The organism is Shewanella fodinae (assembly GCF_014651955.1).
GTDB lineage: Bacteria > Pseudomonadota > Gammaproteobacteria > Enterobacterales > Shewanellaceae > Shewanella > Shewanella fodinae.
In genome coordinates this window covers 1-108678 of the sequence record NZ_BMXW01000013.1, presented here as the reverse complement: position 1 = coordinate 108678, position 108678 = coordinate 1, and the positions used below count along the sequence as shown (strand labels likewise).

The following is a 108678-nucleotide window of genomic DNA, read 5'->3' as shown; positions in this document are numbered from 1 at the left end:
CAATAAGATGAAAGTTTGACTTGCCTAAATCGATACCGAGTACTTGAATAAACATGATGGTCTACCTCCTGTCTAGCCTAATCTCAGCATAGTTGCTGAGAAGGGAGGCGGACCATCACATTAAGGCGGGAGTTTGGCTTTCCAAGTACCCTCTGTTAAACCATGAAAAACTCAGCGAGCCAAAAAATATTTACTTTAAAGCCAGTGACGGTATGGCGTTACGCGGTTACCTAACAATGCCGGATAACGTCCAAAACCCGCCATTAATTGTGTTCCCTCATGGTGGCCCACATGCTCGCGACTATAAATATTTTGATCCCTTTGTGCAGTTCTTCGCAGCCAAAGGATATGCCGTATTACAAGTTAACTTTCGTGGTTCAGAAGGATTTGGTAATCCGTATGAAACTGCCGGATATTATGAATGGGGTAAACGAATGCAGCGGGACGTCGATGACGCAATGGATTACGTCCTAACTCACTTCCCTGTTGCTAAAGATAAAGCCTGTATGGTGGGAGCGAGTTACGGCGGCTATGTCGCGTTGACGGAAGCTTTCCAGCAACCTACGCGCTATAAATGTTATGTCAGTATTGCTGGCATTAGCGATTTGCAAGCCGATATCGCCCATGAGAAAAAAATGCAACTATATGTCGGCAATATTATCAAAGAAGAGACCAGTGCAGAGTTAGCAGCCCTTGGTGACGTGTCGGCCATCAATCATATTAGTAAAATCACCGCGCCAATTCTGCTCATCCACGGCACCAAAGATACACAAGTGAACTACCATCAATCCGCTGATTTTTACGATAAGGCGCGTGGTAAAATTGATGTCCAATATATCGAGTTAGAAGACACCACACATTACCTGGACGACAGTGCTGGTAGGAAAGCAACGTTTAAAGCGTTGGATGAATTTCTCAGTAAATATCTCTGATAATTAAATACTAAGGCCTGGGGAAACCAGGCCTTCTAATTTACTGAAGTGAGCGTCGTTGCCAGGCCAGCAAGCCCAACGCTAACACACCAAGCATAGACAGACTGCCAGCGCTGACGGTTACGAGTGCGCCGCCATTATCATAATAATCCCGATCATGGCTCTGTAGCGGCAGCGCATAGAGACTATTAAGATCGTCACTGCTGACAGTGGCCACAATATCGCTGTACCCAACTTCATAGAGATCAATCAATACATCATAGTGATCGGTAGGGTATCCCGTCTCTAATGCAGTGGAAACCTGATAGCTGTCATAAGAACTATTGCCTTGCAGATAAAATATGTCTGTCGTGTATAAATGCAGCCAATCACCACCATTGCGACTGAGATATATCTCTGCGTATACCGGCACACTTTCAGTCGGTTCAGCACCATAGACATCAGCATCAATCTCCAACGAAAAGCTATGATAAAAACCATCATAGTTATCATCATCCAATAAATAAGTGGCGACATCATAAAAGCTAAATTGATGATAATAACTGTGGGCATTAAACGATGAGACATTTTGCAGCGCCTTGCGGTCTACTACCGTTGCTTCTTTAGCGGCAATCATCTCGGTTCGAGTTTTCACGGGTAGATGACGGATATCGGCTTGCTGTAATCGCTCAGTCGCCTGCTGACGTAACTGCAATTCATCAGTCGCTTGCGCCATTTTGTAATCCACAGACTTAGTGGTGGTTGCAAAGCTGCTACTGTGCCAAAGGAGTAAAAAAGCTACAGAGATAATCAAACTGGCCTTTTTCATATAAGTCGCCTCTTCATAAAACTACTGTTAGCCATTAAAACGATATGAGGATGAATACAACATGAACGAAAATGGTCAGCCAGTGTTCATCTTGATTGCCGATAATCATACCTCGCGGATCGTCATACTTGATTTATCTGAAGCATAGGTATGCACGCCGGACAGGATCTTTTACACTGGTCGTATTCATCCAGACAGGATCGCAACATGAGTTTTAGCAGATGTAACAATCCCAAAAAGGTCCGTCTATTCGCCAATCTGATAGTACTGTTGGGATTGTCGTTATCTAGTCCCATATTGCAGGCCAAACAACCACATAATAATCGACAGGAGCCGCAACAAACGCAGCTCGTGGTTCGCAGCGGCAATCAGGCAGCGCAGATGGTGAAAAGCCGCTATGGTGGAAAAGTGCTGAAAGTAGAAAACGCCAAAGTGGGGGGAGGCCCTGGTTATCGGGTGAAACTCCTCACTGAAAATGGTCGCATTATCTATGTTTCAGTCAATGCCAGTAACGGTCAGGTTGGTCAGTGACGGGGAGACAGCTATGCGCTTATTGTTAGTGGAAGATGACTGCGCACTGCAAACCAACCTGAAACAACATCTGGAAGATGCGAATTTCGGTGTTGATTGTGCTGCTGACGGTGAAGATGGTTTATTTCTAGCCAGTGAATATCCCTATGATGCCGCAATCATTGATGTTGGCTTGCCTAAGATCAATGGCATCGCATTAATCGAAGCGATGCGCAAACGGCAGCTTGATTATCCAGTATTGATCCTCACAGCACGGGATAGCTGGCAGGACAAGGTTGCAGGACTTGACGCCGGTGCCGATGATTATCTAACCAAACCATTTCATCCCCAGGAATTATTGGCGCGGGTCAAGGCGTTGATCCGCCGAGCGGCTGGCAAAGCCAGCCCATTACTGGAAAACGGGCCACTCACAATCAATACCAGCGCCGCAGAAGTCAGGCTAGGTAATCAGTTGGTCAACCTTAGCGCTTCCGAATATCGCTTGCTTGAATACCTAATGCTGCATCAAGGTGCCGTACAAGCCAAAACTGTGCTCATTGAGCACCTTTACGACCAAGACTTTGATCTTGACTCTAATGTTATTGAAGTATTTATCCGCCGCCTGCGTCGAAAATTAGATCCCGACAACGCCTTGGGATTAATAGAAACGCTAAGAGGCCAAGGGTATCGCATGAATTGTGTTGGTAAAAAGGGCAAGGAATGAGTCGCACCCGTTGGGCGCAAAAGCGCTGGCACTGGTTAACAGGTTCATTGAAGGCGCGGCTGATAGCCAGTGCCATCCTGTTAAATCTGGTGTTGCTACCCTTAATAGGTATCACCTTGACAGATGCATTCCGTGTACAACTGACCGAAGCAGCCAAAGATGAACTCAGTGCCACCTTATATGGCATCCTAGCGTTAGCAGAAGTCGAGCAAGGAAAACTAGAATTACCGCAGTTGCTACAAGACAGCCAGTTTAATGTGGATCAGTCTGGGCTCTATGCCATCATTACCGATGAGGATCAGGATGAAATGCTGTGGCATTCTCAATCTTTTATCGGTCTGCCGCTGCCAAAAAATCTGCCTGCACCACCTTTAGGTGAGAGTCAATTCAGCCAAATAGTCATCAATGGTAAACCTCATTTTATCTACAGCCTAAGCGCCAGCTTCGCCTCAGCATCGCCCGGTGGTAGCGACCTACCTTTTTGTGTTCATATTCTTAAATCTACTGATGGCTTTGAGGCAACGTTACAAGAGTTTCGCCACCAACTTTGGCAGTGGCTGGCGCTGCTGATGCTGGCACTGATACTGATCCAGGGGGGCTGGTTATGGTGGACACTAAAACCTTTAGCACGTTTTCGCAGTGAATTGGCCGCAGTACAGCTTGGCCAACAACAACGATTGGGAAGCCACTATCCGGCGGAACTCGAACAGGTCGCGCAGCAACTCAACACGCTGATAAGTAATGAACTGCACCAGCGCCAGCGCTATCGTAATGCCTTGGCAGACTTAGCCCACAGTCTGAAAACCCCATTAGCCATACTAAGCAGCATTAAAGCGCTACCTGCAGAAGCGCTAGAGCCCATAAACAGCATCAATGCCAACATCAGCCGACAATTAAAACGCGCACAAGCGGCAGGCAACAGCGCTTGGCACCAAGGGATAAAAGTCCAACCAATCGCCGAGAAGCTGTTGCGAACCCTCAAAAAAATATATCAGCAAAAGGCGTTACAACTCACCGAACAGTTGGATGAGCAAGCCATGTTTTTTGGTGATGAAGCAGACTTTAGCGAAATTCTTGGCAACCTGCTGGACAATGCCTTCAAGGCGGCAACTCATAACGTTATGCTCAGTATCAGCAGTGATCATCAGCGTTTGCTGATACAAATTGAAGATGATGGTCCAGGAGTTAACGACCAACAACGCGAACAGATCTTCCAGCGAGGCGTTCGTGCGGACACCTATGAACAGGGCCACGGTATCGGCCTAGCAATCGTCAAGGATCTGCTACAAAGTTATCAAGGAAGCTGGCAAATCGACACCTCCCCGACATTGAATGGTGCCCGCTTTAGTATCATCTTGCCCCACTACCGCCAACCTCAGTAAATAAAAAATCGCTTTCAGCTTATGTTCATCTTGTGTTCTATAAGCTGTATCTCAATAAATGGAGAAACCGGCAACAATGCGGGTTTCCTGCTTGAAAGCGGAGGCAGATATGAACACTTTCAGCCAACACGCAAAACACCTAGCAACACAGTCAATATTACTGTTATTGCTGGTGCTGACCACAATAGGTTTCAGTGGTCGGGCATTCAGCGCTGATGATGGCAGCAGCAGATACTATAGCGATGCCCAATTAGCACAGATGCTGGCACCCATCGCCCTGTATCCAGACGCGCTGTTAACCCATGTACTGATCGCTAGCACCTATCCGTTGGAGGTGGTAGAAGCCCAGCGCTGGCGCAAGCAGCATCAGGATTGGAGCGACAACCAGCTTACCAATGAAGGCGCTAAACAAGGTTGGGATCCCAGCGTGGTGGCACTGTTGGCATTTCCCAATATCCTCGACAAGATGAGCCAAGATCTGAACTGGACGTCTGATTTAGGTGAAGCATTTGTCGCCGATGAAGGACGGGTGATGGACAGCATTCAGGATTTACGTCAAGCGGCTTACGCTGCGGACAGTTTGAAAAATGTCAGCCAGATCCAAGCCAAACGGGAAAATGACCGAATAATCATTGTCCCCGCAGATCCGCAAGTGATCTGGGTTCCTTACTATGATCCTCGTTTGGTATATGGCACTTGGCGCTGGAGCGCCTACCCACCGTTTTACTGGGATCCGTTTCCCGGCTATGTCATTGCGCCGCACAGCTTGTTCTACTGGCGTAACGGTGGTATCCAAATCTCCTTTAACTTCTTCTTCAGCACTTTTCGCTGGCATGAACGGACGGTATGGGTCGATTATCATCATACTCACTACCGTTACGTACCCTATCGCAGTTCAATTAGCAGCGGCAGTCAACGTTGGGTGCATCGCCCCGAACATCGCCGAGGGGTACATTATCGCCATGAAAGCTTGCAGCAACGCTATGAGCCCAAATATCACAGAGACGATAATCGTTATCAGCAAGTACAGCATTCACTGCAAAATCGCCCACAACCACATGATAACAAAGGCATGAAGCGCTCTTTTGATAACAGAGAACACGGGTTAACAACTGACAATAAAAAAAATAACAATGTGCGACCAGTGGATGGCAAAAACAGGGAACACTATCAACCGCGGCCACAGCAGCAGGCAGTGAATACTCACCACCAGCAGCGCAATGACATTGCAGCGGACAAACAGCGTCCCGATGACCACAGGTACCGCCAACAGCCGATGCCCAACGTGACAGAGAGACACCAAACGGTGCAACAGCAGCGACCACAGGTGATGCCGCAGGTGAAAACGCCGCAAACACGGATTGAACCGCCAAAACCGCAGAGTATTTCACGTGAGCAAGTGGCAGCGCAGCGACAAATGCCAAGTTATTCGCACGTTCAGCCACAGGTACGTCAGCCGCAAGTACAACGAGTGGAGCGTCAAGCGCCACCAGCCCGCGCACTGCAGAACTCTGCACCGAAAACCCATAGCAATAATGGGATTAGACAGCGGGAAAATTAACGCAACAACTAGCGTCAACCGAAGGCAGTCATCCGACTGCCTTTTTTATTGAGCTGTTATAAAGCGACCTCGGCATATAAGTGCACGCCTGTCAGCTGTGCGACTTCGTCGATATAACGGCGTATATGAGGGCTAAACTCAATTCCCTTCACCATGGTTAGATTACGTAATCCAGGGAATAGCAGCACATCGTCATAACTCAATCGATTATCTAAAGACGATGGCAGACGAATATCTTCCAGCAACGGCCAACATTTATATAAACCTTCGAGATAAGTCTTGGTACTAGCCAGCGCCTCATCAAAACTGATGCCAATGATTGCCGATTTACGTTGAGTAAACCACTCAACTGCGGCATCTGACGCAAACTCAGGTAATCCCAAACACACATCGCGGGGGAAAAGCAAACGGCTGCTACTATAGGCGGATTCGGTCAGATAATGCTGAATAGCAGCTTGTTGGGTCGAAGGCTGCAACACAGGCTGACCATCGACATGATCCAGATAAGCCACAATATCCAAACTTTCAGCCATATAACTGCCGTCTGGCTTTTGTAATATCGGCACCTGATTAGCCCCAATTTTATCAAGTCTTGACTGCACATCATGATTTAGCAGATAGACCCATTCCACTTCCAGTTGTTTGAGTCCGGTCAGCATCATGGCTCTGACACAAAAGGGACAATGATCAAAAAGAAACAGCTTCATTGGATACTCCATGACGTCCAATTATGCACAAAAGGGCACCAGCTTAACTGAGTTTTCCGGCCAGGTCACGGTTATCACCAGCTAGCAAAAAAGTCTTCTGCAATCCCCGGTTGCTGTTTTACGGACTGCTGTTGACCGGTACCATCACGGACCCAACCCTCAAACATTCCATGGTAATGGCGTCTTAACATCCGATGGCGCAAGCCCCGTTGCCGCATTTGGAAATGACTGGTGGGTGTAAACCACAAATCCAATTCTTCCCGTTCCGACCAGATACGCCAGCGCCCTTCTCGACCAGAGCGATGATCGACATTAAAATGTACCGGCGTTAACAAATGCCGAGCACCGTCCTGCCACAACACATTCTGGCAAGATCCAGTATCATTAATACCACTCGCCAAGTTCAACGCGAGCGGCGTAGAGGCATAATCACCATTAATACAGACCCAACGCCAGTGACTTTGCCCCGCAGTGTAACCCGCCCAGAAACCATATCCCCCCCGCGTGCGCGATAACGGCTGCGGCTCATGATTGATTGCCAGTTGCCCAGAGAGTTTTAGTCCACTGTGTTGCTGCGCATAACTCCAGCCGTTGTAACCGCTGGGGCAGCACAAAGTCATAGGCAGACTCAGCGCTCCTGGGGTCAAGGTCAATTCCGCGTTAATATCCACATGCTGTAACGATAACCGCAGAATTAGCTGCCATTGTCCCTGTTCACGTTTAATGACAATGCCTTTGCCGTTGCTAATGCCCTGCCAGGGTGAATAAGCCAAGTGTCGTTTGAGCGCTATGGGGTACTGCCACCTTTGCTGAAACAACTTGCCCGAGATCTGATCAAACAGATAACAGTAGCCACTATTGCTATAGCCAATGTCAGTTAAGCCAACGCCAAGAAGGTAGCGACTGCTGTGGACAGAGATAAACTCCTGTTGCTTAAAGTGCAGCCGTTGTTGCCAGTGCGGCAATGGTTTGTCCAGTTCGTCAGTCAGATGAAACTGCTCCAACCCGAGTGTTTTCACCATACCGTCAAAATGCCCAAACACCGGCATTCCCCCCATAACCAGCGACTGAGGTGCTTCCCGGGTAAACACACCACTGGCGGGATTTTTAACCGGAGTAATGTCTTCAGACCACATGAGTAATACTCTTGTTGCCATACCCTTAACGCCACTCTACCCCGCATGTGTCAACATTAAAAGTGGTTGGTTCAGCGGACTTCTGCAGCGCCAGAAATCTGTTATGCTGTTCGCCTGCCTCGATACAGATGAGTTTTTGATATGAAAAGTATTATTACTGCGCTGGCTATCGGCATGATGTTGTCGGCATGTGCCAGTAAGGGACCGGAAAAAATCGCGCTCGGACCTGAACAACCCCAAATACAGGTTCAGACCCATCAGCCAACGCCACTGACGCTGACGGCTAGCGATCTGCGCACCATTAACTATGTCGTGCGCTTTAATGATGAAAAACCGCCACGTTTGGTGGGAACCATGCAGGACATGCGAGGCCTGACCGAACAGTTTTTCCGCAAAGGATTCAACACTGCGGGTTATCAGATAGATCCGGCGAGTGCCACCACGCTTGAACTACGGCTTGAGCAACTTCAAACAGATGTGGATGAATCGCTGCTGGGATTTGAAGCGGTCACCAATCTCGCTATCAGCGTACAGGCCAGTAATAGCAGCCATACGTTCAGCAAACGTTATTCGGCCACCAGTCGCATGAAAGGTCCTCTCAGTGCCGATTTTGCGACATTGGAACTGGACATCAATAAACTGATGACTAAGTTATCGGCGGAAATAATTAACGACCCAGAGCTGAACCAATTTCTACAACAAAATTAACCACTGTCTGACAAGGAATATGTAATGACCCGTTGGCTTATTACTCTGTTATTGCTGTTAAGTTCACCTATGGTGCTGGCGCTAGATCTGCAGCAAGACAATCTGTACCCCAAAGTGGAGTTGGATACCAGCATGGGGAAAATTGTCGTGGAGTTGGATCGTAGTCGTGCGCCGCTCACCGTTAATAATTTTCTGACCTATGTGGTCAGAGGCGATTATAACAACACTATTTTCCATCGTATTATCAAAGATTTTGTCGTACAAGGCGGCGGTTACGATCCGCAACTCAAAACGTTGCCAGAAGATAAACCGATTTTTAACGAATCAGGAAATGGCCTGTCAAACACACTTGGCACCATAGCAATGGCGAGAGAAAATGACCCGCACACGGCGACACGTCAGTTCTATTTTAACGTAGCTGACAATACCAAATTGGATCCGTCCCCTAAACGTTGGGGTTACGCCGTTTTTGGTGAAGTTACTGCAGGGCTGGATGTATTGCAGAAAATGGCGCAAGTGCCAACCGGACCTAACGCTGCTCTGCAATGGGAAGATGTGCCGCTTAGTCCAATCATACTAAAAAAAGCGACATTACTCCCTATGCCGTGATCTGCTGTGGTATAAACAACCGCTATACTTTTAACAAAGATGATTATTGGGACTTGGATTGATGACAACGGATGACTTCATCCAGCTCAAGGCTCCGCAACTGGCTGCCTATGGAGAAGGATTTTACCAGCAACAGATCCCCTTAACAGAGTTACATCTGTACCTATGGGACACCCTCGAAGAATGGTTTGTGCTCGGCAACAACGGTGAAGCCCAATCAGATCTTGAACGAGTATTTTGGTTTTTGCTGTACAGTTTTGAAAAATGGCCGGAGTGGGCGTTGCTAGGCAATCAATATCTGCGTCAACAGTTACGTCAATGCTGCGCTTTCCTCGCTGGGAAGGGAAGCTTCCCTGATGGCTGTTCAGGTGTGCGTCCAGCAGCAAAAATCACGTAAGTAATACCGCTTTAATGCGGAACACCAACAATTGTGCGGTGCTAGCTTGCAGTCACTGACGCAGACTTTTAAGCTAGTGCCTTCATTTCCCAGTCGTATCGTCATGTCTATTAGCCGCTTATCCACGCTCAAAAAGACGTTTGCTATCTATCTGCACCGCCGGGTGTTGATAATGTTGTTGCTGGGATTTTCCTCCGGGCTACCGCTGATGCTGGTATTTTCCACCTTATCCTTCTGGCTCAGAGAAGCCGGTGTTGATCGGGCAGAAATCGGCTATTTCAGCTGGATAGCATTAATGTACGCGTTTAAATGGGCCTGGGCTCCACTCGTAGACCGACTACAGTTACCGCTGCTTAGCCAGTGGTTTGGCCGTCGGCGCGGCTGGATGATTTTCTCACAGCTACTGCTGATCTTGGCAATTCTTGGTATGGCCAGCAGCGACCCACGTAGCGATCTAACGCATCTGGCACTATGTGCATTAGCGGTGGCATTTGCCTCTGCAACTCAGGATATTGTCATTGATGCTTTTCGCATCGAGTCGGCACCGGAGGGGATGCAGGCCGCGTTAGCTGCGGCTTATCAAGTGGGCTATCGCAGTGCCATGATCATTGCCACTGCAGGCGCGTTGACGATTGCCGCCTGGGTGTCACCGACACCGGAAAGTTATGATCTCAACAGTTGGCAAACGTCTTACCTGATAATGGCGGGGCTAATAGCGATCGGCTTGGTAACCAGTTTTTTTGCCAGTGAGCCGCAAGTCGATGTGCGTCAAGCCTGCGGTGATGAGATCCGCATGAAACAACATCTGCGCCAACAGCATTCACGGCCGGTTGCCGGGCTACTGGCCTGGTTATATGCCGCAGTAGCGCTACCATTTATTGATTTTTTCAAGCGTTATGGTCGCCACGCGATTATTATCCTGCTGCTCATTTCCTGCTACCGCATCTCCGATATTGTGATGGGGATTATGGCCAATGTATTTTACGTCGATATGGGCTTTTCCAAGGAAGAAATCGCCACGTTGAGCAAGATATATGGACTGATCATGACACTGGTGGGTTCTGGCGTTGGTGGCTTACTAGTAGCGCGTTATGGCACCATGAAAATTCTTTATGTCGGCGCATTTCTGGTGGCCGTTACTAACTTGCTATTCGCCCTACAAGCGTATGTGGGTTATAACGTGCCGTTGCTGACAGTGGCGATCTCCGCCGATAACTTCAGTGGCGGATTAGCCACTGCCGCATTTATTGCCTATCTGTCGAGCCTGACGGGGGCAGGCTACAGCGCCACACAATACGCGCTGCTGTCGTCGATTATGCTGTTATTCCCGAAATTTGTAGCGGGTTTTTCTGGGGAGTGGGTTAATGCCTTCGGCTATGTGAATTTCTTCATCAGTGCCAGTATCATCGGATTGCCGGTGCTGTTACTGGTGAAACTGGCAGATCGCCAACCACCAGCCTCAGCGGAAATTAGCACAGTCCCAGTAAAACAACCCGAGGATTAATCACGGAAGTTGTTAAACTGAAACGGTTGACCCAGTTCGGCATTACGCGCCAGCGCCATGACTGCCTGTAAGTCATCGCGTTTTTTACCGGTAACCCGCACAGAGTCGCCCTGGATCTGCGCCTGCACTTTCAGCTTGCTGTCTTTAATCAGCTTTACCAGCTTTTTAGCGGTTTCCGTCTCAATGCCCTGCTTAAAACGCACTTTCATTGCAAAGCTTTTACCGGTGTGAACGATTTTCTCATCCACTTCCATCGCTTTGGGATCTACATTGCGCTTACTCAACTGCGTGCGCAGAATGTCCACCATCTGTTTACACTGGAAATCCGATTCAGATGACAACGTCACCACAAAATCTTTGAGTTCAACATCATATTCCACACCGCGAAAATCAAAGCGAGTATCCAGCTCCCGCCGACTATTATCTACCGCATTACGCAGTTCTACGGCATTTACTTCCGACACAATATCAAATGAAGGCATAATCTCGTCTTATTCCTGTCCTAATTCTGCCCCTTAGTTTACTGCATGTTGAAGATCAGCTGAACTGATGTGCGGTTACGAGTGACAGCCTAAGGGGCTTTTGCATATCATGAATAGCAGATTTCCCTGACATCGATGTGAATGTGATTAAACGACAGCTAGTTTTTCGTATCGCCTTATTGGCTGCAGTATTGCTAGTCAGTTATCTGGTATTCTCCAAACCCAGCTATCCACAGAATATTCCTAACCTCGACAAGGTCGGCCATATCGGTAGCTTTTTCATGCTGGCATGGCTAGCGTATCAGGCGTACCGCCCACGCTGGTATTGGATTGTACTAGAACTGGCGTTTTACGGCATGCTTATCGAGGTTGTGCAGTCTTTTCTGCCTTATCGCAGTGCCGACGTGAAGGACTTTATGGCGGATATGGCAGGCGTAGCACTGTTTTATTTACTGCTTGGCGTCTGGCATCAAGTGCGGCGGCCCAAACGCGTTGGCGGGCACCGACAATGACCATCGCGATTCTCGGCGCGGGTGCTATCGGCCAATTGCTGGCGCATCAACTGGCAAGCAGCGGTTGTCAGCCACTATTGATTGTACGTCCAGACAAGTGCTGCCAACCATTGCAAAAATTCACGTTAGAGACCAGGGACGGTAGTTATTGCCGTATGTTTCCCTGTCTAGCTATTGACGCCGCAGCCACCGAGTTCAGCAATATTAGTTTACTGATCGTAACGTTAAAGGCATACCAAGTTGTCAATACGTTATCGGCATTGCTGCCAAAACTGTCGCAACACTGTCAACTGCTGCTACTGCATAATGGCCTTGGCCCTCATCGCCAGTTAATACCACTGTTAGCGGGGCGAGGTCTGTCGCTGGGCACCACCAGCCAAGGAGCTCTGCGGATAGGTGAACGCCAGATACGCCATACCGGTAGCGGCATTACTCAGTTAGGCGATATCACTGGGCCTGCAATGCCCAAAAAACTGCAGTCACAGTTATTGCAGGCGATTCCTGACAGTGAATGGTGTGATGATATTATGCCAGCGTTATGGGGCAAACTGGCCGTCAATGCGGCGATTAACCCACTAACAGCCATTGATAATATCCCCAATGGGGCTCTGGCAGAAAAGCATTACCAACAGCAGATCCAGACGGTGATTGCCGAATTGGTCAAGATTGCAAAATTTGAAGGCTTAAGCCTCGACAACGATACATTGCTGCAACGGGTGAATCAGGTGATTAGCCTTACCGCTACCAACTATTCCTCCATGCAGCAAGACATACAACACCAGCGTCTGACAGAGATCGACGCGATTAACGGTTATCTATTACAACTGGCGCAGCAACATGATGTTGAACTTCCAGTTAATCAATCACTAGTAGCCCAGGTAAAGTGCTTACAAACTCAGCTAATACGTTGTAGCCATTGACCGCAAGCCCAAGCAACAAAATTCGCCCAGGCATAGCCAAAAACCGCAATCAGCAGTGCCAATGGCACCAACCCTTTGTTATAGGCACTTGCAACCACTGGAGCAGAAGCCGCCCCACCCAAGTTACACTGACTGGCTATCGCCATGTAACCAAATGGCAACCGCAAATACCAGGTAGCTAATAGCATTACCGCTATGTGGATCAGCAACCAGATTGCGCCGATCACAAAAAACCAAGGTAACTGCAGCAACATGGCGATATTCATCTTCAGTCCCATAATTGCCAGCATCAGATACAGGCAAACTGAACCTATCTTATCGGCACCATAGACCGCCAATTTTCTCGCCGGGCTCAATGACAACAATACGCTGCCGGTTGTAAGAATCACCATCCGCCACAGAAAAGGCAAATGCAGCTGATACTGGCTGGCACCAGGCCAGAATGAGGCACACCATTGTGCTAGAAACCCAGAAATAGCGTGGGCCAATCCACCAAGACATAACGGCATACACAGCAACAGCATCAAATGCCGTAAATCAGCTACACGTTCGGTTTCTTGTTCGGCACTAGTGACTGGGATGATTGAAGCGCTCCGCAACCAGCGATTAATTTGTGTTTCATGGGGTGCCAACAAAAGCAGTAATGACATCCATATTCCAGACAGCAACACATTGACGGTCACAAACACACCAAAAATATCATCGCCAACATGAAATAGCTGTTTGATAGCCAGTTGATTGGCGGTACCGCCGACCCAGTTACCCGCCAAGGTTGCCATGCCTCGCCACAAACTGTTATCGCCCTGCTCCAGCAACATTTCTGGCCGAAAATGAGTCACCGCCAGCAACGCCAGAGGACCACCAATAAAAACACCAACACTGCCAATAAAGAATAACAACAGCAACTTACCGCCACTGCTAAATACTGCACGGATATTCAAGCCCAACAGCAACAGGCAAAGACAGGCAGGCATCAAGTAATCTTGCACCAGTAAAAACAGATGGGAGTCGGGGATCTCGATAAGGTGGAAAGTATTAAGCAGTGACGGCAAAAAATAGCAGGCAACCATCACCGGTATCAACTTATATAGCGCGATAAAAAACCGATTTTTTAGCCCGGCGGTATAAAAGATACCGCCGAGAAAGAGACATAACACGCCAAACAGCTGGAAATCGTTGGTGATCTTTAGCATAAATGGCGCAGCGCATCGCAATTGTCGCTGGCAAACTCCTTAAAGTTACAACAAGCGGGAGATAGCGCTTCATCTGCACGGTATATCATCCAGTAATTGCGCTCAAAATCCCAACCAGGGACCGATAATTCGACTAAGTCAGCACGCTCCAACTCGGCATCTATAGACATATAAGGCAACACACTGACACCATAGCCACTAGCGGTGGCACGTTTGATAGCGCCAAGTGTCGTCATCGTAATGTTTTGTGAAGGGACAATCCCACAACTGTGCAGCAGTTGAATAGCGCGCACCCGCGAAACTGTGGCAGACTCATCCAGATACCAGACCTGCTGTGATAAAAGTTCGGTAGTGATGGGTTGTTGTGCCAGTGGATTATCCGCCCCGCACACAATGCAAATGCGATCCTTTAACCACATGTCACTGCAAACAGACGCTAAACTGGGCTTAGCATCCACAAAGGCCAGATCCATTTCTCGTTCGACCAACATCCGTTCAATACTGTTGGAGTCGTTGATTACCAGCCGCAATTGTGTCGCCGGAAAGCGCATATGAAACAGCGGCAACATACGCGATAGTACATAGTTGCCCGCAGTCTTACATGCACCAATCGTAACACTGCCAACGACACCAGACGCCGAAGCGGAGAAAACCTGCTCCAGTTGCTCACTCGTTGTTAGCATCTCATTAGCGTACGGTAATAATAATTCGCCTTGCTGGTTCAACTGTAAGCCACTGCAGGTGCGTTCAAATAAGCGGCTTTCCAATATGCTTTCCAGCTCTTTTAGCGCCATACTCACCGCAGGCACCGACATATGCAGTTGTTTTGCCGCTTTAGAGATCTGCCCCTCTTGTTGAATGGTTTTAAAAACCAGCAACTGTTTTAAGGTGACTTTCATTAATCAGTTCCACTTGTGCTTGTCAGCAGAGTCTAGCATTTACTCTGCCGACAAACCTTGATCAATGCGGCGAATGTTCATTTGCGCGTGATACTGACACGCGGAATAGTTAAAAAATCTGTTTTAAATAGACAGTAAATTGGTTGTCGTCATAGTCCCGATAACCATTTTTGTCAGTGACATCACCGTTAAGGTAGCTGGCAATCACACCGATAGTAGTCGCTTTGGATGGCATGTAATCCAACCCTAAAGACAACAGGTAACTGCTGGTATCAGTGACACTTTTTTTATCTGCAATATTGCTAGTGACTTTACCTAAACCGGCTCGGTCATAGAGATACTGCACTTTCACTTGGTACTGATCAAAAGGCAAAGCCGCACTCAACATATAGCTATTGCCATCAAGATTTTCATATTTGTCTGATTTAGCGTGTTGAACCAGTGCGCCCCAATGAATACCCGCTAACTTAACACCACCCACCACACGATACGCGTCTAACTGATTTAAACCATCAGCATAGGCCAATGCCACATAATAGTTATCTTTCTTAAGATGACTGTCGCCTAAAGTAGCACTCAGGGCATAGTTACCTGAACTGTTATCGACATTGTCAGCGAATTGATAACTGGCGCCGAATTGAATCCCTGATAATTTAGGAGAATAATAAGTAACAGAATCACCAAGACGATCATTTCCAGAAATCAACTTGGCCATATCTGCAGATGTAATATTAAACTGGTCTACTTTACCTTCTGTTTTCTTAAACACGGTATCATTACGACCAAAAACCATTGAGCCATAATTACCAGCAACACCAATATAGGTATTTCTTGCAGTAAATAGTTCTGATGTTTCGTAGTAACCTTCGGTTCCGGCTTCAGCAACATAAATGAGTTTCAAACTATCATTTAATTTTTCTTCCCCTTTCAAACCGATGAAAGAGGCGAAATTCTCAAGCTGGGTGCCATTCTCTTTGCGATTGGCAAGTAATCCGTTATCTGAATATGTTAACCCAAGCCATGCACGACCGTAAAACTGCGTTTCGTTCGCAAATGCATGAGAAACAGGGAAAACGGCGGTAATAAGACTGACTGCCAGAATTGTTTTTTTCATTGAAAAATATTCCTGTGGTAACTATAAAAATCGCTGCAAAGAATAGATAAAATAGTCAATAAAAGAATTACAACCCGATCACAATTAACTAGATCTAAAACCATCTTAAGAATTTAAAAAACAGCATTAAAAAATATTTAAAGCTTGAGTTAATTTTTTCTTAAACCAACTTAAATAATAAATAAACAAAAAATAAAGCAGATCTAATTCAACTTTTTAATCATGAATAACCTGCACCATATACTAAGTTTTATCTATACAAGAAAAAGGGAACATCATGAAATTTGCAGTGTTAAGTGGTTTGATCCTAATGTGTCTAGCCGGTATCGGCAATGCAGAAGCTAAAGCTAATGATTTAGCCTCGTTTCACAAAGACAAAGGTGATGGTTGTAAAACTTGTCATCAAACGCCAGGGAAAGTTGCCGATGACAGTGAAAACTATATTAATGGGCAATGCCTGAGCTGTCATGGTGACTATTCAGCGCTGAAAAATCCAAAATTAAAGATCGATCCACATAACTCACACTTGGGCGACATCCATTGTACGAGCTGCCACAAGGGCCATGAGCAGTCAAAAGTTTACTGTAATGAATGTCACTCTTTCGATCTTAAAATTCCATTTAATGATGCCAAGAAAAAAGAAGCTTGGGATGCAAAATGGGATCAGGAAAAAATTCAGCAAGCTATCGCTAAAGGCCCTATCGAGAGCACAGATGTTGTTGTTATCGGTGCAGGCAGTGCCGGCTATAACGCCGCAATTGCGGCAAAACAAGCTGGTGCCAAAGTCATTCTCGTAGAAAAAGCGCCGTTCAGTGGCGGTAACTCTATGTTGGCTGCTGGTGGTATGAACGCCGTTGGAACACCACAACAAAAAGCCCACCACGTAGAAGACAAAGTGGAATGGTTTGTGGAAGACACAATGAAGGGCGGCCGCTATGCCAATGACCCTAAATTAGTGGAAATTCTTGCTGAACAATCAGCCGCAGGGGTGAAATGGCTAGAGTCTTTAGGCGTCAACATGGATGACCTGAAGCGCTCTGGTGGTGCTCGCGTTGACCGTACGCATCGACCTGCAGATGGTCGTAGTGCAGGTCCAACTATCGTCCAGGCACTGCGCAAAGCAGCAGACAAATATGGCGTAGAAACCCGCCTGAACTCCCGTGCAGAAAAACTGGTACTTAACGACGACCACCAGATTGTTGGGGTAGTGGTACACGGGAAACACAGTGGTTATTACATGCTGAGTGCTAAGTCAGTCGTATTAACTACCGGCGGCTATGGCTACAACAAACAGATGATAGCCTTCTACCGTCCAACCTTTAAAGGAATGACCAGTTCTAACAATATTACTGCTACTGGTGATGGTATCAATATGGCCAAAGAGATTGGTGCCAGCATGACAGATATTGACTGGATCCAGGCTCACCCAACTATCGGAATGGACAGCCGTATTCTGATTTCAGAAACAGTACGCGGTGTTGGTGCCATTATGGTCAACGCTGAAGGTAAACGTTTTGTTAGTGAATTGACCACTCGTGACCGTGCGTCTGATGCCATTCTGAAGCAACCAGGGAAATTTGCTTGGTTGGTATTTGATAATCAACTGTATAAAAAAGCCAAAATGGTGCGCGGCTATGACCACTTACAGATGCTTAAAAAAGCAGACACCATTGCAGACTTGGCTAAGCTAACCAAAATGGACGCCAAACTGTTAGCTGGTACCATTTCTGACTACAACGAATATCAGAAAACCGGAGACGATAAAGCTTTCCACCGTGAAGACATGCCATTAAACCTGACACAACCTCCCTACTATGCAGTAAAGGTTGCCCCTGGTATCCACCACACCATGGGCGGTGTTGCCATTGACACCAAAGCCGAAGTACTCGATCTGCAGAGCTGGCCAATCAAAGGTCTTTATGCAGCCGGAGAAGTAACTGGCGGTGTACATGGATACAACCGTCTGGGTGGTAACGCCATCGCTGACACCGTGGTATTTGGCAAAATTGCCGGTGAAAACGCTGCCGAAAACGCATTGAAGAAATAGAAATAACGTCCCTAAGGCACTTAGGTGCCTACCCCCGCGGTCCGCTCCGGCGGACCGCACCTTTTAATAACAAAGGATGACACTATGAAAGGTATTTTTTATCGTTTAGGGCCGGTGTTATTGGCCGCGATATTAAGTTTGGGTAGTTATGCTGCTGAAGCCGCTGTAAAACTCAAAGTTATCACTTCTGGAGGATTTGCTGGCACTCTCACCGCCATGGAGCCGCAACTGGAAAAAGATACCGGGCTGGACATCGATATCTCTTATGGTTCATCGTCAGGTGGTGCGGTGGACTCGATTCCTGAGCGACTCAAGCGCGGCGAACAGTTTGATGTACTGATCCTGTCTCGTAGTTCACTGGATAAACTGACCAATAAAGACTTCGTCAGCAAAGATACTCGCACAGATTTAGTGCGTTCACGCATTGGCATGTGTGTGAAAAAAGGGGCCAAAAAACCGGATATCAGTACGCCAGAAAACTTCATTAAGGTGCTGAATGAAGCCAAAACTATTGGCTATTCCGCCAGTGCCAGCGGTACTTATTTGTCGACTAAACTGTGGCCGGAGATGGGCCTGTGGCAAATGATCGAACCGAAAAGTACCCGGGTATTAAGTAAACGCGTTGCCAGTTTAGTCGCTGATGGACAACTGGAAATCGGGTTCCAACAAATCAGCGAAATATTACCCATTCAAGGGGCTGAATTGGTTGGTCCTATCCCTAGCAAATATCAAAAAGTAACTACTTTTTCTGCCGGAGTAACCAAGAGCAGCCTGCATCCGCAAGAAGCCGCAGCGTTAATCCACTATCTTGCCTCAGATACCCCATACGTGATTACCAGTATTCGTCAGGCAGGACTTGATCCAGTCGCCGCTGAATAAGTTAACGCCACAACACTAAAATGGCGGCCAAGGCAATCAACAACAGGCCGCCAATATCTTTAACTCTTACTTTTTCCCTCAGCCAGAAGTAAGAGATAAACATCATGAAAAACACTTCCACCTGTCCAAGCGTCTTCACATAAGGCACCGCCGTTAACGACATAGCGCTGAACCAGCCAAGCGACCCCATAAAACTACTGATGCTGGTAGCGACGGTCAGCTTAGGACGCTGCCAAAGCGCTTGTAAGGTATTGCGATCCGTCAACCACAACCAAAGCAGTAACAGCAACGTTTGCGTCAGGATCACCAGCAATAACACCCAGGCCGCACGATGGGGAAAAGGCAAGCCCAACACCAGACTAGCTTCACGCACCCACAAGGAGGTCAGCGCCAAGCCGCTGCCACACGCTATCCCCAGCAACACCGTGGACCAAGACATGCTGCGCCAACTATCACCGACACTCAGCAGGAATACCGCCAGCGCCCCGATAAAGACACCGACCCATCCCAATAAACTTAGATGTGTGCCAAAGATGAATGTCCCAAGGATCGCTGCCACCAACGCTTCACTTTTTGCCAGACCAGCCCCCACGGCAAAGTTTTTCAGCTTAAACAGCTTTACCATTAATGCGGTAGCAAGGATCTGCATCAAGGCCGCGCCTAAAATATACAATCCACCTAAACCCCATAGTTGCGGCCACGGAGCAGGTTGCCACAGATACAGTAGCCCCAAATAAAGCGCTGCCAACGGACTGGCATACAGAAACCTCGCTAATGTCACCCCGGCAATTTTAACATCCCGACTCAGTCGACTTTGAAAAGCATTGCGCCATGCCTGCATAAAAGCAGCCATCAGGGTAAACAGAATCCACATGATTTGATCCAGACGAGAATTTGAAAAAAGACACAAAAATGCCCAGCAACTACCGGGCATTTGAGCATATTACAGGTCACTGCGGCTTACGGTCACTTGCTGGTATCCAACACCGGAAAAGCTTTCACTAAATCATCAACCACTTTCATCTGGCTTAGATAGGCTTCCAGCAGATGCAACGGCAGCGCACAGGGGCCATCGCACTTGGCATTGTCGGGATCAGGATGCGCCTCAATAAACAACCCCGCAAGCCCTAACGCCATCCCGCTGCGCGCCAATTCTGTGGCTTGGGCACGGCGACCTCCAGCGGAGTCTGCGCGGCCACCTGGGCGCTGCAGTGCATGGGTGGCATCAAATATAACCGGGTAACCACTCTGCTTCATCTCATCCATACCCAGCATGTCCACCACAAGATTGTTGTAGCCAAAGCAACTGCCACGTTCACACAGTATGATCTCATCATTGCCAGCTTCATTGAATTTTTTGATGATGTGGCGCATTTCATGGGGCGCGAGGAATTGCGGTTTTTTCACGTTAATAATGGCCCCGGTCTTGGCCATGGCTACCACTAAATCCGTTTGCCGAGCCAAAAACGCTGGCAACTGGATGATATCAACCACTTCGGCCACTGGCGCACATTGATATGGCTCATGCACATCGGTGATCAACGGCAAGTTAAAGGTGTCTTTGATCTCCTGAAAGATCTTCAACCCTTCTTCCATACCAGGTCCCCGATAGGAGTTGATAGAGGAGCGATTTGCCTTGTCGAACGAGGCCTTGAATACATAAGGGATACCGAGTTTCTGAGTCACTTCGGCGTAGGTTTCTGCAATTCGTAGCGCCAGATCTCGCGATTCCAGCACGTTCATGCCACCAAATAGCACAAATGGCTTGTCGTTAGCGATCTCAATATTGCCGAGCTTGATGTTTTTCATGGTCATCACCGCATCTCTCTCAATGGCTGCCCTGCAGCACATGAATATTCATAAAAAAATTCTTTACCAACTCGCTACCACTTGTAACAGCTGACCACAGAGCCAAGCCATGTAAGTCCCTAGCGCGTAACCGAATACCGCCAACAACACGCCTACCGGTGCCAGCGCTGGATGAAACGCGGCAGCTACCACCGGTGCTGATGCCGCGCCCCCAACATTGGCCTGACTACCTACCGCCATATAAAACAGCGGCGCACGGATAAGTTTCGCCACCAGCAGCATTAATCCCGCATGGACAATCATCCAGATAATGCCAAGCAAAAAATACTCTGGCGTATCCATTATTTTAGTGACATCCATATGCAGGCCAATGGTTGCCACGAGCACATACAAAAATGCAGAGCCCACTTTGGAAGCGCCCGCGGCCTCATAATGCCGTAATGGCGTAAAAGACAAGGCCAGTCCTATGGTAGTAACAATGACTACCAGCCAGAAAAATGACGAAGTCAGGCTGTATTTTTCCGTCCACGGATAGTGTTCACTGAAGAAAGGTGCTAGCCAGTCAGCACACATATGAGCAATCCCGGTGACGCCAAAGCCGATGGCCACTATCAGCATGAGATCTCGCAGACTGGGGATCCGAGCATTCTCCGCATGGTACGTTTCCACTTTGTGGCGCAGGGCATCAATTGCACGGGTATCAGCACCGGTTTTAGCATCAATGGTTTTGGCATTAGCCGCCAGAAAAAGCAACACGGCCATCCAGATATTGGCGACGATCACATCCACCGTCACCATTACCGAAAAGATGTTACCACCAACTTCGTAGACTTCTTTCATCGCTGCCTGATTGGCACCACCGCCAATCCAGCTCCCGGCCAAGGTAGTCATACCGCGCCATACAGCGTCTGGCCCATGGCCTCCTGTTAATGATGGATCAACAAGCGACATCAGCAACAGCGCTACTGGACCGCCAATCACAATGCCGAAAGTGCCCGTCAGAAACATCACCAACGCCTTGGGACCGAGACTAAGAATGGCTTTCAGATCTACACTGAGAATAAGCAGCACCAGACAGGCAGGTAACAGATAACGGGAAGCGACGAAATAGAGTTTAGAGCTATGGCCATCGACAATGCCAAAAGTGTTCAGCAGCGACGGCAAAAAATAGCAGAGCAGCAGCGCCGGAACAAAACGGTAAAACTTTTGCCAGAATGGATGTTCACTGCTGTTCGTGTAAAACACAAATCCCAGTATGGCGGCCAAAATTCCCAGCGCCGTTGCGTCGTTGGTAACCAGAGCGGTCGTCATAAGGCAGAGGCTCTCCCTAAATAGTGATTATGTTCCGTGTAGATAACATAGTGTAATTGGCGTAACCGCTGTTGGATATCAGTGAAATACCTGAGTTTCTTCACCGAGTTCCTGTAACTGCATTTTCACCAGTTCGACTATCGGATCATGCGGATTGTTATCGATAAAATACTGCAGATCAGCCGTTGCCACCTGAATGGCGCCCAACTGCTGCGCAATAAAAGCACGTTCACGGTGCAGATTTAGATCATCTGGATACCAGTCGAGGAGCAGATTACAACATTCCAGTGCCGACTCAAATCTGTGCTCAACAATGCAACCGGCTTTAAGTTCATGCAGCAGTCGAGTTAACACCTGTTTGACAGAGGCAGGCTTGAGATAGCTATCCTTCATAGCGGCCCAGTTGCCTAGTTCACCACGTACCAGCGCATGCAACTGTTTCCGATTAAGGCGGTTACCGGTCAATGGGTCGATGTAATGGAGTTCTCCCGCTAACTGGCAGGACATTACCGTGGTTCCCGGCAACAAGATCAGCGCGGTTTTCAGATCCAGCTCTCGCCCAAGCAACATAAGTGCCGTCGCAAGCGTAGTGCTGTTGCCTTGTCGGCTTTGCAGACAACGCCCCAAATCTGCGGCATCACGGGAGAAATATTCCGCTTTTTCACAGAAACGCAGATCCTGATAAAACCATTTCAATAACGCCGCAAAACGCTGTTCTTCATCAAACAGATAATGGCTCAACACCGCGCCCGAAAGCTCATACCAAGCCCACTGTACCTGTTTGAGGTCACTGAACCCCAGATACTGACACATTTCAAATGCGGTTTCCGGCAGGGAAAGCGCTTTGTCGTCTGAAGGAAATCTTTGCATTACCCTAAAAATACCGCTTGTTTGATGTAAGCCACTTTAGCCGCAAATACCAGCCAACCGATAGCACCGAGGAAAGCAAAGATGCGGAATAACATGCCGCGGGAGCTTTTCATGGCAGCAATGGCCAACACAATATATGCGACGACTGCCGCCAGCTTCTCGGTCATCCAGGTGTCGACAAATGGATATTGCTTGATCATAAAGCACAGGGTTACGCCGGAGAGCAGCAGCAAGGTATCAATCACATGCGGAGCAATCCTTAATAACTTTTTATCCATCCATGCAGATTGCCCGAGGCTTAACACGAAGCGCACACTGAGAAAGGTGACACTCAGGCCAATCATCAGCAAGTGAAAGTACTTAATTCCCGAGTAAACACTGTAAAAATTATCCATTTGTAAACCGCCGATGCGAAAAGAAGGCGTCAGTTTACCCTATGGTTCTCCCACGTCCAAACGATTGTCCGTTCGCGGGTTCCACAGTGAAGTAGATGGTGGCTAAGTCGCCGATTTTCAAGTGGAGGAACGATTACCCCGGCCAAAAACCTAAGGTACAACGCTCATTGGAGCCAAAATCCCGAACCGTCGCCACCTGCAGATATCCTAGTTCATTGAGTTTTTCGCGCAGCCGCCGACCTTGGGTAAAACCATGTTCCAGTAACAGATAACCACCTGGCAGCAAAAATTCACGGGCATGCTCGGCAATATGAAACAAAGCGGCAAACCCTTGCTGACCTGCTGTTAATGCACTGCGAGGCTCAAAACGCACATCGCCCTGTGCCAGATGTTCATCATTTTCTTCAATGTAGGGAGGATTGGACGCTATCAGTTGAAATTTACGCCCCGCAAGCTCAGAGAACCAGTCGCTTTTAAGGATCTCAACCTGAGGCAAAGCCAGGTTCTTACGATTAGCCTTGGCCAGTTCTACTGCGGCACCAACATTGTCTACCGCGCACACTTGCCATTGTGGACGTTCATGGGCCAATGCCAGTGCGATAGCCCCTGTACCTGTCCCAAGGTCTAAGACTGCCGCGTTTTCCGCCAGCGGCAGATTTAACGCGGTTTCTACCAGGATTTCAGTGTCAGGTCGCGGAATTAAGGTAGACTCGTTGACAATAAATGGCAGAGACCAGAATTCGCGCTCACCCACAATATGTGCTACCGGCACACCTTGCGCGCGGCGCGCCACCATCTGTTGCAATTGCTTATGTTGTTCGTCAGTTAATTGCCGTTCAGGCCAGGCATAGATAAAACTACGATTCTTTCCGAGGCAGTGTAACAACAATACTTCAGCATCCACGTGAGCAGATTCTGACGTTGCGGACAATACAGAGGAAGCCCATTGCAGGGCTTCTGCGATTGTAGTTCTGGTCACGACATCAGTCCTTATTCTTCGGAGAGTGCGGCCAACTGATCAGCTTGATATTCCTGAAGTAACGGGTCAATCAGTTGATCCAGATCGCCTTCCATGACTTCATTCAGACGGTACAACGTCAGGTTAATTCGATGTTCACTGACACGCCCTTGAGGAAAATTATAGGTGCGGATCCGCTCGGAGCGATCACCGCTGCCGACCAATGAGCGACGAGTCGACGCTTCCTCACTGGCGCGTTTTTCATCTTCTCTCGCCTGCAGACGTGCAGCCAGCACACTCATGGCCCGCGCCTTGTTTTTGTGCTGCGAACGCTCATCCTGACATTCCACCACCAAACCTGTTGGTAAGTGAGTGATACGAATGGCAGAATCAGTTTTATTGACATGCTGACCACCGGCCCCGGAAGAGCGGAAAGTGTCAATACGCAGTTCGGCAGGATTAATTTCTACCGCTTGCGCTTCTGGCACTTCGTGCATCACGGCGACAGTACAGGCGGAGGTATGCACACGGCCTTGCGACTCGGTTTCCGGTACCCGTTGTACGCGATGCCCCCCCGATTCAAACTTCAAGCGACCATACACGCCATCACCGCTGACTCTGGCAATCACTTCTTTAAAGCCACCATGCTCGCCCTCGCTGGCGCTGACGACTTCAACTTGCCAACGCCGGGCTTCGGCGTAGCGGCTGTACATACGGAACAGATCCCCAGCAAACAGTGCGGCTTCATCACCGCCAGTACCGGCACGAACTTCCAAGAAAGCATTGGTATCATCGTTAGGATCTTTGGGGAGCAGCAGGATCTGCAATTCCCCTTCCAGCTGTTCCAAGCGGGCTTTGGCCGCTTTCAGCTCGTCCTGCGCCATTTCGCGCATATCAGGGTCGTCTTCCTGCAGCATCTCCTCGGCGGTATGCAGATCCGCCAATGCCTGCTGGAAGTGACGGAATCCTTTCACCACATCTTCTAATTGGGAATACTCACGGGACAGGGTACGAAATCGATCCTGATCGCTGATGACATCTGCTTCACTGAGCAGTGCCTGTACTTCTTCATAACGCTCCTGTAAGCCTTCCAGCTTACGGATAACGGAATCCTTCATTCAGTTGCTAACCTTAGTCTTTATCTAAACCGAGCGCGGTTCTTAACTGACCAAGTGCATTGAGATCGCCGTGACGACTGGCGACAGTTAGCGCCTGTGTCGGTGCATGAATAAGTCGGTTAGTGAGGCGGTTAGCCAGTTCGCGCATTACCTCTTCGGCATCCGCGCCCTGCCCTAACCTGTTGATAGCTCTCTCTAACAGCTCATCCTTAATATCCATGCAGTGGGTACGGTACTCTCGAATGCTGTCAACGGACTCTAGCGAGCGCACCCACTCCATAAACTGCAGTGATTGCTCTTCGGCGATAAGCTCCGCTTGCTCGGCGGCCTCACGTCGAGAGGCCATATTCTGTTCCACTATGCTTTGCAGATCGTCAACCGTGTACAGATAAGCCGCATCCAGATCGGCGACTTCTGCTTCAATATCACGGGGAACCGCAATATCAACCAGTAACATAGGTTGATGGCGGCGCTGCTTCAGCGCTTTTTCCACCATGCCTTTACCCAGTATAGGTAACGGGCTGGCGGTAGAGGATATCACGATATCGGCTTTAGGGAGAAAATCTGGGATCTGTTCCAAGGTGATCGCTTGGGCACCAAACTCTTCACACATGGCTTCGGCACGCGACAAAGTGCGGTTTGCCACCACCATACTGGCAACACCATTTTCCTTGAGATGGCGGGCCACCAGTTCAATGGTTTCACCGGCCCCAATAAGCAAGGCTTTGGTGGTCGCCAGCGATGAGAAAATATGTTTTGCCATGCTCACTGCGGCAAATGCGACCGACACAGCGGCAGTGCCAATTTCCGTTTCGGTGCGCACTTTCTTGGCGACAGAGAAGGTGTTCTGGAACAGACGATCCATGGTCATGGCCACGGTACCAGACTCTTTGGCTTTGACAAATGCCTGTTTCACCTGTCCAAGGATTTGCGGTTCACCTAACACCAGTGAATCTAGACCAGATGCCACCCGCATGAGATGCTGAACGGCTTTCTGGCCTTGAAATTCATAAAGACACGGTGCCACTTCGTCGTGGCTCAGAGAATGATACTGCTCCAGCCAGGAAACCACCCGCGCCACATCCTGAGTGTTACAGTACAGCTCAGTGCGGTTACACGTGGACACTATCACCGCTTCACCAGAAGCCGTCTCTTGGGCGAGGCTTCTCATGGCTTCATGGATCTTGTCCGGGGCAAAGGCTACTTTTTCACGCAGGTCGACAGTGGCAGTTTTGTGGTTAATACCAATTGCTACAAGGCTCATCTGACTCGTTCTGGACTCTTGGCGTCTTGTTAAGATGCGGCCATTCTACTGAATTGCCCCAGCTAAAAACAGAATACGCTTAACAAAACCGAATAAAGGTTTATTAGTGAATAAAGGGTTAATTTTATCAGGCAATTAACCTTGATGACGCGGCAAGCCGCGCTATAACAGCGATTGCTGATAAAAAGGTCATCACGCACAGGTTGTGTCTGACCGCTAAGCCCCCGTATCATAGGCCATCATTTATGGTCGATGAGTGGCGAATATTTTGACCAACATCACAAATTGCACATCCTACCGCCCGACAATACAAGTGTTGCTGTGGATTATCACGACCATTTTCGTGAGCGGCTGCAGTAGTTTGGCGGACAAAAACTGGGTGGCGACACAAGTCACCAGCCCGGCGGCTGCCAGTGCTTGGGAATTGCAGGGAAAGCTAGCGGTAAAATCGCCCAAGGAAAGTTTTAGTACTAACTTATACTGGCTACACACGCCCGATAACGATGAGCTAAAGCTGACCACTATGCTGGGGACCAGCGTACTGACACTGAGCAGCCGTGAGGGGTACGCCAAACTGGAAGTCAATGGTAATAGCTATGAGGGGGACGATCCGCAGGCGTTGTTAAACCGGCTCGGTCACTGGCAATTTCCATTAACACAACTGCCACAGTGGATTTTGGGAATTGTCAGTGATGACTATCAGGTCAGTCGCGATGTTAATGGACGCCCGCTGCAACTCACCGATGCCAGTGTTTTGCCACCTTGGCGCATTCAATATCAGGGCTGGCAGCCGCAAAGCGGTACCACGGTGCCGCGTCTGCTACGGTTAGATCGTGGCAATTTACAGTTAAAAATCCAATTGAATCAATGGCAGGCACTGACCAACGTGCAAGTGCCCATGGACAATCAGCGTTTATGACCCAAACACTTTCCTTAGGCTGGCCGGCACCAGCCAAACTCAACCTGTTTCTGCATATCAACGGTCGTCGAGCTGACGGTTATCACGAGTTACAAACGTTATTTCAATTCTTAGAACATGGCGATCTGCTGGATTTTAAGATCACTACCGTTAGCAAAATCTCGCTGCACTCCAACCTCCCGAGCAGTATTGCTGATGCCGACAATTTGATAGTCAAAGCGGCAAATTTGCTCCAACAACAAACTGGAACCCATCTTGGCGCTGAAATCTGGTTGGATAAAAAACTGCCGATGGGCGGTGGTGTTGGCGGCGGTTCATCCGATGCGGCCACCACATTAGTGGCACTCAATTCACTGTGGCAAACGGGGCTCGACAATCAGCAGTTGGCAGCCCTAGGGCTCAAGCTGGGGGCTGATGTTCCTATCTTCATCCACGGCCATGCTGCGTTTGCTGAAGGTGTTGGCGAAAAACTTCAAGCCGTTGATATTCCGGAACACTGGTATCTAGTAATAGCCCCCGATGTCCATGTTTCGACGGCAGAAATTTTTCAGCATCCTGATTTGCCAAGAGATACGCCAAAGGTTTCGCTGACAGAACTATTGTCCGCAAATTGGAAAAATGACTGTCAAACACTGGTGTGTAACGCCTTTCCTCAAGTTGCCAAGGCGTTGGCGTGGCTGCTAGAATATGCCCCGTCAAGAATGACCGGAACAGGCGCCTGTGTGTTCGGGGAATTCAAAACGCAGCAACAAGCGCTGGAGTGTCTGGCACAAATGCCAACGACATTCCACGGATTTGTGGCAAAAGGAACAAATATTTCGCCGTTACAGCGCCGTCTGACGCGGTGCTGAACAGTTTCTTCAGGGGCACAGCTTGTCACTTGTCCCTCCAGATCACAATAATGCAAACGCCCGAGGTTCATTAAAGTGCCCGACATAAAGCTCTTTGCTGGGAACGCTACCCCCAGTCTTGCTAAAAAGATAGCAGACCGTCTGTTTTGTAAACTAGGAGACGCCACGGTAGGCCGTTTCAGCGATGGAGAAATCAGTGTCCAGATCAACGAAAACGTTCGTGGTGCTGACGTCTTTATCATTCAATCCACCTGTGCGCCAACCAATGACAACCTGATGGAACTGGTTGTGATGGTCGATGCCCTGCGTCGTGCCTCTGCTGGCCGTATTACCGCTGTGGTTCCCTATTTTGGTTATGCCCGTCAGGATCGCCGTGTCCGTAGCGCCCGTGTACCAATTACTGCCAAAGTCGTGGCCGACTTTCTGTCAAGTGTTGGTGTAGACCGCGTACTGACCTGTGACCTACATGCGGAACAGATCCAGGGATTCTTTGACGTGCCAGTAGATAACGTTTTCGGTAGTCCAGTGCTGTTGGAAGACATGCTGGAGAAAAAACTAGAAACCCCTGTTGTGGTATCCCCAGATATCGGCGGTGTGGTACGTGCCCGTGCTATTGCGAAGTTGCTGGACGATACCGACCTAGCGATTATTGATAAACGTCGTCCGCAGGCAAACGTTGCCCAAGTGATGCATATTATCGGTGACGTACAGGGGCGTGACTGCATTATCGTTGACGATATGATTGATACTGGCGGCACGCTATGTAAAGCCGCTGAAGCGTTGAAAGAACACGGTGCCAACCGCGTCTTTGCTTATGCTACACACCCAGTATTCTCTGGTGCCGCGCTGCAAAACATCACCAATTCCGTGATCGATGAAGTGATAGTGACAGATACCATCCCGTTGCGCCCGGAAATTGCTGCCAGTGGTAAAGTCAAACAACTCACCATGTCTGGCATACTGGCGGAAGCCATTCGCCGCGTTAGCAATGAAGAATCTATCTCTGCAATGTTTCACCAGTAATTGCGCAGTGATAATAGAAACGCACCTAAGGGTGCGTTTTTTTATGGCTAGCGTCCAGATACTTCAAACAAAGACAGCAAAAAGCCCGTCTTATGGGACGGGCTTCATTGTATTGGCTGGGGTACTAGGATTCGAACCTAGGTATGCCGGAATCAGAATCCGGTGCCTTACCGCTTGGCGATACCCCAAAAAATCGTTACATGAATATGGCTGGGGTACCAGGATTCGAACCTGGGGATGCCGGGATCAAAACCCGGTGCCTTACCGCTTGGCGATACCCCAAAAGTCAGCTTTACGGCTGAAGGCCTGATATTTCACTGCAGGCATACAGTGCAACATGGTGGCTATGGCGGGACTTGAACCTGCGACCCCAGCATTATGAGTGCTGTGCTCTAACCAGCTGAGCTACATAGCCATATTGGCTGGGGTACTAGGATTCGAACCTAGGTATGCCGGAATCAGAATCCGGTGCCTTACCGCTTGGCGATACCCCAAGATAACACTATGAAAAAATGGCTGGGGTACCAGGATTCGAACCTGGGAATGCCGGGATCAAAACCCGGTGCCTTACCGCTTGGCGATACCCCACCTGCAAGTTATCTCTATGGCTGCTTTCCTATAACAGGAAAGATGGTACGGGAGGAGAGACTTGAACTCTCACACCTTGCGGCACCAGAACCTAAATCTGGCGTGTCTACCAATTTCACCACTCCCGCATTTATCTCTTTTAACATCCGAGAAGGATGGTGGCTATGGCGGGACTTGAACCTGCGACCCCAGCATTATGAGTGCTGTGCTCTAACCAGCTGAGCTACATAGCCACGATAACTTGACGCCCCTCTGCCGAGAGGACGGGGCGTATTATGCTTATTCAGGTATTACAGGTCAACAGCTTTTTCGGGCTGAAGCCCGGCACTCCCGCCATTCGCTTAGAATCTCACCAAACTGCACATCAGATATGCAAATCACGACAATTTATTGCGTTTTTACGCACCTTAAACGTTGAACAGGAAATGCATGACATCCCCGTCCTGGACGATATAAGTCTTGCCTTCCACCCGCAGTTTACCGGCTTCTTTTGCGCCATTCTCGCCTTTAAACTGCACAAAGTCGTCATAAGAAACCACTTGAGCACGGATAAAGCCACGTTCAAAATCAGTATGGATTTTACCTGCTGCCTGCGGTGCAGAAGCTCCCACTGGAATGGTCCAAGCGCGCACTTCTTTCACCCCAGCGGTAAAATAGGTTTGCAGATCCAGCAGCTCATAACCGGCGCGGATCACCCGATCAAGACCGGGTTCTTCTAGCCCCATATCGGCCATAAATTCCTGACGATCAGCATCTTCCATTTCCGCCAGTTCAGATTCAATAGCAGCGCAAACCGGCACCACCACCGCCCGTTCTTTCTCGGCAATAGCGCGCACCACCTCCAGATGGGGGTTGTTTTCAAAACCATCTTCAGCAACGTTGGCGATATACATGGTAGGCTTTAACGTCAGGAAGTTCAGATAAGCCACCGCTTCTAACTCTTCTTTTGAGAGATCGAGAGTGCGCAGCATGTGGCCTTCATCCAGTACCGGCTTGAGTTTTTCCAGCACTTCCACTTCAAACTTGGCGTCTTTATCGCCGCCTTTCGCGCGTTTCTGCTGCCGCAGTATCGCCCGTTCACAGCTATCCAGATCCGCTAGCGCCAGTTCCGTGTTGATCACTTCGATGTCATGGGCCGGATTCACCTTGTTGGCAACGTGCACAATGTTGTCATTTTCAAAACAACGCACAACATGACCAATAGCATCGGTTTCGCGAATATTGGCCAAAAATTTATTACCCAGTCCTTCACCTTTTGACGCTCCGGCGACTAGACCGGCAATATCCACAAATTCCATGGTGGTTGGCAGTACGCGCTCTGGGTGCACTATGTCTGCCAGCACTTGCAGCCGTGCGTCTGGTACCGGCACAACACCGGTATTGGGCTCAATAGTACAAAAAGGGAAATTTGCCGCTTCAATACCAGCTTTAGTTAACGCATTGAACAGTGTCGATTTACCGACATTGGGCAAACCAACGATGCCACATTTAAAACCCATGATAGTTACCTTATCTCACTGTAATTTCCGGTATTGCTACACCGGACAGCTACTGGTGTGCCAGCAGCCTGATGTCATTGATTCGTTATTCAGCCTTGAACGCATGCAGGCGGTTCATGGCTTTGGTCATATCTTCAGCGTATAGAATATCGGTGGCCCGTAAGGCTTCGTCAATGGCGGCATCAATACGTTGTTGCTCTGCCTGAGGCGCTTTCCCAAGTACGTAACCACTGACCTTATTCTTATCGCCTGGGTGGCCGATACCGATACGCAACCGGTAGAAATTTTTATCGTTTCCCAAGCTGGCGATAATATCTTTCAGACCATTATGACCGCCATGACCACCACCGAGCTTAAACTTTGCCACTCCTGGCGGCATATCCAGTTCGTCATGTGCCACTAGGATCTCATCTGGCGCAATGCGAAAAAAACTCGCCAGCGCTCCAACCGCTTTACCACTGAGGTTCATGAAAGTAGTGGGCACTAACAGACGTACATCACGGCCTTTCACTGTAATACGGGCGGTAAGTCCGAAATATTTACTTTCTGGCATCAGGCTAGCGCCGTAATTACCCGCCAGTTGTGCCACATACCAAGCACCGGCATTATGCCGTGTCTGGGCATATTCCGCACCTGGATTACCCAGCCCGACAATCAGTTTTATGGTGGTCATCTTTTCTGTTTTTCTCACTTACCTATCGCGGAAAATAACAATGCCGCGACCAAAAACGCGGCATTTTAACACTGCAAATACGCTGGCAACAAATAATCAGGACAAACCAAGCGCGTATCTGAGTACCTGCTGTTTCACCGGCGTATTGATATCCGCCAGTTTTAGTCCAAGATTGCGCACCAGTTTCAGCGGCAGGATATCATTACTGAAACCGGCATAGAACAGATCCATCCCCGTCATCATCAGTTGGTTATCGTACCAACGCCGCCGCTGGTAGCGTGCCAGCACTGCATTATCCCACCACTGGACAGGGTTATCACTCAACGCCGATGCAACCTCTTCCAGTAGTGTATCCACATCTTTAAAGCCGAGATTAACCCCTTGTCCCGCCAACGGGTTGATGGTGTGAGCCGCATCGCCCAACAGCACTAGGTTGTCACGATAATACTGTTTAGCATGGCGTCTAGTTAACGGAAAGCTGCCACGTTCCAGCACTTCGAAATCACGGTTGAGTCGCTCCGGGAAATGACTGTCAATGGCTTGCTTCAGTTGCTTAGGTGACAACTGCATCAGCCCTTTGATCATCTTTGCATCGTCATACCACACGAGGGAAGCATGATGTCCCGGCAGTGGCAGCAAAGAACGCGGGCCACGCGGGGTAAACTGTTGCCAGGTAATATCCTGTTCATCCTCAGCGGTGGCGATATTGATTAACATACAGGACTGACTGTAATCCCAACCCGCCACGCCAATCCCCGCCCACTGGCGGACTAATGAATTGGCACCATCGGCGCCGACCAGCAGATGGCTATCCAATACTAGGCCGTTATCCAGACTCACTTCGATACCACTGCAACTGCGCACCATGCGCGTAACCTGCGCCGGACAGCAAACCGTCAGCTTGTCATAGCGCTCAAACTGCTGCCATAAGGCTAACTGCACAAGGCGATTTTCCACGATGTGCCCAAGATGCGACAATTTCAACTGTTCAGCATGAAAGCGGGTGATACAGCCTTCCATTTCCCAGGTTTCCAAGCCGCGATAAGCCACCTGCCGCATCTGTAGCAAACCTTCAAGCGCCCCTAACCGCGCCAGCAGATTCTCCGATGCCAGTGATACCGCCGATACTCGGACATCTAGCGCTTGTTCTGGATCATACGCCTCTGGGGCACAGGCTTCCACCACGGCCACCCGCAAACCAAGTTGAGCCAGTCCCACAGCTGCGGCGGCGCCCACCATACCACCACCGATAATGACAATATCCTGCTGTTGATGTTGTTTTGTCACTGTTGCATTCCTGCTGTTGTCGTTCTATTTGCTGCGGCCACCGGATTTAGTAACGCCGACCGTTCCCCGAAAGTGAAATAATTCGCAACCCAATTCCAACCTCCTGATTCGCACTAAGTGTCCTATCTATAACACCTGCGCAGTGCGGTACAGGTTCATCACAACCTAGGAGAAGAATATGGCAATCACATCCTTTGGCCGCTTTGCTGCCACCGCACTTATCGCTGTCGGAGCATTGTTCCCGTTGCAAAGCAAGGCTGAAAAACTGCCGGAAAAGCTAGAAGTGATTACTGTAACCTACATAGGTTCAGTCAATTATGCCTTATATCAACAATTCGCGGAAACCATGAGCGAATTACATTTTGCTCTGGTGGCAGATATTTATGACACGGCCAAAAGTGATAATCAGCAGATGGTACAGCGCTTTATGGCGAGCCATCCACCATTACTGACCCAACATGCAGCAACAATAGAAACAACCGGTTATGCCGCAACTCAGCACAGGGGAGCTAGGTAATGCCATTTTGCTACTGGCAAACGTTGGCAAGCGGCGACAACTGTAGGTAAAATGGCGCGCTATTTTCCTTGATGTACGTGAGAGCGGCGCAAAACTGATGAGCAAGAAACTCCATATCAAAACCTGGGGCTGTCAGATGAATGAGTATGACTCAGCCAAGATGGCCGACCTGTTGAACGAATTTCAGGGCTATACCCTGACAGACGAAGCAGAAGATGCCGATGTGCTGCTGCTCAATACCTGTTCAATTCGTGAAAAGGCACAGGAAAAGGTGTTCCATCAGTTGGGTCGCTGGAAAGGCCTCAAAGATAAAAATCCCGATTTGATTATCGGTGTGGGTGGCTGTGTTGCGTCGCAAGAAGGCAAAGCCATCAAAGATCGGGCGCCCTGTGTTGACATCGTGTTTGGCCCGCAAACCTTGCATCGTTTGCCAGAGATGATCAACCAAGTACATGGTGGCAGTCATGCCGTTATTGATGTCAGCTTCCCGGAAATCGAAAAATTTGACCGATTGCCAGAGCCTCGTGCCGAAGGCCCCACAGCCTTTGTCTCTATCATGGAAGGTTGCAGCAAATACTGTTCTTTCTGTGTGGTACCTTATACCCGCGGTGAAGAGGTCAGCCGGCCAATGGACGATGTTATTCTGGAAGTGGCGCAACTGGCACAGCAAGGAGTGCGTGAAGTTAACTTGCTGGGGCAAAACGTCAACGCCTATCGCGGCGCAAAATTTGATGGTGACATCTGCTCCTTTGCTGAACTGCTGCGCTATGTGGCGGCGATTGATGGCATAGATCGTATCCGCTTCACCACCAGCCATCCCATTGAATTCACCCAGGACATCATCGATGTCTATGCCGACACGCCAGAGCTGGTGAGCTTCCTGCATCTGCCGGTACAGTCAGGTTCTGACCGTATTCTGACCTTAATGAAGCGCGGTCATATGGCGCTTGAATACAAGTCGATTATCCGCCGTCTGCGTAAAGCTCGGCCAGATATCCAGATCAGCTCCGACTTTATTGTCGGTTTTCCCGGCGAAACCGCCGCAGACTTTGAAGACACCATGAAGCTGATTGAGGAAGTGAATTTCGACCATAGCTTCAGCTTTATTTACAGCGCGCGTCCCGGCACGCCAGCGGCTGACTTGCCGGACGATGTGGATCTGGAAGAGAAAAAACAACGGCTGGCACGACTGCAAGACACCATTACGCATCAAGCGATGCGCTACAGCCGCCAGATGTTAGGCACGGTGCAACGCATTTTGGTGGAAGGGCCATCGGTGAAAAATCCGATGGAACTGCGTGGCCGCACTGAAAACAACCGCGTGGTTAACTTTGAAGGACACCCCCAACACATTGGTACGTTTGTCGATGTGGAGATCACCGATGTTTATCCTAACTCACTGCGGGGTAAGTTCATTCGTGGTGAAGATCAAATGGATCTGCGGCGCAATCTGCGGCCAGTGGATATTTTGGCAAAACACCAAAGTGCCGATGAACTTGGAGTAAAACACTACCAACCCTAGTGATGACAAAAAGGCGGCCACGGTCGCCTTTTAGCTTGCTGACCAATGACATTTTTCTCATGGCATTTCGTCAGTGAGGCTCGTAAACTGAGCAGTGTAGCGTAATCTATTATCGGAGTTTTATTTGTCCCATAAATTAACCGCCATGGATCTGTATCTGGAGCCCGCGGATAGTCGCCGACTGGCGTCCCTGTGCGGCCCATTTGATGACAATATCAAACAGCTCGAACGTCGTATTGGTGTCGAGATCAGTTACCGCAACAACCATTTTAAGATTGTCGGCCAGCCTCAGGGTTGCCTGACCGCCAGCAATTTGTTGCGCACATTATATGTAGAAACCGCACCACTCAAAGGCAGCACGCCGGATCTGGAACCGGAAAAAGTGCACATTGCCATTCAGGAAGCTATCTCCGTAGAAGCTGACCATGACAGTGAACAACCTCAAGAGCATTTTATTAAAACCCGTAAGGGTGTGATTAAACCGCGTAATCCTAACCAGAGTCAGTATGTGGTTAACATCGTTCGCCACGATATTACTTTTGGTATTGGCCCGGCGGGTACTGGCAAAACCTATCTGGCGGTCGCCGCAGCGGTAGATGCACTGGAACGGCAAGAAGTGCGGCGTATTCTGTTGACCCGACCAGCGGTAGAAGCCGGTGAAAAACTCGGATTTCTGCCGGGGGATCTGAGTCAGAAAGTCGACCCTTACTTGCGACCTTTATATGACGCACTATTTGAGATGCTGGGCTTTGAAAAAGTCGAACGCCTGATAGAACGCAGCGTGATTGAAATTGCCCCGCTGGCCTACATGCGTGGCCGGACTTTGAATGATGCCTTTATCATCCTCGATGAAAGCCAGAACACTACTGTGGAACAGATGAAAATGTTCCTGACCCGTATTGGCTTTAATTCCAAAGCGGTGATTACCGGTGACATCACCCAGATTGACTTGCCGCGCCATGTTAAATCGGGCTTGCGCCATGCCATTGAAGTGCTCGGCGATGTCGATGAAATTAGCTTTAACTTTTTCCAGTCAAAAGATGTGGTGCGTCATCCGGTCGTGGCGAGGATTGTGGAGGCATATGAGTCTTATGAACAACGCCAACAGGCCGCCAGTGCCCGTCACGATAGTCAGTATAAACTGACCGAACCTTCTGATATTACGGAATCCTCCGAACATGAGTCTTGAGCTGACACTAGATCTACAGATTGCCTCTGAATCCACGCAATTGCCGACAGAGGCCGAATTTTTACGTTGGGCAACCACAGCCCTGGACGGCCGCTTAGATGAAGCCGAAATGACAATTCGACTGGTCGATGAAGCCGAAAGTCATCAGCTGAATTTGGATTACCGTGGTAAAGACAAGCCCACTAACGTGCTGTCTTTTCCATTTGAAGCACCTCCCGGCATTGAGTTGCCACTGATCGGGGATCTTGTTATTTGTGCCCCGGTCGTTGAGAATGAAGCACAGGAACAACACAAACCATTAGAGGCTCACTGGGCTCATATGGTTGTGCATGGATGCCTGCATCTGCTAGGTTATGATCATATCGATGACGCCGAAGCTGAAGAAATGGAAGCCATTGAGACAGAACTCATTGAAAGCCTAGGTTTTTCTGACCCTTACAAGGAGCAATAAAAGTTCGTCTTCCACGAACTGTGACACCACTATGAGTGATGATATCCCCCCGAGTACTAACGCCCACAAGAAGGGCTGGTTTGATCGTGTCAGCCAGTTGTTCATGGGCGAACCCCAGAATCGCGACGAATTGGTAGAAGTCATTCAGGACGCGGAACAACGCGACCTGATTACCGAAGATACCCGCGAGATGATCAAGGGTGTTTTGGAAGTCTCTGATCTTCGAGTTCGGGACATTATGATCCCCCGCTCGCAGATTGTTGCCATTCAATTTAACGATTCTGTCGAAGAGGTACTCCACACCGTTATTTCGTCAGCCCACTCCCGCTTCCCTGTCGTCAATGAAGACAAAGATCACATCGAAGGCATTTTGCTGGCAAAAGACCTGATTAAATACGGTTTTAATAACAGTGATGAACCCTTCACCCTGGAACAAGTGATCCGTCCGGCGGTTGTTGTCCCCGAAAGTAAACGGGTCGATGTGCTGCTGAAGGAGTTCCGTAGTCAACGTTACCATATGGCGATTGTGGTTGATGAATATGGGGGTGTTTCTGGACTCGTCACCATTGAAGATATTCTGGAAGAGATCGTTGGCGAGATTGAAGACGAATTTGACCATGATGCAGCCGAGGAACCGGATATTCGCAAAGTAGGCAGCAAAGTCTATATGGTCAAGGCGCTGACCCACATCGAAGATTTCAATGAAAATTTTAACACTCACTTCAGTGATGAAGAGTTTGACACCGTTGGCGGGCTGGTGAGTCATGCCTTTGGTCATCTGCCAGAACGCAATGAAAAAATCACCATTGAAGGGATTGAATTTAAAGTGATCAGTGCCGATACTCGGCGCTTACTACAGTTACGCATTAAACTGCCTGACGACAATAACAACTCTGAAGAAAACAACCCATAGTGATCTCATCTGCCAGCCGTATCCGGCAATCTCCCTGGGCCAATGCCGTACTTGCCTTTGTTGCTGGTGCGGCCACCAGCCTTTCCTTTGCCCCATATGACCTGTGGCCAATCTATCCATTAGCGTTGGCGTTGGTACTGTGGTTAAGTGACAGGGCATCGCCGAAACGTGCCTTTTATCTGTGGCTGAGTTTTGGCTTGGGCAGCTTTGCCTTCGGCATCAGTTGGGTACACGTCAGTATTTACCAGTATGGAGGTTTGCCTTTACCGGTCTCCATGTTGCTGATGGCGCTGCTGGCACTGTATCTAGCGTTGTACCCAGCACTTGCTGGCGCATTATGGGTGAAGCTGGCACTACGCCGTGCTAGGCACTGGAATGCGCTGGCATTGTTTCCGGCCCTCTGGATACTGACCGAGTGGCTGCGCGGCTGGGTGCTAACCGGATTTCCCTGGTTATGGGCTGGCTACAGTCAAAATAGTGGTCCGCTGAAGCCGTTAGCGGCCTATATCGGCACACTCGGGATCAGCTTGCTGCTGGCAATGCTCGCTGGCAGCTTGGTTTTATTATTGCGCAGACGCTGGATAAGTCTGCCGATGCTCATCGCGCTGATGGCTCTGGCGGTGTGGCAAGCGCCCCATCATAACGGCATTGAGCGTACCGGCAACACGGTCAGTGTTGCGCTGGTACAAGGCAATATCCCCCAGAGTATGAAATGGGATCCCAATGCTTTGTGGCCCACCTTACTGAAATATATGGATTTGTCGCGACCACATTTTGATAGCGATATTATTATCTGGCCCGAAGCTGCCATTCCAGCACCAGAATCTATGGTCGAACCGTTTCTGGACAACGCCAATAAAGTCGCCAATCTCAACAACACGGCAATTGTCTCGGGGATTGTCAGCCTTGATCAAACGGACTTTTATAACTCATTGATTGTGCTTGGCAATGCCCATCACCATCAACAACCGGCCGGGGATTATCAGGTTAATGGTTCTAATCAGTACCGCAAACATCATTTATTACCCATAGGTGAATTCGTCCCGTTTGAAGCCTTGTTACGACCTCTAGCGCCGTTATTCAATTTGCCGATGTCTTCCTTCAGTCGCGGGGCCTACGTGCAACCAAACATCCAAGCGGGAGGGTTCCGTTTGGCCCCAGCGATCTGCTATGAAATTGCCTTTCCCGAACAGCTAAGAGATAACGTGACCGCGGATACTCAGTTACTGCTGACGGTCTCCAATGATGCCTGGTTTGGTGCATCCAACGGGCCATTGCAGCATATGGAAATTGCGCAGATGCGCTCGGCTGAGTTGGGGCGCCCTTTGCTGCGGGATACTAACAACGGTGTCACGGCGGTTGTTGACGAATATGGCAATATCACCGCCAGATTACCGCAGTTCCAGGAAGGAGTGCTGACTGCTAACGTGGATTTAGTCAGCGGTGTCACCCCGTTCGCTAAATGGGGGCAATGGCCAGTATTGATATTGAGCCTATCGCTGTTACTGTTACACTTGATATACCATGTTAACAAGAAATATAAATAAATTCAGTGAATTGAAAAATTCAAAATATTAATTAAATCTGAATTTCATAAGTGTTCCTTAAGCTGGCTCCGCTAGGGTGGATCATGAGATATCACCAGCGGAGTATCCTTTATGTCCCAGCAATTGCCGCAGACACCGTCGGCAGCCATCGATTCTGGCATGCACTCCCTGCAATCCATTGTCCCCTCGTTAGAACTGGTAACCATCACCCATAGTCAACGTGCGGTAGTAGAGCAATTTATCGCGTCGAAATTCCAGCAAGTCCACCATGCACATCTGCACAGTTTCTTGCCTTGGCTTATTGAAATTAACCATCACGGACAAACTGTCGGTGCCTATGGATTGCGTCCGGGACAAAATCAACCATTGTTTTTGGAACAATATCTGCCTGCGGCAATCGAACAATTAGTGGCTGAAGTTGCCAGACGTCCGGTTGTGCGTGACAGCCTGATTGAAATCGGCAACTTGGCCTTAGGAACCAAGGCATTCGGGCCAATGTTGATGGTCACGCTGGCAAAGATGCTGGCCGGTGCTGGTTATGAATGGATGGTATTTACCGCCACTGAACAGGTACAGCACTTGATGCAGCGACTCGGATTTGAACCTTATTGTCTGTGTCCTGCAGATCCTGCCAGATTGGATGGTGACTACAGTATTTGGGGCAGTTATTACCGCAATAACCCGCGAGTCATGATAGGCAATCTACAGCGGGCCTGCGACATCATCAACATAGATCCTCGACTATCAAAAATTGCAGCGACCTACAATCTCCAGACGCTGAGTATCGCCGCTGCAATCCGTCGTAAGTGAGAGATAATATGAATAATATTGTGGAGTTTTTGGGTCAGACCGCACAAGCGTTTCCGACAGTCAATGCGGTCGAAGATGGCCAGCAACACCTCAATTATCAGCAGTTAGCGCAGCGTGTAGAGGCTTTGGGAAACTGGTTGCAACAACAGCAGGTTGCCTGTGTTGCCCTACACGGCGGCAACAGTATCGACTGGGTGATTGTCGATTTAGCCTGCCATGCAGCCAACATAGTCTGTCTGCCATTACCGCTATTTTTTACTCCGCAACAAATCCGTAGTTGTCTTGAACAGGCTGGTGCTGAACTGCTCCTCAGCGAAGAATTGCTGTTGCCTGGCCAATGCAAACTGGATTTAGACGAGGCATTACCTGGTGTGGTCGCTTGGCCGCTACCGGAACGTTTCCATTGTTGGGAATTGCCCTTCAACAGCACCGAACAGCTGCCGGAAGGCACAAAAAAAATTACCTTCACCTCAGGTTCAACGGGAAGTCCCAAAGGTGTCTGCCTCAGCCGAGATCACCAATGGCGAGTGGCACAGTCGTTGGCCGACGCCATTGCAATTGCGCATCCCAAACATCTTTGTCTGCTGCCACTGAGTACCTTATTGGAGAATATTGCCGGGGTATACAGTCCGCTTTTGTGTGGCGGTACTGTGGTTATCCCAACGGATGCTCAGCGAGGCATGCTGGGTAGCTCCAATCTAGACAGTCCGCGGTTGCTGCAATGTATTGCGGAAGTAAAACCACATTCGATGATTCTGATCCCGCAGCTACTGCGGTTACTGGTAGCCGCCTGTCAGCAAGGGTGGCAAGCACCACCATCACTTAAATTTGTTGCCGTCGGCGGCGGTCGGGTCGATCCACAATTGCTCAACAATGCTCGACAGCTGGGACTTCCCGTCTACGAAGGTTATGGATTGTCAGAATGTGGTTCTGTGGTGGCACTCAATACCCCTACCACCAGTTACATCGGCGCTGCCGGTAAAATTCTGCCACATTGTCAAGTTCGCATTGAAAAACAGGAAGTTGTGGTCAGTGGTTCCTGTCATCTGGGTTATGCCGGAGACGCTGACAGCTGGTACCCCAATGAAGTTTATACCGGCGACCTCGGTCACTGCGATGCTGACTGGTTATTTATTGATGGTCGTCGCAAGCATCTACTGATCTCCTCCTTTGGCCGCAACATCAGCCCAGAATGGGTTGAATCGGTGCTGATGTCGGAACCCTTATTGAATCAATGCGTGGTCGTGGGAGATGACAAACCCTATCTGTGTGCCCTGCTCAGTGCATCGTCAATTGTACAAGATCAACAAATTGCTGACTGGATAAAAACGGCCAATAGCCAGTTGCCGGACTATGCCCAGATCCGCCAATGGCTGAGACTGAATGATAAACAGTTATTACCTTATATGACCGCCAATGGTCGTCTGCAACGAGCACGGCTGTTACAGGCTTTTGAGACACAGATTGACACCCTGTATCAATCCAACCCAATGAGTAACTGAGACGAGGTAGCTTATGGCTTTTTACGACGAATTACAGCTGCAAACTGCTGCCGGACGCCAGTACCTACTAGACACCCCCATTATCAACCACTGCCTAGCCGGGAATGTCACCTTGCCGGAATATGTCGCGTTTTTACAGCAGGCTTATCACCATGTGAAACATACTTCTCCTTTGTTAATGGCCGTGGGTTCACGCTTGCCAGAAAGCAAAGAATGGCTACGTGAAGCCGTTGCCGAATACATTGATGAGGAAAAAGGCCATCAAGAGTGGATATTGAACGATATTGCCGCCTGTGGTTTTAACAAAGAAAAGGCCCGTAACAGTACCCCCAATTTTGCAACTGAATTGATGGTTGCTTACGCTTGGGACATGGTGTGTCGCGTCAATCCGCTGGGATTCTTCGGAATGGTCAATGTACTCGAAGGCACCAGTATTAATATGGCGTTAATAGCTGCCGACAGGATCCAGAGTACTCTGGGTTTGCCAGAACCAGCATTCAGTTACCTCAAGTCCCATGGCGAGCTGGACAAAAAACACATGCATTTTTTCGAGGGATTAATGAACCGCATTACCGATCCTGCCGAACAGCAACTGATTATCCATGCCGCCAATAATTTTTATCGGTTGTATGGCAACGTATTTCGCGAACTCGATGCCACGCAGGCATTGACACTCAACGACGTTGCGCCTGTCTCCAAAGCCGGCTGAGGTAGATGATGAAGATACATCGCAGACGAGTTGTCATCACCGGTGCCAGCGGTGGCATTGGCAACGCCGTGACAAAAGCGCTGGCGGTTCAAGGACATGAGTTGCTGCTGTGTGGCCGCAATAGCAGCAAACTTAACGTACTCAAAGATGAAATTGAAGGCAATGGCCATCAATTACTGACGGCAGACCTTACGGCAACTGCCGGTCTCAAAGCTCTTTTTAACGCAGCGCAAGCGTTTGAAGCAGATACGCTGATTAACTGTCTTGGTGTTAATCAACTACAACTGCTGGCCGCCAGTAACGCCGCTGACAGTGAACGTATTATCAGTACTAACCTGCTGGCACCCATGAATATCTGCCGCACCTTGCTACCACTGTTGCAACTGAAGCCATCCACCATAGTGAATGTGGGTTCGGTGCTCGGTAGTATCGGCTGTGCCGGTTCAACCCTTTATTGTGCCAGTAAGGCCGGCCTACATGGTTTTACCGAGGCGCTACGCCGTGAGCTAGCAGATACCTCTGTAACGGTATTGTATTTCGCCCCTCGCGCTACTGACACCGAACTGAATAGCCAGGAAATGCAGGATATGAATCAGCAACTTGGTAATAAAACCGACAGTCCAGAGTGGGTCGCCGAACAGCTGTGTCAGGCACTGGCCCAACACCGCCAAGGCGATGTGTATCTTGGCTGGCCGGAATCACTCTTTGTACGTATCAACGCATTGTTACCAAGCGTAGTGGACAAGTCGCTACTCAAACAGCTGCCGATTATCAAACGTTTTTGCCAAGGTACCACCTCGGCACCGCAAACCGCAGGAGAACATCATGAAGTATCTTAATCTGTTGTTGGCGACTTGTGTGGTATTCGCCACCAGCGCCCAAGCCAGCGATGCCAGTGACCAAGCGTTACAACAGCTGCAACAGCAGTGGGCTGTCAACAATTACACGTTGAAAGGTGATGCGCAGGAAAAGGCCTTTGATGCACTGCTCAAGCAAGCGGATGACGCGGTAAAAACCTACCCGGAAGATACTGCCATTGTCATCTGGCACGGTATCATTAACTCCACTTATGCTGGCGTTAGCGGCGGACTCGGGGCGCTGAAATATGCCAAGATTGCTAAAGCGGATTTCGAAAAAGCCATTGCCCGTGAGCCCGAGACCTTGCAGGGGTCGGCATACACCAGTCTGGGGGTGCTTTATTTTAAAGTACCAGGTTGGCCCATCGGTTTTGGTGACGATGATAAAGCCGAAGAGCTTTTGAAAAAGGCGTTGAGCATTAACCCCAATGGTATTGATGCCAACTACTTCTACGGTGAATTTCTATTAGATGATGACCGCTATGATGAGGCCGAAAAATATCTGCAAAAAGCCCTACAGGCTGCTCCGCGTCCAGGGCGGGAACTGGCAGATAGTGGCCGTAAGCAAGAGATAGCCGCAGCGCTAGATAAATTGAAAAAACAACAGAGTTAATTTCTGCCAACAAACGCAGCCCTAGGCTGCGTTTGTTTTATAGGCGCTGATGCACTCAGGGCATCAGTGGTTCACGGGTAAACTCTGAATGGTCACACTCAGGACAATCAGGGATCACATCCGTAAATTCAATGTCCATTTTGTAGCCGCAATTGGTGCAAGTCAGAGTACCTTGCGTCACGATATCACCACTGTGATACACGCCTTTTTGACTGAATTGCCGAGCTAACTCATGCCATTCCACTTGGCTGCGGTCACTGATCTCGCCCAACCAGTGCCAAAGCGTATTTTCCAAAGTGATCGCCGTTGGGCTGTAACTCAGATCATCTTCGGTCTGAGCAGCGATAAAACTGGCGATGTCCCGCTGCAGAAACTCCTCTACCAACTGCAACTGTTCTTCATCGGCATGGCGCTTTAACGCCAAATATTCCTTACCTTTTTTAATGGTACTGAGCAGGCTTTTGACGGTGAGAGTGTTATCCTGCTGATAGATTTCCTTCACTTTCTGAAACAAATCCCGATACAGCTCCAGCAATTCCTTACTTTTATCACTCATGGCGCTACTCCTTTAAGACGAGTCTTGGTGAATGACTCACTTCTGGTTTATTCTATGCGGATTTAAAATGCGCCGTATAGCGCGTATCTCTCAAATTTATGGGCGGCAATGCCGAAAAACCTGATGCAAGAGCAATACAATCCCTCAGAAATTGAGGCCCGGGTTCAACAGCACTGGGCAGACAACAAAACTTTTGAAGTCACCGAAGATAACAGCAAAGAGAAATTTTACTGTCTCTCTATGTTTCCCTACCCTTCCGGTCGCTTGCACATGGGTCATGTGCGCAACTACACCATAGGTGATGTTGTCTCTCGTTTCCAGCGTCTGCAAGGTAAAAACGTCCTACAGCCCATCGGATGGGACGCCTTCGGTCTACCGGCCGAAAATGCCGCCATCAAGAATAAATCGGCACCAGCACCTTGGACTTACGCCAATATTAACTACATGAAGAACCAGCTTAAAATGCTGGGATTTGGCTACGACTGGAGCCGTGAAATCGCCACCTGCACACCAGAATACTATCGCTGGGAGCAATGGTTTTTCACCAAGTTATATGACAAGGGTTTAGTCTACAAAAAGACCTCCTCAGTCAACTGGTGTCCGAACGATCAGACCGTACTGGCCAATGAACAGGTGGTAGACGGTTGCTGCTGGCGCTGCGATACCAAAGTCGAGCAGAAAGAGATCCCACAGTGGTTCATCAAAATCACCGCTTATGCCGAAGAGTTGCTGAACGAAATCGATAACCTGGACGGCTGGCCGGAACAGGTAAAAGCGATGCAGCGTAACTGGATTGGCCGCTCGGAAGGGTTGGAAATGACCTTTCAGGTTGCGGACAGTAACGACAGCTTTGATATTTATACCACCCGTCCCGATACCGTGATGGGGGTCACTTATGTGGCTATCGCTGCCGGTCATCCACTGGCACTGAAGGCGGCGGCTAACAATCCAGCACTGGCGACATTTATTGAAGAATGTAAACAAAGTACCGCTTCCGAAGCCGATTTAGCCACGATGGAGAAAAAAGGTGTCGCAACCGGCCTATATGCCATCCATCCGCTGACCGGAGATAAAGTGCCGGTATGGGCCGCAAACTTTGTGCTGATGAACTATGGTACGGGTGCAGTAATGTCGGTTCCCGGACATGATCAACGTGATTACGAGTTTGCCACTAAATATGGTTTACCCATCAAAGCCGTGATCAAAGCTGTCGATAGTGAGCCCGATCTGAGCCAAGCCGCATTTACCGATAAAGGCATCCTGTTTAATTCGGGAGAATTTGACGGTTTAACCTCTGAAGCGGCCTTCAACGCTATCGCTGATAAACTGGTAAGCGAAGGCAAAGGCAAACGCCAAGTCAATTTCCGGTTGCGTGACTGGGGTGTTAGCCGGCAGCGCTACTGGGGCACTCCCATTCCTATGGTTACCATGCCAGATGGCAGCGTGATCCCAACTCCCGCCGATCAATTGCCGGTCATTTTGCCGGAAGAAGTGGTGATGGATGGTGTACAAAGCCCAATTAAAGCCGATAAAGCTTGGGCGAAAACCACAGTGAACGGCCAGGATGCACTGCGAGAAACCGATACCTTTGATACCTTTATGGAATCCAGCTGGTATTACGCCCGCTATTGCTCACCAAAAGCCAACCAGATGCTGGACACGGATAAAGCCAATTACTGGTTGCCAGTAGATCAGTACATCGGCGGCATTGAACACGCCTGTATGCACTTGCTGTATTTCCGCTTCTTCCACAAGTTGCTGCGGGATGCCGGACTGGTTAGCAGCAATGAGCCCGCTAAACGACTGCTGACCCAAGGCATGGTACTGGCTGATGCCTTCTACTACACCGATGACAAAGGTGCTCGTATTTGGGTTTCGCCGCTGGATGCAGAAGTGCTGGAACGTGACGACAAAGGTCGTATCAGCAAAGCGGTAGACAAAGAAGGCCATGAACTGGTGTATACCGGTATGAGCAAGATGTCCAAGTCAAAAAACAATGGCATCGACCCGCAACTGATGGTGGAAAAATACGGTGCTGATACCGTGCGCTTGTTTATGATGTTTGCCGCACCACCAGAAATGACCCTGGAATGGCAGGAATCTGGTGTTGAAGGTGCGCATCGTTTTATCAAACGGTTGTGGAAACTGGCATCCGATCATATCAACGCCGGAGCGGTGACTACGCTTGATATTAGCAGCCTGAGTGCCGATCAAAAAGCATTGCGCCGCGAACTGCATAAGACTATCGCCAAGGTGACCGATGATATCGGTCGGCGACAGATGTTCAACACCGCCGTCGCCGCGGTGATGGAGTTGATGAACAATCTGCAGAAAGCCCCACAGGACACAGCTCAGGACCGCGCACTGATGGATGAAGCGCTGTCTGCTATGGTGCGGTTGCTGTACCCCATCACCCCACATCTGAGTTTCAGTTTGTGGCAAGCACTGGGTCATGCCGATGATATCGAAACGGCTGCTTGGCCAGAAGTTGATAACGAAGCGCTGGTGGAAGACAGTAAGCTGGTAGTAGTGCAGGTTAACGGTAAACTGCGGGCGAAAATCACCGTTGCGGCCGATGCCGAACAGTCGCAAGTTGAAGCGCTGGCGTTGGCTGATGAACAGGTACAGAAACACACTGAAGGGAAAACAGTGCGCAAGGTGATCTATGTGCCGGGTAAACTGTTAAACATCGTAGCTAACTAACATAAGTCATTCAGGCACAGGACATTCATGCTGACACTTACCAAGTATATGCGGCGACTGATGTTCTCGGCACTGGCACTGGTGATGCTCACCAGTGCCGGTTGCGGGTTTCATCTGCAAGGCAGCTACTCTATTCCGCCACAACTGAGAACTCTCAGTTTGATAACCCCAGACCAGTACAGCGAATTGAGCCGTCTGGTGCAGGATCGTCTGCGGCTGCACAATATCAGCGTCAAACCAGTCAGTGCCAAGTTGCCACGGCTGACCTTGATGAAGGATTCACTGGAGCGTTCCACACTGTCTATCTACCCCACAGGTAACGTGGCAGAGTATGAACTGATCTACCGAGTGTTTTTCAGCATCGCCATGCCCGATAAAGAAGCGCAGAGCTTTACTGCCGAGGTGCGCCGCGACTACCTAGATGACCCACGTACCGCACTCGCCAAAAGCCGTGAAATGGATCTGCTGGTGAAAGAAATGCGCGTTCAGGCCGCTGATTATATTATCCAGACACTGGCTGCCACCGAGGTGAAATAATGCGGGTGTATCCAGATCAGCTTGCCCGGCAGCTGACAGTGCTCAAGCCCTGTTATCTGCTGTTTGGCGATGACCCGTGGCTGCTGGATACCACCAAATCTCAATTACTAGCAGCCGCCCGCGCTCAGGGTTTTGCTGAGCGAGTGCAATTAGAACAGGAAACAAACTTTAACTGGCAGGATCTGTATAACGAATGGCATGCCATGAGTCTGTTTGCCAGCCACCGGGTTATCGAATTGCAGTTGTCCCAGGCCAAGCCAGGAAGCGATGGCAGCGCCATGTTGCAAGCGCTGCTGGAACAGCCTAATCCCGATACGGTATTGCTGCTCACCGGCCCCAAACTGGCACAGGAGCAACAACACAGCAAGTGGTTTAAGTTACTAGATAGTAAAGGCATTTTCGTTCCATGCACCACGCCAGAAGGGCCACAATTTTTGCGCTGGTTAGATAGCCAAATCCAACATTACCAGTTGCAGTTACAGCCCGATGCCAAGGCGATGCTTGCTAGCCTTTATGAAGGCAACTTGTTGGCGGCGGATCAGGCACTGCAGTTATTGCAGTTGTTGGCCAACCAACGTCCGGTGAATGCCGCTGAATTGGCTCACTATTTTGAAGATCAATCGCGATTCAGTGTCTTTCAGCTCACCGATGCCTTGCTGGCAAATCAGCAGGATAAAGCGCAGCACATGCTGGTACAGTTAAAAGCAGAGGATACCGCACTGCCGATCGTCCACTGGGCACTACAGAAAGAGCTAACACAGTTATGGCAGCTACAGTCCGCGCTTAATGTCGGACACAACCTCAATCAGCTGTTTGGGCAATACCGGATCTGGGATAAACGCAAACCTTTATACCAACAGGCGTTGAAACGCCTATCACTGGAAGCAATAGAACGTATGCTTAGCGTCAGCTCCCAACTGGAACTGGCACTTAAGCAACAAGGGCGTGAGGATTGGATCGGCATCAGCCACCTGTGTCTGATGTTTGATGCTGAGGCTCACCGACAGTTACAGCAATTCGAGTTAAACTGATGCGAATAGGGATTTTGGGCGGTACATTCGATCCAGTGCATTATGGTCACCTGCGGCCAGCGGCTGAAGTATTGCAGCAGCTCCAGCTCGATCAGCTGTGGCTGATGCCGAACAATATTCCGCCGCACAAACAGCAGGCCAGCGCTAGCGCCGCCCAACGCCTTAAAATGCTGCAATTAGCAATGCGGCCTTTTCCACAGTTTTCCATTAACGCTGTTGAATTGGAACGCGCCACCTTGTCCTACAGTGTTACGACACTGCAACACCTGCGACAACAACACCCTAACGACATGTTTTATTTCATCATGGGCACAGATTCGCTGGTGTCGTTAACCAGTTGGCAGCGCTGGCAAGAGCTGTTCAACTTATGCCATCTGGTAGTCTGTTACCGCGATGGCTGGCAACTGCAAACTGACAATCCGCTCTACAGCGAATGGCAGCAGCGACACATCAGTCCCGCGCAGCATTTGGCGCAGCTACATCTTGGGCTCGGCCACAACAGTGGTGACATCATCATGGTGGATGTTGCACCGCAACCCTACTCCTCAACGGCGTTGCGTAAGGCCGTTGCCACAGAGAACTGGCAATTATGTCGGGAAGCCGTTCCCACCGAAGTACTGGATTACATCTTAGCGCAACAGCTTTACCGCAACTGAGGCTGATTCTGCCAACGGTTTAGGTATATACTACGGCGTTTGAACATCTATCACCCCATGAGGAATAACAGCTTGCAGAGTGCGGAGTTGAAACAATTCGTTATTGATAAAGTCGAAGACATCAAAGCCAAAGATATTGTGGTGCTTGATGTACAGCAAAAATCCAATATTACCGATTATATGGTGATATGTACTGGTACCTCCAATACCCATATCAGCGCGATTGCCCAGCATGTGATCAGTGAAGCCAAACAGGCTGGCATGCTGCCATTAGGGGTTGAAGGCCGCGATGGCAGCGAGTGGGTATTGGTCGATTTAGGCGATGTGATACTGCACGTTATGCTGGAACAGGCTCGCGAACATTATCAACTGGAAAAACTCTGGACTGAAGTGTAGCGCGGATGAAGTTACAACTCATTGCTGTCGGCACCAAAATGCCCGACTGGGTCAGTAAAGGGTTTGCTGAATACCAGCGCCGCTTCCCCCGGGATATGGCATTGGAGTTGCTGGAGATCCCGGCTGGGAAACGGGGTAAAAATGCCGACATTGCCCGCATTCTGCAAAAAGAAGGCGAAGCGATGCTGGCAGCCGTAGCCAAAGGGAATCACATTGTTTCGCTGGATCTGCCGGGAAAGAACTGGACCACACCTGAACTGGCCGACAACCTAGCGAAATGGCAACTTGATGGCCGTGATGTCAGCCTGTTGGTAGGCGGTCCTGAAGGATTGGCACCAGCATGCAAGCAGGCGGCAACACAAAGCTGGTGTCTGTCGGCACTGACCTTACCACACCCGCTGGTGCGGGTAGTGGTGGCAGAAAGCCTGTACCGCGCCTGGAGCATTAATAACAACCATCCCTATCATCGGGAATAACCGCCGTCGGAGATCCGCGAGTGCAGCAACGAAAGCGAATTACCATGCACGATCATGCCGCCGAGGCCGCCTTATTCAGGCGCCGTGCAATGTTCACTTTCATCTGTGTGGTGATTTTGCTGCTGACCCTAGTAGGGAATCTTTATCATCTGCAGATCACCTCTTACAAAGACTACGCCACTCGCTCCAACGATAACCGTATCCGGGTAGTGCCACTGCCCCCCAGTCGCGGCTTAATCTACGATCGCAACGGAAAATTACTGGCAGAAAACCAGCCGTTTTACTCTTTGGAAGTGATCCCGGAAAAAGTCAAAGACATGGGCACCATGCTGAATGAACTGAATAAAGTCATTCCACTGTCAGATGACGAACGGCAAAATTTTACCGAAGCGCTGAAATTTCATCGCCGCTTTAAACCGTTAACACTGAAAAGCCATTTAACTGAACAGGAGTTAGCCGCTTTTAGTGTTAACCAGTACCGTTTTGACGGCGTGTCGATAGAGGCCGGGCTAAACCGTTACTATCCGTATGGTGAACTGCTGACCCATGTGCTGGGTTATGTCGGTCGCATCAACAACCGCGACCAAAAAGCATTAGAACTTTCTGGAGACTGGCCGGATTATGCCGCAACCAACGACATTGGCAAACAAGGTGTCGAAAAATTCTATGAAAGCTTGCTGCATGGGAAACCCGGTCATCTGGAAGAGGAAGTCAACAACTTAGGTCGCCACATCCGTACCTTGAAAGTCGAGGCTCCGGAACCCGGTCAGGATATCTACCTCACTATAGACCTGGCCTTACAGCAAAAAGCGATGGAGCTGCTCGCCGGACGACGGGGTTCCATTGTGGCTATCGATCCACGCGATGGCGGGATCTTGGCAATGGCCTCCAGCCCCAGCTACGATCCTAACCAGTTTGTCCACGGCATCAGTGCCAAAGCCTACAGCGACCTGCTGAACTCCCGTTCACGACCATTAATTAATCGGGCCACCCAAGGGCAATATGCCCCCGCTTCAACCGTTAAACCATTTCTGGCGTTGATGGGGTTGGAAGATGGCATTGTCAACGAAAAAACCCGGGTATGGGATCCCGGTTTTTGGCAGATCCCTGGGGTAGAACGTAAATACCGCGACTGGAAACGTTGGGGTCATGGCTGGGTTGATGTCTATGGCGCCATTATTAACTCCTGTGACACCTATTTTTACGATTTAGCCTACAAGAGTGGTGTCGATAGGATTTCCAGCTTTATGGATCAGTTCGGTTTTGGAGAAAACACCGGGGTCGATATCTATGAAGAATCGCCCGGCAATATGCCATCTCGCGACTGGAAGCGATTGCGCTATAACCAGCCGTGGTATATCGGTGATACCATTTCCGTCGGGATTGGTCAGGGTTACTGGACTACCACACCATTACAACTGGCAACGGCAGTTACAATTCTGGCGAACAAAGGTCGGCGCTTGCCGCCACACCTGCTGAAATCCATCAAAGACAGTACTTCAATGATCGATTCCCCCGTGGAGGAACACGCGCCACTGGAGCTGAAGAACCCCCATCATTGGGAAGTGATTGCCGACGCCATGCGCCAAACAGCCCTTAAAAGCCGCTTCAGCGATGCCAGCTATAGCGCGGCCATGAAAACCGGTACGGGGCAGGTATTCAGTGTGGCGGAAGACGCCAAATATGATGCGGATACCATTGATGAACACTTACGAGATAATGCCTTGATTGTGGCCTATGCGCCTTTTGAAAATCCAAAAATCGTCCTGACGGTAATTCTTGAAAACGCTGGTTGGGGTGGTCAGAATGCCGGCCCAGTAGCGAGGGCAATGATGGATGAATATCTGTTGCGAGATAAATGGGAGTTAACGCATGCACAGCCATGAACCTAATTTCTGGCAGCGGCTACATCTGGATTTGCCGCTATTGCTTGGCTTGCTGGCGCTGATGTGCTTTGGCCTGTTCGTAATCTATTCTGCTAGCGGTGAAGACCCGGGTATGCTGGAACGCCAGATGGTGCGCATGGTACTTTCGCTCGGCTTGATGTTTGTGTTGGCACAGATCAACCCAGAGGTCTATCGCCGTTGGGCCCTGCCTATCTATCTCTCCGGCGTAGTGTTTCTAGTAGCGGTCCACTTTTTTGGTGAAATTAACAAAGGTGCCCAGCGTTGGCTAAATCTGGGGTTCATGGAGTTTCAACCATCAGAATTAATGAAACTAGCATTTCCTATCACCATGGCCTGGTACATCAGTAAATTTCCGCTGCCCCCCAAAAAACGCTATCTAGCAGGAGCCGCGGTGTTACTGGCAGTACCCACCTTGTTGATTGCCAAACAACCGGATCTGGGCACCTCCATTCTGGTAGCTGCTTCTGGGGTGTTTGTGCTGTTTTTGTCAGGCATGAGTTGGGCCATAGTTGGCGGCGTTGTTGCCGGGGTACTGGCATTTCTGCCAGTGTTGTGGTTTTTTTTGATGCACGACTATCAGCGTAACCGCGTGCTGACATTGCTTAATCCAGAAGCTGACCCACTCGGCACGGGCTATCATATTATCCAGTCGAAGATTGCTATTGGCTCTGGCGGGCTCTGGGGGAAAGGTTGGCTAGACGGCACCCAATCACAGCTGGAATTTCTGCCTGAGCGACATACCGATTTTATCTTTGCTGTCATCGGTGAAGAGTTTGGTCTCATCGGTAGTCTATTTCTGCTAGCGCTATATCTATATGTGATTGGTCGTGGACTGGTGATTGCGTCACGCGCCCAAACCAGTTTTGCACGTTTGTTGGCAGGTTCTATCACCCTCACCTTCTTCGTTTATGTGTTCGTCAATATCGGCATGGTGTCCGGTATCCTGCCAGTGGTTGGGGTTCCTTTACCTTTAATCAGTTATGGCGGCACCTCTATGCTGACATTGCTGGCGGGTTTTGGCATTCTAATGAGCATTCATACTCACCGACGCTTTATCGACAGATAGGAACACCGACTTCATGCCGAGATCAAAACAGTTGCTCGCGCTGCTACTGATGGCAATAGCCCCCGTTGCTACCGCCGCTTCCGCGCCCTCTTATGAGCAACTGCAACAACAATTTATTGAACAACAGCAGCAACAGGGATTTACTGCCCAAGAAGTGAAACAGTTTCTGGCAAGTGCCCACAAAAATCAGCAGGTACTAGACGCAATAGCCACGCCATGGGAGGCCAAGCCTTGGTACCAGTATTATCCACTGTTTCTGACGGACAAACGATTACAGGCTGGGTTAGATTTCTGGCAACAGCATCAAGCAGCCATTAGCCGCGCTGCCAAGCAGTATCAGGTTGACCCCGAGATCATCGTTGCCATTATTGGCATAGAAACCTTTTATGGGCAGTTTCTTGGCAACTATCCGGTGATAGACGCGCTTTATACACTGGGATTTTATTATCCGCCCCGTGCGGATTTCTTCCGTCGCGAACTTGGCAAACTGATGGTGTTGCTGCGGCAAGAAAAACTGGATGGCAACCATCTTAACAGTTCCTATGCGGGGGCGATGGGCTTTGGGCAGTTTATTCCGTCCAGCTACCTAGCCTATGCGGTAGATTTTGATAACGATGGAAAACGCGATCTGGTTGGTAGTGCCGATGATGCTATTGGTAGCGTGGCCAACTACTTCCATCAGCACGGCTGGCAAGCAGGGCGTGCAGTAGCGTTACCATTAAAGGTAACAGGCAAGCCTACAGCACATATCTGGCAACCACAGGATAAACTGACACAAACTGCCGCCGATATTCTGGCACCCAATGTTGCCTTGGCACAATCAATGGATTTGGATATCTCGCAACCGGCAATGCTCATTGAGTTGCAACAAGCAGAGGCCAATGAATACTGGTTGGGATTGAAAAATTTTTACGTGATCACCCGTTATAATCGCAGTCCGCTGTATGCCATGGCGGTATATCAGTTCAGCCAACAGTTGAGACAACATCATGCCACGCATTAATTGGTTGCTTCCTTTGTGTGTTCTGCTGTTACTGGGCGGTTGCGCCAGCGAGCCCGCAAATCGTAACGATGGCCGTTACAGCATGAAACACGACCGACCACCGGAGAATCCCCCAGACCTGTCACAGGTCAAAGACGCCACGCCGCGTTATGAACCCTATAGCAAACAAGGCAATAAAGACTACGAGGTATTGGGCCAATCCTATGCGGTACTGCCCTCCGGTAAAGGCTTTGTTCAAGAAGGGCTGGCCTCTTGGTATGCCTCAAAATTTCATGGTCATAACACCTCCAATGGCGAAATCTATGACATGTATTCCATGTCTGGTGCCCATAAAACGCTGCCAATTCCAAGTTACGTGCGAGTCACCAATCTGGACAACAACAAGAGCGTAATTGTGCGTATCAATGATCGAGGACCGTTTCATTCCAATCGGATTATCGATGTGTCCTATGCCGCAGCTTATAAACTGGATATGCTGAAGACTGGCACCGCACCCGTGCGTCTGGAAGTCATTTATAATGACAGTCCAGAACATCAGGCGGTTGCGGCCATTAATAGTGACAATGCGGTGTATTACATCCAGATTGTTGCAGCGAGCTCCAAAGAGAAACTCCAGTCGCTTGCCTCCGTTCTGGAACAGAAATTCAACTTGCAAAGTCGCGTTACCACCGCCGAAAATCTGTATCGCTTACAGTTAGGGCCAATGGCTAACGAAGATCTGGCCAACCGCATGCTGGACACTATTCGCAATGGCGGATATCCCCAGAGCTATCTGGTACGCGATGCAAGTGCAAAGGGTGGTTGATATTTGAGCGGTTCTCATAAGATTAAGGAACCTTCACTGATATCGCTGGTCGACAAATGATATACTGGCTGTCTTTAGGCAGTTTCACTCCAACCAAAAAAACGTATCCAGTCAATGATGAATTTCGCAAAAAAAACCGCAACAGCACTGTTCATGTTCACTGGCGTTGTCTGTGCAGGCGCGCTGGCTGACCCGGTATCTCCAACGCCGATCCCTAATAATCCTTCGCCAGCGTTAACCGCGCCCAGGCCGATGGTGATCCCTGATGCGCCTGAAGTCGCAGCAAAAGCTTACGTTTTGATGGATTACAACTCCGGTCAGGTGATTGCAGAAAATAACGCCCATGAGCAACTCGATCCGGCCAGCCTAACCAAAATGATGACCAGTTATGTCATTGGGCAGGAAATAAAACGCGGCAATATATCGCCCGATGATGAAGTCACTATCTCTCAAAATGCCTGGTCAAAAAACTTCCCAGACTCGTCCAAGATGTTCATTGAAGTGGGCAAACAGGTCAAAGTCTCCGATCTGAACCGCGGCATTATTATTCAGTCAGGCAATGATGCTTGTGTAGCAATGGCGGAACATATTGCCGGGACTGAAGGTGCCTTTGTGGATCTGATGAACAGCTGGGCCAAACAGTTGGGCATGAAAGACAGCCACTTTGAAAATGCCCATGGCTTACATGGTGAAAACCATAAAAGTACCGCATACGATTTAGCATTGTTAGGTGCAGCACTGATCCGTGACGTGCCCAACGAGTATAAGATTTATGATGAAAAATCTTTTACTTACAATGGAATAAAACAATATAACCGCAATGGTCTGTTATGGGATAACAGCCTTAATGTGGATGGCATAAAAACTGGTCATACCTCAGAAGCCGGTTATAACCTGGTAGCCTCTGCCACCAAAGACGGTATGCGACTGATTTCCGTAGTATTGGGCACCAAGAGCGAATCTGCCCGTAAAGCAGAAAGCAAGAAGCTACTTGAATTCGGTTTCCGTTTCTTTGAAACCGTGACCCCCTATAAAGCAGGCGACAGCTTTGTTACCCAGCAGATCTGGTATGGTGATAAGCCAACCGTTAGTCTGGGCGTGGTCACTGACACTCCCATCACCATCGCCCGTGGTCAAGCTAAAAACCTCAAGGCCAATTTCGAGCTAACTAAAGAGTTGGTTGCCCCAATAGCCAAGGGCGAAACTGTGGGTCGCCTGTATTTCCAATTAAATGGCAAAGACATCGCGCAATATCCGCTGGTATCGCTAGAGGAAGTCAAAGAAGGCAACTGGTTCAGCAAGCTGATCGACTACTTCAAACAGATGTTTTCCGGATGGTTTAACTAAGTGAAAAAGGCCGCCTCTTGGCGGCTTTTTTAATGCCTAAATTGTCCCGGATATCAGCAACGGCTAAGCCGATGCTGGTTTGCATTTCCTGTCTGATGGATTTTTGCTATACTCCGCGGCCGCCTTTGTCTGGCAGTATCAAAAGGCAATTGGGCCCCACAGCTTGAACACAGGAAGCGTAACATGAAATTTGAATCTTACAGTTTTGCCCCCGAGATCATTCGCGCCGTAAGCGAATGTGGTTATGAGGACATGACCCCGATTCAAAAGTTGGCAATCCCACCTATCCGTCGCGGTCAGGATGTGTTGGCCAGCGCCCAAACGGGTACCGGAAAAACCGCTGCGTTCGTGTTACCGCTGTTGCAGCGGATTATTGATAATCCCACAGCATTGCAGCCGGGTGTCGTTCGTATCTTAATTTTGGCACCTACTCGCGAGCTGGTGGCACAAGTCGCTGATAATGCCAAGGCATATAGTCGCTACCTTGATGCCCGAGTTGTGTCACTATTTGGTGGTGTAAAAACCACCGGACAAGCCAATAAATTGAGACAAGGGGCGGAGCTGGTCGTGGCAACGCCCGGTCGCTTGCTGGAACACCTGCAAGCTGGCAATATCAATCTATCGCAGGTTGAAGTGCTGGTACTGGATGAAGCCGACCGGATGTTAGACATGGGTTTTATCAAAGACATCCAGAAAATCCTGCAGGCCACCAATAAAGAGCGGCAAACGCTGATGTTTTCAGCAACGTTTTCTGGTGGCGTGAAACAGCTTGCCGAACAGATCCTGCGGCGGCCGAAAGTGCTGGCGGCCGATCGCCAGAACACCACCGCCGCCACCGTCAGCCAGGTGGTCTACCCAGTAGAACAACGCCGGAAGCGAGAGTTATTGGCGGAGCTTATCGGCCGTAAAAATTGGCATCAGGTGCTGGTCTTCTCGGCTACCCGTGAAGATGCCGATCAACTGGCCGATGAACTGAATCAAGATGGTATCCCAACGGCTGCTGTACACAGTGAAAAAGCGCACGGCAAACGCCGTCGCTCACTCAAAGAGTTCACTGAAGGTAAAATTCGGGTGCTGGTATCGACTGAAGTCGCCGCTCGTGGCCTAGATATTCCTGACCTCGATTATGTAGTGAATTATGACATGCCGTTTCTGGCAGAAGATTATGTTCATCGCATAGGTCGTACTGGACGGGCAGGAAAAACCGGTGTGGCAATCTCCTTTGTCAGTCGCGAAGAGGAACGCATTCTGGCCGACATTGAAAAGTTGATCGGCCAACGCCTGAAACGCATCATGATGCCGGGTTATGAAGTGAGTAATCGTGATGTGTTACTCAAGCAATTGCAGCGTCGGCGTTTTGGTAAACATAAGCCGGACGCCAGCAGTGCCACGGAGCAAGTTGCAGCAGAAAAATCGATGTCAGGCCGCCGCGTAAAAGTCAAAGTGGGTGGCAATCAACAGCAGAAAAAACTGAAATAAACCTCGGCCAGTTCGCTGGCGCGCTCAAGACTCAAAACGAATGGCGCGCCAGATCATACCTTCCCGCTGCAACAACAGCACACGAGTCCCAGCTTCAAATGCAATATTTTCTTCCTGAGGCTCTACCAGCACGTAATGAATATGGTGTTGATCATCATGGACTAACGCTTCGGCTGGATTGCCCTTAATCGCTTTACCCAAAGTCATAATCCCTATATTCCCGCACAGATTATCAGTCTCCTCTTCCGCCCCCGCTTGCCAGTTAAGCTGTCGTCCTAGGAGATGACAAACCACTGCGGTAAGCGCAAATGCCAGCCATACGGAAATTTCCTGCGGCAACAGCGTATCAGCCGATAACCATAGCAACAGATTTATCAGAAAGCCGCCGATGGCAAACGAAACCAGCGCGAAAATAAACCAGAGTAAGACGGGCAGACGGTTAAGACCCAACCATGAGGCAAGGGACGGCGCTTCGGCAAATTCTGTGGCCGGTCGCTGTAACGCTGGCGGTTCATCCATCAACACCCCTAGGCTACCACCGGCAATCCGCGCCATTATCTCAACAACAGCTAACATCACTACCACAGTTGCTGCAACAACATATGGCAGGTTGTCATTGGCCAGAATGAAGTCCAGCACTTTGCTCCTCCTTGAGGCAATCCGCCTCCTGCAGATGTCTCTATCCTTAATCCATTCAACTGACACTCTAAAATTTTAGACCTGGACGCATCAGCCCGCCAGCGACTCTATAAGAGATGATATAACGGTTGCAGTTGAGGACTCACGCTTGTCCCGCTAGCATGATAACAATATCCGTGTTTATCAGGTCAAGCCATGCGCCGCAAATCTGTTACCGCCTATCAGCAACTCAGCGACCATTTCCAGAAAATTTCCCATTTTGAACATTTTGCCGCCTTGGGCGACTGGGATCAGGCCACGATGATGCCGTCTGGCGGCAGTGACCACCGCGCCGCGGCTATGGCAGAACTGGCGCGCCATATTCATGAGCTGAAAAATGCCCCGGAGCTAACTGATTGGTTTGCTGAAGCGCAACAACAACTGACACAGCTCTCCAAAGCACAACAGGCAAATCTGCGGGAAATGTTGTGGCAATGGCATCAAGCCAATTGTGTACCCGCAGAGATAGTGCAAGCCAAGACAGCTGCGGCTTATCGCTGTGAACATCAATGGCGCCAACAGCGACCAGCGAATGACTGGCAGGGTTTCAAGCACAATCTTCAGCCATTGCTGGCGTTGGTTAAAGAAGAAGCACAGAGTCGTGCCGCCGCTAGCAATATCACGCCCTATGATGCGTTGCTGGCGCGCTTTGAACCCGGAATGACCGCCGCCAGGCTGACGCAGATCTTTGACCACCTCAGCCAATGGTTACCGACACTCATTCAGCAAATCTGCGAGCGTCAACCCGCCCTTAAACCCGTGGACACCAACATCCGCTATCCGCTGTCACGACAGCAGGATTTGGGCAGAGAAGTGATGCAGTTTTTGGGATTTGATTTTCAACAGGGACGATTGGATATCAGCGCCCACCCGTTCTGCGGCGGTGTTCCAGGAGATGTGCGTCTCACCACCCGTTATAATGAACACAGTTTTTTACCGGCGCTATTGGGCATTATCCATGAAACCGGACATGCCAGTTATGAGCAGGGGCTCCCCGTCACTTGGCGCGGCCAACCCGCAGGACTGGCGCGCTCTATGGGGATCCATGAAAGCCAGAGCCTGTTTTTTGAAATGCAGTTGGCGGGCAGTGCCGCGTTTATCAAGCGGCTATACCCGATGCTGAAGCGCCACCTTTCCTGTCGAGATTCGGCAGCGGAACTGCATCAACAGATCCTGCGGGTACAACCAGGATATATTCGGGTTGATGCCGATGAAGTCACTTATCCCTGCCATATCATGTTGCGCTTTGCGGCTGAGCAGGCGCTGCTCAATGGTAGCCTCGACTTGGCTGACCTTCCGGATTTCTGGGATCAGCAAATGCTGCAGTATCTTGGCATCAGTACCAAGAACAACTACCGTGATGGCTGTATGCAGGATATTCACTGGGCAGTGGGCGAATTCGGGTATTTCCCAAGCTACACACTCGGCGCCATGTATGCCGCCCAGTTTCGCTTTGCCCTAGAAAAACAACTCGGTTCGCTGGATGTGTTGCTAGAAAATGACCGATTACCCGAGGTACTTAGCTGGTTACAGCAACATATCTGGCAACAGGGTTCTTTGCTCGACACTGACACCTTGGTACAGCAAGCGACCGGTGAGCCGCTCAATCCTGACTATCTGCACCGCCATCTGCGCCAGCGTTATCTGAGTTAACCCAACGGCAGAAACTGGTATACTGACGACACTCGTTTCTCAGGTGATGAACCATGCTTATTCGTGCCATCAAAACCGGCGACTGGCCGGCAATTGCGACAGTACAGCAACAGAGTTACCACGATATTGAACCAGAACCCTTAGCGGTGCTGCAAAACAAGTGGCAACTATCACCAGATAGTTGCTTCGTGATGGAACTGCATGACCAAGTTCAGGGGTACTGCCTTGCACACCCTTGGCTTGAAGGAAATCCACCAGCGCTCTACAGCATGCTTGAACCCTGTTTAGCGGCCAACACCTTGTATCTGCATGATATAGCGGTCAGTCCAGAGGCTCGCGGTCATGGTTTTGCCACGCAGGCATTTCGCCGTCTGGTACAGTTTGCACTGCAACAACAACTGCCAACGTTATCTTTGGTGGCGGTGCAGGGTGCGGCGGATTACTGGCAGATGCTGGGCTTTCGTCCCTGCACCATCGAGAAATCCCTCGCCAGTTATACCGATGATGCCTGCTATATGCTCTATTCTTTGTCGCGGAATGCCTGAATGCAACCAACCCTTATCACCATCGGCCTGCTATGCCTGAGCAATATTTTTATGACCTTTGCTTGGTATGGTCATTTGCGAACCCTAGGCACAAAACCTTGGATAATTGCCGCACTGGTCAGTTGGGGCATAGCGCTGTTTGAATATTTGCTGCAAGTACCAGCTAACCGCATTGGCTACACCGTCATGAATGTCGGCCAACTGAAGATCCTGCAGGAAGTGATCACGTTGAGTATCTTCGTCCCCTTTTCCGTATGGTTTTTGCGGGAACCGCTGAAACTGGATTATCTCTGGGCCGGGCTATGTCTGCTCAGCGCGGTATACTTTATTTTTCGCAGTAAATTCTGACCGTTATAGGAGTCCTTATGGCCAGATTGGTAAGCTACGAATTTCGTGGCCAGCAGAAAACCGTCAATTTCGCCTTTGATCAATATCACGATATATTTGAAGCAGCAGCTGCCGCTGAAGGCGTTGATATCAGTGCCTTTCTGAGAATGGAGCAACAAGTAGCCATGACCGCCAAAGGTGGCGGGGCACTGAAAAGCTTTCGACTGCACGAGTTTGCCCGTATGGGCTTTACCAATGTAAAGCTATTGAAAACAGATGACTGAATGACAATAGCACACACACCTGATTATCAATTGGCCAATCTCCCGCGGGCTAGCATCGGCAGACGGCTGGGGGCAACCGCCTACGATTTGCTGTTAGCAATAGCGGTATATATCTTGGCGGGTATTATTGGTTTTGCATTGTTTGCCTTGTGCCAAAAGGCTGGCTTAATCATTATCCCTACAGGAACACTGCTGGCAGACAGTCTGCGCCAAAATGTGCTTTACCACGGTTTGTATCAATGTTGGCTATGGTTTGCAGTAATAGCTTTTTATAGCTATTTCTGGAGCCGGGCCGGTCAGACCCTAGGGATGCAGGCATGGCGGCTAAGAGTGCAGCATTTCAATGGACAAAACCTCAGTCTTATCACTGCCATCGCCAGATTCTGCTGGTCATTACTTGGGGTTGGCAATCTGTGGTTGCTGTTCAGCAAACAAAAGTTAGCGTTACAAGATCAAATGACGCGCTCAGAAATGGTGGTTTTGCCAACACATCGTCATAAAAGCTAACGCCCCGCAACGCAGGGCGCTTGGTTATTTGCGCATGTAGTAGATGGCGGCACCGGTGAACAGCAGACTGGGCATAATCGCGCCCACCACCGCGGGCATGTTGTAGACAATACTCATCGGCCCGAAAATCTCATTACTAATATGGAACACAAACCCAGCAACCACACCCAGCAGCACCCGCGCCCCCATGGTGACATTACGTAACGGCCCGAATACAAATGATAACGCCACCAACATCATCACAGCGACTGTCACCGGTTGCATCAATTTATGCCACAATGCCAGTTCATAGCGGCTGGCATCCTGGTTATTCCCTTTCAGATAATCCATATATCCAGCTAACCCTTTGATTGGCAGTGAATCTGGATCAACTGATACCACACTGAGCTTGTCAGGCGTCAGGCTGGAAGGCCAACGATCTTCCGTCAGATTGTTAACCACCACCTGCTCATTCTTGATGCTGGTACGGCGCACATCCTGCAGCCGCCAGTAGTCATGGGAATAAAACGCGTCGGCCGCATGCACCACGCTCTGCAGTCGTTGGTTGTCATCAAATTCGTACAAGGTGACATTGCTGAGATGTTCAATGGTTTCTATCTGTCCGATATTCACGAATAGATTGCCATCTCTGGCCCAGATCCCACGGTGTGACTTAATCAGATTACCACCGGAAATTTTAGTGGCTTTTAATTCACTGGCTTTCATCTGCGCCACTGGCGCGCCCCATTCCCCAAGCGCCATCACCAATAACATTAGCGGTATGGCGGTTTTCATTACGGACAGGGTAATCTGTAACCGCGACAATCCCGATGCCTGCATGACCACCAGTTCTGAGTTAGACGCCAGCATGCCCATGCCGATAAGCGCACCTAACAGCACCGCCATCGGGAAAAAGGTTTCAATATCTCGGGGAACCAGATACAGCACATAGACGGCAGCATCCATCATGCTATAAGTGCCTTTTCCGACCAAACGCAGTTGATCAACCCATTTGATGATGCCGGACAACCCGGTCAGGATAAGCAGGCATAGTGCAGAAGAACTCAGCAGCGCACGGGCAATATACCAGTCGAGGATTTTCATCATACGACCGCCCTCCGCCGTCGAAATAGTCCGGCAATACGCGTTCCCAAGGGACGCTCCTTGCTCAACAACAAAATGCCCAACAATAGTGCTGAACCGTGGATCCACCACATCCCCAATGACAGCGGAATGACATTATCTTGCAGCGCCTTGCGCCCGGCGACCAGCAAGCCGAAATAACCCAGATAAAGCAGCACCGCTGGGAATAATTTCCCAAATTTTCCCTGGCGCACGTTGACTCGCGCTAGTGGCACTGCAATCAGCGTCATCAACGGAATGGCAATAGGAATCGCCAGACGCCACTGCAACTCAGCAACCGCAGTGCTGTTATCCTGCTTCAGCAATTCGTCAGTGGACAATGCTGACATGCGCCGGTCAGTTTCATCGATTTCCTGTTCTTTAATCTGTGTTTGGTAGCTACCAAATTCAATCACTTGCACATCTTTGCGATTCGCGGATCCTTGATAACGAACACCATTATCAAGTTTCAAACTTTCAGCACCACTGGCGTCTTCTGTTACCCGGCCGCTTTTTGCCACTACTAGGTTTGCCTGCCCCGATTCCTTTCCAGCTTCCGGCATTTGCGCCACAAAGACCTTCTCCAGTTCATTGTCTTTGCTGATCTTTTCCACAAAAATAACCGCTCGCCCGTTGGGGCTGGTTTGGAACCGCCCCTGCACCAGCGCCGCTAATCCGGCTTCTGACTTGGCTTTTTCCAGTACCAACCGCTGCTGCTCTTCGGCCCAGGGTTTGCCATACATGGATAACCAAAAAGTGAACAGGCAGTTCACCACTGCCAGCAACAAGGTAACTCGCGTGACATACCATTCACTGATACCCACGCCATGCAGCACCACCATTTCGTTTTCGGCATACATGCGCCCATGAGCCAACAGTATTCCGAGGAACAGACTCAGTGGCAAAATTAATACAACCAGACCAGGCAGGTTAAGCCCTATCAGAGTCATTACTAGCGAAGAGGGAAATTCACCGTCAGAAGCCCCCGCCAGAATGCGGACAAATTGTTGGCTGACAAAAATAGCCAGCAGCACAGTCAGTACTGCAACTTGTGTTTTGAGCACTTCACGGATTAAGTATCTGAATACAATCACAGGCTGGGTCCTGTATCTAAACTTATCTTTTTGCTGATATCAGAGTATCTTTTATGTAGACTGTCCACTTTTGACAGTTATCTGTCCAAACTGGCGATGCCGATACTGATTAAGGTCACCCATCGCTACAGATAGATGGTTCAGCGCCGTCTGCCGCCGGATATAAAATCCGCCCCAAATACAGATGGACACGAGCTGGCATTATCCAATAAATCAAAAAGTTTGTCTTTAAAAGAATCTAGGAGAGCTCATGGAGTTTAGCGTAAAGAGCGGCAGTCCGGAGAAACAGCGTTCCGCCTGTATCGTGGTTGGCGTTTACGAACCACGCCGTTTGTCCGGTATTGCTGAGCAGCTGGACAAAATTAGCGGGGGCTATATCAGTAATCTGTTACGGCGAGGGGATCTGGAAGGCAAAACCGGCCAGATGCTGCTGTTGCACCACGTTGACAACGTCCTGAGTGAGCGAGTACTGCTGGTTGGCTGTGGCAAAGAAAGAGAACTTGATGAACGCCAATACAAACAGATTATTGCCAAAACCATCAATACTCTCAACGAAACTGGTTCGATGGAAGCGGTATGTTTCTTAACTGAACTTCACGTCAAAGGACGCGACACCTACTGGAAAGTGCGTCAGGCAGTGGAGACAACTAACGCGGCACTATACAGTTTTGACGCACTGAAGAGCCGCAAAGGCGAAGCCCGTCGGCCGTTGCGTAAGTTAGTGTTTAACGTCCCTACTCGCCGCGAACTCACAGTGGGGGAACGGGCGATCACTCACGGTTTGGGGGTTTCTGCTGGTATAGAACTCTGCCGCAATGTGGCCAACATGCCGCCTAATATCTGCAACGCCGCCTATCTTGCTTCTCAGGCCAAACAGCTTGCTGAAGTGCATCACAATCTAAAAGTCTCCACTATTGGTGAAGAACAGATGGCACAGTTAGGCATGAATGCCTATCTGGCAGTAGGTCGCGGCAGTGCGAATGAATCGATCATGACCATCATGGAATATCGGGGTGCCGTGGATAATACGGCCAAGCCAGTGGTGTTGGTCGGCAAAGGGCTGACGTTTGACTCTGGTGGTATCTCCCTTAAACCTGGCGAAGCCATGGATGAGATGAAATACGACATGGGAGGCGCTGCTGGGGTTTTGGGTACCATGAAGGCTATTTGCGAGCTACAACTGCCCATCAATGTCATTGGTGTTCTGGCAGGTTGCGAGAATATGCCATCAGGTAACGCCTATCGTCCTGGCGATATTCTCACAACCATGAGTGGTCAAACGGTAGAAGTACTCAATACCGATGCCGAAGGCCGTTTGGTATTGTGTGATGCACTCACCTATGTGGAACGTTTTGATCCTGAATTGGTTATCGATACCGCGACTTTGACCGGTGCCTGTGTGATTGCTCTGGGCAAACACGCTTCAGGACTGTTCTCAAGCCATAATCCTTTGGCCCATGAAATATTGAATGCTGGAGAACAAGCTGGCGATCGCGCTTGGCGCTTGCCACTATGGGATGAGTATCAGGAACAGCTAGACAGCCCATTTGCCGATATGGCCAACATTGGCGGTCGTCCAGCAGGCTCAATCACCGCCGCCTGTTTTCTGTCACGTTTCACTAAGAAATATAACTGGGCTCATCTGGATATCGCGGGCACCGCCTGGACCAGTGGGGCGAATAAAGGCGCTACCGGACGCCCGGTGCCAATGTTGACACAATTTATTATCAACCGTTCTGGCGTAGAACAGGGCGAGTAATCTAGTTGATACTTGTCAAAAAGCGAAGCTTAAAGCTTCGCTTTTTGTTTTTTAGCTGATTATGGCGGTGATCCGTCGTAAATGGTGATAAAGCTGCAATGTTCCGGCAGCAACGAAGATGTTTGCGCCGTAACGGTTAGCTTATCCGCTTGCCGCTCACCGGCCCACGTAGACACTGGCACGCGCACCAGTTTAAAAAGCATCTGCGTATTCTGGGTTGATAGCGTGCCGTTGCCTTGTGCATTTAGACTGTAATTGCCTTTGAGCAAGGGATATTCATCCCCTCTATCGAGGGTGAAATTGTGAGTATCGGCATCGGTTTGCAACACCATATATTGACCAGCACAATTATCAGTCTGCATGACTACGGGCATATTGATACTAAATGATGGGGGGAGATACAGCCCCACATTGTAGCCATTATAAAAGTGTTGTGCCGTCTGCATCGATATCACATCAACCGTAGCGTATCCCTGCTGCTGTATAGCACGCACAATACCATTGATATAAGCGTCATCAAACAACAGTGGACTCATAATCAGCAATGGCTGCGTTAATTTATAAGGCGGTGCCACATTGATGACAGTAACGTCATAGCCCTGCTGTTGTAATTGCTGTTGGAGCGCATCGATATTGGCGGGAATGACCTGAGCACGTGACAAAAACACCTGCTGACTGCTGCATCCGCATAGCAGGCAAAGCCATAATGCCTGCCCCATTTTATTCAAAATCACTAGGGTGCAACGAGACATAAACATGCAAAATTCCATCGATTTTCGTATCTTAACAAACCAGATACAGCGCTAATTGACCTTGATGAGTAACATCCATCTAAAAATATAATTTAAATAAAAAACAATAAATTAATCAAAAATCAAGGAAGCTCCTGCCCCCCAACCTCATACTTTGTTACTAAATCTTCACTGGACGCCGCCGAGTGAAACAAGTAACGTGCTGCCGTTATAACAGATTGTCCTGAATCGAGATGTTACGTCGAATATTACCGCAAAACAAAAAGTGGCTATGGTTGCTACTAGGCGTTTGGCTGACTGTATTGCAGTCGGTTGCGGTCGTGCATTCGGCGGAACATGGGTTGGTTCATGAACATTCCCACTGTCTACTCTGTAACTTCAGTAACCACCCAAGCAGTGGACCGGCAGCAATACTGCCAGTGGCCGCGACTCAGTCGTTGGTTATTAAAGTAACCGGGCCGTTATACATCCAGCCTGCCTTACCTTGGTTACGCACACTTTCGGCCCGCGCCCCTCCATCTCTGTCCTGATAATTCGTAAAAAAATCTATCTATTTTATTGCTTATCAAAAAGGACAGGCATAATGAAACTCGCAGTCTTATTTGTAGCACTGGCGTCTGCTGGTGTGACTTCTGCTGCATTTGCAGCACAATTACAAGGTAAAGTGACTGACAACCAAGGCAATCCGGTGGCCAATGCACTGGTTAGTGTTGATGGTGGAAACCAAGTGACAACCGATGCCCAAGGGCAATATCGGCTACAAGTGGCAGACAACAGTCATTTACATCTGCATATCAGTAGTGACAAATTCAAACACAGTGAGCAAGACCTCAAAGTCAGTAGCGGCACTATCACTCAGAATTTCACCTTAAGCGCGAGCCAGATAGAAAACATTGTGGTCACCGCCTCACCTTTAGGTCGCTCTGCGCTAGAAAGCAGTACCCCTGTGACAGTTCTTAGCGATGATCAATTGAAACTCAATATTGAGCCAACGTTAGGCGATACGCTGGATAAATTGCCCGGCGTTCAGGCCTCCCACTTTGGTGCGGGAGCCAGTCGTCCCATCATCCGCGGCATGGATGGTCCCCGAGTAAAAATCCTCGAAAACGGTTTATCTGTTGGTGATGCTTCTACCGTGTCAGCTGACCACGCAGTAACTGCCGAAGCCGCGTCAGCGCAGCAGATTGAAATTCTGCGCGGCCCAGGCACGTTGCTTTATGGTAATGGTGCCATTGGTGGGGTAGTCAACGTGGTAGATAAGCGCCTGCACGAACAGCCGGTAGATAGTTTTAACGGCGAAGTAGGTGCCCGTTACGATACTGCTAACGATGGCAAGACCCTGAATGCTGACCTAAACGGCGGTAATGGTCAGTTTAACTGGCATCTTGACGGTACTCGACGCCGCACCGATTCTTATGACATCCCAGGCAACGCCATTGCCGAAGATGCGGCGACCCATGGCACGGTCGATAACAGCCAACTAAAACTGGATGAATATGCCGGTGGTGTGGGTTATACCGGTGATAACGGCTTTATCGGTGTTTCCGGTGTTCGCACTGAGTCTAACTATGGCATTCCAGGCCGTGGTGAAGAAGGTGCGCCCGATATCACTATCGATCTCAAGAAAACAGCCTGGCAGTTGCATGGCGGTTTATTAAACCCATTTGCGGGTTTCTCTAAAGTGCGTCTGGATGCCGGATACACCGACTATCAACATGCCGAAGAGGAAGATGGCGATGCTGATACCTTCTTCTATAACAAACAGACAGAAGCCAGGCTGACGCTCAATAACACGCCTTGGGGCGAATGGCAGGGTGCCATGGGCCTGCACTTTATCCACCGTGACTTTTCGGTGCAAGGAGCTGAACAGCTAACCCCCAATAGCAATACCGATACGGTCGCCGCTTTTATCATGCAGGAACGCAAAGTGAATGATTTCCGCTTTGAACTGGGTGGACGCATTGAGAGTTATCGCCTCAAACCTGAAGCCATGACACTGGATACGCTGGCTGGGGAAGAGGCGTATCAACCGCAGAAATTGAGCGATGTGAATGGTACTTTATCAGCAGGCGTAGTATGGGACTTCGACCCGTCTTATAACTTGAGTGTGGCACTGACTCGGGCGGAACGTTCAGCAACGGCCGAAGAGCTTTATAGCTATGGTCCCCACGATGCGACCCAGAGCTTTGAATTGGGTTCGGAATTCCGGGTAGAAAACGGCCAGATTGTGGTTAATGCCGGTAACGCAGATAAGGAGATTGCCAATAACCTCGACCTGACGCTGCGCAAACTCGATGGCAGTTGGACTGGCTCTTTAAGCATGGCCTATAACCGAGTAAATAACTTCTTCTATGAAGCCAATACCGGCCTCATTGCATCAGATCTGGTGAATAGCGATGAAGAAGGCGATCTACCGGTTTATCAGTATGCTCAAGGTGATGCCGAACTTTACTCACTGGAAGCACAAGCTAAGATCCCATTCAACGACCTATGGTCACTAGATCTGTTTAGCGATTACACTCGCGGTAAATTGGTAGACGGTGGCAATCTGCCAAGGATCTCGCCATTACGATTTGGCTCAACCTTGAATTTCGATCTGGATCAGTGGCATGCGGATGTCGGCATGATTGCTTATTCCCGTCAGAATGATGTTGCAGACAATGAAACAGAAACTGCAGGCTACACCCTCGTCAACGCTTCTGTGACCTATCGTTTGTTCAGTGATAATGGCGACATGTTGTTATACCTGAAAGGAACCAACCTTACCGATCAGGAAGCGCGGCCGCATACCTCACTGTTGAAAGATTACGCACCATTGATGGGACGCAATCTGATGCTGGGTGTCAGTTACTCGTTCTAAAAACATTTGACCAGTTGAGTAAGGGATCGTCAAAAAGCGAAGCCATTTGGCTTCGCTTTTTTATTAAATGCCGCTAATCATTGAACCTTTTACATACTCGCGAAGGAAAACTATTGCATTATGGTGCAGGATTTGGCCCACTGTGATGCATCACAATGCAACATAAAAATACATTATTATAACATTCAATCAGTTAATCTCTGGCATGGTTAATGCTGATGCCAACTGATAACAACTACCACAAGGAGAGAATTCAATGGCAGACAGCGACAAAACTAACACGCAGCGACGGCAATTTCTAAAGTTTTCCGGTATGTTAATGGGTGGCGCAGCCGTCAGTGGTCTGAGCCAACCGCTACTGGCAAAAACGCAACTTAGCCCAACATTCACGCCACCCAGTGCTGATAATCCCATCCGCATCAATTTCAATGAAAATCCGCTGGGGATGTCGCCTAAGGCTCAGGCTGTTGCCAAAGAAACCATAGCCATATCCAATCGTTACCCGATGAAAGAAATGTTTGAGCTGCGTAAGCAATTGGCAGATCAATATGGCATGCCAGAGACTGCGGTAATCCTCACATTGGGGGCGACCGAGGGCATCCGCGTGGTAATAGAAGCACTGGCCGCAGCCAATGTACAGTTAGTTGCACCAGAACTGACCTTCAGCGCCGCTGAAGATTATGCCCGCAGCAATGGCATGAAAATTACTCGGGTGCCAATGACCAAAACATGGGATATCGATTTAGCCGCCATGAAAAAAGCTGTGGCTGACTATAAAGGGCCGTCAGTGGTATATCTGGTCAATCCGAATAACCCGACAGGAGCCATCTGTAAAGCGGCAGAAGTGGAAGCGTGGATCAACAGTAAACCCGCAAATACGCTTTTCATGATGGATGAGGCTTATGCCGAATTTGCTGATGATCCGAACTTTCGCTCGGTTGCCCCGTTGCTCAAAGCGGGTGCTGACAATGTGATTCTGCTGAAAACTTTTTCTAAGTTATTCGCCATGGCCGGGATGCGTGTAGGCTATGCGGTGGCCACCCCGGCATTGATTGCCAAGCTGCAACCGAAAATCGGTGATAACCTGCTAAATTACTGTGGGATTAAGGCTGCCATGGTGTCATTGAAAGATGAAGCCTTCATCAAATACAGCCGAGCTAGTAACGATACCTCGCGCAAAATTCTGCTTCAGGCATTGAATGCACTGAACATTTCCTATGTGCCTTCCAACACTAATTTCATTTTCCACAAGCTCAACGTTCCTCTGAAAGAATATCAGGAACATATGAAACAGGCCGGGATCCTAGTAGGCCGAGCATTTCCACCAGCAGATGACTATTGCCGGGTGTCGTTAGGGACACCGGAAGAGATGACTTATGTTGCCAAGGTGATGCTGGAGTTTGGCAAAAAAGGCTGGATTTAAGCGGTTATCAATAGACAAAAGCCAGTGCATTGCACTGGCTTTTCTTTAAGTATCAGCTATTAAGGTCTTGGAAGAATTTCTTCACACCATCAAACCAGCCTTCGGCCTTAGGACTGTGTTTGCCGCCACCACTAAGGGTGTCTTCAAACTCACGCAACAGTTCCTTCTGGCGTTCGGACAGATTTACTGGAGTTTCCATCACTACTTTACATAACAAATCACCCACAGCATGGCTACGCACGGACTTCACGCCTTTACCACGCAAACGGAACATGCGCCCGGTCTGCGTTTCTGGCGGGATCTTCAGGCTGACCTTTCCTTCAAGCGTTGGCACTTCGACTTCACCGCCCAGTGCTGCTTTGGCAAAGGAGATCGGCACTTCACAGTACAGATTATTGCCATCACGCACAAAAATCGGATGCTCGCGCACCGTTACCTGTACATACAGGTCGCCCGCTGGCGCGCCGAATTCGCCGGCTTCGCCCTCGCCCGCCAGACGGATGCGGTCGCCGGTATCCACCCCGGCCGGGATTTTGACCGACAGGGTTTTGCTTTTCTCCATGCGGCCGTCGCCATGACATTTGCTGCAAGGCTCCTTGATAATCTTACCGCGACCATGACATGTCGGGCAGGTTTGCTGTACGGCAAAAAAACCCTGACGCATCTGCACCTGACCACTGCCATGACAAGTACCACAGGTGGTCGCTGAAGTACCTTTTTTGGCACCTGAGCCACCACAAAGATCACAAGTCGCTAGGGTCGGGATCCTTAACTCTCGGTTTACACCGCGAACCGCTTCTTCCAGTGACAATTCGAGGTTATAGCGCAGGTCGGAACCACGGGCGGGTTGTCTATGTCCACCACGACGACCACCGCCGAAGATATCCCCGAAGACATCACCGAAAATATCGCTGAAATCTGCACCATTACCCCCACCAAAACCACCTGCACCACGGCTGGGATCAACCCCAGCATGACCGAACTGGTCATAAGCGGCACGTTTGTCGGCATCGGTCAGAATTTCATAGGCTTCTTTGACTTCTTTGAATTTGGCTTCGGCTTCTTTATCGCCGGGATTGCGGTCCGGATGATATTTCATCGCTAGGCGTTTATAGGCCTTTTTGATGTCCCGTTCGCTGGCATCCCGGGCGACGTCCAATACTTCGTAATAATCTCGCTTTGACATAATCTCTCACGCGTTCTTGGCTGGAGCAGAACGAGCGGGCGTTAGGGTCACCCCATAACGCCCGCCTAATTAATCAGGGAAGATGTCCTGATTATTTCTTGTCGTCTTTAACCTCTTCAAATTCAGCATCGACGACATCATCGGCAGTAGCGTTGCTGTTGTTACCCTGATGGGCTGACTCAGCACCACCCTGAGCATGTTGCGCTTGGGCCTGAGCCACTTCTACCAGTTTGGCAGACGCTTCAATCAGTTCCTGAGTCGCCTTTTCAATCGCTTCTTTATCACTGCCTTTTACTGCAGTTTCTACCTTGCTGATGGCAGCATCGATTTTTGCTTTATCGTCACTGCTCAGGGCTTCACCCGCTTCAGTTACCTGTTTCTTGGTAGCATGCACCAGACCATCGGCCTGGTTACGGGCACTGACCAGTTCTTCAAACTTCTTGTCATCTTCTGCGTGAGCTTCAGCATCACGTACCATTTTTTCCACTTCGTCGTCAGACAGACCAGAAGAAGCTTTAATGGTGATGGCCTGTTTCTTACCGGTTTTCTTATCGGTAGCAGACACATTCAGAATACCATCGGCGTCGATATCAAAAGTCACTTCAATCTGTGGCATGCCACGTGGTGACGGTTCAATACCTTCCAGGTTGAACTGACCCAGAGACTTGTTGGCACTGGCCTGTTTACGTTCACCCTGCAACACATGGATAGTTACGGCGTTTTGGTTATCTTCGGCAGTTGAGAACACCTGCTGCGCCTTAGTAGGAATAGTGGTGTTTTTCTCAATCAGCTTGGTCATTACCTGACCCATGGTTTCGATACCCAAAGACAGTGGTGTTACGTCCAGCAGCAGCACGTCTTTCACGTCACCGGCTAACACCCCACCCTGAATTGCCGCACCAACCGCTACCGCTTCGTCAGGGTTCACATCTTTACGTGGTTCTTTACCAAAGAAGTCAGCCACGGCTTTCTGCACTTTAGGCATACGTGTCTGACCGCCCACTAAGATCACTTCGTTGATATCAGACACTGACAAACCAGCATCAGACAACGCCACTTTCACAGGTTCCAGTGAACGGGTGATCAGGTCATCTACTAGCGATTCCAGTTTAGCGCGGGTGATTTTTACCACCAAGTGCTTAGGACCGGTGGCATCTGCAGTGATATAGGGCAGATTGACTTCAGTTTGAGTGGTGCTAGACAACTCAATTTTCGCTTTTTCAGCAGCTTCCTTCAGACGCTGCATCGCCAGCGGGTCATTGCGCAGGTCAATGCCCTGCTCTTTCTTGAATTCGTCAGCCAGATAGTTAATCAAGCGGTTATCGAAATCTTCACCACCCAAGTGAGTATCGCCGTTGGTTGCCAGCACTTCAAACGTCTGATCGCCGTCATTGCTGTCAATTTCGATAACAGAGATATCGAAAGTACCACCACCGAGGTCGAACACGGCAATCACGTTATCGCCCTGTTTTTTGTCGATACCATAGGCCAGTGCGGCGGCTGTGGGTTCGTTGATAATACGTTTAACTTCCAGACCGGCGATACGGCCAGCGTCTTTAGTTGCCTGACGCTGAGAATCGTTGAAGTAAGCAGGCACGGTAATGACCGCTTCGGTCACTGGTTCACCGAGGAAATCTTCTGCTGTTTTCTTCATTTTCTTCAGCACTTCGGCTGACACCTGTGGTGGTGCCATTTTCTTGCCACGGCTTTCTACCCAGGCATCGCCGTTGTCGGCTTTGATGATCTTGAACGGCATGATGCTGACATCACGCTGTACTTCGTCATCAGTGAAACGACGTCCAATCAAACGCTTAATCGCGAAGAAGGTATTCGCTGGGTTGGTCACTGCCTGACGTTTGGCCGGCTGACCTACCAGGGTCTCATCTTCGGTATAAGCAATGATTGAAGGAGTGGTGCGATCGCCTTCAGCATTTTCCAAAACCCGAGGCTTGCCACCTTCAAGTACGGCAACACAAGAGTTAGTTGTGCCTAAGTCGATACCAATAATTTTACCCATGAGGTCCTCCGAAAAATCTTTTCTTTCGAACTAAAATAATCATCTGCTATGGATCTGGGGGCAAAGTTGTTGATTTCAAGGCCTTTGCCATACTACCCAAATCGCGCCTTAACCCCTATATAGGGGCGCAATTCTGCTTTACAAGGGCTCAGTTAAAAAAATTGATCTTAAACGCAACCTTTTTCATAAAGTGCCGCTAAAATACGCGCTGCTTACCGCTGAACCACAGCCGTGGTCCGGCTTTTATCCCTGTTTTACTGAGTTGAGTAGACATAATTGAAAACATCCTCACTGGCGTTTGCCTACGGTCTGGGTGCAGTTCTGCTGTGGTCCACAGTCGCAACTGCGTTTAAAATTGCCCTGACTTTTTTTACGCCGCTACAGTTGGTATTTGTTGCGACGATTGTGTCTTCACTCTGCTTATTATTAATTCTTGGACGACAGCGTAAGCTGCCATTATTGTGGCAACAGTTTCGTGCCAGACCACTGCTGTATCTGCAGACAGGCCTGTTAAGCCCGTTTCTTTACTATCAGGTATTGTTTAAAGCCTACGATATATTGCCAGCACAACAGGCGTTGTCGCTGAACTACACCTGGGGGATTTTGCTGCCGTTGTTATCGGTGCCTATGTTGAGTCAGAAACTGCGCGCTTCCGACATTGTTGCGGCTGTCGTTGCCTATACGGGGGTACTGTTCATCGCGACCGAGGGCAATATCACCGCCATGCATTTTGAAAATCCGTTGGGGATTGGGCTGTGTTTTACCGGCACACTGCTGTGGTGTCTGTACTGGATAGTCAATACCAAGGATAAAGGTGACCCAGTGGTCAGCCTGCTGTTGAGTTTTCTGGTAGCATTGCCTTGTATCACGTTGATGTTGGTATTCACCCAGTCATTACCGCAACTCAGCGTTAAAGCCGTGTTGGCAGGCACCTATGTGGGGTTGTTTGAAATGGGCATAACCTTTGTGCTGTGGTTAATGGCGCTTAAAACGGCGACGCGTACCGCCAGCATCAGTAATTTAGTGTTTTTGTCACCGGTATTGTCGATGTGTTTTATTGCTGTGATCTTGGGTGAGACCATCCTGCCATCAACCCTTGCCGGGCTCGGTCTGATCATCCTAGCGTTATTGCTGCAACAACTACTGCCACATTTGGGCAACCACCGCCGACCACGGTTCCGGCGGACACTGTGACAGGCAACATCTGTTTTTAATTGGTTTAGGAGGTCAGTGTGACACCTGCAATCGATCTTGCCAATAAAGCCAAGATTAACTTCAGCGTCCACGAATATCATCACGATAAGAATGCTGCATCTTATGGGGAAGAAGCCGCCAATGCGTTGGGATTGAACCCGGATCAGGTGTTTAAAACCCTGCTGGTCAGCAGCGATGAAAAGAGTGCGCCAATGGCTGTGGCGCTGGTGCCGGTAAATCATCATTTGAGTCTGAAAGCCGCCGCTAAGGCGCTGAAACAGAAAAAACTGGTAATGGCGGATCCACAACTGGCGCAAAAATCATCAGGTTATCTGGTCGGCGGGATCAGTCCACTGGCGCAGAAAAAACAGCTGCCAACCCTTATCGATAGCAGTGCCAAGAATTTTACTGAAATCTATGTCAGCGCTGGCCGTCGTGGTCTGGAAATCTGTCTGGCACCAGAAGCGCTAGCGGCGTTATGTCGCGGCAGTTTTGCCGACATAAAAAGCGAATAACCCGTTGCATTCATAAATGACAAAGGCCCTTTTGCGGGCCTTTGTCAGGGTGTAATAACAGTTACCGCATTAACTGCGAGATGTGTAATCCCCGACCGCCAACCATTTATAGGTGGTTAAAGCTTCTAGCCCCATGGGACCACGCGCATGCAACTTCTGGGTGCTTACCGCAACCTCGGCCCCCAAACCAAACTGACCGCCATCGGTAAAGCGGGTGCTGGCATTAAGATACACCGCCGCCGAGTTCACTTCATTCATAAAGCGAGTCGCAGTGGTAATGTCATTGGTGAGAATGGCTTCTGAGTGACCACTGGAATATTGCCGAATATGGGCAATCGCTTCATCCAAATCCGCTACCACTTTTATGCCAAGTGTCAGTGACAGCCACTCAGTGCGATAGGTTGCATCACTGGCCGAGCGCACGTCATAAGCAGGCAACAGCTGCCGGGTGGTCTCACAACCGACGAGACTCACTCCTTCTGCTGACAAAGTAGCTGCTAGTTGCGGCAGATAATGTTCGGCAATCGCCTCATGCACCAATAAGGTGTCCAGCGCATTACACACGGTTGGCCGCTGTACTTTGGCATTGACTATCACTGACGTTGAACGCGATAGATCGGCCGCCTTATCCAGATATAAATGACAAATACCAATACCACCGAGGATCACCGGAATAGTTGCCTGCTCGGCACATAAGCGCTGCAACTTACTGCCCCCTCGAGGCACTATCATGTCGACGTATTGATCCAGTTTTAGCAATCCAGTGACCAGCGCTCTATCTGGATCATCGATAAGCTGCACCGCATCGGCAGGCAAACCGAACTTCGCAATTCCCGCACGGATAGCTTGCGCCAGCGCCAGATTAGAATTAACTGTCTCTTTGCCACCACGCAGGATCACCGCGTTACCGGTTTTCAGCGCCAGCACGGCAATATCCACCGTGACATTAGGCCGAGCTTCGTAAATCACCCCAATAACGCCCAGAGGTACAGTGCGGCGACACAAGCGGATACCATTATCGAGCAAACGCGAATCGAACTCGCGGCCAATCGGATCGGCTAACGCGATAACATTGCCAATATCGGCAATCACAGCCGCGAGACGTTTATTGTCCAGCAGTAGTCTGTCAATCATTGCCGCATCTAATCCTGCCGCTTTGGCCGCGGTAACATCTTTGGCATTCGCCGCCAGAATGTCATTGCTCGCCAATTGCAGCGAATCAGCAATCGCTTGAAGTAATTCTCGTTTATCAGCAGCGGTGAGATTTGCCAAGGCAAAACTTGCCTCTTTCGCCCGTTGCCCTAGCTGTTGCAGGTATGTTTCGCTCATAAAACCACCATATCGTTACGGTGTACGATTGCATCACCATGATCATAGCCCAGCAGCGGCTCAATATCGTCGGAATGTTTACCAGCAATGATACGCAGGGCAACGGCGCTGTAACGGCTGATACCACGGGCAATTTTATGCCCATCCTGATCCAGTAACTCCACCGTTGCGCCGCGCTCAAAATTGCCTTCGACGGCAATAATACCTTTGGACAGCAGACTGCGACCTTTTTCTGATACCGCTTTAACCGCTCCCGCATCCAGCAACAACCGTCCCTTAGCCTTAGGTCCGGCAAGGATCCATTGTTTGCGGCTTTCGAGCGGATTTTCGGTGGGGCTGAAATGAGTCCCAACCGCTTGATGACTGCTTACTTTGATAATAACGTCAGGATGATGACCGGAAGCAATCACCACTTCTATGCCAGCGCGCCTAGCGATATCCGCCGCCTGTAGCTTGGTTGCCATGCCGCCGGTTCCCAGACCAGACACAGAATCACCGGCAATTTCCCGCAGATTATCATCAATATTTGCCACTTCGCTAATCAAGTGCGCCTCGGGGTGAGTACGCGGATCGGCATCAAACAAGCCTTTCTGATCAGTCAGCAGCAGCAACAGATCTGCATCACACAGCAAAGCCACCCGTGCCGACAGATTGTCATTGTCCCCCACTTTGATCTCATTAGTGGCAACCGCATCGTTTTCATTAATGATGGGGATAATATTCTGTGCCAGCAATGCCGTTAGCGCATCCCGAGCATTCAGATAGCGTTCGCGATCATGCAGGTCAGCACGGGTCAACAGCAGTTGCCCCACATGCAGCCCGTAAATACTGAATAATTGTGCCCACGCCAGGATCAGTTGGCTTTGACCAACCGCCGCCAATAACTGTTTATTGGCAATAGTATCGGGCAGTTCAGGATAAAGCAGATGTTCGCGTCCGGCGGCAATGGCCCCGGAAGTACATAACACAACTTCAACACCGCTACGCATCAAAGTTGCCATCTGTCTGGCTAACTCCACCATGTGTGCTTTATCGAGCTTTTTACTGCCAGAAGTTAGCACGCTGGTGCCCAGTTTTATCACTACCCGTTTGTAACGGGAGTTTGAAAGGTCCATCGTCTACTGTAAAAAAATGTTTCGGGGATTCATCTTATACCCAATCCCCGCCAAGATTCCTAGCAGCTGAGGGCAGGAAATCGCTGAAATCCCCATAAAAAAACCGCCAGAGCGGCGGCTTTCCCGATTATACAGTTCAGGCCCAGATAAATTTAGCGATAAATAACAACGCCAGCACGACCACGCCGACATTGAGATCCTTGAAACGACCGCAGAGCACTTTGATCGCCGCATAAGTAATGAAGCCACAGGCAATGCCATTGGCAATGGAATAGGTGAACGGCATGATTAGCGCAGCGACTACCACAGGTGCGGCTTCAGTGAGATCTTCCCACTCCACATGCAGCAAGCTGGAGGTCATCAGGATCGCCACATAAAACAGCGTGCCCGCAGTGGCATACGCCGGAACCATGCCTGCCAACGGTGAAATAAACAAGGCTGCAATAAACAGCAATCCCACCACGACCGCCGTCAGTCCGGTACGCCCCCCCGCACACACACCCGCGGTACTTTCAATATAACTGGTGGTGGTTGATGTCCCCAATGCCGCACCAGCAATGGTTGCCAGACTATCAGCGGTCAATGCCCGATTAAGCCTTGGTAACCGGCCATTTTGGTCTAGGAAGCCACCGCGATGCGCCACGGCCACTAAGGTACCGGAGGTATCGAATAAGTCGACAAACAGGAAAGCAAACACAATAGAGATCATGCTGACGTCCAGCACACCCGCCAGATCCATCTTCATAAAGGTAGGCGCAATCGATGGCGGCATAGAAACAATCCCGGAATACTTCACATCACCAAACAGCAGCCCAAGAATAGTCACGGCCAAGATACTCATGATTACCGCGGCTTTATAGCCACGATGCACAAAGGCGATGATCAGCAGAAAACCCAAAATCGCCATCACTGCATGGAAAGAGGTCAAGTCTCCCAGTCCAACTAACGTGGCGGGATTATCCACCACAATCCCAGCCCCGCGCAGACCAATCAACGCCAGAAACAGCCCGATGCCGGCAGCAATCCCCATGCGCAATGACATGGGAATCGAATTCACCACCCATTCACGAATGCGTACTAACGACAAAATCAGGAAGCAACAACCGGAGAGAAATACCGCACCTAGGGCGGTCTCCCAGCTATAGCCCATATCACCGACTACTGTGTAGGTAAAAAAGGCATTCAGCCCCATTCCCGGTGCTAAGGCAATGGGGTAGTTCGCTAATAATCCCATCACCAAACAACCGACAGCAGCCGCCAAACAGGTCGCCACAAAGACAGCGCCCTGATCCATGCCTGCGTTCGCCAGCATGCTGGGATTAACGAAAATAATATAGGCCATAGTCAGAAAGGTAGTGATACCTGCTAACACTTCCTGCTTAAGCGATGTCTGATGTTCTTTGAGTTTAAACAGTTTTTCCAGCATGGAACTGGGTTCCTTGATTATTATGTAGTGTAGGGCAAGATTTAATAACAGTTATTTAACAAAACTGCATTGGCAGCGGCAGATTATAAAAACTTTGCCTGAACCACACCAGACAAAATATGCCAAGGACAGACGGGAGTTATGCAATTGCCTAGCTGATCACAAAACCTCCAGCCGAGATTTTAGGCAAAAAAAACCTGCTCAGAAGAGCAGGCAGAAATACGTTAAACGCCCATAGACCTGGGAACTTTTGCACAAACAGACTGATTAGCCAAAGGATATACCCGGCTATGAAATCTGTATCAACAAGCAACCACGCATGTGGTCAAAGTAGCGAGGGGGATTGATGCAGAAAGATGGAGCCCTCCTGATCCCAGTCATACGATCAGCCTCAGTGGTTTAACAGAAAACCGTTAACACTGCAGAGTCTTATGCTGAATCCAGAAAAGATTGGGGACGCTTCCAGAACCAGAACAACACCGCAGCAATAGCCACTCGGCTCATTAGTCACAACATCATCGCTAGCAGCTAAAAATAATACACTTATGAAATTTAACTACAAGTTTTATGGCTAAATAATTTTGTTTTGAAAGTTTTTTGTATTTTAATTTCAAAAATACATAGTTCTATCGAGATAAAAAATCATAAAAGATTAATGTATTATTTCTAACTTTATGAATTTATTGTATTTTTAACACCCACCACCAAATAACAAGTTAACACCATTAACAAACAGTACAATCACCACATCCCAGTCATCACTGGTAGATTGCCGCTGCATCGGTCGCTTCAATAAAATGTTAACATCAGTGCTCCTTAGCATGCTTTTTCTGAGCATTACAGCCCTTGCTGATGACAATTACCATGCAATATGGAAGCGTCAGATACAGGCACTTAACAACACATTATGGTAAACTTGTTGGCATTCATTACGCTGGCAATCCCAGCGTCGTTGTTCAGAAACATATTAAGTTCAGGAGTCTCACGTGTCCGATCTCAGCCAGTTAGCCCCCCAGCCTCTGTGGCAATGGTTTGAAAAGATTTGTAGCTTCCCACGCCCGTCAGGGCATGAAGCCGCACTCAGCCAGTTCATCCAAAACTGGGCCAGAGACAAACAGCTAGAGGTGATTGAAGAAGCTGTAGGTAATCTGATTATCCGCAAACCAGCCACTCCAGGTATGGAAAATCGTAAACCCGTGGTGATTCAGGCGCATATGGACATGGTGCCGCAGAAGAACGCCGATAAAACCCATGATTTTACCAAAGATCCCATCGAACCTTGGGTCGATGGTGAATGGGTCAAAGCACGTGGTACCACGCTCGGTGCCGACAACGGTATTGGTATGTGCTCAGCGCTAGCAATCTTGCAAAGTGATGATATTGCGCATGGGCCATTGGAAGTGTTGCTGACGGTGGATGAAGAATCAGGTATGACCGGCGCCTTTGGCTTACAGCCCGGCGTATTGCGTGGCGAAATCCTGATTAACACCGATTCAGAGCAAGAAGGCGAAATCTACATGGGCTGCGCTGGCGGTGTGGATGCAGCGTTAACGCTGCCATTATCCCATCAACCTGCCAGTAAAGACAGCCAGAGTTTTCGCTTGATGATCTCCGGTCTCAAAGGCGGCCATTCTGGGGTTAATATCCATCTCGGACGAGGTAATGCCAATAAATTACTGGCACGCTTCCTGTTTGAACAATCTACCAAGCTTGGTCTGCAATTAATTGATTTTCAGGGGGGTACGCTGCGCAACGCCATTCCTCGGGAAGCCGATGCGGGTATTAGCATTGCCGCTTCTCAAGTGGCGGCATTGCAGCAGGCGGTTAGCGACTATCAAGCCCTACTGCGCAGTGAATTTGCCATTGCCGATGCGGGTGTCAAACTCACCCTCACCGAAATACCTGCCACGGCTGAAGTGATGACAATGGCGAGTCAACAGCAGTTGTTGGCGCTGCTGAATGCCTGTCCCAATGGCGTCATCCGCATGAGTGATGAAGTGGAAGGCGTTACTGAAACCTCATTGAATCTTGGTGTAGTTTCCATAAAAGATCAAAAGGTTACCGTGCTGTGCTTAGTACGCTCACTGATTGATTCTGGCCGCGACTATGTGTGTGGGCAGTTATCAGCGCTGGCATCACTGGCAGGGGCAGAAGTCAAATTTAGTGGTGCTTATCCTGGCTGGAAACCCGACAATAGTTCACCGATCATGGCAATTGTGCGTGATACCTATCAGCATATCTACCATAAAGAACCGGTGATTATGGTGATCCATGCCGGTCTAGAGTGTGGACTGTTTAAAAAACCTTATCCAGACATGGATATGGTATCCATCGGCCCCACTATTCGCTTCCCTCATAGCCCCGATGAAATGGTTAATATCACGACCGTAGGCCAGTATTGGCAGCTATTGCTAGCAGTGTTGCAGCGGGTTCCTGAAAAAGTGTAAAAAATTAAGCCACCTCATGGTGGCTTTTTTATTGCTTTTGAAAAATGCTGCTACAATGATCTGGTCGTGATTTTTGTATCACCAAAAATGACACAATAGCTGCACGGACGCCTGCGACAGCCTTAATGCCGTATACCGTTGCAGACAGTCAGGTAACTGCCATACTGTTATCTCGCTGGCAACGGTAAATTAGGGCAGGCCTAGCCCCTTATCATCCACCACCCGGAATGTTGCCGATGTCCTTTAATCCATTTAAGAAATCACCAGACAACACACTAGTAAAACTCCAGCATGAACATCAAAAACTGCTCGCTGTGCTTAATTCCATAAAAAAGCATATGGCCTGTATCAGTTTTGCCCCGGATGGCACGATTATCGAAGCAAACGCATTGTTTGCCGATGTCAGCGGTTATGACATCGACAAGCTGCTACATATGAAACATAAAGACTTATGTTTTCCTGACTATGTAACCTCCCGTGACTATGGCGCGTTTTGGGAACGATTGCGTCAGGGAAAAGTATTCCGAGGCGTAGTACCTCGCCGCAGTGCTGCCGGAAAACAGCTATGGTTGCAATGCACCTATTTCCCTATTTTTGAAAATGACCAACTGACTACGGTGATGAAAGTTGCCGAAGATGTTACCGCTGATCATGACCATAATCTCAGCCAGCGGGCAGTGTCAGATGCGCTGGAAAAATCCCAAGCAATTATTGAATTTGACCCTCAGGGACAAATTCTGCATGCCAACAAAAATTTCCTTGAAGCGATGAATTACAATGCCAAGGAAATTGAAGGCAAGCATCATCGGATATTCTGTGAAGACGAGTTTTATCGTGAAAATCCGAGCTTCTGGCAAGATCTAGCTAAAGGCCAGTATAAGTCTGGATTATTTAAACGCCTGGATAAATACGGGAATGTGGTCTGGTTGGAGGCGTCATACAACCCGGTGCGGGATGCGTCAGGGAAGATCTACAAAGTGATTAAATTTGCCAGCAATATTACCGAACGCGTTAAGAAATCCGAAGCTATCCGCGAGGCTGCTAGTATTGCCCTGGATTCCGCCATCAGCACCACAGATAAAGTGCAACAGGCGTCAGGTCTGCTAGAAACAGTCACTCGCACCTCCAATGCCAATTTTGAACAGGTACAGAAAGCCACTAAAGCGATTGAAAAGCTGAACGAGCAGTCCCGCAATATTGAAGCCATAGTGTCCACCATCAGTGGTATCGCCGATCAGACTAACTTGCTGGCACTCAACGCCGCCATTGAAGCGGCTCGCGCCGGTGAACAAGGGCGAGGCTTTGCCGTTGTGGCAGATGAAGTGAGGCAATTGGCGGCACGCACCAGCACGTCCACTAAAGAGATCTCTGAAGTAGTAAAACAAAATGGCCTCTATACCGATGAAGCCACTAAAGGTATCTCTTCGGTTGCCACCGCAACTCAGCAAGGAAAGGAACAATTAGTCTTAGTAGAAGATGTCATGCAAGGGATTTTACAAGGTTCTCGCAATGTCGCGGATACGGTATCGGCGCTGACGACAGACAACCGCCGTTAATATTGAGTCTTATGCAAAAAAAGGGAGCAATGCTCCCTTTTTTATAGTCATCTTAGGCATTACACCGACATGCACAGGTATTTCATCTCTAGGTATTCATCAATGCCATATTTAGAGCCTTCCCGCCCCAACCCAGAGGCTTTGATACCGCCAAACGGTGCCACCTCGTTGGAAATCAGTCCAGTGTTAATACCTACCATCCCGTATTCCAGCGCCTCAGCCACCCGCCAAACTCGTGACAGGTTGTTAGCGTAAAAATAAGCCGCCAATCCAAATTCGGTATCATTGGCCATAGCGATAACTTCGGCTTCATCATGAAAACGAAATAGTGGTGCTATTGGGCCGAAGGTTTCCTCATGAGCAACTTTCATCTGGCTGGTAACGTCTGTCAGTACCGCCGGTGTCATGAAGTTTCCGACTAACGGCTGCCCGCCACATAACAGTTTGGCACCTTTATCCAGCGCATCATGCAGGTGTGTCTGTACTTTTTCTAAGGCTTTGGCGTCAATCAGTGGGCCTATCACCACACCTTCATCAACGCCTGCACCAACCTTCAGCGCCATCACTTTAGCAGCAAGTTTTTCAGCAAACGCCTCATAAACTTTCTCGTGAACATAAATGCGGTTGGCACACACGCAGGTTTGACCAGCATTGCGATATTTGGCAATCACCGCGCCCTCTACTGCAGCATCCAGATCCGCATCATCAAACACAATAAAGGGAGCATTTCCCCCGAGTTCCAGCGAAAGTTTTTTCATGGTAGGCGCACACTGTGCCATCAGTTGCTTACCCACAGCAGTAGAACCGGTAAATGACAGCTTGCGGACGACCGGACTGTCACATAACACCTTGCCAATACTCTGCGCATCTCCAGTGACTACGCTGAAGACGCCTGCGGGCACACCCGCTTCTTCTGCCAGTTGTGCCAGAGCCAACGCCGTTAACGGTGTTTGTAGCGCGGGTTTTAAGATCATGCAGCAACCAGCAGCCAAAGCCGGAGCCACTTTACGAGTAATCATTGCCGCCGGGAAATTCCACGGTGTAATTGCCGCGGTGACTCCTACTGGCTGCTTTAAGACTAACAGCCGTTTATCCGTTTGATGACCAGGAATGGTGTCGCCGTAAACCCGCTTGGCCTCCTCTGCAAACCACTCAATAAACGAAGCGGCGTAAGCCACTTCTCCACGAGCCTCAGCCAAGGGCTTCCCTTGCTCACTGGTCATCAGTAATGCCAGATCCTCAGTATGCTGAGTAATCAATGCAAACCAGCGGTGTAAAATAGTGGCACGCGCTTTAGCTGTCAGCGCCTGCCACTTGGCTAAGGCAGCTTGAGCCGCATCAATAGCACGTTGAGTCTCTGCGGCACCTAACATGGGGACATGAGCTAACAGTTCCCCATTAGCGGGATTAACAACGGCTTGTTGTTTGCCGTTGTCGGCGTCGCACCAGTGTCCATCAACGTAGGACTGCTGCTTCAGCAGTTGTGGATATTGCAGTTTCATATTAACTCCTCGCCCATTGACGATACGCCGCTTAACCTGCCCTAGATAGACACCAACAGCTTTGCATCGTCTTACCTGAGATAGTGGCACGTTAACATAAAGTGTGGCGCCAGCCCAAGGTAACCGGGGCAAGGAACATGTTATGCGGATGTGACGTGAGCAGCAGTAACTGGGGTTTTCTGTCGCTATATTCTTCGGGTATTCCGACTAACTGCATGCAAGGAGTCCAGTCATGGCTTATGCGCTGAAGATTCTATTTATCGCCATCGCCCTGTTCATTATCTACAAGCTGGTATTTGCTGGGCGCCGGGGTTCTCGTACCCTGTTCGAAATGAAATTCAAACAAGGACGACTGGTGTCTCATTATGGCAAAATCCCAGAGAAATTTGCTCGAGAATGCCGCAATCTGGCGAAATCAGCCAAGCTGACCTGCATCATCCGCGCAGAACAGGTGAGCAATAAAGTGCAATTGCACGTATCTGCTAACGCCGGCGATCAGCATATCCAGCATTTACAGTCGTTGTTTCCACAGCAGTATTACACCCAGAATGCGCAATAACGTCAATTCAAGCAGCTAAACCTGCGGCCACGTTTGATGTGGCCGCGTTGTTATTCAGGCTTTTTTTAATACAGCCAACACCTTTAATGCGCGCTCTCTAGCGGCCTGATGATCCACTATCGGTGCTGGATAATCGCTGTTAAAAAGGTTTCTAGCGGGATTAGGCCGATGCAGTTCCGCTAAAGGGGTTGAGGCCAATTCCGGGAGCCAATGGCGGATGAAACGGCCATCGGCATCAAACTTTTCGCTCTGGCTGATAGGATTAAAAATACGAAACCAGGGCTGGGCATCGCAGCCGGTGCCAGCCGACCATTGCCACCCACCATTATTGGCCGCCAAATCGCCGTCCAGCAGTTGCTGACGAAAATATTGTTCCCCCCAGCGCCAATCCACCAACAGATGCTTACTGAGAAAACTGGCCACGATCATCCGCAACCGATTATGCATCCAGCCGCTACTGTTCAGTTGGCGCATGGCGGCATCAACAATAGGGTAGCCCGTTTTACCGGCGCACCATGCGGCAAACTCCTGGGGATGGTTACGCCAAATCACGTTATCGGCGAGTGGGTTGAAGTTGGCACCTTTGCTCAGGTGTGGAAATGCCACCAGCAAATGCCGATAAAATTCGCGCCATATTAGTTCCGTCAACCAGCTACGGCCAGGGCTGGTATCGTCATTAAGCACTTCAGGAAAGCGTGCCAACAACGCCGCGAAACACTGTCTGGGACTGATAACACCTAACGTCAGATAAGGTGACAGGCTGCTGGTCGCTGCTACAGCAGGAAAGTCCCGCAGTTGTTGGTAGTCACTCACACCATTATCGATAAACTGCTGCAAACGCCTCTGAGCTTCGCCTTCGCCAGCAGGCCAAGAACTTGTGTCGACATCATTGATTAGTGGTTGAAATAGCTGCTCTATCCTAGCCTGTGTTGTTTCAAGCTGAACATTATCTAATGCCGTGGCAATAGGTGTTGGTGCGGGTAATGGCACAATCGCAAAACACCTCGCCTGTTCACGCCAGCGCCGAGAAAAAGGCGTGAATACGCGGTACATATCACCGCTTTGGTTCAACACACTCAAGGGGGGTAACAAACAGTGCTCGTCAGTCAAGCGTAACGGCACGCCCACGTCCAACAGCTGTTGATCACGGCAGATTTCATTAAATTCCGGCTCCCGCCCCGCGTAAATCGCTATACCATGCTGCTGTAACAGTTGCTGCTGCCACAACGAGGCAATATCACGATAGCGAGCACACTGCCAGAGTTCAAACTCCACCCCTAGGCGTGCTAAAGCGCGGGCCAGCTCGTGGAGATGACGCCGAATAAAATCCAATTGTCTTGCCCCTACATCATGCAAGCGCCATTGCTCCGGGGTCACCAGATATACCGCTTTGACCTTAGCATTGACGGCACGAGCATGCTCACAGGCAGCTGTTAATGCTTGGTTGTCTGCCAGGCGCAAATCGTTTCGAAACCAGATAAAAACCGTTGGGTCTGGCTGGGGGTTATGCATTTTCAGCTCCGGTAAGTTGTTTGATCACGGCACCCACATCATCATCGGCTTGCAGCAGATAAAAAGCGTTGGAATGCTCTAACAACAAAGGAGCAAACTCGCCCCCGAGTAGCAAAGGTTGTGATAATTTTTGCGCTAACTGCTCAAGTTGTAACACGGTTTTGCTATTACTGTAGGCGGCAGGCAACAGCACTACGGCACAGAATCGCGGCCGCTCACCCAGCAACAACAACTCATCCGCATCTGCAACTTCACCCAGCGCCTGTGGGTAGTATCCGCTTAGCACCAGCGACAAGGTGAGCAACCACTCACTCCACTGCGGCTGAGGCCCCAAGCGACACAACAACACACTCGCTGGTTTCTGTGTTAACAGCTTGGCGGTGCGCCAAGCTAACCACTGTTGTAACTGATGCTGCAACCAAGATATCAGCAGTTGCCCGTCAATACGTGCGGCAAACTGCTGACTCAAGAGTGACAACCATCGTCCGAGATAACGCCTCAGCACAGGTAGCGGATACAGGCTACTAGCTTCATCAAGGCGTTGCTGTAATGCCACTGCCTGCAGTTGCAAAGTTGCTTGAGTCAATCCTTGTAGCAATTGTGACCAATCATCGTCCGTTACGACATCAGACTCGGCTCGCCCTTCCAGCAGAGGCTTCACCTTGCTGATGGCGACCCCCCGTTCCAACCAACTGAGGATCTCAGCTATCTGCTGTACTTGCGCTTCAGTGTATAACCGGTGTCCTTTGGGGGTTCTAGCAGGGATCACCAGTCCAAAACGCCGTTGCCAGGCGCGCAGAGTAATCGGATTTACCCCCGTGCGTTTGGCCACTTCGCCAATAGAAAGAAAAGCGGATGCATCAGTAGGCATAGCGTAACTTTAGCTCCTGAGGATGGGGATTGAGATAAACCTGCCGCGAGATATAGGGGCTGGGGAACTCTTGCAAGTAATGGTTAATCAGGGTTAACGGTACCAGCAGTGGTTTCAGACCGTTACGGTAATCCATAATTGCTTGGCTTAGTTCAGCTTTCTGCTGTTTACTGAGGGATTTCTTGAAGTAACCCTGAATATGCTGCAACGCACTGGTGTGATTATTACGACTGGCTTGATGCCTTAACGCCGCCATAAAGGTGACGAAATAACGTTCGGCCACCGCTGACTCTGGCAAGCTGGCATCCGCCAGCAAAGGACCAAGCTCACGATACAACTTGGGGCAATGAGCCAACAGCAGGTATTTATAACGTGCATGGAAGTCGGTGAGTTTATGGCGACTAACACCTGACTGCTGCAGCATTTGCCAGTCATGATAAGCATAAACCCGGGTGAAGAAATTTTCCCGGATATGCAGATCGTTTAATCGCCCTTCTTCCTCTATCGGCAATTGTGGCCACTGTTGCTGTAAGGCAGCAGCCAGTACACCGACACCAGATTTACTGCCATTATTTGTTCCCGCTTGGTAAACCGTCACCCGTTCCATCCCACAGGTAGGCGATTTGGCACACAGGATGTAACCACTCAAAAAATCCAGCATTGCGACCTTTTGTTGGCAATAACGCTGCAGTTCATCCGTAACATCCAGTTCACCCTTCACATTCTGAATGCGGATCTGCTCGGCAAATTGTACCTGTCGGATGCTCGGTCTAGGTGCACCTAGGCCAATCGCCATCTCAGGGCACACCGGTACAAACTGAAAATAGCGCGCTAACTCATTACTACAATATACCGAACGTTTATGACCGCCATCAAAACGTACTTTTTCCCCTAACAGGCAAGCACTGATACCCAGCCGTATATGTTGAACGTCAAATTTATACATCGCCCAAACTCCTGTATAACTTTATCGTGCAAGTAAGGCACAAAGTTATACGGAATTCAAATTTTGTATAAGTTTATTTTGGCATAAACCTTCATGCCACATCCCCCGACATCTATGGTCTTGGATGAACACATATACAGACATGGGCTTATGTTCTGCCGCGACCAGTATAGTGGCTCTTAAGGCCTGTAGGCCTTTCCTGTTAAAACCACATTGAAAGGTCAACAAATCAACAATGGCAGTCAGCTCAAGTTGCTACAGAATTTGGCTTAGGGATCTGAGACAAACCAGCGCAGCAACGCCAAGCTCCCGTGTCTCCACCCAAAGAGCACTACTGGGATAATGGACGAAAGCGCTAATGCCTGAGCGCCCCTTTACATCCATTGATGTAGCAATGAGATGAGTCGTCCTGGTGGCGGTGATTTACTGGCGGATGTTTCCACCTCAATACTGCCGGTCATGCCCGCTGCCAACACTAGGTTTTGCGGGAGCTGCTCAAACGCAATCCGCACCGGAATTCGCTGCGCCAAACGCACCCAACTAAAGCTAGGCTCCACGCTCGGCAATCCTTGGGCATCGACTTGCTGGTTGGCGTCAGTGATGCCGCGTCCGATACTGACCACTCGCCCCGGCAGCATCTGCTCAATCCCCATTAATCGGATCTGCGCAGCAGCCCCAGGGTGAATACCATGCAGTTTAGTTTCTTCAAAATAGCCGGTAATCCAGAAACTATTAGCGTCTATCAGCGCAATATTTGGCTCGCCAGCCACGGCATAATCCCCTTTATTTAAGCGCAGGCGTGTAATGTATCCATCAACAGGGGCATGCAAGACAGTATGTTCCATATCCAGTTTTGCCATCGCCACCGCGACCTGGGCGCTGCGTTGTTGAGCTTGCGCGATGGACATGTCCTGCGTGGCACGCTGAATATCCTCTGCTGACACAAAACCTTCCATGCGACGGCGTCGGCTAGCATCCTCGGTTTTTTGGCGTAACGACGCGTTGGCGGCAGCTAACTGCGCTTCCGCTTGAGCCAACAATAGTTGAAAATGGGCGGGATCTATACGGTAGAGTACGTCGCCCTTTTTGACTAACTGATTATCAGAGACCGAAACATTCAATACCGTGCCAGACACTTCTGGCGCAATCCGCACAATCTGCGCACTCACGCGGCCATCGCGCGTCCAAGGGCTGAGGACGTATGCATCCCAAAGAGCGTTCAATAAAACGCCAGCGACAATAACCACTATCAATGTAACACCTGCGCGGACCACAGACTTTAATGGCAAAAAGCGAGCAACCATAATGAATCAACACCTAAACATAAAGAACCAATATCGAGACTAAGCAAAGGGAAAGCGCAAACTCGAACAATCCCGGATGCCAGACCCAGCGAAACACACCAGCGCGCGCGAGCAGGAAACGCATGCCTAAGAAAATCGGCAACGCCACACACGCATAGACGAAAAAGGGCGGCAGGTAGATGCCAGCGATAGCAAACTCACTCAGCATTAGCGTGAACTCCGGGTCGTTGAGCAAAGTAATTTGCATGATTTTCAAGTAATGTCGCGATATTGAGAAACACAATGACGAGGCGCTTTCCCTCATCTAGAGCGGAGTTCTCTTGCGACAGTAAACGCGACAACGATTTTGCCGCACGACGGGCATGCTTTGCGGCTAGCGCAGGCTCAGCAGCACGGCGACTGATGTAACGCCAAGCGGTGGTAATCAAGTGACGCGACTCCGACTCTAGGGCTGTTTGCTGCAACCAATGCCGTAAGCGCAATAACTCCCGTCCCAAATGGATGCTGCCCATAGCATTCGCCACATCCCGCGCCATCAGTTCAGGTTGCGTTTTGAGCAGTGCCCCCAGTTGCGCTGTACGATGCTGTTGACGCCATTGCCAAGCTCTGACACTGATGGTTCGCTTTCCTTTCAAGATAGCGAGGGTGTCATCACGAATCGTAAGGCGCAAACGCGCTACATCGCGTGACAGATTACGTGGCAGAATGATCTGAAACCCAAGCAGCGTAAAAGATGTCGCCAGAATCCAAGCCACTGCACCGTTCAGAAATAATGGAAAGTCATAGTGCATCGGGTTATCAGTTGCAGCCAGCGTCGTAAAGGCAACCAAATAAGTTACCCCAGCCAAGCCATAACGGGGCAAGGTCGTGGCGTAAATTCCTGGCAACCAAAACAGTCCCATGATCACCAACAGTAACGGCAACCCAGAGACATAAGGCAATACCAAAAAAGTACAGATAAATGCCATCACCACCGCAATCACGGTGCCTTTGATGAACTCAACAGCACCAAGCGCCGGATTGGGCGCCGTGGACAACAATGCGCAGGACGCCGCTAACCCAGCCAACATCAGATTGCCGTACGACCAGCCAGTGACTATCCAGAATGCCCCGCCCAGCACTACCGTCAACAACGCACGCAGACCATTTTGTAAGGCTGCCGACTTGTCACGACTGAACGGTACCGAAACTGATGTGGCTATCGGCCGCCATTGATGGAATCGGCTGATACCTTTAAGTGCTTCAAGATAGTCATCGAGCTGTTCAAGCAGTTGCTCGCCAACAATCACTAATGCGGCATACTCAGATTCATCATCGGGGATATGCTCAGTGAAGGTGGCGAGCAGTTGCACCCGCAGTTCAGACAATAACTGCACAGCACGTTCCACGCCAGCAGCGTCGGCGGGATCCTTAAGGACATGGCTGACATGCAGCCAGGTCTGTTCCCATGTTGGCTGAAACGCCCTCAATGCCCATAAATTAGCAGTGTATTGCCACATTGGCGCACCGCCAACCAAGGCGGAAAATAGGGACACCATCGCATGGCGAACGGTCGCGGCCCGTTGCGCCAAATCGGCGGATTCAGCTTTACCCTGTGCCAGCAGATCATCCACCCCATAGATTTCAACAATGAGCCGCAACCTGCCAGCATCTAAGGGGGTGTTCCCGCCATCGGCTTCACAATGAAGTACGCTAAGATTAGTCGCTAGGATCTCGGCTGTAGCCGATGCCAACCGATGCAACTGTGTCTGCAGACGAGCGCGTATGCTACGGGCACTGAAGAGCGTAGAGACAACAGCAAGACTCATCACACCTATCAGCACGGAGGTACCGCGTCCCATGATTTGATCGAACGCCAATTCTGGATGTTGCATCGCGCCATAAGTCGCCAGTCCCACGGTGTATCCCGCGAGGGTTGCGCCATAAGCTCGAAAATGACGTAACAGCGTCATTCCCATGACGCAGAGACCGAGCCAAAAACCAAAACCCAGAATAAACAACCACGGCATCTGACCAAATTCTGCAATCAGAATAAATGCTGCCAGCATGCCGATAAGGGTGCCGATGACCCGCCACACGCCCTTACCGATAACGGCACCTTGAACCGGGTTAATCACCAAAAGTACACTGGATGCCGCAGAATATGGTGCATCGATATCCAACCAATAGGCCAATACCAACGCCAGGCAGGCAGCAAGAAGCGAGCGCATTACGTAAGTCGCGCGCGGCGTTGTCAGATCTAGATATGGCAGACAACGAATGATCTTTTCCCAACATAGACAAAAACTAGTGGAAGAAAAGCGGGGAACTGTGGATAACAGATTCACAGCACGCACATTTGCGGCCCTCTACAGTGAATTATTTCCACCACTGTAGATGAGGCAAATAGTTTCGAAAAGTGAACTTATCGCATCACTATGATTGCGTTATATGCACTTATTGAAAAGCAAAATCTGTCATGGTGTTATCAACTTCTTCGCCGAAGTTTCATACTCGTTGCACAGAGAGTGAATGGTATTTCGCAGCCATTGATGGGCGGGATCGCTATCTAGGCGTGGATGCCATGCCTGCGTCAGCAACACAGTTTCCAGAGGCGTCGGTAGTTCAAACAAACGAATGTGCAGCCCTGCAGCAAGCGCGCTGCTGGCTAGGTGTTTTGGCAACGGCAGCAATAAGTCTGAATCCTGCAGTGCAAACAATGCGGTATAAGGGTTTGGTACAATCAAAGAGACATGTCGATGCACACCATATTTTTCTAACGCTGTGTCGATTGGACCTATGGATTTCCCGCGCCGTGACACATTGATATGCTCCCAACGAGTGATACGTTCAAGGGTAACGTCACCGTCGAAAATCGGATGATCCACTCGGGCGACACCCACAAAGGTGGTAGTGAACAGCGGCTGAACAAGGATTTCCTGCCCGAGTTTACGCGAACCGCTGATAAACAGATCGATACGTCCACTGCGCAACGCCTCTTCATCTACGTCATCTTCCTCTGGAGAAAAACGCAACATCGCTCGGGGCATATCTGTCGCCATAGCGCCCAAAAGCTGGCCCAGATAGATACTCAAGAATTCATCAGTCGCTCGAACATTAAAACGTCTATCCAGCGATTTCAGGTCAATCTCGCTGTCGGACGCAAATACCTGTGTAGCCTGCGCCACCGCCTGTCGCACCTGTTCGCGCAGCGCTAAAGCCTTGGGGGTTGGCATCAGTTTGCGACCAACTTGTTCAAATACCGGGTCACCCAAAGCTTCCCGAATACGACTTAGCGTGCGACTCATTGCCGGAGGACTCAGATTCATCCGCCGCGCTGCTCCTATCACACTCCCTTCATCAAGCAGTACATCTAACGCCAACAGTAAATTAAGATCTGGACGCGCCATAATGGTTTCCAATCATTAATTAAAACGCAATCATATTTCACTATAAATAACATAAAAAGCATTAATTACGGGAGAACTGCAATACTGCTGCCTCCTGAACCAATGACGAAACGATTGTTTGGCCAGGTGCCAGGTTGAATCAGTGGTGATTCTCAATGGTGATGACTTACTATGGTGGTAAAGTGCGATTTTGGGTTTTGAGGTTGTCACTGGTTTTCCACGTCATCAAGCACGGCGCCTGCGCTGGGCATAATGCTAGTATTGTTGTTATGGCGCACCTATAAAACAGACTCAAAATCCCGCGTTGCCAAGCTATCTTGCGTTATTGGCTTACCACTCAAGTGCGTAGTGCGTCCAGTTGCTGATGGAGGTGGGTTAACCGGATTTGACCAACCTAGACTTACAAAAACCCTGTTTAGAAACCTGTTAGGAGTCCAGTGAATGGCAGTAATACGCTGTGTCACACAACGGCAGTAATTGATACCTCGGCACTTATCGCAAACAGTTTGCCCACTCGCTCGGGTGTCATCTAGCGAAATCCAACAGAGCCATGTCGCATTAAAAAGCGCCCGCAGGCGCTTTTAACACCCGCCAGATCATTTCTGACGATTGCGGCTGCCCAGATAATCCAAAGCTAACACCAGCAGGATAGCGGCAATGGCACAGACCACTGCAAACGCCAGTTGATGAGCATGGCCAGTAAGCTGTTCATAAGCAAATGGCGACAGATCCTGTTGTTGTAACGGCACCTGTTCACCGTGCGAGTTAGTACGCCAACTAAGCGTTTGTTTCCAAGGCCAGATTTTACCCAGAGTTCCAAGCATCAGGCCGGTGAGAAACATCAGCGTGGCATCCCGGCAACGCTTCAGTAGCATCGACAGCAGATGGCTGAAACAGAGGATCCCCAACACAGCCCCCACGGCAAAACACCCTAGAATATCGAGTTGCAGGTTTTTTGCGGCACCAAGCACCGCGGGATAAAGCCCCAGTAACAGCAGGATAAAACTGCCGGAGATACCCGGTAGAATCATGGCACAGATAGCAATAGCACCCCCGAAAAAGATATTCAGGTAACTGGCCTCCACCTGCCCAGGATTAATAACAGTAATCGCCCAAGCAAGCACCACGCCAATGACAAATAAACCGATGCGCGGTATCGAAAAACCGCCCTGCACCTGCCGCAGCATATGGTAAACAGATACCAAAATCAGCCCGAAGAAGAACGACCACACCGGAATGGGATGCGTCGCCAGCAGCCAAGAGATAAGTTTTGCCAGCGTAAAAATGCTGGTCAGGATACCGGCGAGCAAGCTCACCAGAAAACCGCCATTGATGTGTGCAATAACCCCATGCAATCCCTGCTGCCGAAAAACCGCCCATAGCGATGGATTGATGCGGCGGATGCTTTCCAGCAGTTTGTCATAAATACCCGTGATAAAAGCGATGGTCCCACCAGACACGCCGGGGACAACATCCGCCGCCCCCATGGCGAGGCCTTTCAGATAGGTCAACAGATAGTTCACACAATGTTCCTGATAACTTGAGTCTGAGGCGGATTATACGTAACTCGGTCAACAAAGCTAAGTGAAGCTTTTACGGGCAACGAATATTTCTATGGCGGCTCAAATTGCAACAAGTCATGTCACTTAGTGACAAAATTTGTATTCACTGTGATTCACATAAAAAAGTTAACACATTGAATAGTATTTAATTTTATCGCAATTCACTGATTTACACTGCGCCACCGATACATCAGTGACATACCCAGCAACAAGTCACAGGGTTTCACCTACAGAGGATCTTTGTTACAACGAAAACACCCTGTAATACCAAAATAATCATTCAAACGGAGCATTCCATGCGTCAATTACCTCTGGCTTCACTGCTGTGTGCCAGCTTATTGATGGCCGTCCCTTTATATTCTTATGAAGCACAGGCAGCTGATCAATCGCAACCAAGCCAAGCAACTGAGAAAGCCGAACACCCACAAGATAAAGCCGTCACGACTGAACACCGGATCAAAGTTAATGGTGACACGCTAAAATACCAGGCGACTACCGGCAATATGATTATCAAGGATGATAAAAATCAACCTTCGGCCAGCGTGTTCTACGTTGCCTACACCATGGAGTCCAAAAAAGATCAACCACGGCCAGTCACCTTTGTCTTTAATGGTGGCCCAGGTTCTTCTTCACTGTGGCTGCATATGGGCTCATTTGGCCCGGTAAGGGTAGAAACCACTAACGCCGCGCCTACCCCACCTGCACCATATAAATTGCTCGATAACCAATACACCTTATTGGACAGTACAGATCTGGTATTTATTGATGCGTTTGACACTGGATTCAGCCGTGGTATTACCACAGCCGATGCCAAAGACAAAGCAGGTAAAGATGAAAACCCCGCCAAGAAATTCTTTGGTGTTGATGAAGATGCCGACGGTTTTGCGCGTTTTATCACCCGTTACGTCACCGTCAACAACCGTTGGAATTCGCCCAAATACCTGCTGGGCGAATCCTATGGCACTGTACGCGCGCCCGTGTTGGCAAACCAACTGCAACAGGATGGCATGGCATTCAATGGCGTGATTCTAGTATCCAGCATTCTGAACTACGGTGCCAATGCACCAGGTCTGGATCGACAGTACGTAGGTCTGCTGCCAACGTTTGCCGCAGTGGCTTACTATCACAATAAATTACCGAATAAACCCGCTGAATTGGCATCATTCCTACAGCAGGTACGCACCTTTGCCGAAGGTGAATTTGCCCAAGCATTGGCTGCAGGTCACAATCTGCCAGCGGCGGAGTTGGATAAGGTTGCCGAGCAGTTACATCAATACACAGGTTTGAGTACTGAGTATCTTAAACACGCCAACTTGCGAGTTGGTCAGGCACAGTTCCGCAAAGAGCTGCTGCGCGATGAAGAACGTACCATGGGGCGTTATGACGGTCGTTTCACCGGCATGGACAAAGATGCCATTGGTGAAACCCCGGATACCGATCCGTCCGACACCGCACCGTCTGCGGCGTTTGTTGCCACCTTCAATGATTATTTATCTAATCAGCTGAACTATCATCCCGATGATACTTACCGGGTATTTAGCTTTGATGCATTCCGCAACTGGGATTGGCAGCACGATTTAGGGCGTGGACATAAGAGCCGTTCACCCTATGTGGTCGATGATCTCGGCAATGCCATACGCACTAACCCTAGCCTACAGGTGTTTTCCGCCAATGGTTACTTCGATATGGCCACACCATTCCATGCCACCGAATACGATTTGGCACACATGGAATTAGACCCATCGCTCATCGGTAATGTGCATTTTGGCTATTACCCGTCAGGTCACATGATTTACTTGAATCCAGAAGCATTGAAATCGCTACACAAGGATTTGGAAAACTTTTACAAAACCACCCAGCACAAATAACTGCGGCCATAACATTTAAGCCCTGCCAATGCAGGGCTTTTTGTTGTAGCACAGTTTAATGTTCTATAGCGGGTTTGCGTCGCAGCAACCACGCCATATAGCCGACAATCAACAAATTAACCGCCAACGTTGCAATACTCAGCAAATTATGGTGCACCACCACTTCATAAGCCTCAAACGGCAAGTAGATACCACCACTGACCAACGCAAACCATTCGGTCCACACCATGCTATGCCAGAGACCATAGGCCTCAACAAAACGGATACAAGAGTAGACTAATGCGCCAATGGCAATTAATGTCAGGTTGATATTGCCCAGTGACTCAGCCGCATGCAGAAAAATCCCCGGCAGATGACTGGCGGGGTTCAGGTGTAGATGTGTCAATAACAGCTCACATGATTGTTTGAGGTCTTTACCTGCTAACGCATGAATACCCAGTCCCACAATCAACGACAATACACCTTTTGAGGCTTCAAGCAACGCAACTACCCGCAACCCTTTATCCGCTTTTACCATCATGACCCCTGAGACAAAATCACCAAACACAAAATCACTAAACATCACGCCCGTTCCAGAGCGCCAAAACTAGCATACTTTGGTCAGAGTTCTGGCAATATTTATGACGTATCCAATACAAATTCGTTATTTTAGGCAGAGGATGCTTATCTGCCATGACTATCGCGGATTTCCGTCAACGATGAGTTTGAAGAGCGCGATAAGAGACACCGGCTCTGGCTCATGACAATGGATGATCTCACGCCATGAGCGCGGTGTTCAGTTGTAAAAAACCTTTTCTTGATGAGTGGGCGATATGAATTGCCGGGTTTACATCTTTAGTGCATAAGGGCGTAGCGCGAGCCAGCATCGATATTAGCTCCTAGTCACGAAACCTAGGACTGAGGCTAAAATAACTTGCACCAATTCCTGTTACTATAAACAACAGACAACTCACGCTCAGGAAGAACCAACATGCTGCCGCAAAGTGGCATCCCTCACAGCCAGCATTCCGCAGTGATTAATGCCGTTCAGCCATACCAACAAGTTGCCAGAATGGCTAACATAGATGCGGTGCGGGGGTTGGCGGTGCTGGGCATTTTCTTTCTGAATATCTTTAGTATGGGTATCAGCAGCTATGAATATGTGTCAGCCGCCACGGCAACTGTAGGCGATGGCATCGGCCAGGCACTGTATTATCTGGTACTCAGAGATCGTTTTATCTCGCTGTTTTCAATACTGTTTGGCGCAGGGCTATACATTCAGTGGCAGAATTTCAGTGCCCGCGGCCTTGACGCCGGAGCGAAGGTGAAGTCACGCCTTTGCTGGCTGATGCTGTTTGGCGTACTGCATGGTATTTTTCTTTGGCCTGGGGACATTCTGCTAAGTTATGGTCTATGTGGCATGTTGGTATGGCGTTACCGGCAGCTCCCCGTCGCTGAACTGCTGCGTAAAGCGCAACTGTTTATCGCAATAGGTTTGTTGGTAATGTTGCTGATGGCGTTAATTCCGTTTGATGTGCCGTCAGTCGTGCGTGGCTCACCTGAGTACATAGCGGAATATCAGTTATGGACCGGTAGTTACAGTGACCAATTGCGGCAACAACTGCCGGTTGTCGCTATCAGCTTATTAGTATTTCCGATGACATATCTATGGATCCTCAGCGGATTGATGCTGCTAGGGATCTATCTGCTACGCCAAGGTTGGTTCAGCGGCCCGATTGCCAGAATTGGCTATTTATTCTGGGGTTCATTGCTGCTGTCATTGCTCGCCTACGGTTGCAGTTATGGCCACAGTCAACTGCTGCAGAATCTGGCACTGGTGCTAGTTGTAATGGCTGCCATTCCTATGGCATTGTGGTTTTTGCAGGTGATAGTACGTTATTGTGGCAATCAACCGCAGCGACTTAAATCACTACAGGCTGCAGGCCGAGTCGCCCTAACGCTATACATATTGCAGTCCGTAGTAGGGGTCAGCTTATTTCGTTCTATTGCGCCAGAACTGCTGCTGACCATGGATTTTATGGATTATTTGCTACTGGCGGTTATCTGGTCAGGTATACAGTTAGTTCTTGCCCGCTGCTATCTACATTTTTTTAAACAAGGCCCGTTAGAATGGCTTTGGCGCAAGCTGGCCTATAACCAAAACGGAAGCTAACTCTTGCCACCAAAAACCCGCCAACCTCGACACCGCTTAAACCCGCGACGGTCACTGTTTTGGCAAATTCCCGGAGCTTATAAAATAACGCTGATATTTGCCGTGTATTTGCTGCTATTGGTCACTAACCAAGCCTTATCGTGGTGGTTTATCATCTGGTATCTATTACTAAGTTTGACAACCTACTGGCTATACGCCAATGACAAGCAAGCGGCGATTAAGCACCTGCCGCGTACCTCCGAACGCAAGTTGCAACTATTTGGGTTACTTGGTGGTTGGCCCGGAGCGTTATTGGCGCGCCACAGATTGCGCCATAAAACCGTTAAAACCCGGTTCCGCATGCTGTTTTGGAGTGGTGGTGTTGTAAATCTGCTATTGCTAGTTGCCATCTCACAGTATTCAAAATCCCTCTTGGCGGCACATTGGTAATATCTGTGAAGCCGGAGCGCAAACTGCTAATATACCGCGGCACCTGCAGTTACGGGCGAAAACACAGGAAGACTGAATGAAGACAATTATTGGCGTGATACTGGCATCAACCGTGGCAATAGCCATGTACTTTTATCTGAACTCGCTGACGAATCGTGGTATCGAAGAAATGGCGGCTCAGGGAGATGCTTTCCTGGCGGCGAATAAAACCAAGCCTGGAGTATTCACAACCGCCAGTGGTCTGCAATATGAATATTTGGCTCATGGTCAGGGCAAGGTGCATCCCTCTGCCGAAGATACCGTCAAAGTCCATTATGAGGGGCGGCTATTAGACGGTACGGTTTTTGACAGTTCATTCAAACGAGGAGAACCGTTAAAATTTCCACTGAATCGAGTTATTAAAGGCTGGACCGAAGGCGTCCAACTCATGGTGGAAGGCGATAAGATGCGCCTATTTATTCCCAATAATCTGGCTTATGGTAATCGTTCAGCCGGTCCTATCCCCCCTGGTGCAGCACTAATTTTTGATATTGAGTTACTCAAAATCAATCCTTAGCCGATTTTCACGCGCTCGCGGTTAACATCGCCAGCAAGCCGCGACATACCAGTGTTTCAGAATCGTCCACCCGACTTATCTGACACAAACCGGACATTGCTGGCGATACCATTTCGCGGATGTTGGCGACACAACCTTTATAATAATCAGCATTGGCAATGGTGCTGCCAGCCAGCCACAAGTGCTGCGGATTGAACAGGTTAATCGCCCAGGCGATGCCCATTCCCAGATAAGCTCCTGACCGGTACAGTTCTACCGGGTTGCGCATACGTCGCTGACGAATAGACTCACCGCTAGCCATCTGTTCCAGCGTAAACTCGCCGGATTCCGTCATCACCCAGCAGTTCCCTAAGTCTCCGGCCAAGCCATTAGCGCCGGTGAAAACTTTACCGTGACTGGCAAGTGCCAGTCCCATGCCTTCTGAACACATAACTAAAAGCTCGCAAGCATATTTGGCACTGGTGACCGCATGCATTGCGGCCTGCACATCGTTACTGACAACGGCCAACTCACCTCGAGTTTGCAGCTTACGCAGGTTCTGCCCGGCCAACCCCGGCAGATGCTTACAAGAAACTAGCGAGTGATCTCGTACCATGCCCGGAAAAGCCAACGCTAATCGGTAATCCCGCAGTTGGTAGTCATTTTCTAAATCAGCGATCTGCTGGTTTAGCGCTTCCAAAGAAAAGCCTTCTCCTGTGGGGATTTTATACTGCTCGGTGCTCCCCGCATCGTTGAACAGAAACAGCGCCGTTTCCGAACCGACTTCAATTGTTAATTCAGCCATGCAATCCCCCAAAAGCCTTACCGTAGCAAGGTACTGGCGGCAATAGTAGCACAGGCATTCAGTGTGCGGCACTGCCCATAACTTAACATATTGCTTTTGCGACAATTCCAGCTGAATTATTGCGCTGCCAGCCGCAGCCCGCCCCTCAAGGCAATAACATCAGCCCAGCAACCGGCGCAAACAATGCATTTGCGCCGGATAGCCACACAGTTGCTTGCGAATTGGGTAAGCTGCTTGCGATAATCAACGCCACAATATTGATAACAGACGACCGGCGAACATTCTCAATAACGCTGGTATATCACGGAGTCCCTATGTCCAGTAACATTGCTGCACGTCTTACCGCTGTGCGTGGCGAGATGGCTAAGCTTAATCTTGATGCCTTTATCCAACCCCGCGCGGATGAATATCTGGGCGAATACGTTCCCGCCCATAACGAGCGTTTACTGTGGCTGACGGGATTTACCGGCTCCGCGGGCATGGCAATCGTGATGAAAGACTCCGCGGCGGTGTTTGTTGATGGACGTTATGTAGTGCAAGTGCGTCAACAGGTGGATGCCAAGCTTTACCGCTACGAAAGCCTCACTGACATGCCGCAATATCAATGGCTGGCCGAACATCTGCCCAGCGGCAGCAGAGTTGGGGTTGACCCGCGTTGCCATACCTTGGCCTGGTTCAATGAGGCAGCAGCTACCTTAGATAAAGTAGGCATCGAGCTCGTCGCCTTAAACGACAACCCGGTAGATATTTGCTGGCAACCGCGTCCCGTCCCCACCAAAGAACCGGCATTACTGTTCAGTGACAGCGCGGCAGGCAAAACCAGTCGGCAAAAACGCACTGAAATCGCTGAGTTGGTCAAAAAGGCTGGTGCCGACGTAGCACTCATTACCGCACTTGATTCTTTCTGCTGGCTGCTCAATCTGCGTGGTCAGGATATTCCACGCATTCCGGTGATCCTGGGGACAGCCCTGCTTTATGCTGATGGCACAATGACCTTATTCACCGACCTAGATAAATTACCACAAGGCACTGCTGCCCATGTGGGTGAAGGGGTAAGTTTTAAAGCAGAAGCTGAACTCAGTCATGCACTGGCATCACTGAAAGGCAAAAAACTCCTGGCCGATCCCAACAGCGCCAATGCCGCCTGCCAGCTGCAAGCCAAAGCCGCTGGTGCCAAACTGATTGCAGGCGCGGACCCGGTCGCGGTTCCAAAAGCTTGTAAAAATCCGGCAGAGATGCAGGGGATGATCGACAGTCATATCCGCGATGGCGTGGCTGTTAGTCGTTTTCTGGCTTGGTTAGATAACGAAGTCGCCAATGGCCGGCTATATGATGAAGCCGCTCTGGCTGAGAAGTTGGAAGGTTTCCGCAAACAGCATGCACTCTACCGCGAGCCCAGTTTTGACACCATCTCCGCGGCTGGTGCCAACGCCGCTATGTGTCACTACAATCATCTGAACGGCACCCCTAAGATGCTGGAAATGAACAGCATCTATCTAGTGGACTCCGGCGCACAGTACCTTGATGGCACCACAGATGTCACCCGTACCATCGCCATTGGTGCAGTAACGGATGAACAGAGAAAGCTAGTAACACTGGTGCTTAAAGGTCATATCGCATTGGATCAAGCACGGTTCCCCAAAGGTACCACCGGCCAGCAACTGGATATTCTGGCGCGTCAGTATCTATGGCAACAGGGCTTTGACTATGACCACGGTACAGGTCACGGCGTCGGCCATTATCTAAGTGTGCACGAAGGTCCACAACGCATCGGCAAAAACCATAATGCAGTTGCGTTGGAACCCGGCATGATCTTATCTAATGAACCTGGCTACTATCGTGAAGGTGCCTTTGGTATCCGCCTGGAAAATCTGGTTATGGTCAAACCCTGTGCGGCACTGGCGGGGGCAGAAAGAGAAATATATGACTTTGAAGCACTTACGCTGATCCCAATGGATAAGCGCTTGTTTGATAAAAAGCTCATGACCGAGGCTGAAATTGAGTGGGTGAATCGCTATCACCAGCGGGTTTACACCACCTTGTCACCATTGCTTGCTGGCGCTGACTTAACTTGGCTACGGCAAGCCACCGCCGCACTTTAACCACCCTTGCAGGGGAGCTTTGGCTCCCCCTCCACAGGTTTAGCTACAGATCCCACGCTTGAATTTGGTTATACTTGCCGCCATATAAACTGCAGTAGCGTTTTTAGAGAGTTATGCCAATGCTGAATACTGAATTTGATAAATATCTGGAGTTTCCTACGTCTTTCCCGTTTAAGGTGGTAGGCGATTACAGCGAACAGCTGGCTGAGCAAGTGGTGATGGTGGTACAGAAACATGCACCTGGTGACTACACCACCTCATCCAAGACGTCTAGCAAGGGCAGTTACTTGTCAGTAACCATTAGGGTACAGGTCACCAGCAAAGAGCATATTGAAACCCTGTACACTGAACTTGCCGCCATCGAGGGTGTCCGCCGGGTGTTATAACACATCACAAAATGTGATCTGCATTACATTTTTGCCGACTCTGGGTATAATGGCCGGCAGTACCACAGGGAGAGAAGTTGCCCTTGTCAGAGAAAATCCTACACGTATTCCATCTGGGTAAGATGGATTACGAAACGGTATGGCATGCCATGCAGCACTATACCGATATCCGCGACGATAGTAGCCGTGACGAGCTATGGCTGGTGGAGCATCCACCTGTCTTTACTCAAGGTCAGGCAGGCAAAGCCGAGCATATCCTGGCACCCGGCGATATACCGGTGGTGCAGGTAGACCGTGGCGGTCAGGTGACTTATCACGGCCCAGGGCAGATGGTTGCTTATCCACTGCTAAACGTGCGCAACCTGAAGATTGGTGTACGGCAATTGGTCACCGATATTGAGCAATCGGTCGTTGGAGTGCTGGCACGTTTTCAGATAGAAGCTTACCCGAAAGCCGATGCCCCCGGAGTTTATGTCGATGGTAAAAAGATCGCATCGCTCGGGCTGCGTATTCGACGGGGCTGTTCCTTCCACGGTGTGGCATTCAATGTCGATATGGACCTAGAGCCATTCCACCGCATTAATCCCTGTGGTTACGCCGGACTGGAAATGACTCAGTGTAAAGATCTGGGTGGTCCTGCTACGGTAGAGGAAGCCGCCAAACTCTTCAGCGAAATTTTCAGCCAGCGACTTGGCTATCAGCAATTACAGCATTACCAAGGATTACCAGAGTCATGAACAGGCCAGAAAGATTACAACCCGGCGTAAAATTACGTGACGCCGACAAAGTTGCTCGCATTCCCGTAAAGGTTGTCCCGTCTGAACGTGACACTATGCTGCGTAAACCGGATTGGTTGCGAGTAAAACTGCCGTCATCCAATCAACGTATTCTGGATATCAAACAGGCGCTGCGCAGCCACGGTCTGCACTCCGTCTGCGAGGAAGCCTCTTGCCCGAATCTGGCAGAGTGTTTTAACCACGGCACAGCGACCTTTATGATCCTCGGCGCTATTTGTACCCGTCGCTGCCCATTTTGCGATGTTGCCCATGGTCGGCCATTAAAACCCGATCCCGAAGAACCGTTGCAATTGGCGCGCACCATTCGTGATATGAAGCTCAAGTACGTGGTAATCACCTCTGTGGACCGCGATGATTTACGCGATGGCGGGGCACAGCACTTTGCTGACTGTATCCGCGAGATCCGTAAACTTAATCCCCATATCAAGATAGAAATCCTGGTGCCGGACTTCCGTGGCCGTATTGAACAAGCACTGGATATATTAGCCACCGAGCCTCCAGATGTGTTCAACCACAATCTGGAAACCGCGCCAGCGCATTATCGTAAGGCCCGTCCAGGCGCTAACTATCAATGGTCTTTGAACCTGCTACAACAGTTCAAGCAACGCCACCCAGAAATCCCCACTAAATCTGGCCTGATGATGGGACTTGGCGAAACCAATGAAGAGATAGTGCAGGTGCTAAAAGATCTGCGCGCTCATGGTGTTAACATGCTGACACTGGGGCAATACTTGCAGCCTTCCCGCTTCCATCTGCCGGTAGAGCGTTATGTGACTCCGCAGGAGTTCGATGAATTGCATGACGTCGCCGTGGAATTAGGCTTCACTCACGCCGCCTGTGGGCCGTTGGTACGCTCCAGCTACCATGCTGATCTGCAAGCCCAAGGGAAAGAAGTTAAGTAAAGCTTGCTGAAATAACAAAGCCGCCATCAGGCGGCTTTGTTATTTCAGCAGATTATGCCTGAATATCGCAGTGCAGTCTTAACTCCATCAACAGTGCATCTTCTCGCCCGTTCGCCGTGTGATAATAATTTCTACGGCTGCCAGTTTCGATAAAACCCAGATGGCGATAAAGGCCAATAGCAGCAGTATTACTCACCCGAACTTCCAACAGTAACACCTCAATATGTTGCGCCTTTAACGACGCAATAGTCTCCTCCAGCAACAGTTTGCCAAAGCCTTTGCCTTGGCAGCTAGGCATCACACAGATATTCATCAAAGTCGCTTCTTCAAACAAGCATTGCAGAATACTGAAGCCTATTAGTTGTTCATCATCGTCAAACAATCCAAGCTGCTGGTAAAAACGACCGAAACAACTTTTAAGCGTTGCCTCGTCCCAAGGATAAGGATGCGCTTGCTGTTCTACTGCCAGCATTTGCGGCAATTGTTCTAAAGACAGTGGTAGTACCTGAGCCATTACTGCACACCATCCAAATGAGGCCACAGCTGCTGCCATAAGGCACGTTTAGCCTGACTGCTTTGCTGTAACTCAGCTATTGTGGGGGTCGATATCATCGCATCAACTTCTTCGTCGCTGTGACCAAAGCACCACAACACTTCTGCACCTGCGTCCACCTTAGAAATCACTTGGCAGGCTTCCGGCGCGGTCCCCAGTAACCTTAGCACCGTTATGACGAGCGGATGCTGCAGTAACGAATGATCATCGTCAGCTAGCAATAGCAACGCAGGAGCGCCTGCACTCACCTTTGGACGCCACTGAGTAATCCCCATGGCATGCAGAAATTTATTCATAAAAACACCTGATATTACTGTCACTACAGGATATCAGTTCTCTATTTTGCTGTCCCAACAACTATCAGATACCCATACTTTTTCAGTGTATATCGATTAAGGGTATCTGTTTTATCGACTTTCATCCTGTGGCTAAGACGTTATCATGGACGGGTAGCCAAAAAGGAGGGTTATATTATGAGTACAGAAATCAATATCGGTATCAATCAGGCTGATCGTGTGGAAATAGCCAACGGCTTGAATAACCTGTTGGCAGACACCTATAGCCTCTACCTCAAAACCCACAGTTTTCACTGGAATGTTACAGGCCCCATGTTCAACACCCTGCACCTGATGTTTGAAACTCAGTATACAGAGTTAGCCTTAGCAGTAGATATCATCGCTGAACGAGTGCGGGCACTAGGCGAGCGGGCGCTGGGTTCTTATAGCGCTTATGCGAAAGTCACCGGCATCAAAGAAGATAATGGCGTCACCGACGCCAATCAGATGTTACAGGAGCTGCTGGAAGGCCAAGAAGTCATTATTCGTCGCGCCAGAGCACTCTATCCCTTGGTCAATCAAGCGGATGACGAAGCCACCGCAGACCTACTGACACAACGCATCCAACTGCACGAAAAAACTGCATGGATGCTGCGCAGTATGTTAGCCAAATAACATTGTTAGTATCAGCAAGCCGCCGTACAAGGCGGCTTTTATTTAACTGCAAACGCGCTTATCAGTTTAGTTTATACCGCGTTTAACTTGTTAGCTGACTCACAAGGTCTGTAAACATCGGTGCGAACTTTTGCTGTAATCACCTAGTGGATCACAATCACCAAGTGTGAAAGCTATGCCTACTGATGTATATTTTTTCTAACATTGCATTAGTGGACTACATGAATGGACTCAAGAATTAAAAGGCGGATGCTGATCATCCCATTAGTATTTGCAGTAGTCGGTGCCATTACCGGTTTCGTGATGATTTATTTCATTGAACATCAGTTAATCAACATGTTTCATGCTGTTTCGAAAGTCGAAGTTGAAGTAAAAGCAAACTTCCCCTACTTCGTTTATCTCATTCTTGCCTTCAGCTTTGCCATACCTGGGCTCAAAGCTTTTCTTTTTAACCTAATCGCTGTAAGACAATGGCGTTCTGGACTTTCTCCATCATGCCCTGTGTGTGGCTTTCCAATGATCCAACGTATTGCCAGAAGAGGGCCATATATTGGCCAGTGCTTTTGGGGATGTTACCAGTACCCAAGATGCTGCGGAAAAATTCACATAGGCTAATATGCCAAAGTTGATAAATCGAAACAGATCAAAGTGCTACTATCCTCTTCGTAGAAGCCGCTTAGACATATCCAACAACATTTTTAACAGATACAAAAACGGCTCGCACATAACATGCAAGCCGTTGAAATTATTGGCAGGGGTGACAGGACTCGAACCCGTAACCGTCGGTTTTGGAGACCGCTGTTCTACCAATTGGAACTACACCCCTACGGAACGACGGGCATTATGCTAAAACCCTGATAAAAGGTAAAGAACTTTTTGCCATAACAAGCGCCGACTGCAGTTTTTTCAGACAAAGATTAGCTATTTTGTCATTCTCGCTAATGATCTACAGCGAAACATTTATTTATCTATAAATAAACAGAAAAACTGTACGGATTTCACCAGAATGGTGCCATGACAATAAGTGGCAATAATCACTTAAATCAGGTGGTTATTGTGGAATAACTAAAAATATAACTGAAAAGCAAAAAGGCCACCGGTGAGGGTGGCCTTTTTGTGGTANCGCTTGGCGATGACCTACTCTCACATGGGGAGACCCCACACTACCATCGGCGCGATTGTGTTTCACTTCTGAGTTCGGGATGGAGTCAGGTGGTACCACAATGCTATTGTCACCAAGCAAATTCGTTAATTTGGAAAGCTGTTGCTTCGATAATGGTGGTCGCTACTGGGTTCGAACCAGTGACCCCCTGCTTGTAAGGCAGGTGCTCTCCCAGCTGAGCTAAGCGACCTTATCTTGTCTGCTGTCACGCTAACGGCATTGTTTTCTCGCTCCGGTGCTTGTGTACTCTTGTACACGCCACGCCTCACTCGTCACAGCTTTGTTAGCCTGACACCAAGCCTGCGTTACATTTTTCAGTAGTGGTTCTCATACTTCAACCAAGTCTTGCCATTCATTCAAGGTATTCACGACCTCTTGGGAGGAAGTGCTAAAAACCCATCTGGGTTGTATGGTTAAGCCTCTCGAGTCATTAGTACAGGTTA

103 protein-coding genes, 9 tRNA genes, 1 rRNA gene and 1 pseudogene are annotated in these 108678 nt (G+C 49.5%); 63 read left to right on the top strand and 51 right to left on the bottom strand.

Annotated features, from left to right (window positions below):
- The first annotated feature begins 212 nt into the window (after positions 1-212).
- Positions 213-932, top strand: coding sequence for an alpha/beta hydrolase family protein (locus IE064_RS12645; RefSeq protein ID WP_189618116.1), 720 nt, complete (start codon positions 213-215; stop codon positions 930-932).
- Positions 933-972: 40 nt separating this feature from the next.
- Here IE064_RS12645 and IE064_RS12640 read toward each other — a convergent pair whose 3' ends face one another.
- Positions 973-1740 carry a choice-of-anchor H family protein gene (locus tag IE064_RS12640; RefSeq protein ID WP_189618115.1) on the bottom strand — a complete coding sequence of 256 codons (768 nt, stop codon included), beginning with the start codon at positions 1738-1740 and terminating at the stop codon, positions 973-975.
- Positions 1741-1947: 207 nt separating this feature from the next.
- On the opposite strand from IE064_RS12640, the gene IE064_RS12635 reads away from it, so the two are divergent.
- The 4 genes from IE064_RS12635 to IE064_RS12620 all read left to right on the top strand — a co-directional run bounded on the left by IE064_RS12635 (position 1948) and on the right by IE064_RS12620 (position 5917).
- Complete coding sequence (locus IE064_RS12635) at positions 1948-2271, top strand: PepSY domain-containing protein (protein WP_229800036.1); 324 nt, start codon at positions 1948-1950, stop codon at positions 2269-2271.
- 13 nt (positions 2272-2284) lie between these two features.
- A complete protein-coding gene (locus IE064_RS12630; RefSeq protein WP_189618114.1) occupies positions 2285-2974 on the top strand; it encodes a response regulator transcription factor in 690 nt (229 codons plus the stop codon).
- The gene (locus IE064_RS12625) at positions 2971-4356 is read left to right on the top strand and encodes an ATP-binding protein (RefSeq protein WP_189618113.1); all 1386 of its coding nucleotides are present in this window, start codon (positions 2971-2973) and stop codon (positions 4354-4356) included. Before IE064_RS12630 ends, IE064_RS12625 begins: the two co-directional genes overlap by 4 nt.
- A 109-nt stretch (positions 4357-4465) precedes the next feature.
- A complete protein-coding gene (locus IE064_RS12620; RefSeq protein WP_189618112.1) occupies positions 4466-5917 on the top strand; it encodes a DUF3300 domain-containing protein in 1452 nt (483 codons plus the stop codon).
- A 56-nt stretch (positions 5918-5973) separates the two neighbouring features.
- On the opposite strand, the gene grxB is transcribed toward IE064_RS12620, so the two are convergent.
- The gene (gene grxB, locus IE064_RS12615) at positions 5974-6624 is read right to left on the bottom strand and encodes a glutaredoxin 2 (protein ID WP_189618111.1); all 651 of its coding nucleotides are present in this window, start codon (positions 6622-6624) and stop codon (positions 5974-5976) included.
- A gap of 74 nt (positions 6625-6698) precedes the next feature.
- Complete coding sequence (locus tag IE064_RS12610; RefSeq protein ID WP_189618110.1) at positions 6699-7781, bottom strand: DUF2804 family protein; 1083 nt, start codon at positions 7779-7781, stop codon at positions 6699-6701.
- A 120-nt stretch (positions 7782-7901) separates the two neighbouring features.
- On the opposite strand from IE064_RS12610, the gene IE064_RS12605 reads away from it, so the two are divergent.
- The 4 genes from IE064_RS12605 to IE064_RS12590 all read left to right on the top strand — a co-directional run bounded on the left by IE064_RS12605 (position 7902) and on the right by IE064_RS12590 (position 10978).
- Positions 7902-8468, top strand: a complete 567-nt coding sequence (locus tag IE064_RS12605; protein ID WP_189618109.1) for a YajG family lipoprotein — start codon at positions 7902-7904, stop codon at positions 8466-8468.
- A 24-nt stretch (positions 8469-8492) separates the two neighbouring features.
- Positions 8493-9077 (top strand): peptidylprolyl isomerase, encoded by a 585-nt coding sequence (locus IE064_RS12600; RefSeq protein ID WP_189618108.1) that lies wholly within the window; start codon positions 8493-8495, stop codon positions 9075-9077.
- Positions 9078-9138: 61 nt separating this feature from the next.
- A complete protein-coding gene (locus IE064_RS12595) occupies positions 9139-9474 on the top strand; it encodes a hypothetical protein (protein ID WP_189618107.1) in 336 nt (111 codons plus the stop codon).
- Between the two features lie 103 nt (positions 9475-9577).
- On the top strand, positions 9578-10978 hold the full coding sequence (locus IE064_RS12590; RefSeq protein WP_189618125.1) for an AmpG family muropeptide MFS transporter: 1401 nt from the start codon (positions 9578-9580) through the stop codon (positions 10976-10978).
- Here the strand turns inward: IE064_RS12590 and IE064_RS12585 are convergent.
- Complete coding sequence (locus tag IE064_RS12585) at positions 10975-11460, bottom strand: YajQ family cyclic di-GMP-binding protein (RefSeq protein WP_189618106.1); 486 nt, start codon at positions 11458-11460, stop codon at positions 10975-10977. The genes IE064_RS12590 and IE064_RS12585 overlap by 4 nt on opposite strands.
- Positions 11461-11603: 143 nt before the next feature.
- On the opposite strand from IE064_RS12585, the gene IE064_RS12580 reads away from it, so the two are divergent.
- Together IE064_RS12580 and IE064_RS12575 are read left to right on the top strand one after the other, a co-directional pair.
- Positions 11604-11972: a VanZ family protein gene (locus IE064_RS12580; RefSeq protein ID WP_133040534.1), complete on the top strand. Its 369-nt coding sequence runs from the start codon at positions 11604-11606 to the stop codon at positions 11970-11972.
- The gene (locus IE064_RS12575) at positions 11969-12892 is read left to right on the top strand and encodes a ketopantoate reductase family protein (RefSeq protein ID WP_189618105.1); all 924 of its coding nucleotides are present in this window, start codon (positions 11969-11971) and stop codon (positions 12890-12892) included. Before IE064_RS12580 ends, IE064_RS12575 begins: the two co-directional genes overlap by 4 nt.
- Here IE064_RS12575 and IE064_RS12570 read toward each other — a convergent pair.
- The 3 genes from IE064_RS12570 to IE064_RS12560 form a co-directional block, all read right to left on the bottom strand.
- Positions 12868-14085 carry a DUF819 family protein gene (locus IE064_RS12570; protein ID WP_189618104.1) on the bottom strand — a complete coding sequence of 406 codons (1218 nt, stop codon included), beginning with the start codon at positions 14083-14085 and terminating at the stop codon, positions 12868-12870. The genes IE064_RS12575 and IE064_RS12570 overlap by 25 nt on opposite strands.
- A complete protein-coding gene (locus tag IE064_RS12565) occupies positions 14079-14984 on the bottom strand; it encodes a LysR family transcriptional regulator (protein ID WP_189618103.1) in 906 nt (301 codons plus the stop codon). The genes IE064_RS12570 and IE064_RS12565 overlap by 7 nt, the downstream gene beginning before the upstream one ends.
- Positions 14985-15093: 109 nt before the next feature.
- Positions 15094-16098, bottom strand: coding sequence for a porin (locus tag IE064_RS12560; RefSeq protein ID WP_189618102.1), 1005 nt, complete (start codon positions 16096-16098; stop codon positions 15094-15096).
- Between the two features lie 277 nt (positions 16099-16375).
- On the opposite strand from IE064_RS12560, the gene IE064_RS12555 reads away from it, so the two are divergent.
- Positions 16376-18145: a flavocytochrome c gene (locus IE064_RS12555; RefSeq protein WP_189618101.1), complete on the top strand. Its 1770-nt coding sequence runs from the start codon at positions 16376-16378 to the stop codon at positions 18143-18145.
- Between the two features lie 84 nt (positions 18146-18229).
- Complete coding sequence (locus IE064_RS12550) at positions 18230-19024, top strand: molybdate ABC transporter substrate-binding protein (protein WP_189618100.1); 795 nt, start codon at positions 18230-18232, stop codon at positions 19022-19024.
- A 1-nt stretch (position 19025) separates the two neighbouring features.
- Here the strand turns inward: IE064_RS12550 and IE064_RS12545 are convergent, their stop codons facing one another.
- The 8 genes from IE064_RS12545 to hemA all read right to left on the bottom strand — a co-directional run bounded on the left by IE064_RS12545 (position 19026) and on the right by hemA (position 26749).
- Positions 19026-19898: an EamA family transporter gene (locus IE064_RS12545; RefSeq protein WP_189618099.1), complete on the bottom strand. Its 873-nt coding sequence runs from the start codon at positions 19896-19898 to the stop codon at positions 19026-19028.
- A gap of 92 nt (positions 19899-19990) precedes the next feature.
- Positions 19991-20839: a 3-deoxy-8-phosphooctulonate synthase gene (gene kdsA, locus IE064_RS12540; RefSeq protein WP_189618124.1), complete on the bottom strand. Its 849-nt coding sequence runs from the start codon at positions 20837-20839 to the stop codon at positions 19991-19993.
- Positions 20840-20896: 57 nt separating this feature from the next.
- Positions 20897-22144 (bottom strand): DUF819 family protein, encoded by a 1248-nt coding sequence (locus IE064_RS12535; protein ID WP_189618098.1) that lies wholly within the window; start codon positions 22142-22144, stop codon positions 20897-20899.
- A 78-nt stretch (positions 22145-22222) separates the two neighbouring features.
- Entirely contained in the window at positions 22223-23014 is a 792-nt protein-coding gene (locus tag IE064_RS12530; RefSeq protein WP_189618097.1) for a transglutaminase family protein, read from the bottom strand.
- Positions 23014-23409 carry a SirB2 family protein gene (locus tag IE064_RS12525; protein ID WP_189618096.1) on the bottom strand — a complete coding sequence of 132 codons (396 nt, stop codon included), beginning with the start codon at positions 23407-23409 and terminating at the stop codon, positions 23014-23016. Before IE064_RS12525 ends, IE064_RS12530 begins: the two co-directional genes overlap by 1 nt.
- A 133-nt stretch (positions 23410-23542) precedes the next feature.
- Entirely contained in the window at positions 23543-24388 is an 846-nt protein-coding gene (gene prmC, locus IE064_RS12520; protein ID WP_189618095.1) for a peptide chain release factor N(5)-glutamine methyltransferase, read from the bottom strand.
- 11 nt (positions 24389-24399) lie between these two features.
- Positions 24400-25485: a peptide chain release factor 1 gene (prfA, locus tag IE064_RS12515; RefSeq protein WP_133039536.1), complete on the bottom strand. Its 1086-nt coding sequence runs from the start codon at positions 25483-25485 to the stop codon at positions 24400-24402.
- 13 nt (positions 25486-25498) lie between these two features.
- Positions 25499-26749: a glutamyl-tRNA reductase gene (gene hemA / locus IE064_RS12510; RefSeq protein WP_133039537.1), complete on the bottom strand. Its 1251-nt coding sequence runs from the start codon at positions 26747-26749 to the stop codon at positions 25499-25501.
- Positions 26750-27128: 379 nt separating this feature from the next.
- On the opposite strand from hemA, the gene lolB reads away from it, so the two are divergent.
- From lolB to IE064_RS12495, 3 genes are all read left to right on the top strand, one after another.
- Entirely contained in the window at positions 27129-27668 is a 540-nt protein-coding gene (lolB, locus tag IE064_RS12505; protein ID WP_229800035.1) for a lipoprotein insertase outer membrane protein LolB, read from the top strand.
- Complete coding sequence (gene ispE / locus IE064_RS12500) at positions 27665-28519, top strand: 4-(cytidine 5'-diphospho)-2-C-methyl-D-erythritol kinase (protein ID WP_133039538.1); 855 nt, start codon at positions 27665-27667, stop codon at positions 28517-28519. The genes lolB and ispE overlap by 4 nt, the downstream gene beginning before the upstream one ends.
- A gap of 75 nt (positions 28520-28594) precedes the next feature.
- Entirely contained in the window at positions 28595-29542 is a 948-nt protein-coding gene (locus IE064_RS12495) for a ribose-phosphate pyrophosphokinase (RefSeq protein WP_133039539.1), read from the top strand.
- 113 nt (positions 29543-29655) lie between these two features.
- Here the strand turns inward: IE064_RS12495 and IE064_RS12490 are convergent.
- The 10 genes from IE064_RS12490 to IE064_RS12445 form a co-directional block, all read right to left on the bottom strand.
- Positions 29656-29730: transfer RNA gene (locus IE064_RS12490), tRNA-Gln, on the bottom strand.
- Between the two features lie 19 nt (positions 29731-29749).
- Positions 29750-29824 (bottom strand) — tRNA-Gln (locus IE064_RS12485).
- A 56-nt stretch (positions 29825-29880) separates the two neighbouring features.
- Positions 29881-29957 (bottom strand) — tRNA-Met (locus tag IE064_RS12480).
- A 4-nt stretch (positions 29958-29961) separates the two neighbouring features.
- Positions 29962-30036, bottom strand: a tRNA-Gln gene (locus IE064_RS12475).
- A gap of 19 nt (positions 30037-30055) precedes the next feature.
- Positions 30056-30130 (bottom strand) — tRNA-Gln (locus IE064_RS12470).
- Between the two features lie 43 nt (positions 30131-30173).
- A tRNA-Leu gene (locus tag IE064_RS12465) sits at positions 30174-30258 on the bottom strand.
- Positions 30259-30286: 28 nt separating this feature from the next.
- Positions 30287-30363: transfer RNA gene (locus tag IE064_RS12460), tRNA-Met, on the bottom strand.
- Between the two features lie 174 nt (positions 30364-30537).
- Positions 30538-31629, bottom strand: a complete 1092-nt coding sequence (gene ychF / locus IE064_RS12455; RefSeq protein WP_189618094.1) for a redox-regulated ATPase YchF — start codon at positions 31627-31629, stop codon at positions 30538-30540.
- Between the two features lie 85 nt (positions 31630-31714).
- Entirely contained in the window at positions 31715-32302 is a 588-nt protein-coding gene (pth, locus tag IE064_RS12450; protein WP_133039541.1) for an aminoacyl-tRNA hydrolase, read from the bottom strand.
- Positions 32303-32398: 96 nt separating this feature from the next.
- Positions 32399-33541, bottom strand: a complete 1143-nt coding sequence (locus IE064_RS12445; RefSeq protein ID WP_189618122.1) for an FAD-dependent monooxygenase — start codon at positions 33539-33541, stop codon at positions 32399-32401.
- Between the two features lie 226 nt (positions 33542-33767).
- On the opposite strand from IE064_RS12445, the gene IE064_RS12440 reads away from it, so the two are divergent.
- From IE064_RS12440 to IE064_RS12390, 11 genes are all read left to right on the top strand, one after another.
- Positions 33768-34106 carry a hypothetical protein gene (locus IE064_RS12440; protein WP_189618093.1) on the top strand — a complete coding sequence of 113 codons (339 nt, stop codon included), beginning with the start codon at positions 33768-33770 and terminating at the stop codon, positions 34104-34106.
- 97 nt (positions 34107-34203) lie between these two features.
- Positions 34204-35628: a tRNA (N6-isopentenyl adenosine(37)-C2)-methylthiotransferase MiaB gene (gene miaB, locus IE064_RS12435; protein WP_189618092.1), complete on the top strand. Its 1425-nt coding sequence runs from the start codon at positions 34204-34206 to the stop codon at positions 35626-35628.
- Between the two features lie 124 nt (positions 35629-35752).
- The gene (locus IE064_RS12430) at positions 35753-36817 is read left to right on the top strand and encodes a PhoH family protein (protein WP_133039544.1); all 1065 of its coding nucleotides are present in this window, start codon (positions 35753-35755) and stop codon (positions 36815-36817) included.
- The gene (gene ybeY / locus IE064_RS12425; RefSeq protein WP_133039545.1) at positions 36807-37268 is read left to right on the top strand and encodes an rRNA maturation RNase YbeY; all 462 of its coding nucleotides are present in this window, start codon (positions 36807-36809) and stop codon (positions 37266-37268) included. Before IE064_RS12430 ends, ybeY begins: the two co-directional genes overlap by 11 nt.
- Positions 37269-37299: 31 nt before the next feature.
- Positions 37300-38181, top strand: a complete 882-nt coding sequence (gene corC, locus IE064_RS12420) for a CNNM family magnesium/cobalt transport protein CorC (protein WP_189618091.1) — start codon at positions 37300-37302, stop codon at positions 38179-38181.
- Complete coding sequence (lnt, locus tag IE064_RS12415) at positions 38181-39728, top strand: apolipoprotein N-acyltransferase (RefSeq protein ID WP_189618090.1); 1548 nt, start codon at positions 38181-38183, stop codon at positions 39726-39728. Before corC ends, lnt begins: the two co-directional genes overlap by 1 nt.
- A gap of 111 nt (positions 39729-39839) precedes the next feature.
- Entirely contained in the window at positions 39840-40538 is a 699-nt protein-coding gene (locus tag IE064_RS12410) for a thermostable hemolysin (protein ID WP_189618089.1), read from the top strand.
- A gap of 8 nt (positions 40539-40546) precedes the next feature.
- The gene (locus IE064_RS12405) at positions 40547-42040 is read left to right on the top strand and encodes an AMP-binding protein (RefSeq protein WP_189618088.1); all 1494 of its coding nucleotides are present in this window, start codon (positions 40547-40549) and stop codon (positions 42038-42040) included.
- 13 nt (positions 42041-42053) lie between these two features.
- Positions 42054-42749 carry an iron-containing redox enzyme family protein gene (locus IE064_RS12400; RefSeq protein ID WP_189618087.1) on the top strand — a complete coding sequence of 232 codons (696 nt, stop codon included), beginning with the start codon at positions 42054-42056 and terminating at the stop codon, positions 42747-42749.
- A gap of 5 nt (positions 42750-42754) precedes the next feature.
- Positions 42755-43588, top strand: coding sequence for an SDR family oxidoreductase (locus tag IE064_RS12395; protein ID WP_229800030.1), 834 nt, complete (start codon positions 42755-42757; stop codon positions 43586-43588).
- The gene (locus IE064_RS12390) at positions 43575-44219 is read left to right on the top strand and encodes a tetratricopeptide repeat protein (RefSeq protein WP_189618086.1); all 645 of its coding nucleotides are present in this window, start codon (positions 43575-43577) and stop codon (positions 44217-44219) included. The genes IE064_RS12395 and IE064_RS12390 overlap by 14 nt, the downstream gene beginning before the upstream one ends.
- A 55-nt stretch (positions 44220-44274) precedes the next feature.
- Here IE064_RS12390 and IE064_RS12385 read toward each other — a convergent pair whose 3' ends face one another.
- The gene (locus IE064_RS12385) at positions 44275-44775 is read right to left on the bottom strand and encodes a zinc ribbon-containing protein (protein ID WP_133039552.1); all 501 of its coding nucleotides are present in this window, start codon (positions 44773-44775) and stop codon (positions 44275-44277) included.
- 123 nt (positions 44776-44898) lie between these two features.
- Here IE064_RS12385 and leuS point away from each other — a divergent pair, with 123 nt between their 5' ends.
- From leuS to IE064_RS12325, 12 genes are all read left to right on the top strand, one after another.
- The gene (gene leuS / locus IE064_RS12380) at positions 44899-47478 is read left to right on the top strand and encodes a leucine--tRNA ligase (protein ID WP_189618085.1); all 2580 of its coding nucleotides are present in this window, start codon (positions 44899-44901) and stop codon (positions 47476-47478) included.
- Between the two features lie 27 nt (positions 47479-47505).
- Complete coding sequence (locus tag IE064_RS12375; protein WP_229800029.1) at positions 47506-48015, top strand: LPS-assembly lipoprotein LptE; 510 nt, start codon at positions 47506-47508, stop codon at positions 48013-48015.
- Positions 48015-49046 carry a DNA polymerase III subunit delta gene (gene holA, locus IE064_RS12370; RefSeq protein WP_189618084.1) on the top strand — a complete coding sequence of 344 codons (1032 nt, stop codon included), beginning with the start codon at positions 48015-48017 and terminating at the stop codon, positions 49044-49046. Before IE064_RS12375 ends, holA begins: the two co-directional genes overlap by 1 nt.
- Positions 49046-49702, top strand: coding sequence for a nicotinate-nucleotide adenylyltransferase (gene nadD / locus IE064_RS12365; protein ID WP_189618083.1), 657 nt, complete (start codon positions 49046-49048; stop codon positions 49700-49702). The genes holA and nadD overlap by 1 nt, the downstream gene beginning before the upstream one ends.
- Before the next feature lie 72 nt (positions 49703-49774).
- Positions 49775-50098 (top strand): ribosome silencing factor, encoded by a 324-nt coding sequence (gene rsfS / locus IE064_RS12360; RefSeq protein WP_133039556.1) that lies wholly within the window; start codon positions 49775-49777, stop codon positions 50096-50098.
- Positions 50099-50103: 5 nt separating this feature from the next.
- A complete protein-coding gene (gene rlmH, locus IE064_RS12355; protein ID WP_189618082.1) occupies positions 50104-50574 on the top strand; it encodes a 23S rRNA (pseudouridine(1915)-N(3))-methyltransferase RlmH in 471 nt (156 codons plus the stop codon).
- 20 nt (positions 50575-50594) lie between these two features.
- Positions 50595-52460, top strand: coding sequence for a penicillin-binding protein 2 (gene mrdA, locus IE064_RS12350; protein WP_189618081.1), 1866 nt, complete (start codon positions 50595-50597; stop codon positions 52458-52460).
- Positions 52447-53547 carry a rod shape-determining protein RodA gene (rodA, locus tag IE064_RS12345; RefSeq protein ID WP_133039559.1) on the top strand — a complete coding sequence of 367 codons (1101 nt, stop codon included), beginning with the start codon at positions 52447-52449 and terminating at the stop codon, positions 53545-53547. The genes mrdA and rodA overlap by 14 nt, the downstream gene beginning before the upstream one ends.
- A 13-nt stretch (positions 53548-53560) precedes the next feature.
- The gene (gene mltB / locus IE064_RS12340) at positions 53561-54550 is read left to right on the top strand and encodes a lytic murein transglycosylase B (protein ID WP_189618080.1); all 990 of its coding nucleotides are present in this window, start codon (positions 53561-53563) and stop codon (positions 54548-54550) included.
- Complete coding sequence (locus IE064_RS12335; protein ID WP_189618079.1) at positions 54537-55355, top strand: septal ring lytic transglycosylase RlpA family protein; 819 nt, start codon at positions 54537-54539, stop codon at positions 55353-55355. Before mltB ends, IE064_RS12335 begins: the two co-directional genes overlap by 14 nt.
- A gap of 114 nt (positions 55356-55469) precedes the next feature.
- Positions 55470-56702: a serine hydrolase gene (locus tag IE064_RS12330; protein ID WP_229800027.1), complete on the top strand. Its 1233-nt coding sequence runs from the start codon at positions 55470-55472 to the stop codon at positions 56700-56702.
- A gap of 183 nt (positions 56703-56885) precedes the next feature.
- A complete protein-coding gene (locus IE064_RS12325; protein ID WP_189618078.1) occupies positions 56886-58181 on the top strand; it encodes a DEAD/DEAH box helicase in 1296 nt (431 codons plus the stop codon).
- Positions 58182-58205: 24 nt separating this feature from the next.
- On the opposite strand, the gene IE064_RS12320 is transcribed toward IE064_RS12325, so the two are convergent.
- Positions 58206-58820 carry an OB-fold-containig protein gene (locus IE064_RS12320; protein ID WP_189618077.1) on the bottom strand — a complete coding sequence of 205 codons (615 nt, stop codon included), beginning with the start codon at positions 58818-58820 and terminating at the stop codon, positions 58206-58208.
- A gap of 195 nt (positions 58821-59015) precedes the next feature.
- Here IE064_RS12320 and IE064_RS12315 point away from each other — a divergent pair, with 195 nt between their 5' ends.
- The 5 genes from IE064_RS12315 to IE064_RS12295 are packed head-to-tail and all read left to right on the top strand — an operon-like array spanning position 59016 to position 62175.
- Complete coding sequence (locus IE064_RS12315; RefSeq protein ID WP_189618076.1) at positions 59016-60512, top strand: carboxypeptidase M32; 1497 nt, start codon at positions 59016-59018, stop codon at positions 60510-60512.
- Positions 60513-60565: 53 nt separating this feature from the next.
- The gene (locus IE064_RS12310; protein ID WP_133039565.1) at positions 60566-61057 is read left to right on the top strand and encodes a GNAT family N-acetyltransferase; all 492 of its coding nucleotides are present in this window, start codon (positions 60566-60568) and stop codon (positions 61055-61057) included.
- Positions 61058-61405, top strand: coding sequence for a DMT family protein (locus tag IE064_RS12305; RefSeq protein ID WP_189618075.1), 348 nt, complete (start codon positions 61058-61060; stop codon positions 61403-61405). It begins immediately after the preceding gene.
- 17 nt (positions 61406-61422) lie between these two features.
- Positions 61423-61668, top strand: a complete 246-nt coding sequence (locus IE064_RS12300; protein ID WP_189618074.1) for a DUF2960 domain-containing protein — start codon at positions 61423-61425, stop codon at positions 61666-61668.
- Entirely contained in the window at positions 61669-62175 is a 507-nt protein-coding gene (locus tag IE064_RS12295) for an RDD family protein (protein ID WP_189618073.1), read from the top strand.
- A gap of 24 nt (positions 62176-62199) precedes the next feature.
- On the opposite strand, the gene lptG is transcribed toward IE064_RS12295, so the two are convergent.
- A complete protein-coding gene (gene lptG, locus IE064_RS12290) occupies positions 62200-63258 on the bottom strand; it encodes an LPS export ABC transporter permease LptG (protein WP_189618118.1) in 1059 nt (352 codons plus the stop codon).
- Positions 63258-64370 carry an LPS export ABC transporter permease LptF gene (gene lptF / locus IE064_RS12285; RefSeq protein ID WP_189618072.1) on the bottom strand — a complete coding sequence of 371 codons (1113 nt, stop codon included), beginning with the start codon at positions 64368-64370 and terminating at the stop codon, positions 63258-63260. The genes lptG and lptF overlap by 1 nt, the downstream gene beginning before the upstream one ends.
- Before the next feature lie 250 nt (positions 64371-64620).
- Here lptF and pepA point away from each other — a divergent pair, with 250 nt between their 5' ends.
- On the top strand, positions 64621-66129 hold the full coding sequence (gene pepA / locus IE064_RS12280) for a leucyl aminopeptidase (protein ID WP_189618071.1): 1509 nt from the start codon (positions 64621-64623) through the stop codon (positions 66127-66129).
- Positions 66130-66188: 59 nt separating this feature from the next.
- Here the strand turns inward: pepA and IE064_RS12275 are convergent, their stop codons facing one another.
- Entirely contained in the window at positions 66189-66887 is a 699-nt protein-coding gene (locus IE064_RS12275) for a hypothetical protein (protein ID WP_189618070.1), read from the bottom strand.
- Positions 66888-67464: 577 nt separating this feature from the next.
- Between IE064_RS12275 and IE064_RS12270 the strand changes: the two genes are divergently transcribed.
- Both IE064_RS12270 and IE064_RS12265 read left to right on the top strand, forming a co-directional pair.
- Positions 67465-69741, top strand: a complete 2277-nt coding sequence (locus IE064_RS12270; RefSeq protein ID WP_189618069.1) for a TonB-dependent receptor — start codon at positions 67465-67467, stop codon at positions 69739-69741.
- A gap of 256 nt (positions 69742-69997) precedes the next feature.
- Positions 69998-71164, top strand: a complete 1167-nt coding sequence (locus IE064_RS12265; RefSeq protein ID WP_189618068.1) for a pyridoxal phosphate-dependent aminotransferase — start codon at positions 69998-70000, stop codon at positions 71162-71164.
- A 52-nt stretch (positions 71165-71216) separates the two neighbouring features.
- Here the strand turns inward: IE064_RS12265 and dnaJ are convergent, their stop codons facing one another.
- Both dnaJ and dnaK read right to left on the bottom strand, forming a co-directional pair.
- Entirely contained in the window at positions 71217-72350 is a 1134-nt protein-coding gene (gene dnaJ / locus IE064_RS12260) for a molecular chaperone DnaJ (protein ID WP_133039575.1), read from the bottom strand.
- Positions 72351-72441: 91 nt separating this feature from the next.
- On the bottom strand, positions 72442-74367 hold the full coding sequence (gene dnaK / locus IE064_RS12255; RefSeq protein WP_133039576.1) for a molecular chaperone DnaK: 1926 nt from the start codon (positions 74365-74367) through the stop codon (positions 72442-72444).
- Positions 74368-74643: 276 nt separating this feature from the next.
- Here dnaK and IE064_RS12250 point away from each other — a divergent pair, with 276 nt between their 5' ends.
- Positions 74644-75561 carry a DMT family transporter gene (locus IE064_RS12250; RefSeq protein ID WP_133039577.1) on the top strand — a complete coding sequence of 306 codons (918 nt, stop codon included), beginning with the start codon at positions 74644-74646 and terminating at the stop codon, positions 75559-75561.
- Between the two features lie 38 nt (positions 75562-75599).
- Entirely contained in the window at positions 75600-76076 is a 477-nt protein-coding gene (gene ybaK / locus IE064_RS12245; RefSeq protein WP_189618067.1) for a Cys-tRNA(Pro) deacylase, read from the top strand.
- Positions 76077-76145: 69 nt separating this feature from the next.
- On the opposite strand, the gene IE064_RS12240 is transcribed toward ybaK, so the two are convergent.
- From IE064_RS12240 to IE064_RS12230, 3 genes are all read right to left on the bottom strand, one after another.
- Positions 76146-77405 (bottom strand): glutamate-5-semialdehyde dehydrogenase, encoded by a 1260-nt coding sequence (locus tag IE064_RS12240; protein WP_189618066.1) that lies wholly within the window; start codon positions 77403-77405, stop codon positions 76146-76148.
- Positions 77402-78520, bottom strand: a complete 1119-nt coding sequence (gene proB, locus IE064_RS12235) for a glutamate 5-kinase (protein ID WP_133039580.1) — start codon at positions 78518-78520, stop codon at positions 77402-77404. The genes IE064_RS12240 and proB overlap by 4 nt, the downstream gene beginning before the upstream one ends.
- A 136-nt stretch (positions 78521-78656) precedes the next feature.
- Complete coding sequence (locus IE064_RS12230; RefSeq protein ID WP_133039581.1) at positions 78657-79946, bottom strand: NCS2 family permease; 1290 nt, start codon at positions 79944-79946, stop codon at positions 78657-78659.
- A gap of 986 nt (positions 79947-80932) precedes the next feature.
- Between IE064_RS12230 and IE064_RS12225 the strand changes: the two genes are divergently transcribed.
- The 3 genes and pseudogenes from IE064_RS12225 to IE064_RS18300 all read left to right on the top strand — a co-directional run bounded on the left by IE064_RS12225 (position 80933) and on the right by IE064_RS18300 (position 83949).
- The gene (locus IE064_RS12225) at positions 80933-82393 is read left to right on the top strand and encodes an aminoacyl-histidine dipeptidase (RefSeq protein WP_189618065.1); all 1461 of its coding nucleotides are present in this window, start codon (positions 80933-80935) and stop codon (positions 82391-82393) included.
- Between the two features lie 227 nt (positions 82394-82620).
- A pseudogene (locus IE064_RS18305) lies at positions 82621-83409 on the top strand (PAS domain-containing protein); the annotation flags it as partial.
- 66 nt (positions 83410-83475) lie between these two features.
- The gene (locus IE064_RS18300) at positions 83476-83949 is read left to right on the top strand and encodes a methyl-accepting chemotaxis protein (RefSeq protein WP_268244763.1); all 474 of its coding nucleotides are present in this window, start codon (positions 83476-83478) and stop codon (positions 83947-83949) included.
- A 59-nt stretch (positions 83950-84008) separates the two neighbouring features.
- Here IE064_RS18300 and gabD read toward each other — a convergent pair whose 3' ends face one another.
- A complete protein-coding gene (gene gabD / locus IE064_RS12215; protein ID WP_189618064.1) occupies positions 84009-85451 on the bottom strand; it encodes an NADP-dependent succinate-semialdehyde dehydrogenase in 1443 nt (480 codons plus the stop codon).
- Positions 85452-85683: 232 nt separating this feature from the next.
- On the opposite strand from gabD, the gene IE064_RS12210 reads away from it, so the two are divergent.
- Entirely contained in the window at positions 85684-86010 is a 327-nt protein-coding gene (locus IE064_RS12210) for a DUF3634 family protein (protein WP_133039585.1), read from the top strand.
- A 54-nt stretch (positions 86011-86064) separates the two neighbouring features.
- Here the strand turns inward: IE064_RS12210 and phrB are convergent, their stop codons facing one another.
- The 8 genes from phrB to IE064_RS12170 all read right to left on the bottom strand — a co-directional run bounded on the left by phrB (position 86065) and on the right by IE064_RS12170 (position 95555).
- The gene (gene phrB, locus IE064_RS12205) at positions 86065-87522 is read right to left on the bottom strand and encodes a deoxyribodipyrimidine photo-lyase (protein WP_189618063.1); all 1458 of its coding nucleotides are present in this window, start codon (positions 87520-87522) and stop codon (positions 86065-86067) included.
- Complete coding sequence (locus tag IE064_RS12200) at positions 87515-88393, bottom strand: MerR family transcriptional regulator (RefSeq protein WP_189618062.1); 879 nt, start codon at positions 88391-88393, stop codon at positions 87515-87517. Before IE064_RS12200 ends, phrB begins: the two co-directional genes overlap by 8 nt.
- Positions 88383-89339 carry a YbgA family protein gene (locus IE064_RS12195; protein ID WP_189618061.1) on the bottom strand — a complete coding sequence of 319 codons (957 nt, stop codon included), beginning with the start codon at positions 89337-89339 and terminating at the stop codon, positions 88383-88385. Before IE064_RS12195 ends, IE064_RS12200 begins: the two co-directional genes overlap by 11 nt.
- A gap of 374 nt (positions 89340-89713) precedes the next feature.
- Positions 89714-90643, bottom strand: a complete 930-nt coding sequence (locus tag IE064_RS12190; protein WP_189618060.1) for an efflux RND transporter periplasmic adaptor subunit — start codon at positions 90641-90643, stop codon at positions 89714-89716.
- A 13-nt stretch (positions 90644-90656) separates the two neighbouring features.
- Complete coding sequence (locus tag IE064_RS12185) at positions 90657-90851, bottom strand: DUF1656 domain-containing protein (RefSeq protein WP_189618059.1); 195 nt, start codon at positions 90849-90851, stop codon at positions 90657-90659.
- On the bottom strand, positions 90841-92853 hold the full coding sequence (locus IE064_RS12180) for an FUSC family protein (protein WP_189618058.1): 2013 nt from the start codon (positions 92851-92853) through the stop codon (positions 90841-90843). The genes IE064_RS12185 and IE064_RS12180 overlap by 11 nt, the downstream gene beginning before the upstream one ends.
- Before the next feature lie 246 nt (positions 92854-93099).
- Complete coding sequence (locus IE064_RS12175) at positions 93100-94032, bottom strand: LysR family transcriptional regulator (protein ID WP_189618057.1); 933 nt, start codon at positions 94030-94032, stop codon at positions 93100-93102.
- Between the two features lie 596 nt (positions 94033-94628).
- Positions 94629-95555 carry a polyprenyl-phosphate transporter gene (locus tag IE064_RS12170; RefSeq protein WP_189618056.1) on the bottom strand — a complete coding sequence of 309 codons (927 nt, stop codon included), beginning with the start codon at positions 95553-95555 and terminating at the stop codon, positions 94629-94631.
- A 335-nt stretch (positions 95556-95890) separates the two neighbouring features.
- Here IE064_RS12170 and IE064_RS12165 point away from each other — a divergent pair, with 335 nt between their 5' ends.
- The gene (locus IE064_RS12165; RefSeq protein ID WP_189618055.1) at positions 95891-97462 is read left to right on the top strand and encodes a S10 family peptidase; all 1572 of its coding nucleotides are present in this window, start codon (positions 95891-95893) and stop codon (positions 97460-97462) included.
- A gap of 55 nt (positions 97463-97517) precedes the next feature.
- Here the strand turns inward: IE064_RS12165 and IE064_RS12160 are convergent, their stop codons facing one another.
- Complete coding sequence (locus tag IE064_RS12160; RefSeq protein WP_229800038.1) at positions 97518-98024, bottom strand: DUF2127 domain-containing protein; 507 nt, start codon at positions 98022-98024, stop codon at positions 97518-97520.
- 408 nt (positions 98025-98432) lie between these two features.
- Between IE064_RS12160 and IE064_RS12155 the strand changes: the two genes are divergently transcribed.
- The 3 genes from IE064_RS12155 (at position 98433) to bamJ (ending at position 100599) form a co-directional block, all read left to right on the top strand.
- Positions 98433-99614, top strand: a complete 1182-nt coding sequence (locus IE064_RS12155; protein WP_189618054.1) for a DUF418 domain-containing protein — start codon at positions 98433-98435, stop codon at positions 99612-99614.
- A gap of 3 nt (positions 99615-99617) precedes the next feature.
- Positions 99618-100043, top strand: coding sequence for a DUF1294 domain-containing protein (locus tag IE064_RS12150; RefSeq protein ID WP_189618053.1), 426 nt, complete (start codon positions 99618-99620; stop codon positions 100041-100043).
- Positions 100044-100167: 124 nt separating this feature from the next.
- Positions 100168-100599, top strand: coding sequence for a BamJ family beta-barrel-assembly machinery protein (gene bamJ / locus IE064_RS12145; protein ID WP_373295268.1), 432 nt, complete (start codon positions 100168-100170; stop codon positions 100597-100599).
- 7 nt (positions 100600-100606) lie between these two features.
- Here bamJ and IE064_RS12140 read toward each other — a convergent pair whose 3' ends face one another.
- Positions 100607-101383, bottom strand: a complete 777-nt coding sequence (locus tag IE064_RS12140; RefSeq protein ID WP_189618052.1) for an ROK family protein — start codon at positions 101381-101383, stop codon at positions 100607-100609.
- 314 nt (positions 101384-101697) lie between these two features.
- Here IE064_RS12140 and IE064_RS12135 point away from each other — a divergent pair, with 314 nt between their 5' ends.
- From IE064_RS12135 to lipA, 4 genes are all read left to right on the top strand, one after another.
- Positions 101698-103485 (top strand): aminopeptidase P family protein, encoded by a 1788-nt coding sequence (locus IE064_RS12135; RefSeq protein WP_189618051.1) that lies wholly within the window; start codon positions 101698-101700, stop codon positions 103483-103485.
- A gap of 119 nt (positions 103486-103604) precedes the next feature.
- Entirely contained in the window at positions 103605-103871 is a 267-nt protein-coding gene (gene ybeD, locus IE064_RS12130; protein WP_133040679.1) for a DUF493 family protein YbeD, read from the top strand.
- A gap of 83 nt (positions 103872-103954) precedes the next feature.
- The gene (gene lipB / locus IE064_RS12125) at positions 103955-104608 is read left to right on the top strand and encodes a lipoyl(octanoyl) transferase LipB (protein ID WP_189618050.1); all 654 of its coding nucleotides are present in this window, start codon (positions 103955-103957) and stop codon (positions 104606-104608) included.
- The gene (lipA, locus tag IE064_RS12120) at positions 104605-105570 is read left to right on the top strand and encodes a lipoyl synthase (protein WP_133040681.1); all 966 of its coding nucleotides are present in this window, start codon (positions 104605-104607) and stop codon (positions 105568-105570) included. Before lipB ends, lipA begins: the two co-directional genes overlap by 4 nt.
- A gap of 52 nt (positions 105571-105622) precedes the next feature.
- Here lipA and rimI read toward each other — a convergent pair whose 3' ends face one another.
- Both rimI and IE064_RS12110 read right to left on the bottom strand, forming a co-directional pair.
- Positions 105623-106084: a ribosomal protein S18-alanine N-acetyltransferase gene (rimI, locus tag IE064_RS12115; protein WP_189618049.1), complete on the bottom strand. Its 462-nt coding sequence runs from the start codon at positions 106082-106084 to the stop codon at positions 105623-105625.
- Positions 106084-106419, bottom strand: a complete 336-nt coding sequence (locus IE064_RS12110) for a DNA polymerase III subunit psi (RefSeq protein WP_189618048.1) — start codon at positions 106417-106419, stop codon at positions 106084-106086. The genes rimI and IE064_RS12110 overlap by 1 nt, the downstream gene beginning before the upstream one ends.
- 177 nt (positions 106420-106596) lie before the next feature.
- Between IE064_RS12110 and IE064_RS12105 the strand changes: the two genes are divergently transcribed.
- Positions 106597-107073, top strand: coding sequence for a Dps family protein (locus IE064_RS12105; protein WP_133040684.1), 477 nt, complete (start codon positions 106597-106599; stop codon positions 107071-107073).
- 225 nt (positions 107074-107298) lie between these two features.
- Entirely contained in the window at positions 107299-107688 is a 390-nt protein-coding gene (locus tag IE064_RS12100; protein WP_189618047.1) for a hypothetical protein, read from the top strand.
- Positions 107689-107822: 134 nt separating this feature from the next.
- On the opposite strand, the gene IE064_RS12095 is transcribed toward IE064_RS12100, so the two are convergent.
- The 3 genes from IE064_RS12095 to IE064_RS12085 form a co-directional block, all read right to left on the bottom strand.
- Positions 107823-107899: transfer RNA gene (locus tag IE064_RS12095), tRNA-Trp, on the bottom strand.
- Between the two features lie 298 nt (positions 107900-108197).
- Positions 108198-108313 (bottom strand): 5S ribosomal RNA (gene rrf / locus IE064_RS12090).
- A gap of 36 nt (positions 108314-108349) precedes the next feature.
- Positions 108350-108425, bottom strand: a tRNA-Val gene (locus IE064_RS12085).
- Positions 108426-108678 lie beyond the last annotated feature (253 nt).

What these genes read in the sequence shown, in the direction of transcription:
- IE064_RS12605 (WP_189618109.1), top strand. Translation starts at nt 7,902, where the DNA reads ATGAAAAGTATTATTACTGCGCTGGCTATCGGCATGATGTTGTCGGCA.
- IE064_RS12390 (WP_189618086.1), top strand. Translation starts at nt 43,575, where the DNA reads ATGAAGTATCTTAATCTGTTGTTGGCGACTTGTGTGGTATTCGCCACC.
- prfA (WP_133039536.1), bottom strand. Translation starts at nt 25,485, where the DNA reads ATGAAGGATTCCGTTATCCGTAAGCTGGAAGGCTTACAGGAGCGTTAT.
- IE064_RS12620 (WP_189618112.1), top strand. Translation starts at nt 4,466, where the DNA reads ATGAACACTTTCAGCCAACACGCAAAACACCTAGCAACACAGTCAATA.
- IE064_RS12325 (WP_189618078.1), top strand. Translation starts at nt 56,886, where the DNA reads ATGAAATTTGAATCTTACAGTTTTGCCCCCGAGATCATTCGCGCCGTA.
- leuS (WP_189618085.1), top strand. Translation starts at nt 44,899, where the DNA reads ATGCAAGAGCAATACAATCCCTCAGAAATTGAGGCCCGGGTTCAACAG.
- gabD (WP_189618064.1), bottom strand. Translation starts at nt 85,451, where the DNA reads ATGAAACTGCAATATCCACAACTGCTGAAGCAGCAGTCCTACGTTGAT.
- IE064_RS12240 (WP_189618066.1), bottom strand. Translation starts at nt 77,405, where the DNA reads ATGAGCGAAACATACCTGCAACAGCTAGGGCAACGGGCGAAAGAGGCA.
- IE064_RS12530 (WP_189618097.1), bottom strand. Translation starts at nt 23,014, where the DNA reads ATGCAAAGATTTCCTTCAGACGACAAAGCGCTTTCCCTGCCGGAAACC.
- IE064_RS12525 (WP_189618096.1), bottom strand. Translation starts at nt 23,409, where the DNA reads ATGGATAATTTTTACAGTGTTTACTCGGGAATTAAGTACTTTCACTTG.
- IE064_RS12270 (WP_189618069.1), top strand. Translation starts at nt 67,465, where the DNA reads ATGAAACTCGCAGTCTTATTTGTAGCACTGGCGTCTGCTGGTGTGACT.
- IE064_RS12590 (WP_189618125.1), top strand. Translation starts at nt 9,578, where the DNA reads ATGTCTATTAGCCGCTTATCCACGCTCAAAAAGACGTTTGCTATCTAT.
- lipA (WP_133040681.1), top strand. Translation starts at nt 104,605, where the DNA reads ATGAACAGGCCAGAAAGATTACAACCCGGCGTAAAATTACGTGACGCC.
- IE064_RS12185 (WP_189618059.1), bottom strand. Translation starts at nt 90,851, where the DNA reads ATGCTGAGTGAGTTTGCTATCGCTGGCATCTACCTGCCGCCCTTTTTC.
- ybeD (WP_133040679.1), top strand. Translation starts at nt 103,605, where the DNA reads ATGCTGAATACTGAATTTGATAAATATCTGGAGTTTCCTACGTCTTTC.
- IE064_RS12560 (WP_189618102.1), bottom strand. Translation starts at nt 16,098, where the DNA reads ATGAAAAAAACAATTCTGGCAGTCAGTCTTATTACCGCCGTTTTCCCT.
- IE064_RS12550 (WP_189618100.1), top strand. Translation starts at nt 18,230, where the DNA reads ATGAAAGGTATTTTTTATCGTTTAGGGCCGGTGTTATTGGCCGCGATA.
- pepA (WP_189618071.1), top strand. Translation starts at nt 64,621, where the DNA reads ATGGAGTTTAGCGTAAAGAGCGGCAGTCCGGAGAAACAGCGTTCCGCC.
- IE064_RS12395 (WP_229800030.1), top strand. Translation starts at nt 42,755, where the DNA reads ATGATGAAGATACATCGCAGACGAGTTGTCATCACCGGTGCCAGCGGT.
- IE064_RS12100 (WP_189618047.1), top strand. Translation starts at nt 107,299, where the DNA reads ATGGACTCAAGAATTAAAAGGCGGATGCTGATCATCCCATTAGTATTT.
- IE064_RS12440 (WP_189618093.1), top strand. Translation starts at nt 33,768, where the DNA reads ATGGCAATCACATCCTTTGGCCGCTTTGCTGCCACCGCACTTATCGCT.
- IE064_RS12155 (WP_189618054.1), top strand. Translation starts at nt 98,433, where the DNA reads ATGCTGCCGCAAAGTGGCATCCCTCACAGCCAGCATTCCGCAGTGATT.
- IE064_RS12595 (WP_189618107.1), top strand. Translation starts at nt 9,139, where the DNA reads ATGACAACGGATGACTTCATCCAGCTCAAGGCTCCGCAACTGGCTGCC.
- IE064_RS12375 (WP_229800029.1), top strand. Translation starts at nt 47,506, where the DNA reads ATGCTGACACTTACCAAGTATATGCGGCGACTGATGTTCTCGGCACTG.
- IE064_RS12630 (WP_189618114.1), top strand. Translation starts at nt 2,285, where the DNA reads ATGCGCTTATTGTTAGTGGAAGATGACTGCGCACTGCAAACCAACCTG.
- IE064_RS12565 (WP_189618103.1), bottom strand. Translation starts at nt 14,984, where the DNA reads ATGAAAGTCACCTTAAAACAGTTGCTGGTTTTTAAAACCATTCAACAA.
- IE064_RS12135 (WP_189618051.1), top strand. Translation starts at nt 101,698, where the DNA reads ATGTCCAGTAACATTGCTGCACGTCTTACCGCTGTGCGTGGCGAGATG.
- IE064_RS12265 (WP_189618068.1), top strand. Translation starts at nt 69,998, where the DNA reads ATGGCAGACAGCGACAAAACTAACACGCAGCGACGGCAATTTCTAAAG.
- lptG (WP_189618118.1), bottom strand. Translation starts at nt 63,258, where the DNA reads ATGAAAATCCTCGACTGGTATATTGCCCGTGCGCTGCTGAGTTCTTCT.
- IE064_RS12335 (WP_189618079.1), top strand. Translation starts at nt 54,537, where the DNA reads ATGCCACGCATTAATTGGTTGCTTCCTTTGTGTGTTCTGCTGTTACTG.
- nadD (WP_189618083.1), top strand. Translation starts at nt 49,046, where the DNA reads ATGCGAATAGGGATTTTGGGCGGTACATTCGATCCAGTGCATTATGGT.
- IE064_RS12210 (WP_133039585.1), top strand. Translation starts at nt 85,684, where the DNA reads ATGGCTTATGCGCTGAAGATTCTATTTATCGCCATCGCCCTGTTCATT.
- IE064_RS12200 (WP_189618062.1), bottom strand. Translation starts at nt 88,393, where the DNA reads ATGCCTACTGATGCATCCGCTTTTCTTTCTATTGGCGAAGTGGCCAAA.
- IE064_RS12315 (WP_189618076.1), top strand. Translation starts at nt 59,016, where the DNA reads ATGCGCCGCAAATCTGTTACCGCCTATCAGCAACTCAGCGACCATTTC.
- ispE (WP_133039538.1), top strand. Translation starts at nt 27,665, where the DNA reads ATGACCCAAACACTTTCCTTAGGCTGGCCGGCACCAGCCAAACTCAAC.
- IE064_RS12305 (WP_189618075.1), top strand. Translation starts at nt 61,058, where the DNA reads ATGCAACCAACCCTTATCACCATCGGCCTGCTATGCCTGAGCAATATT.
- miaB (WP_189618092.1), top strand. Translation starts at nt 34,204, where the DNA reads ATGAGCAAGAAACTCCATATCAAAACCTGGGGCTGTCAGATGAATGAG.
- kdsA (WP_189618124.1), bottom strand. Translation starts at nt 20,839, where the DNA reads ATGACCATGAAAAACATCAAGCTCGGCAATATTGAGATCGCTAACGAC.
- bamJ (WP_373295268.1), top strand. Translation starts at nt 100,168, where the DNA reads ATGTACTTTTATCTGAACTCGCTGACGAATCGTGGTATCGAAGAAATG.
- IE064_RS12405 (WP_189618088.1), top strand. Translation starts at nt 40,547, where the DNA reads ATGAATAATATTGTGGAGTTTTTGGGTCAGACCGCACAAGCGTTTCCG.
- rimI (WP_189618049.1), bottom strand. Translation starts at nt 106,084, where the DNA reads ATGGCTCAGGTACTACCACTGTCTTTAGAACAATTGCCGCAAATGCTG.
- proB (WP_133039580.1), bottom strand. Translation starts at nt 78,520, where the DNA reads ATGGACCTTTCAAACTCCCGTTACAAACGGGTAGTGATAAAACTGGGC.
- rodA (WP_133039559.1), top strand. Translation starts at nt 52,447, where the DNA reads ATGCACAGCCATGAACCTAATTTCTGGCAGCGGCTACATCTGGATTTG.
- pth (WP_133039541.1), bottom strand. Translation starts at nt 32,302, where the DNA reads ATGACCACCATAAAACTGATTGTCGGGCTGGGTAATCCAGGTGCGGAA.
- IE064_RS12585 (WP_189618106.1), bottom strand. Translation starts at nt 11,460, where the DNA reads ATGCCTTCATTTGATATTGTGTCGGAAGTAAATGCCGTAGAACTGCGT.
- IE064_RS12300 (WP_189618074.1), top strand. Translation starts at nt 61,423, where the DNA reads ATGGCCAGATTGGTAAGCTACGAATTTCGTGGCCAGCAGAAAACCGTC.
- IE064_RS12105 (WP_133040684.1), top strand. Translation starts at nt 106,597, where the DNA reads ATGAGTACAGAAATCAATATCGGTATCAATCAGGCTGATCGTGTGGAA.
- IE064_RS12640 (WP_189618115.1), bottom strand. Translation starts at nt 1,740, where the DNA reads ATGAAAAAGGCCAGTTTGATTATCTCTGTAGCTTTTTTACTCCTTTGG.
- dnaJ (WP_133039575.1), bottom strand. Translation starts at nt 72,350, where the DNA reads ATGTCAAAGCGAGATTATTACGAAGTATTGGACGTCGCCCGGGATGCC.
- IE064_RS12600 (WP_189618108.1), top strand. Translation starts at nt 8,493, where the DNA reads ATGACCCGTTGGCTTATTACTCTGTTATTGCTGTTAAGTTCACCTATG.
- ybeY (WP_133039545.1), top strand. Translation starts at nt 36,807, where the DNA reads ATGAGTCTTGAGCTGACACTAGATCTACAGATTGCCTCTGAATCCACG.
- IE064_RS12180 (WP_189618058.1), bottom strand. Translation starts at nt 92,853, where the DNA reads ATGCGCTCGCTTCTTGCTGCCTGCCTGGCGTTGGTATTGGCCTATTGG.
- rlmH (WP_189618082.1), top strand. Translation starts at nt 50,104, where the DNA reads ATGAAGTTACAACTCATTGCTGTCGGCACCAAAATGCCCGACTGGGTC.
- IE064_RS12635 (WP_229800036.1), top strand. Translation starts at nt 1,948, where the DNA reads ATGAGTTTTAGCAGATGTAACAATCCCAAAAAGGTCCGTCTATTCGCC.
- IE064_RS12570 (WP_189618104.1), bottom strand. Translation starts at nt 14,085, where the DNA reads ATGCTAAAGATCACCAACGATTTCCAGCTGTTTGGCGTGTTATGTCTC.
- IE064_RS12545 (WP_189618099.1), bottom strand. Translation starts at nt 19,898, where the DNA reads ATGTGGATTCTGTTTACCCTGATGGCTGCTTTTATGCAGGCATGGCGC.
- IE064_RS12190 (WP_189618060.1), bottom strand. Translation starts at nt 90,643, where the DNA reads ATGGTTGCTCGCTTTTTGCCATTAAAGTCTGTGGTCCGCGCAGGTGTT.
- phrB (WP_189618063.1), bottom strand. Translation starts at nt 87,522, where the DNA reads ATGCATAACCCCCAGCCAGACCCAACGGTTTTTATCTGGTTTCGAAAC.
- IE064_RS12310 (WP_133039565.1), top strand. Translation starts at nt 60,566, where the DNA reads ATGCTTATTCGTGCCATCAAAACCGGCGACTGGCCGGCAATTGCGACA.
- IE064_RS12625 (WP_189618113.1), top strand. Translation starts at nt 2,971, where the DNA reads ATGAGTCGCACCCGTTGGGCGCAAAAGCGCTGGCACTGGTTAACAGGT.
- IE064_RS12330 (WP_229800027.1), top strand. Translation starts at nt 55,470, where the DNA reads ATGATGAATTTCGCAAAAAAAACCGCAACAGCACTGTTCATGTTCACT.
- IE064_RS12645 (WP_189618116.1), top strand. Translation starts at nt 213, where the DNA reads ATGGCGTTACGCGGTTACCTAACAATGCCGGATAACGTCCAAAACCCG.
- ychF (WP_189618094.1), bottom strand. Translation starts at nt 31,629, where the DNA reads ATGGGTTTTAAATGTGGCATCGTTGGTTTGCCCAATGTCGGTAAATCG.
- IE064_RS12165 (WP_189618055.1), top strand. Translation starts at nt 95,891, where the DNA reads ATGCGTCAATTACCTCTGGCTTCACTGCTGTGTGCCAGCTTATTGATG.
- IE064_RS12295 (WP_189618073.1), top strand. Translation starts at nt 61,669, where the DNA reads ATGACAATAGCACACACACCTGATTATCAATTGGCCAATCTCCCGCGG.
- IE064_RS12110 (WP_189618048.1), bottom strand. Translation starts at nt 106,419, where the DNA reads ATGAATAAATTTCTGCATGCCATGGGGATTACTCAGTGGCGTCCAAAG.
- mltB (WP_189618080.1), top strand. Translation starts at nt 53,561, where the DNA reads ATGCCGAGATCAAAACAGTTGCTCGCGCTGCTACTGATGGCAATAGCC.
- IE064_RS12230 (WP_133039581.1), bottom strand. Translation starts at nt 79,946, where the DNA reads ATGCTGGAAAAACTGTTTAAACTCAAAGAACATCAGACATCGCTTAAG.
- IE064_RS12575 (WP_189618105.1), top strand. Translation starts at nt 11,969, where the DNA reads ATGACCATCGCGATTCTCGGCGCGGGTGCTATCGGCCAATTGCTGGCG.
- dnaK (WP_133039576.1), bottom strand. Translation starts at nt 74,367, where the DNA reads ATGGGTAAAATTATTGGTATCGACTTAGGCACAACTAACTCTTGTGTT.
- IE064_RS12140 (WP_189618052.1), bottom strand. Translation starts at nt 101,383, where the DNA reads ATGGCTGAATTAACAATTGAAGTCGGTTCGGAAACGGCGCTGTTTCTG.
- IE064_RS12410 (WP_189618089.1), top strand. Translation starts at nt 39,840, where the DNA reads ATGTCCCAGCAATTGCCGCAGACACCGTCGGCAGCCATCGATTCTGGC.
- IE064_RS12535 (WP_189618098.1), bottom strand. Translation starts at nt 22,144, where the DNA reads ATGACGACCGCTCTGGTTACCAACGACGCAACGGCGCTGGGAATTTTG.
- IE064_RS12445 (WP_189618122.1), bottom strand. Translation starts at nt 33,541, where the DNA reads ATGGTGGGCGCCGCCGCAGCTGTGGGACTGGCTCAACTTGGTTTGCGG.
- IE064_RS12160 (WP_229800038.1), bottom strand. Translation starts at nt 98,024, where the DNA reads ATGTTTAGTGATTTTGTGTTTGGTGATTTTGTCTCAGGGGTCATGATG.
- grxB (WP_189618111.1), bottom strand. Translation starts at nt 6,624, where the DNA reads ATGAAGCTGTTTCTTTTTGATCATTGTCCCTTTTGTGTCAGAGCCATG.
- corC (WP_189618091.1), top strand. Translation starts at nt 37,300, where the DNA reads ATGAGTGATGATATCCCCCCGAGTACTAACGCCCACAAGAAGGGCTGG.
- IE064_RS12275 (WP_189618070.1), bottom strand. Translation starts at nt 66,887, where the DNA reads ATGTTTATGTCTCGTTGCACCCTAGTGATTTTGAATAAAATGGGGCAG.
- hemA (WP_133039537.1), bottom strand. Translation starts at nt 26,749, where the DNA reads ATGAGCCTTGTAGCAATTGGTATTAACCACAAAACTGCCACTGTCGAC.
- IE064_RS12195 (WP_189618061.1), bottom strand. Translation starts at nt 89,339, where the DNA reads ATGTATAAATTTGACGTTCAACATATACGGCTGGGTATCAGTGCTTGC.
- IE064_RS12555 (WP_189618101.1), top strand. Translation starts at nt 16,376, where the DNA reads ATGAAATTTGCAGTGTTAAGTGGTTTGATCCTAATGTGTCTAGCCGGT.
- IE064_RS12610 (WP_189618110.1), bottom strand. Translation starts at nt 7,781, where the DNA reads ATGGCAACAAGAGTATTACTCATGTGGTCTGAAGACATTACTCCGGTT.
- IE064_RS12175 (WP_189618057.1), bottom strand. Translation starts at nt 94,032, where the DNA reads ATGGCGCGTCCAGATCTTAATTTACTGTTGGCGTTAGATGTACTGCTT.
- IE064_RS12385 (WP_133039552.1), bottom strand. Translation starts at nt 44,775, where the DNA reads ATGAGTGATAAAAGTAAGGAATTGCTGGAGCTGTATCGGGATTTGTTT.
- holA (WP_189618084.1), top strand. Translation starts at nt 48,015, where the DNA reads ATGCGGGTGTATCCAGATCAGCTTGCCCGGCAGCTGACAGTGCTCAAG.
- IE064_RS12400 (WP_189618087.1), top strand. Translation starts at nt 42,054, where the DNA reads ATGGCTTTTTACGACGAATTACAGCTGCAAACTGCTGCCGGACGCCAG.